The 115,343-nt window shown below is 44.9% G+C and carries 96 protein-coding genes and 1 tRNA gene (1 of these 97 running past the window's edge); 59 read left to right on the top strand and 38 right to left on the bottom strand.

Annotated features, from left to right (window positions below):
* Positions 1–758, bottom strand: the 5' portion of a protein-coding gene (gene rsmI, locus C6Y39_RS01250) for a 16S rRNA (cytidine(1402)-2'-O)-methyltransferase (protein WP_105929516.1). Its footprint begins 79 nt before the window's first position; only the first 758 of its 837 coding nucleotides appear in the window; its start codon is at positions 756–758; the stop codon falls past the left edge of the window.
* A gap of 141 nt (positions 759–899) precedes the next feature.
* Between rsmI and C6Y39_RS01245 the strand changes: the two genes are divergently transcribed.
* The 9 genes from C6Y39_RS01245 to C6Y39_RS01205 all read left to right on the top strand — a co-directional run bounded on the left by C6Y39_RS01245 (position 900) and on the right by C6Y39_RS01205 (position 9,046).
* Entirely contained in the window at positions 900–2,900 is a 2,001-nt protein-coding gene (locus C6Y39_RS01245; RefSeq protein WP_105929515.1) for a penicillin-binding protein activator, read from the top strand.
* Between the two features lie 5 nt (positions 2,901–2,905).
* Positions 2,906–3,247: a YraN family protein gene (locus C6Y39_RS01240; RefSeq protein ID WP_105929514.1), complete on the top strand. Its 342-nt coding sequence runs from the start codon at positions 2,906–2,908 to the stop codon at positions 3,245–3,247.
* Between the two features lie 131 nt (positions 3,248–3,378).
* Positions 3,379–3,975, top strand: coding sequence for a phosphoheptose isomerase (locus C6Y39_RS01235; protein WP_105929513.1), 597 nt, complete (start codon positions 3,379–3,381; stop codon positions 3,973–3,975).
* 10 nt (positions 3,976–3,985) lie between these two features.
* Positions 3,986–4,573, top strand: coding sequence for a BON domain-containing protein (locus C6Y39_RS01230; RefSeq protein WP_105929512.1), 588 nt, complete (start codon positions 3,986–3,988; stop codon positions 4,571–4,573).
* 40 nt (positions 4,574–4,613) lie between these two features.
* Positions 4,614–5,978: an MFS transporter gene (locus C6Y39_RS01225; RefSeq protein WP_105929659.1), complete on the top strand. Its 1,365-nt coding sequence runs from the start codon at positions 4,614–4,616 to the stop codon at positions 5,976–5,978.
* A gap of 188 nt (positions 5,979–6,166) precedes the next feature.
* Positions 6,167–6,790 (top strand): DUF7010 family protein, encoded by a 624-nt coding sequence (locus C6Y39_RS01220; RefSeq protein WP_105929511.1) that lies wholly within the window; start codon positions 6,167–6,169, stop codon positions 6,788–6,790.
* Between the two features lie 57 nt (positions 6,791–6,847).
* Positions 6,848–7,177 (top strand): DMT family transporter, encoded by a 330-nt coding sequence (locus C6Y39_RS01215; RefSeq protein ID WP_105929510.1) that lies wholly within the window; start codon positions 6,848–6,850, stop codon positions 7,175–7,177.
* A gap of 16 nt (positions 7,178–7,193) precedes the next feature.
* A complete protein-coding gene (locus C6Y39_RS01210; protein ID WP_205664113.1) occupies positions 7,194–8,432 on the top strand; it encodes a sensor histidine kinase in 1,239 nt (412 codons plus the stop codon).
* Complete coding sequence (locus tag C6Y39_RS01205) at positions 8,429–9,046, top strand: response regulator transcription factor (protein WP_105929509.1); 618 nt, start codon at positions 8,429–8,431, stop codon at positions 9,044–9,046. Before C6Y39_RS01210 ends, C6Y39_RS01205 begins: the two co-directional genes overlap by 4 nt.
* A 21-nt stretch (positions 9,047–9,067) precedes the next feature.
* Here C6Y39_RS01205 and C6Y39_RS01200 read toward each other — a convergent pair whose 3' ends face one another.
* From C6Y39_RS01200 to C6Y39_RS01190, 3 genes are all read right to left on the bottom strand, one after another.
* On the bottom strand, positions 9,068–9,400 hold the full coding sequence (locus C6Y39_RS01200; RefSeq protein WP_105929508.1) for a hypothetical protein: 333 nt from the start codon (positions 9,398–9,400) through the stop codon (positions 9,068–9,070).
* Positions 9,401–9,443: 43 nt separating this feature from the next.
* Positions 9,444–9,719, bottom strand: coding sequence for a hypothetical protein (locus tag C6Y39_RS01195; RefSeq protein ID WP_105929507.1), 276 nt, complete (start codon positions 9,717–9,719; stop codon positions 9,444–9,446).
* A 126-nt stretch (positions 9,720–9,845) separates the two neighbouring features.
* Positions 9,846–12,110: a TonB-dependent receptor gene (locus C6Y39_RS01190; RefSeq protein ID WP_105929506.1), complete on the bottom strand. Its 2,265-nt coding sequence runs from the start codon at positions 12,108–12,110 to the stop codon at positions 9,846–9,848.
* A 770-nt stretch (positions 12,111–12,880) separates the two neighbouring features.
* On the opposite strand from C6Y39_RS01190, the gene C6Y39_RS01185 reads away from it, so the two are divergent.
* From C6Y39_RS01185 to C6Y39_RS01160, 6 genes are all read left to right on the top strand, one after another.
* Complete coding sequence (locus tag C6Y39_RS01185; RefSeq protein ID WP_105929505.1) at positions 12,881–13,543, top strand: GntR family transcriptional regulator; 663 nt, start codon at positions 12,881–12,883, stop codon at positions 13,541–13,543.
* 65 nt (positions 13,544–13,608) lie between these two features.
* The gene (gene prpB / locus C6Y39_RS01180) at positions 13,609–14,484 is read left to right on the top strand and encodes a methylisocitrate lyase (protein WP_105929504.1); all 876 of its coding nucleotides are present in this window, start codon (positions 13,609–13,611) and stop codon (positions 14,482–14,484) included.
* A gap of 130 nt (positions 14,485–14,614) precedes the next feature.
* Positions 14,615–15,739, top strand: a complete 1,125-nt coding sequence (gene prpC / locus C6Y39_RS01175; RefSeq protein WP_105929503.1) for a bifunctional 2-methylcitrate synthase/citrate synthase — start codon at positions 14,615–14,617, stop codon at positions 15,737–15,739.
* 12 nt (positions 15,740–15,751) lie between these two features.
* Complete coding sequence (gene acnD, locus C6Y39_RS01170; protein ID WP_105929502.1) at positions 15,752–18,343, top strand: Fe/S-dependent 2-methylisocitrate dehydratase AcnD; 2,592 nt, start codon at positions 15,752–15,754, stop codon at positions 18,341–18,343.
* A 10-nt stretch (positions 18,344–18,353) separates the two neighbouring features.
* The gene (prpF, locus tag C6Y39_RS01165; protein WP_105929501.1) at positions 18,354–19,535 is read left to right on the top strand and encodes a 2-methylaconitate cis-trans isomerase PrpF; all 1,182 of its coding nucleotides are present in this window, start codon (positions 18,354–18,356) and stop codon (positions 19,533–19,535) included.
* Between the two features lie 119 nt (positions 19,536–19,654).
* The gene (locus tag C6Y39_RS01160; protein WP_105929500.1) at positions 19,655–20,914 is read left to right on the top strand and encodes a diguanylate cyclase; all 1,260 of its coding nucleotides are present in this window, start codon (positions 19,655–19,657) and stop codon (positions 20,912–20,914) included.
* A gap of 6 nt (positions 20,915–20,920) precedes the next feature.
* Here the strand turns inward: C6Y39_RS01160 and C6Y39_RS01155 are convergent, their stop codons facing one another.
* The 4 genes from C6Y39_RS01155 to C6Y39_RS01140 all read right to left on the bottom strand — a co-directional run bounded on the left by C6Y39_RS01155 (position 20,921) and on the right by C6Y39_RS01140 (position 27,502).
* Complete coding sequence (locus tag C6Y39_RS01155) at positions 20,921–22,063, bottom strand: ROK family transcriptional regulator (protein WP_105929657.1); 1,143 nt, start codon at positions 22,061–22,063, stop codon at positions 20,921–20,923.
* Between the two features lie 69 nt (positions 22,064–22,132).
* The gene (locus tag C6Y39_RS01150; protein ID WP_105929499.1) at positions 22,133–23,365 is read right to left on the bottom strand and encodes a glycerate kinase type-2 family protein; all 1,233 of its coding nucleotides are present in this window, start codon (positions 23,363–23,365) and stop codon (positions 22,133–22,135) included.
* A 30-nt stretch (positions 23,366–23,395) separates the two neighbouring features.
* Positions 23,396–24,967 carry a sodium:solute symporter family protein gene (locus C6Y39_RS01145; protein WP_105929498.1) on the bottom strand — a complete coding sequence of 524 codons (1,572 nt, stop codon included), beginning with the start codon at positions 24,965–24,967 and terminating at the stop codon, positions 23,396–23,398.
* 84 nt (positions 24,968–25,051) lie between these two features.
* The gene (locus tag C6Y39_RS01140; protein ID WP_105929497.1) at positions 25,052–27,502 is read right to left on the bottom strand and encodes a TonB-dependent receptor; all 2,451 of its coding nucleotides are present in this window, start codon (positions 27,500–27,502) and stop codon (positions 25,052–25,054) included.
* Between the two features lie 194 nt (positions 27,503–27,696).
* Between C6Y39_RS01140 and C6Y39_RS01135 the strand changes: the two genes are divergently transcribed.
* A complete protein-coding gene (locus C6Y39_RS01135; protein ID WP_105929496.1) occupies positions 27,697–28,998 on the top strand; it encodes an MGH1-like glycoside hydrolase domain-containing protein in 1,302 nt (433 codons plus the stop codon).
* Between the two features lie 12 nt (positions 28,999–29,010).
* Positions 29,011–30,219 carry an AGE family epimerase/isomerase gene (locus tag C6Y39_RS01130; RefSeq protein WP_105929495.1) on the top strand — a complete coding sequence of 403 codons (1,209 nt, stop codon included), beginning with the start codon at positions 29,011–29,013 and terminating at the stop codon, positions 30,217–30,219.
* A 104-nt stretch (positions 30,220–30,323) separates the two neighbouring features.
* Here the strand turns inward: C6Y39_RS01130 and C6Y39_RS01125 are convergent, their stop codons facing one another.
* The 4 genes from C6Y39_RS01125 to C6Y39_RS01110 form a co-directional block, all read right to left on the bottom strand.
* The gene (locus C6Y39_RS01125) at positions 30,324–32,027 is read right to left on the bottom strand and encodes a PH domain-containing protein (protein WP_105929494.1); all 1,704 of its coding nucleotides are present in this window, start codon (positions 32,025–32,027) and stop codon (positions 30,324–30,326) included.
* Complete coding sequence (locus C6Y39_RS01120; RefSeq protein ID WP_105929493.1) at positions 32,027–32,581, bottom strand: PH domain-containing protein; 555 nt, start codon at positions 32,579–32,581, stop codon at positions 32,027–32,029. The genes C6Y39_RS01125 and C6Y39_RS01120 overlap by 1 nt, the downstream gene beginning before the upstream one ends.
* Before the next feature lie 172 nt (positions 32,582–32,753).
* Positions 32,754–35,108, bottom strand: coding sequence for an aerobic respiration two-component sensor histidine kinase ArcB (gene arcB / locus C6Y39_RS01115; RefSeq protein WP_105929492.1), 2,355 nt, complete (start codon positions 35,106–35,108; stop codon positions 32,754–32,756).
* A 143-nt stretch (positions 35,109–35,251) separates the two neighbouring features.
* A complete protein-coding gene (locus C6Y39_RS01110; protein WP_105929491.1) occupies positions 35,252–36,199 on the bottom strand; it encodes an N-acetylmuramoyl-L-alanine amidase in 948 nt (315 codons plus the stop codon).
* A 676-nt stretch (positions 36,200–36,875) separates the two neighbouring features.
* Here C6Y39_RS01110 and gltB point away from each other — a divergent pair.
* The 12 genes from gltB to C6Y39_RS01050 all read left to right on the top strand — a co-directional run bounded on the left by gltB (position 36,876) and on the right by C6Y39_RS01050 (position 50,448).
* Positions 36,876–41,342, top strand: coding sequence for a glutamate synthase large subunit (gene gltB, locus C6Y39_RS01105; protein ID WP_105929490.1), 4,467 nt, complete (start codon positions 36,876–36,878; stop codon positions 41,340–41,342).
* A gap of 13 nt (positions 41,343–41,355) precedes the next feature.
* Complete coding sequence (locus tag C6Y39_RS01100; protein WP_105929489.1) at positions 41,356–42,771, top strand: FAD-dependent oxidoreductase; 1,416 nt, start codon at positions 41,356–41,358, stop codon at positions 42,769–42,771.
* 190 nt (positions 42,772–42,961) lie between these two features.
* A complete protein-coding gene (locus C6Y39_RS01095; RefSeq protein ID WP_105929488.1) occupies positions 42,962–43,375 on the top strand; it encodes a hypothetical protein in 414 nt (137 codons plus the stop codon).
* 204 nt (positions 43,376–43,579) lie between these two features.
* Entirely contained in the window at positions 43,580–44,167 is a 588-nt protein-coding gene (locus C6Y39_RS01090; RefSeq protein WP_105929487.1) for a DUF2726 domain-containing protein, read from the top strand.
* A gap of 166 nt (positions 44,168–44,333) precedes the next feature.
* The gene (locus C6Y39_RS01085) at positions 44,334–45,035 is read left to right on the top strand and encodes a 5'-methylthioadenosine/adenosylhomocysteine nucleosidase (protein ID WP_105929486.1); all 702 of its coding nucleotides are present in this window, start codon (positions 44,334–44,336) and stop codon (positions 45,033–45,035) included.
* A gap of 1 nt (position 45,036) precedes the next feature.
* Entirely contained in the window at positions 45,037–45,981 is a 945-nt protein-coding gene (locus tag C6Y39_RS01080; protein WP_105929485.1) for a cobalamin biosynthesis protein CobD/CbiB, read from the top strand.
* Positions 45,982–46,083: 102 nt separating this feature from the next.
* The gene (locus tag C6Y39_RS01075) at positions 46,084–47,010 is read left to right on the top strand and encodes a cobalamin-binding protein (protein WP_240618780.1); all 927 of its coding nucleotides are present in this window, start codon (positions 46,084–46,086) and stop codon (positions 47,008–47,010) included.
* A 58-nt stretch (positions 47,011–47,068) separates the two neighbouring features.
* Positions 47,069–47,473: a rhodanese-like domain-containing protein gene (locus tag C6Y39_RS01070; RefSeq protein WP_105929484.1), complete on the top strand. Its 405-nt coding sequence runs from the start codon at positions 47,069–47,071 to the stop codon at positions 47,471–47,473.
* Between the two features lie 161 nt (positions 47,474–47,634).
* Positions 47,635–48,036 carry a DUF2721 domain-containing protein gene (locus C6Y39_RS01065; RefSeq protein WP_105929483.1) on the top strand — a complete coding sequence of 134 codons (402 nt, stop codon included), beginning with the start codon at positions 47,635–47,637 and terminating at the stop codon, positions 48,034–48,036.
* On the top strand, positions 48,033–48,632 hold the full coding sequence (locus C6Y39_RS01060) for a GNAT family N-acetyltransferase (protein WP_240618779.1): 600 nt from the start codon (positions 48,033–48,035) through the stop codon (positions 48,630–48,632). Before C6Y39_RS01065 ends, C6Y39_RS01060 begins: the two co-directional genes overlap by 4 nt.
* 33 nt (positions 48,633–48,665) lie before the next feature.
* Complete coding sequence (locus C6Y39_RS01055) at positions 48,666–50,024, top strand: NAD(P)/FAD-dependent oxidoreductase (RefSeq protein ID WP_105929482.1); 1,359 nt, start codon at positions 48,666–48,668, stop codon at positions 50,022–50,024.
* 70 nt (positions 50,025–50,094) lie between these two features.
* Entirely contained in the window at positions 50,095–50,448 is a 354-nt protein-coding gene (locus tag C6Y39_RS01050) for a DUF1428 domain-containing protein (RefSeq protein ID WP_105929481.1), read from the top strand.
* A gap of 98 nt (positions 50,449–50,546) precedes the next feature.
* Here C6Y39_RS01050 and C6Y39_RS01045 read toward each other — a convergent pair whose 3' ends face one another.
* The 4 genes from C6Y39_RS01045 to tyrS all read right to left on the bottom strand — a co-directional run bounded on the left by C6Y39_RS01045 (position 50,547) and on the right by tyrS (position 54,092).
* On the bottom strand, positions 50,547–51,131 hold the full coding sequence (locus tag C6Y39_RS01045) for a hypothetical protein (protein ID WP_240618778.1): 585 nt from the start codon (positions 51,129–51,131) through the stop codon (positions 50,547–50,549).
* A 79-nt stretch (positions 51,132–51,210) separates the two neighbouring features.
* A complete protein-coding gene (locus tag C6Y39_RS01040) occupies positions 51,211–51,738 on the bottom strand; it encodes an RNA polymerase sigma factor (RefSeq protein ID WP_105929479.1) in 528 nt (175 codons plus the stop codon).
* 69 nt (positions 51,739–51,807) lie between these two features.
* Positions 51,808–52,515, bottom strand: a complete 708-nt coding sequence (locus C6Y39_RS01035) for a hypothetical protein (protein ID WP_105929478.1) — start codon at positions 52,513–52,515, stop codon at positions 51,808–51,810.
* A 377-nt stretch (positions 52,516–52,892) separates the two neighbouring features.
* Positions 52,893–54,092, bottom strand: coding sequence for a tyrosine--tRNA ligase (tyrS, locus tag C6Y39_RS01030; RefSeq protein WP_105929477.1), 1,200 nt, complete (start codon positions 54,090–54,092; stop codon positions 52,893–52,895).
* A 353-nt stretch (positions 54,093–54,445) separates the two neighbouring features.
* Here tyrS and C6Y39_RS01025 point away from each other — a divergent pair, with 353 nt between their 5' ends.
* Together C6Y39_RS01025 and C6Y39_RS01020 are read left to right on the top strand one after the other, a co-directional pair.
* A complete protein-coding gene (locus C6Y39_RS01025; RefSeq protein ID WP_105929476.1) occupies positions 54,446–55,771 on the top strand; it encodes an OapA family protein in 1,326 nt (441 codons plus the stop codon).
* Between the two features lie 7 nt (positions 55,772–55,778).
* A complete protein-coding gene (locus C6Y39_RS01020; RefSeq protein ID WP_105929475.1) occupies positions 55,779–56,981 on the top strand; it encodes an anhydro-N-acetylmuramic acid kinase in 1,203 nt (400 codons plus the stop codon).
* A 43-nt stretch (positions 56,982–57,024) separates the two neighbouring features.
* Here the strand turns inward: C6Y39_RS01020 and fucP are convergent, their stop codons facing one another.
* On the bottom strand, positions 57,025–58,362 hold the full coding sequence (fucP, locus tag C6Y39_RS01015; RefSeq protein ID WP_105929474.1) for an L-fucose:H+ symporter permease: 1,338 nt from the start codon (positions 58,360–58,362) through the stop codon (positions 57,025–57,027).
* Positions 58,363–58,875: 513 nt separating this feature from the next.
* On the opposite strand from fucP, the gene C6Y39_RS01010 reads away from it, so the two are divergent.
* Positions 58,876–60,195, top strand: coding sequence for a carbohydrate porin (locus tag C6Y39_RS01010; RefSeq protein ID WP_105929473.1), 1,320 nt, complete (start codon positions 58,876–58,878; stop codon positions 60,193–60,195).
* Between the two features lie 218 nt (positions 60,196–60,413).
* Positions 60,414–61,535 (top strand): alkene reductase, encoded by a 1,122-nt coding sequence (locus tag C6Y39_RS01005; RefSeq protein WP_105929472.1) that lies wholly within the window; start codon positions 60,414–60,416, stop codon positions 61,533–61,535.
* A gap of 118 nt (positions 61,536–61,653) precedes the next feature.
* On the opposite strand, the gene C6Y39_RS01000 is transcribed toward C6Y39_RS01005, so the two are convergent.
* The gene (locus C6Y39_RS01000; protein WP_105929471.1) at positions 61,654–62,100 is read right to left on the bottom strand and encodes an SRPBCC family protein; all 447 of its coding nucleotides are present in this window, start codon (positions 62,098–62,100) and stop codon (positions 61,654–61,656) included.
* Between the two features lie 198 nt (positions 62,101–62,298).
* Positions 62,299–64,116 (bottom strand): trans-sulfuration enzyme family protein, encoded by a 1,818-nt coding sequence (locus C6Y39_RS00995; RefSeq protein ID WP_105929470.1) that lies wholly within the window; start codon positions 64,114–64,116, stop codon positions 62,299–62,301.
* Between the two features lie 177 nt (positions 64,117–64,293).
* Between C6Y39_RS00995 and C6Y39_RS00990 the strand changes: the two genes are divergently transcribed.
* Positions 64,294–65,265, top strand: a complete 972-nt coding sequence (locus C6Y39_RS00990; protein WP_105929469.1) for a D-2-hydroxyacid dehydrogenase — start codon at positions 64,294–64,296, stop codon at positions 65,263–65,265.
* A 52-nt stretch (positions 65,266–65,317) separates the two neighbouring features.
* Here the strand turns inward: C6Y39_RS00990 and C6Y39_RS00985 are convergent, their stop codons facing one another.
* Entirely contained in the window at positions 65,318–65,890 is a 573-nt protein-coding gene (locus tag C6Y39_RS00985) for a glutathione S-transferase family protein (protein ID WP_105929468.1), read from the bottom strand.
* 210 nt (positions 65,891–66,100) lie between these two features.
* Positions 66,101–66,445, bottom strand: coding sequence for an iron-sulfur cluster insertion protein ErpA (gene erpA / locus C6Y39_RS00980; RefSeq protein WP_105929654.1), 345 nt, complete (start codon positions 66,443–66,445; stop codon positions 66,101–66,103).
* A gap of 238 nt (positions 66,446–66,683) precedes the next feature.
* Here erpA and C6Y39_RS00975 point away from each other — a divergent pair, with 238 nt between their 5' ends.
* Entirely contained in the window at positions 66,684–67,517 is an 834-nt protein-coding gene (locus C6Y39_RS00975; protein WP_105929467.1) for a polyphosphate kinase 2 family protein, read from the top strand.
* A gap of 114 nt (positions 67,518–67,631) precedes the next feature.
* On the opposite strand, the gene minE is transcribed toward C6Y39_RS00975, so the two are convergent.
* From minE to C6Y39_RS00955, 4 genes are all read right to left on the bottom strand, one after another.
* On the bottom strand, positions 67,632–67,892 hold the full coding sequence (gene minE / locus C6Y39_RS00970) for a cell division topological specificity factor MinE (RefSeq protein ID WP_105929466.1): 261 nt from the start codon (positions 67,890–67,892) through the stop codon (positions 67,632–67,634).
* On the bottom strand, positions 67,892–68,701 hold the full coding sequence (minD, locus tag C6Y39_RS00965; protein WP_105929465.1) for a septum site-determining protein MinD: 810 nt from the start codon (positions 68,699–68,701) through the stop codon (positions 67,892–67,894). The genes minE and minD overlap by 1 nt, the downstream gene beginning before the upstream one ends.
* Before the next feature lie 30 nt (positions 68,702–68,731).
* A complete protein-coding gene (gene minC / locus C6Y39_RS00960) occupies positions 68,732–69,541 on the bottom strand; it encodes a septum site-determining protein MinC (RefSeq protein ID WP_105929464.1) in 810 nt (269 codons plus the stop codon).
* A 308-nt stretch (positions 69,542–69,849) separates the two neighbouring features.
* The gene (locus tag C6Y39_RS00955) at positions 69,850–71,223 is read right to left on the bottom strand and encodes a class II fumarate hydratase (protein WP_105929463.1); all 1,374 of its coding nucleotides are present in this window, start codon (positions 71,221–71,223) and stop codon (positions 69,850–69,852) included.
* A 508-nt stretch (positions 71,224–71,731) separates the two neighbouring features.
* Here C6Y39_RS00955 and azu point away from each other — a divergent pair.
* Positions 71,732–72,181, top strand: coding sequence for an azurin (gene azu, locus C6Y39_RS00950; RefSeq protein WP_105929462.1), 450 nt, complete (start codon positions 71,732–71,734; stop codon positions 72,179–72,181).
* A 165-nt stretch (positions 72,182–72,346) separates the two neighbouring features.
* On the opposite strand, the gene C6Y39_RS00945 is transcribed toward azu, so the two are convergent.
* Positions 72,347–73,054, bottom strand: coding sequence for a DUF6776 family protein (locus tag C6Y39_RS00945; protein ID WP_105929461.1), 708 nt, complete (start codon positions 73,052–73,054; stop codon positions 72,347–72,349).
* A 105-nt stretch (positions 73,055–73,159) separates the two neighbouring features.
* Here C6Y39_RS00945 and C6Y39_RS00940 point away from each other — a divergent pair, with 105 nt between their 5' ends.
* The 3 genes from C6Y39_RS00940 to C6Y39_RS00930 all read left to right on the top strand — a co-directional run bounded on the left by C6Y39_RS00940 (position 73,160) and on the right by C6Y39_RS00930 (position 75,598).
* The gene (locus tag C6Y39_RS00940; RefSeq protein ID WP_105929460.1) at positions 73,160–74,836 is read left to right on the top strand and encodes a chloride channel protein; all 1,677 of its coding nucleotides are present in this window, start codon (positions 73,160–73,162) and stop codon (positions 74,834–74,836) included.
* Between the two features lies 1 nt (position 74,837).
* Positions 74,838–75,266 (top strand): CopD family protein, encoded by a 429-nt coding sequence (locus C6Y39_RS00935; RefSeq protein WP_105929459.1) that lies wholly within the window; start codon positions 74,838–74,840, stop codon positions 75,264–75,266.
* A gap of 122 nt (positions 75,267–75,388) precedes the next feature.
* Positions 75,389–75,598 carry a hypothetical protein gene (locus tag C6Y39_RS00930; protein WP_240618777.1) on the top strand — a complete coding sequence of 70 codons (210 nt, stop codon included), beginning with the start codon at positions 75,389–75,391 and terminating at the stop codon, positions 75,596–75,598.
* A 35-nt stretch (positions 75,599–75,633) separates the two neighbouring features.
* Here the strand turns inward: C6Y39_RS00930 and C6Y39_RS00925 are convergent, their stop codons facing one another.
* Positions 75,634–76,293, bottom strand: a complete 660-nt coding sequence (locus C6Y39_RS00925; RefSeq protein WP_105929458.1) for a UPF0149 family protein — start codon at positions 76,291–76,293, stop codon at positions 75,634–75,636.
* A gap of 247 nt (positions 76,294–76,540) precedes the next feature.
* Here C6Y39_RS00925 and C6Y39_RS00920 point away from each other — a divergent pair, with 247 nt between their 5' ends.
* Positions 76,541–77,737: an Nramp family divalent metal transporter gene (locus C6Y39_RS00920; RefSeq protein ID WP_105929457.1), complete on the top strand. Its 1,197-nt coding sequence runs from the start codon at positions 76,541–76,543 to the stop codon at positions 77,735–77,737.
* Positions 77,738–77,919: 182 nt separating this feature from the next.
* On the opposite strand, the gene C6Y39_RS00915 is transcribed toward C6Y39_RS00920, so the two are convergent.
* The 3 genes from C6Y39_RS00915 to typA form a co-directional block, all read right to left on the bottom strand.
* Positions 77,920–79,095, bottom strand: a complete 1,176-nt coding sequence (locus C6Y39_RS00915) for a MalY/PatB family protein (protein ID WP_105929456.1) — start codon at positions 79,093–79,095, stop codon at positions 77,920–77,922.
* 141 nt (positions 79,096–79,236) lie between these two features.
* Positions 79,237–79,614, bottom strand: a complete 378-nt coding sequence (locus tag C6Y39_RS00910; protein WP_105929455.1) for a response regulator — start codon at positions 79,612–79,614, stop codon at positions 79,237–79,239.
* Between the two features lie 204 nt (positions 79,615–79,818).
* Complete coding sequence (gene typA, locus C6Y39_RS00905; RefSeq protein ID WP_105929454.1) at positions 79,819–81,651, bottom strand: translational GTPase TypA; 1,833 nt, start codon at positions 81,649–81,651, stop codon at positions 79,819–79,821.
* A gap of 456 nt (positions 81,652–82,107) precedes the next feature.
* Here typA and glnA point away from each other — a divergent pair, with 456 nt between their 5' ends.
* The 4 genes from glnA (at position 82,108) to glnG (ending at position 86,997) form a co-directional block, all read left to right on the top strand.
* Entirely contained in the window at positions 82,108–83,517 is a 1,410-nt protein-coding gene (gene glnA / locus C6Y39_RS00900) for a glutamate--ammonia ligase (RefSeq protein WP_105929453.1), read from the top strand.
* 235 nt (positions 83,518–83,752) lie between these two features.
* Positions 83,753–84,382, top strand: a complete 630-nt coding sequence (locus C6Y39_RS00895) for a DUF4124 domain-containing protein (protein ID WP_240618783.1) — start codon at positions 83,753–83,755, stop codon at positions 84,380–84,382.
* Positions 84,383–84,512: 130 nt separating this feature from the next.
* Entirely contained in the window at positions 84,513–85,598 is a 1,086-nt protein-coding gene (gene glnL, locus C6Y39_RS00890; RefSeq protein ID WP_105929451.1) for a nitrogen regulation protein NR(II), read from the top strand.
* Positions 85,588–86,997 carry a nitrogen regulation protein NR(I) gene (gene glnG, locus C6Y39_RS00885; RefSeq protein WP_105929450.1) on the top strand — a complete coding sequence of 470 codons (1,410 nt, stop codon included), beginning with the start codon at positions 85,588–85,590 and terminating at the stop codon, positions 86,995–86,997. Before glnL ends, glnG begins: the two co-directional genes overlap by 11 nt.
* A gap of 134 nt (positions 86,998–87,131) precedes the next feature.
* Here glnG and C6Y39_RS00880 read toward each other — a convergent pair whose 3' ends face one another.
* Positions 87,132–88,271, bottom strand: coding sequence for an HD-GYP domain-containing protein (locus C6Y39_RS00880; RefSeq protein WP_105929449.1), 1,140 nt, complete (start codon positions 88,269–88,271; stop codon positions 87,132–87,134).
* Positions 88,272–88,464: 193 nt separating this feature from the next.
* Here C6Y39_RS00880 and C6Y39_RS00875 point away from each other — a divergent pair, with 193 nt between their 5' ends.
* From C6Y39_RS00875 to C6Y39_RS00865, 3 genes are all read left to right on the top strand, one after another.
* Entirely contained in the window at positions 88,465–89,190 is a 726-nt protein-coding gene (locus C6Y39_RS00875) for a 1-acylglycerol-3-phosphate O-acyltransferase (protein WP_105929448.1), read from the top strand.
* A 32-nt stretch (positions 89,191–89,222) separates the two neighbouring features.
* The gene (gene rraB / locus C6Y39_RS00870) at positions 89,223–89,621 is read left to right on the top strand and encodes a ribonuclease E inhibitor RraB (RefSeq protein WP_105929447.1); all 399 of its coding nucleotides are present in this window, start codon (positions 89,223–89,225) and stop codon (positions 89,619–89,621) included.
* Between the two features lie 111 nt (positions 89,622–89,732).
* Positions 89,733–90,548 carry a choice-of-anchor H family protein gene (locus C6Y39_RS00865; protein WP_105929446.1) on the top strand — a complete coding sequence of 272 codons (816 nt, stop codon included), beginning with the start codon at positions 89,733–89,735 and terminating at the stop codon, positions 90,546–90,548.
* A 142-nt stretch (positions 90,549–90,690) separates the two neighbouring features.
* Here C6Y39_RS00865 and C6Y39_RS00860 read toward each other — a convergent pair whose 3' ends face one another.
* Positions 90,691–92,184 (bottom strand): methyl-accepting chemotaxis protein, encoded by a 1,494-nt coding sequence (locus C6Y39_RS00860; protein ID WP_105929445.1) that lies wholly within the window; start codon positions 92,182–92,184, stop codon positions 90,691–90,693.
* Positions 92,185–92,244: 60 nt separating this feature from the next.
* Positions 92,245–93,108 (bottom strand): type 2 periplasmic-binding domain-containing protein, encoded by an 864-nt coding sequence (locus C6Y39_RS00855; protein ID WP_105929444.1) that lies wholly within the window; start codon positions 93,106–93,108, stop codon positions 92,245–92,247.
* Between the two features lie 199 nt (positions 93,109–93,307).
* Between C6Y39_RS00855 and C6Y39_RS00850 the strand changes: the two genes are divergently transcribed.
* Together C6Y39_RS00850 and C6Y39_RS00845 are read left to right on the top strand one after the other, a co-directional pair.
* Positions 93,308–94,591 carry an ABC transporter substrate-binding protein gene (locus C6Y39_RS00850; RefSeq protein ID WP_105929443.1) on the top strand — a complete coding sequence of 428 codons (1,284 nt, stop codon included), beginning with the start codon at positions 93,308–93,310 and terminating at the stop codon, positions 94,589–94,591.
* A 53-nt stretch (positions 94,592–94,644) separates the two neighbouring features.
* Complete coding sequence (locus C6Y39_RS00845; protein WP_105929442.1) at positions 94,645–97,323, top strand: hybrid sensor histidine kinase/response regulator; 2,679 nt, start codon at positions 94,645–94,647, stop codon at positions 97,321–97,323.
* 107 nt (positions 97,324–97,430) lie between these two features.
* Here the strand turns inward: C6Y39_RS00845 and C6Y39_RS00840 are convergent, their stop codons facing one another.
* Genes C6Y39_RS00840 through pepA form a run of 3 tightly spaced genes read right to left on the bottom strand, consistent with a single transcriptional unit; the run spans position 97,431 to position 102,175 of the window.
* Entirely contained in the window at positions 97,431–100,205 is a 2,775-nt protein-coding gene (locus C6Y39_RS00840) for a valine--tRNA ligase (protein ID WP_105929441.1), read from the bottom strand.
* A gap of 35 nt (positions 100,206–100,240) precedes the next feature.
* Positions 100,241–100,663, bottom strand: a complete 423-nt coding sequence (locus C6Y39_RS00835) for a DNA polymerase III subunit chi (RefSeq protein WP_105929440.1) — start codon at positions 100,661–100,663, stop codon at positions 100,241–100,243.
* Positions 100,664–100,669: 6 nt separating this feature from the next.
* The gene (gene pepA, locus C6Y39_RS00830) at positions 100,670–102,175 is read right to left on the bottom strand and encodes a leucyl aminopeptidase (RefSeq protein ID WP_105929652.1); all 1,506 of its coding nucleotides are present in this window, start codon (positions 102,173–102,175) and stop codon (positions 100,670–100,672) included.
* A 263-nt stretch (positions 102,176–102,438) separates the two neighbouring features.
* On the opposite strand from pepA, the gene lptF reads away from it, so the two are divergent.
* Both lptF and lptG read left to right on the top strand, forming a co-directional pair.
* Entirely contained in the window at positions 102,439–103,539 is a 1,101-nt protein-coding gene (lptF, locus tag C6Y39_RS00825; RefSeq protein WP_105929439.1) for an LPS export ABC transporter permease LptF, read from the top strand.
* Positions 103,540–104,601, top strand: a complete 1,062-nt coding sequence (gene lptG, locus C6Y39_RS00820) for an LPS export ABC transporter permease LptG (protein ID WP_105929438.1) — start codon at positions 103,540–103,542, stop codon at positions 104,599–104,601.
* A 192-nt stretch (positions 104,602–104,793) separates the two neighbouring features.
* Here lptG and C6Y39_RS00815 read toward each other — a convergent pair whose 3' ends face one another.
* The gene (locus C6Y39_RS00815; RefSeq protein WP_105929437.1) at positions 104,794–105,378 is read right to left on the bottom strand and encodes an RDD family protein; all 585 of its coding nucleotides are present in this window, start codon (positions 105,376–105,378) and stop codon (positions 104,794–104,796) included.
* A gap of 195 nt (positions 105,379–105,573) precedes the next feature.
* Between C6Y39_RS00815 and C6Y39_RS00810 the strand changes: the two genes are divergently transcribed.
* The 8 genes from C6Y39_RS00810 (at position 105,574) to C6Y39_RS00775 (ending at position 113,963) form a co-directional block, all read left to right on the top strand.
* Positions 105,574–107,634, top strand: a complete 2,061-nt coding sequence (locus C6Y39_RS00810) for a TonB-dependent receptor (protein WP_105929436.1) — start codon at positions 105,574–105,576, stop codon at positions 107,632–107,634.
* A gap of 167 nt (positions 107,635–107,801) precedes the next feature.
* Complete coding sequence (locus C6Y39_RS00805) at positions 107,802–108,335, top strand: sigma-70 family RNA polymerase sigma factor (protein ID WP_105929435.1); 534 nt, start codon at positions 107,802–107,804, stop codon at positions 108,333–108,335.
* Positions 108,332–109,066, top strand: coding sequence for an anti-sigma factor (locus C6Y39_RS00800; protein WP_105929434.1), 735 nt, complete (start codon positions 108,332–108,334; stop codon positions 109,064–109,066). Before C6Y39_RS00805 ends, C6Y39_RS00800 begins: the two co-directional genes overlap by 4 nt.
* A 164-nt stretch (positions 109,067–109,230) precedes the next feature.
* The gene (locus C6Y39_RS00795) at positions 109,231–110,823 is read left to right on the top strand and encodes a DUF4331 domain-containing protein (RefSeq protein WP_105929433.1); all 1,593 of its coding nucleotides are present in this window, start codon (positions 109,231–109,233) and stop codon (positions 110,821–110,823) included.
* Between the two features lie 11 nt (positions 110,824–110,834).
* A complete protein-coding gene (locus tag C6Y39_RS00790; RefSeq protein WP_105929432.1) occupies positions 110,835–111,410 on the top strand; it encodes an Ig-like domain-containing protein in 576 nt (191 codons plus the stop codon).
* 70 nt (positions 111,411–111,480) lie between these two features.
* On the top strand, positions 111,481–112,551 hold the full coding sequence (locus C6Y39_RS00785; protein WP_105929431.1) for a tetratricopeptide repeat protein: 1,071 nt from the start codon (positions 111,481–111,483) through the stop codon (positions 112,549–112,551).
* Positions 112,544–113,677, top strand: coding sequence for a HupE/UreJ family protein (locus C6Y39_RS00780; RefSeq protein WP_105929430.1), 1,134 nt, complete (start codon positions 112,544–112,546; stop codon positions 113,675–113,677). Before C6Y39_RS00785 ends, C6Y39_RS00780 begins: the two co-directional genes overlap by 8 nt.
* 199 nt (positions 113,678–113,876) lie before the next feature.
* Positions 113,877–113,963 (top strand) — tRNA-Leu (locus C6Y39_RS00775).
* A gap of 110 nt (positions 113,964–114,073) precedes the next feature.
* On the opposite strand, the gene C6Y39_RS00770 is transcribed toward C6Y39_RS00775, so the two are convergent.
* Positions 114,074–115,267, bottom strand: a complete 1,194-nt coding sequence (locus tag C6Y39_RS00770; RefSeq protein WP_105929417.1) for an ISL3 family transposase — start codon at positions 115,265–115,267, stop codon at positions 114,074–114,076.
* Positions 115,268–115,343 lie beyond the last annotated feature (76 nt).

Raw genomic sequence — 115,343 nt, 5'->3', positions numbered from 1 at the left:
ATCTTCAAAGGCATATGCTCACAAAGCGTGTTTAATAGCGACATCGCTTCACTTGGAATGGCCTGCTCACTTATTTGAGCGGGGCCGATCATGACGACAAACTCACCTTTTTGATGAGCGGGCTCAGCATTTAAATAATCAAGTACATTCTGTGCGCTACCACTCACGTAAGTTTCAAAGGCTTTAGTAAGCTCTTTTGCTACAACTATTTGACGCTCTCCCAGTACGCGCTGGATATCGGTAACCGTATCTAAAATTCGGCGTGGAGCCTCGTAGTAAACAGTGGTGAAAGTTCTGTCTAAAAGAGAAGACAGCACACCTTCTCTCGCTTGTGTCTTAACTGGCAAGAAACCTTCGAAGATAAATTTGTCGGTAGGAAGCCCCGACGCGCTTAACGCCGTTATGGCAGCACATGGGCCAGGTAACGCACTAACAGGAATGCCCTGCTCTCGGCATTTGCGTACTAACACAAAGCCGGGATCGCTGATAAGCGGCGTACCGGCATCACTAATTAGCGCTACCGACTCTCCGCCTTTCAACCGCTCACAAAGCATAGCCGTTCGCTTATCTTCATTGTGCTCATGTAGCGAAAGTGTTTTAGTACCAATGCTAAAGTGCTGTAAAAGACGGGCACTATGGCGGGTGTCTTCAGCCGCAATCCAGTTAACCTCACTCAGAATGCGAATGGCTCTGGCGCTTATGTCATCTAAATTACCGATAGGCGTTGGAACAATATATAGGGTTGCGGTGTCTGTCATAGCAGTGGTGTAGTCTTTCGTTAGATATAAAGATAATGCGATAAGTGTAACACGCCATTAGTCCAGATTATGCTGGCAAGCGTAGATTTTCACAGTGGTTAAGATAAACTTGACCTATCACGATGTAAAAGGAATGAAACTGTGCGTCATATCGGACAAGCTGGAAAAATGTTTACGCTGTCAGCCGTTGCTTCTGTACTGTTGCTAGCAGGCTGTGGAAGCACGCCTAAATCTCAATCTAAACCTGTGGAAGTGAAGCCTTCACCTATTGAAACTACACAAGTTGACGATAATGTAACGCCAGAACATAAGCTACTTGAAGCTAAAAGAGTGTGGGCCCGTACACGTGACAAAAATCAGCGCGATACCTTGTTGCTCGAAGCTGCTGACTTATACCTCCAGAACCAACAGCCTGTTCTCGCACAACAAGTTCTTTTTGAAGTTAAAGAAGACGGCATTTCAAGTGCAAACCAGTCTTATTATTCGTTGCTAATAACTAAAGCTTATACAGATTTGCCCGGTGCAGCCCCAGAAGAATTGCTGGCCATGCTTGACAACGTAATCGAAACTGACGAAACGGCCTACCAAAAAGCGGAACTTCAAACAAAGCTTTACTCTCAGCAAGGAAACCTGGCGGCAGCGGCAAATAGTGTATTAAAAACGCGTTTGTCAGACGAGCAAAAAGTAGAACAGGTATGGAAATGGATTACTTCTTTGCCGAAAGAATCGCTAAATGCTATTGGGGAAGAATATCCAGCACTAGCTCCATTTCTTACATTGCGAGAACTCACCGAACAATACGCGTCATCACCCATCAAACTTGCCAATAATTTGCAGCAGTTCACGCAGGTGTATCGCGGTCACGTACTTGAAAACGCGTTGCCGGAAGACGTTGTTAAAGCCTCTAAGCTGACCGACGCGGGAGCTAATGATATTGCAGTGCTGCTGCCACTTTCTGGAAGGTTAGCGCGTTCCGGGCAAGTAGTAAAAGACGGCATTATGGCAGCGTATTATACCGATGTGGAAAAACGCCAAGATGAACACCTTTTACCGCGCTTGCGATTTATTAATACCAACGGCGCAGACAGCCAAGAATTGATTACCGAGATTGGCGACACTAGATTTATAATAGGTCCTTTGTTAAAGGAAACCATTGAAAGCTTAATACCTAATCTACCCATCGGGGTAAATGTATTGGCTCTTAACCGTCCCGACGAGTTGCCAGACAGTTCCCTTCGACAATCTACGTCTTATTCCATTGCTACTCAACGAGCAGACGTTGACAACGAAGCGAGTAATGTGGACTTGGCAGAGCCAAAGACACAAGATGAAATCGGGGCGTTAGATTTACCTGTTTCCCTGAATTATTATGGCCTTGCCCCAGAAGATGAGGCGAAGCAGCTTGCCGAACTCATTTTTAAGAAAGGCTATAGAGCGCCTATTGTAATTGCGGCGCAAAACAGCCTTTATCAACGAATGGACGACACGTTCAAAACCCACTGGAAAGCACTTAACAGCGCCGAAAACAAACAGCGCGCAAATATTACGTCGGTCACGTTCAACGACAGCAATTCGCTTCGCGAAGGTATCACTCAAGCGTTGGATGTTGCGCAAAGTAACGAACGTATCAACCAAATTGAGTATATGACCAACGATGAAGTGTACAACATGCCCCGCAGTAGACGGGACATTGATGCAATCGTTGCGTTCTCTTCACCACAAGACACCGAATTACTTAATCCTATTATTGAAGCGAGCCTAAACCCTTTCGATGGCAAGCAGGTACCCGTTTATGCCACCTCTCGCTCAATGGATTACGACAGTGGTAAAAACCAATGGCGCGATTTGCAAAACGTTCACTTTGTAGACATGCCATGGTTGATGCCGTCACATAAATGGCAACCTTTAGAACAAGAAGTGCAGCAAGCATGGGAAAATCAAAACACCATGCAGAAGCGGTTATTCGCGTTTGGCTTTGATGCCTATCAGCTTTTACCTCAATTAGGCATGCTTAATACGCTGAAATACCTTTCTCACGACGGACTGACGGGCAACTTATCGTTAAACCAACGAGGTGAAGTTGTACGCAAACAGCCGCAAGCCATTATACGCAACGAAAAAGTAAGAATGCTTTCGGAGTAAATACTATGTCAAAACTGCAAGGGAATGCAGGAGAGGATAAGGCTTGTAAATATTTGATAGAACAAGGCCTTGAACTTAGGTGTCGAAATTATCACACCAGACGGGGTGAGCTTGATCTTGTGATGCAAGATGGGAACACCATTGTATGTGTTGAGGTTAAATACCGAAAAAGAAACCAGTTCGGCAGTGCGCTGGAATTTGTTACTGCCAAAAAACTACAGAGAATTCAGGCTGCGTTTGAGTTCTATTTGTTAGATAATGGTCTTAATTCAGCGTCTACTCCCCTACGGATTGACGTTATTGCCATAGACGGGCATAACCTTCAATGGTTGAAAAACGTAGGCTAGAGATATTTCTTTGCGCATTGTTAAAAGAACAAAGCATACGATTTCGGTGAATTTAAGTATCAATTGTTACTCAAATTACCGAATTTTTTTATATCCGTAGCTCCCCGTCTTTTTAAAAAGAGATTAGAAGTATGATTGAACAAATTAAAGCGAACTTTACAGAAAGCATTCAAACCAAAATTGCAGCTTCAGAAATACTGCCTGAGTCTATCGAAAAAGCGGCCAATATGATGGTTGAAGCACTTATTCGTGGAAATAAAGTACTGAGTTGCGGAAACGGCGGTTCTGCTGGAGACGCACAGCACTTCTCTTCTGAAATGCTGAACCGCTACGAGCGCGACCGTCCGAGCCTTCCGGCCATAGCGTTGAGTACAGATACTTCTACACTTACCTCGATTGCAAACGACTACAGCTACGATGAAATTTTTGCGAAGCAAGTTCGCGCACTCGGTCAGCCGGGTGACATTCTTTTAGCAATATCTACAAGCGGCAATTCACGCAACGTTATTGCAGCAATGGAAGCCGCACTTTCTCGTGATATGACCATTGTTGCGTTAACAGGTAAAGACGGTGGCGAAATGGCTGGCTTTTTAAGTGAGCACGACGTAGAAATTCGCGTACCGTCGAACCGCACTGCGCGAATTCAAGAGGTGCATTTATTAGTCATTCACAATTTATGTGAATGTATTGATGATAGCTTATTCCCTGCAGACCATGGTGACGAGTAAACACAGCACTATGATTAAAAGCGCTAAATATTTAGGATTACTGGGAACTGTTTTTGCTTTGGTTCTGAGCCTGCAAGGCTGTGTCGTAGCGGTGGGTGCCGCGGGCGCGATGGCGGCAAAAGTGGCTAATGACAGACGAACTGTGGGTACACAGCTAGACGATCAAAATGCCGACGCGGCAGTGTCGTACCAATGGTCAAAAAGCGAAGCCCTAAAAGAACAAGCTAACCTTCAAGTTGATGTTTACAACGGCGTGGCGTTGCTGACGGGTCAAGCGCCCAATCAGGGCTTGGTAGACGAGGCCGTTCAACGAGCACAAGAAGTCAGCTACATTAAAAAGATACACAACCAAATTCGTATTGGCGAACCTATTGGCGCGGGAACGCAGGCTAACGATATCTGGCTGGCCTCAAAAGTGCGGACTAAAATCGTTGCCGATGAGCGTGTACCTGCATTACAGGTTAAAGTTGTTGTTCAAGATTCCGAGGTCTTTCTCATGGGCCGCTTGAATAATCTGGAAGCTACCGCAGCAGTTGATATTGCGCGTAATATTACAGGTGTTGCTCGCGTCGTTAGAGCCTTTGAAATTGTTCAATAGAGAGTTAGCCACTGCCCTTTTGGTTGCAGGGGCGCTCTTTATGGAAATTTTAGATGCTACCGTTATTACTACGGCGCTCCCCGTAATTGCTGCCGACTTTAATGTACCGGCAGCCCACCTTTCTATTGGCGTGTCAGCCTACCTAGTCGCTGTTACTCTCTTCATTCCGCTGAGCGGTTATGTTGCAGATAAATTTGGCGCTCGTACTATCTTTATTGCGGCTATTGCTATTTTCACATTGGCTTCTGTACTTTGTGGGCTAAGCACAACCTTATTAGAGTTTACGCTATCGCGAATTCTTCAGGGATTGGGCGGCGCCATGATGGTGCCCGTTGGTCGCCTTGTTGTACTGCGTGATCTGCCAAAAGAAAAGCTGGTAAAAACTGTGGCTATAATTACGTGGCCTGCGTTGAGTGCTCCACTGCTCGGCCCCGTACTTGGTGGATATATAGCAACACACTTTAGCTGGCAGTGGATATTCTATATGAATATCCCACTGGGCGTTATTGCCATTGTTGCGTCTCTGTATTTGCTAAGAAATACCAAAGGCGATGTGGGCAAATTCGACGTAAAGGGTTTTCTTCTTACTGGAGTCGGCTTCGCCTTGTTTATGGCAGGCATTGAGTTCCTAGCCAGTACCAGCGACAAACTAGTCCAGTCACTTGCCGTTATTACCATGGGTATAGTGCTTATGATGTTTGCCATAAGGCACGTAAAAACTGCCAAAAATCCGCTATTTTCATTCGATGCCATGCAGCACAAAACGTTCAGGCTTTCTGTTTATGGCGGGTCTGTTGTGCGTGTAGCACTAGGTAGCGCTCCGTTTCTTGTGCCGCTAATGCTGCAGCTTGGATTGGGTTACACACCCGTAGAGGCTGGCTCTTTATTACTGTGGCTTTTTGCAGGGAATTTGGCGATTAAGCCAGCGACAACGTGGATAATGAACACGTTTGGGTTTAAACGTGTGCTAGTGGTGAATGGCGTGCTCATCGCGCTTGGCTTCGTCGCTTTTGCTTTCGTTAACCACAGCACTTCTTCATTAATGATAGCAACAATACTTTTTATAAACGGTGTGACTCGCTCAATGCACTTAACGCTGTTAAACACCATTGCCTTTGCAGACGTACCGCCCAATAAAATGCGAGACGCGAACACGCTGGGCGCGATTCTAATGCAAATGAATCGAGGCTTAGGCATCACGCTTTCAGCCCTTGCCATCGCTGTTGCAGCGCTTATATTGGAACAAAGCCCTGATACACCTAACTTGCAAACATTTTCTATCGCTATGCTGTTTATGGGAGCGATAGCGCTTGTCAGTATTTACGACAGCCTACTACTTTCTAAAGAGGACGGTGTATCAGTGTTAAATAAACGCAAAGCAAAGAAAGAGCAGCAAACGCAATAATCCTTAAGCACTCACGGTTACTTAACCTAAGCACTTATTTATTCTCGCCATTCGACCTTTTTCAATTAGCCTGTTCTAAGAATTTCGTGACAAATGTCACATACTATTGATGATTTTTGTGACTAACTCAAAGCACAACTCTCACGCATACTTGCCCTATCGAAATAACCAAGAAAGGTGGGAAAGAAATGGAACAGGTATCGTCATCTCGCACAGCTGTCAGCTTAAAAAGAACTCAGCCAACGCTTGAACAACAACGCGAAAGCTTCAAACAGAACAGGTTCATCGCAATGCCGCTGGCCGGTACTATTGTTTGGGCAATTTTAGGCGCGAGCGCTCCCTTTGTATCAGAATTAACAATCACGTGGATGCTGTATATCGGTACTGGCGCTATTTTTTACTTAGGTGCTGGACTGTCATACCTCTCCGGCGAGCGATTTTTTGCTAAAAAGGCCACATCAAATAGCTTCGATCGCCTTTTTTTCGTTGGCATGCTAATGAGCCTTTTGGTGTTCGCCATCGCACTTCCGGTTGCGGCGATAGACCATACAACGGTTTCTCTTAGCATAGGAATTTTAGCTGGACTGATGTGGATGCCATTATCTTGGGCTATCGAACACTGGGTAGGTTATTTCCACACTATCGCAAGAACCTTTGGCATTGTTGGCGCTTGGTATCTGTTCCCTGATGCTCGTGTCGAAGCCATATCTGCGGTCATAGTTTCAGTTTATATCGTCTCTTTAATTGCACTCGAACGTCGCTTTCAAACCTGCAATGTGAAGAAAAGAGCAAATGCTCAGATGTCAATTTAAGCACGATTTACCGCAATAGAATACGCTTTACAGCAAAACAACCAAAAGGAATTCATCATGACATACTTATTTTTAGCCATTGCTATCGTTACGGAAGTTACCGCTACCATGCTACTTAAAATGTCTAACGGCTGGGAAAAGTGGGCGTTCGGCTACGGCGCTATCTTTTTCTACACCGTCTCAGGGATGCTCTTTGCGATGGTACTAAAGAATATGGGAATTGGCGTTGCCTATGCGATTTGGTCAGGTATGGGTATCGCGCTAATCACCGCTGCATCAGTGGTATTTTGGAAACAAACTTTCGACATTTATGCCGTGCTAGGTATTATGTTAATTATCTCAGGCACCTTGCTTATCACTAGCAAGTCAGCCGTTGTATTTCAGTAAGGACGAAATACTCGCAATGCGCAGCCAAAACCACATAATAGATAACACCAGCGCAGTGCCTACCGCTCATGTAGGTGAAGGCACTGCGAAAATGGGTGAATCTATAAGCCATGTAGACAAGAACGAAATGGCGCCGGTCATGCCGCTTTTGGGAAATGGCCGCAAAAAACGCTGGTCGCACGGCAGTTTGTTTTTTTCGCTGTTTTTCTTTGTCCCACTAATTATTTCACGCCCACTACCTGTTGAAACATGGATATTTCAATCAGCAGGATATTTTTGTTTCGTTACTCTTTACATTAAAGCTATAAAACAACCCGCTAAAACACTGCCGAGCTATTTGCTGCTGATGTTTTTATTATCAGTGGCTTGCAGCTTCCAAAACCCAGGAGCTGCAACAATTGTAGGTTTTATTGCTTTCATCGTCGGGTACTATAACTCGCTGAGAACGGGCATACTTACCATCAGCACCATGATGGTACTACTTACATCATTAAACTTTTCCGTATTTGACGGTGCTGGTTTTCTCCTTCTTGCCTCCTTATTGAACAGCATCGTTCTATTTGGCTTTGGCGTTATGGAGCGAAAAGAAACGCTTCACGGATTAAAAGAAAGTCAGCAGGCGGAAGCCCTTCGGGTTCTATCAGCGATAGCCGAGCGTGAACGTATAGGTCGAGATTTACACGATGTAGCAGGACACGCTCTTAGCTCCATTTCCTTGAAGGCACAGTTGGCCGATAAACTGATAAGTAAAGACAAAATTGAAGAGGCTCATCGTGAAGTGAGAGCATTAGCCCAGCTTTCGCAGTCTTTGTTAAGCGATATTCGCCAAGCAGTATCAGATATTAAGCAGCTTTCGCTTTGCGATGAAATAGCGAAAGATAAGGCGCTTTTAGAGGAAAATGGCTTTACCGTTATTACCAATATTGAAGACAAAGTGAACGCACGTTTAAGTGCAAAACAAGAAAGTCAGCTCGCACTTATTATCAAGGAACTGACGACAAATACACTGCGCTACTCAACAGGAAACACAGTGTCACTCAGTGTTGAAGTCTACGAACAGACCGTGAAGATGACTTATAAAGACCATGGCATTGTTGAGAGCAGTGGGTCGATAAAAGAAGGGAACGGTCTAATGGGAATTAGAGAGCGCGCCGCATCTATCCATGCCAATGTGGACATTTCCTTTACTCCCCACCCTATTGTGATTCTCCAACTCAATGTTGATCAAATTTCGTCGATGAAGGCTGCGCTATGAATTCAAAAGTCACTACTATTTTGATTGTTGAAGATCAGTCTTTGGTTCGCGATGCCATAGCCATGCTTTTGTCATTAGAAGACGATCTAACTGTTGTCGGTAAGTGCAGCAATGGACAAGAGGCGATTAATTACTTAAATGAACACCCTGCGCCCGATATCATTTTGAGCGATATAGAAATGCCGCTGGTATCTGGACTCGATTTAGCGGCTCATATCGCCAATGGAAACCACGGTACCAAGATTGTCCTTATGACCACGTTTTCAAAACCAGGTTATATCAAGCGGGCGTTAAGTTTAGGGGTTAAAGGGTTTATTTTAAAAGAATCGGATAGCGACTATCTAATAAAGGCAATTCACGATGTATCTGCCGGAGAAAAGGTCATTTCCACCGAGCTTGCGATCATGGCATTAGATGACAACAACCCGCTATCAAAAAAAGAAATGTCGGCGCTTAAATTGGCATCAGAAGGGCTGAAAACTCAAGATATAGCCCGTTCACTTTTTTTGTCTGAAGGAACCGTAAGAAACTACTTGTCAGAAGCGATATCTAAGCTAGACGCCACAAACCGGGTAGACGCTGCTCGCATAGCGAAACAAAAAGGCTGGCTCTAATCGCTGGCCAAAAATGCTAACTTAAAACCAAGGTGTCGTGATAGCTTTAGATGTAGAGACTTTTAGCTTTTCAGATAGTCCGGTAAGCACTCGTTCAGGCCCATATACAATACCTTGGTGGTTGGCTGTCCAAATACAGGTAAGAATACTGGTTCCTTTGCGTAATTCGCATTGCCACTTTGACGTATTTTCTGCGAGCCTTTCATAGTCGTCTTCAATTTCCCAGCCGCTATCGACATGGTCGACTATAAGCTGTTCAAATTGAGCGAACGAAATGGGTTGTATAACCACCCATTCATTTTTCTTAAACTTTTTTTCTAACCGCGATTTTTTAAAATTGGTAAACAATCCCACGCTTCAACTCCATATGATTTTAAGGTCTAGCTGCGATAAGGGCCTAGTATTTAGACACCGTTCCCATAATTTGCCCTGATGGTGTTGGACACGAACACGCAGTTCCGACCATTTCACCATTTGACGTTGGGCATACGCCATATTCACCGTTACCACTATAACGGCACTGATTGCCAAACTCTGGCTTAGCAGTCGCTACTCCGCCGTTTTTGTTAGCGTGATTTTCTTCATCGTCAGGTAGATACACAGTATAAGTGCAGCCAAATACAAGCATAGATACTGCAAGTAAAGTAATGCCGTGGAGCGCTCTTTTTTTCATAGATAATCGTCGGACATTGCTAGAACAGTTTTAAAATTATGCCAATAATGAAGATAAAACAAGAAAAAATAAGCAAAAAAAAGCCAGTCGAAAGACTGGCTTTGTAATCATAACTCGTTGTAGCTATTAGAATTCAGTTGAGAATCTAACGCCAAACTCACTCGCGTCGTTGCTTAGAATTTGCAGGATATAGTCACCTGTATTCAAGCGCGCATTGTCGTAACGCTCATCGAAAATGTTGCGACCGTAAAGTGCGACTGTATACGCTTCATTCGCTGGCGTATACGCGATATCAAAGTTAACTAACGCACGGCTATCAAGCTCGGTCATACGCTCTGGTGCAGATGTTGGCTCACCGTACATTTCTGAACGGTAAGAGTAGTCAGCACGCACGCGAATTGAATCGCCACCATCAAGTTCGAAGGTGTATTGTGGACCAATTGCTAGCGTAAGGTCTGGAGTCAGTGGTGCTACCGGGTTAAATCCATCTTGCTCTTCCACATCAACATCCATGTAACCGATGCTGGTCATCATGCTGAAGTTGCCATAGTTGAACGTTGCATCAGCTTCAATACCGCGTGATGTTTGTTCAACAACAAGGTTTGCTGTGTCGAAACCGCCTTCGCTTACGCGACTTACTTGGTAAGGCAGATCTTCAAACTCAGTGTTAAATACAGCAACACTGATGTCAAAGTAGTCGTTTACACGACCTTTAATACCCACTTCATAGTTAGTTGCAGTAATGTTGTCTGACGCTGTGAAGCAGTTATTAGCACGTACGGCAGCTTGCGCGCCTTCGATATCATCGAAGCCACCCGCACCGAAGAACTGGCCGATTAGGCAGTAAGGGCGTGCTGGGAACTGGCCCGACTGATAGCCAGACTGAATAGTAGCGTAACCTGTCATGCCGTTTTCAAACGTATAGTTGGTAGCAAGCTCCCAAGTAACTTCATCCCATTCGTTTGAGTCGAAGATTGTACCAAGTGCTGAAAACACGTTAGCAGACGCTTCTTTTTCATCTTCGGTGTATCGAAGACCACCTGACACGCTTAGCTCATCAGTTAGGTCGCGACGCACATTTACATATACCGCTTTAGATGTGGTTTCTTGGTCTAGCTCAAGTAAGTTTGGACCGCCGTCGAAGTTAGAGTCGTCGCCTTGGCGGTTGCTACCTTCTTCATTGAAATAGTAAAGACCGGCAACAAAGTCAGTGTACTCGTTGATGTAGCCGTTAAGCTGAAATTCAATTGAGGTTTGGTCAGCTTCACCGCGCTCAGGGAACTGATCTAATGAGAAAACAGTACCGTCATCGTCAAGGCCTGCTTTGTACTTAGACGTACGTTGGCTAGCTACCACCTTTGCAGTGTAGTCTTCGTTGATATCCCACTCTGTCGTCAATGAAAGACCGCGGGCTTCGTTTGATACGCCAGTTACCGCTTCAGTACCTGTAGCATTATCATAAATGTCAGCACCTTCAGGTGTAACATCTGTGTTACGCAACTCAACACCTAAGCCGTTACCGCCACCGAAATAGCGCGCAGAGCCCACTTCGTCAATGAGCACGGTATAAGGACGTAGGCCGCCGTCACCGTTGTTTGCATCTGCAGTTAGCACCATACGGAAGTCGTCAGACGGTTCCCACTTAAGTGATACACGACCTGAAATATCTTCAGTTTCACCCACATCGTATTCAGCGTTAGGTACGTTAATAAACTCACCTAGGCCATCGCGTTTGTTAAACGCGAGATTCATGTTAAACGCAACAGTTTCAGTTAAGCCATGGTTAACAAAGATGTCGGCTTTAACGCGGCCGCGTGTACCAAACTCTGTATTTACCTTAGTTACATCGCCTTGGTCTGGCTCTTTTGTAATGATGTTGATAGCACCACCAATTGAGTTACGACCATATAGTGTACCCTGAGGACCACGAAGCACCTCGATACGCTGGATGTTGTTTAAGCTCCAGTTTTGACCAACTTGACGACCCAGGTAGACGCCGTCAACGTAAACACTAACGCCAGGATCAGTAGTAATAAGGTGATCTTGAAGACCGATACCACGAATGAAAGGGTTTACAGAAGAAGTATGGCCCGCAGAGAAACCAGTAACGTTAAGGTTTGGTACAAACTTACCTACGTCTGTAAGGTCTGTAATGCCTTGTGCTGCTAGCTTGTCGCCGTCAAAAGCGCTGATTGCGATAGGAACTTCATAAATGACTTGAGGGCGTTTTGTTGCGGTAACGGTAATGGCTTCAAACTTTTGTTCTTCTGTTGCTTCAGCTTCTTGAGCAACGGCAATGTTTGAAAGAGCTGGAACGGTCATCGCTACTGCTAGTGCGACAGGTGAAAGCTTACTGGCGAGTGTCTTAGACACGTCAGTATTGGTTTTCATGGTGTAACCCCTTTGCGTGAGTGTTAGGTATTAAAATTGTTTTTATAGGCTGCTTCAAATTCTTCTCTGGAACTTTGAAAGCCTAAACTCACTGATTTAAGAGGCGCACTTTACCGTGTGCGAGTACTGGATAGCAGACAATAAAAAAGTAAGTCGCAATAAAACATTACAAACTTACTTTCAATGAAACTCTGCTTTAAAAGTAGGAAATACTTTTCCAGCCCCCTAAAATTCAGAAAAAGAATTTAGGCTTGAAGACTGGAACGATATGTTACCGTTACTTTGCGATCTTGCAAAGTGAAATATTACACTTTTACTAAATTAAGACTTCAATATTAGACTAATTGGTTAGGTATCGCACTGACTATCAAACTCAAACGAAATGGTAAACAATTCAATTAATTCAAAAACTTAACAGGTCTAACCACTAATAACCGATGTGAGAACACCCAATGTTAAAAGCTTGACCAGCTGGACAAAATTCAACCACACATTAGTGCAATTTTAATTTAGTGCGCTTTAACAGCAATTCTTCATCCTTTTACAGGTAAAAACAATTTCAACACCCAGCACTTTTTTCATGAATCCATCACTCGTATCTTTAGTATTGATGAAAAATACCGTAGTACTGATGTCAAATGCCGTGACTTTTAACCGCCAACGTACGACTAACATCTTACCCCTTTGTCGACAATATACGCCATTTACACTTGAATAAAGACTGAATGAGGCATATATTGTCGACATTGCTTCACAAAAGACTACGTATTGTGCTATCAAAAAGCGAACAAGCCATAACCAATGCCGACCGTACGTTCTTTCAACTGAGAAAGGACATTGTGGAGGGCGTTATTCCCGCAGGCAGCAAGCTGAGTGAAATGGAATTGTCGACAAAGTACGAGGTCAGTCGTGCGGTTATTCGCGAGGCAATTAACCGCTTGGCCACCTGCCACCTTGTAGAGCGCAAAGCCAATGTTGGCGCTCGCGTTGTAGCACTCTCACCCGAAGGACTCATTCAACTTTATCAGGTGCGCGAAGCATTAGAAGGCATGGCGGCCCGATTAGCTGCCCGCTACATGAGCGATGATGAAATTGCAAATATGCAGGCGCTGCTAGACAGCCACTTCGACAAAGTTAAAGATAGCCACAGCTATTATCAGGAAGCCGGCGATGTAGACTTTCACTACAGAATTGTAACTGGCAGCAAAAACGAACATTTAATTAGTGTACTTATTGACGGTTTGTATCACCTTGTACGCATGTATCGCGTGCAGTTAGGCATGGCAGGGCCACGTGTGAGCACCGCGTTTGACGAGCATAGACATATTGTTAACGCCATTGCGAACCGCGACGAGGAACTGGCCGAAATGCTTATGCGCCGCCATATTCTTTATTCAAAAAACAATATTGAGAAGAAGTTGAATCATGGTTAATCCTACCAACGCTTCTTCAAATCTTATTCACCTCTACCCTACTTTCAAATAAGCGAGTGATTATCATGAGTGCAGGAAAGAAATTTAGAACCGCCCTTGAGCAGAACAAACCTCTACAAATTGTAGGTACTATCAATGCCTATTCCGCCATGATGGCAAAAGCCATTGGTCACCAAGCCATTTATTTATCAGGTGGCGGCGTAGCGAATGCATCCTACGGCTTGCCAGACTTAGGCATGACCTCGCTTAATGACGTGATTGCAGATGTTCAGCGTATTACCAGCGCCTGTGACCTACCACTTTTAGTCGATATTGATACCGGCTGGGGCGGTGCATTTAACATTGCCAAAACCATTCGTGATATGGAAAAAGCAGGGGCTGCGGCCGTTCATATGGAAGATCAGGTAGCACAAAAACGTTGTGGCCATCGCCCTAATAAAGAAATTGTGAGCACGGCGGAAATGGTAGACCGTATTAAAGCCGCGGTAGATGCCAGAACAGATCCAGACTTTTTCATTATGGCCCGTACTGACGCATTTGCTCAAGAAGGCTTAGAAAAAGCCATTGAACGTGCAAAAGCCTATGTTGCAGCGGGGGCAGATGGCATATTCGCAGAAGCAGTGCAAACCGAAGAGCACTACCGCGCATTTGCAGAAGCACTAGACGTACCGATCCTAGCCAATATCACTGAGTTCGGCAAAACCGAACTTTGGAATAAAGAAGAACTGGGCGAATGGGGCGCTGACATGGTGCTTTACCCACTAAGTGCGTTCCGTGCAATGAATAAAGCAGCAGAAATGGTGTACAAATCTATACTTGAAAACGGCGATCAAAAAGCCGTTGTCGACAGCATGCAAACACGCATGGAGCTATATGATTATCTTGGCTACCACGAATACGAGCAAAAGCTAGATGCGCTATTCGCAGAAGGCAAAAACTAACACGAATACAAAATAGCAGAAAGTGAGTGAGGTGCGAGGCACCCAGCTCAACTGCTGATTTCATTGTAATTTTGATTTCTAAATTTTTAAAAAAGTACCTTACAAATTTTACAAGACCGGAGACAACAAGATGGCTAAACAGTTAAGTGGCGCGGGTTTACGCGGCCAAGTTGCAGGTAAAACAGCATTATCAACCGTCGGTAAATCAGGTTCTGGTTTAACCTATCGTGGTTACGACGTAAAAGACTTAGCGCAAAACTGCCAATTTGAAGAAGTAGCGTACCTTATTCTTAAGGGCAAGCTACCTAACCAGTCTGAGCTGGACGCTTATAAAACAAAACTTCGCGGCATGCGCGGCCTTCCAACAGCACTGAAAGAAGTGCTAGAGCGCATTCCAAAAAATGCACACCCAATGGACGTACTTCGTACAGGCTGTTCAATGCTGGGTAACCTTGAAATGGAAACCAGCTTCGATGAGCAGCAAGACGTTACAGACCGTATGTTGGCGTGTTTCCCAAGCATCATTTGTTACTGGTACCGCTTCTCGCACGATGGCGTACGCGTAGACGTTGAAACCGATGACGATTCAATTGGCGGTCACTTCCTTCACATGCTTCACGGCGAAAAGCCACGTGAACTTCACGAACAAGTGATGCATGTATCGTTAATTCTTTATGCAGAGCATGAATTTAACGCATCTACTTTCACTGCACGTGTTTGCGCTTCAACCCTATCTGACATGCATTCTTGTGTAACTGGCGCTATCGGTTCACTGCGTGGCCCACTTCATGGTGGTGCTAATGAAGCCGCCATGGAAATGATTCAAGGCTTTACCTCTGCCGACGACGCTGAAGAAAAAATGATGGGCATGCTAGAGCGTAAAGAAAAGATCATGGGCTTTGGTCACGCGATTTACTCAGAGTCTGACCCGCGTAATGAGATCATTAAGCAATGGTCTGAAAAACTGGCTGCAGATGTGGGCGACGACGTGCTTTACCCTGTATCAGTTCGATGTGAAGAAGTGATGTGGCGCGAGAAAAAGCTTTTCTGTAACGCTGATTTCTTCCACGCCTCTGCGTACAACTTTATGGGTATTCCTACACCGCTATTTACGCCAATTTTCGTAATGTCACGCCTAACGGGTTGGGCTGCACATGTTATGGAACAGCGCGCTGACAACCGTATTATTCGTCCATCAGCAGAATACACAGGCGAAGAACTACGCCCAGTGCCTGCTATCAGCGAACGCGCGTAAGGTTGAGATTTTATGAATATTGATTACCGTAAACCGCTTCCTAACGCGGGTATCGATTTTTTCGATACTCGTGAAGCGGTAGATGCTATTGAGCCGGGCGCCTATGCTAAGTTGCCTTACACGTCGCGTGTATTGGCTGAAAACTTGGTGCGCAAATGCGCACCTGAGATGCTCACCGACTCACTTAAACAGCTTATTTATCGCAAGCGAGACTTAGACTTTCCATGGTTTCCTGCTCGCGTAGTGTGTCACGATATTTTGGGGCAAACGGCACTGGTAGACTTAGCGGGCCTTCGCGATGCAATTGCAGCAAAAGGCGGCGATCCGGCTAAAGTAAACCCGGTTGTACCAACGCAGCTCATTGTTGATCACTCGTTAGCCGTTGAACACGCAGGTTTTGAAAAAGACGCGTTTGAGAAAAACCGCGCTATTGAAGACAGACGTAACGACGACCGTTTCCACTTTATTAACTGGACAAAAACCGCGTTTAAAAACGTAGATGTTATACCGCCGGGTAACGGCATAATGCACCAAATTAACTTGGAGCGTATGTCACCCGTTATTCAAGCCCGTGACGGCGTTGCTTTCCCCGATACGCTAGTAGGTACCGACAGCCATACACCACACGTTGATGCACTTGGCGTTATTGCAGTTGGTGTTGGCGGACTTGAAGCTGAAAGCGTAATGCTTGGCCGCGCATCTTACATGCGTTTGCCAGATATCGTTGGCGTTGAGCTGACTGGCAAACCACAGCCAGGCATAACGGCTACCGACATTGTTCTAGCGCTTACCGAATTCTTACGTAAAGAGCGCGTAGTCTCTGCGTATCTTGAATTCTATGGTGAGGGTGCATCGCACTTAACGCTCGGCGACCGTGCTACCATTTCGAACATGACACCGGAATACGGTGCCACTGCAGCCATGTTCTACATTGACCAGCAAACCATCGATTACTTGCGCCTAACTGGGCGTGAAGAAAAGCAAATTGCGCTTGTTGAGCAGTACGCTAAACACACAGGTTTATGGGCAGATGATTTAGACACCGCCGAATACGAGCGCGTGCTAACGTTCGACCTTTCTGCGGTTGGCCGTAATATGGCCGGCCCTTCTAACCCTCACGCTCGCCTACCTACCAGCGACTTACAAAGTCGCGGCATTGCTGCGAAGTGGGACGAAGAAGAGGGTAAAATGCCAGATGGCGCGGTTATTATCGCGGCTATCACAAGCTGTACTAATACCTCAAACCCGCGCAATGTTATTGCGGCAGGCCTGCTTGCACGTAACGCCAACCAGCGCGGTTTAACTCGCAAGCCGTGGGTAAAAAGCTCACTAGCACCAGGTTCTAAAGCCGTTAAGTTGTACCTTGAAGAGGCTAACTTAATGAGCGAGTTGGAAGATTTAGGCTTTGGCGTAGTTGCCTTTGCGTGTACTACCTGTAACGGCATGAGCGGCGCGCTAGACCCTAAAATTCAACAAGAGATAATTGACCGTGATTTATACGCCACGGCGGTATTATCGGGCAATCGTAACTTTGACGGTCGCATTCACCCCTATGCTAAGCAAGCCTTCTTGGCATCGCCACCGCTGGTTGTGGCATACGCTATCGCCGGTACTATTCGCTTTGACATTGAAAAAGATGTACTAGGTACTGACAAAGACGGCAACCCGGTAACGCTTAAAGACATTTGGCCAAGCGATGAAGAGATTGACGCTATTGTAGCTAAGTCGGTGAAGCCCGAACACTTCAGAAAAGTGTACGAGCCAATGTTCGACTTGAGCGTTGACTATGGTAAAGACATTAACCCACTTTACGACTGGCGTGAAATGAGCACCTACATTCGCCGCCCGCCCTATTGGGAAGGTGCAATGGATGCCGAGCGCACCATGAAGGGTATGCGTCCGTTAGCCATTTTAGGTGACAACATCACCACAGACCATTTATCACCTTCGAACGCCATTATGGCAAGCAGTGCCGCGGGTGAATACTTGGCAAAAATGGGGCTACCCGAAGAAGACTTTAACTCGTATGCCACCCACCGTGGGGATCACTTAACCGCCCAGCGCGCTACTCTTGCGAACCCGAAAGTGTTCAACGAGATGGTGCTGGAAAACGGTGAAGTGAAGCAAGGTTCACTGGCCCGCGTTGAGCCAGAAGGCCAAGTAGTCCGCATGTGGGAAGCCATTGAAACCTACATGAACCGCAAACAGCCTCTAATTATTGTTGCAGGCGCCGACTACGGTCAGGGTTCATCACGGGACTGGGCAGCTAAAGGTGTGCGTCTTGCGGGTGTTGAAGTGATTGTAGCTGAAGGCTTTGAGCGTATTCACCGTACCAACCTCATTGGTATGGGCGTGCTACCGCTTGAGTTTAAGCCTGGCACGACACGTAAGACGCTAGAGCTAGACGGCACGGAAACCTACGACGTAAGCGGCGAACCTTCACCAGGCGCAACATTGACGCTAGTTGTAAACCGTCAAAACGGCGAGCAGCTAGAAGTGCCCGTAACCTGTCGCTTAGATACAGGTGAAGAAGTTTCTATTTACAGTGCAGGCGGTGTATTACAACGCTTCGCCAAAGACTTCTTAGAAGCCGAAGCTAGCTGAGGGAAAAAACATGACAAAGTATGCGCCACAACTTCGAGTACCGGCTACCTACATGCGTGGCGGCACTAGCAAAGGTGTGTTTTTTAATTTAACCGACTTGCCAGAAGCTGCGCAAAAGCCGGGGCCTGCGCGCGATGCCCTGCTTCTGCGTGTTATCGGAAGCCCAGATCCATACGGTAAACAAACCGATGGTATGGGCGGTGCGACATCAAGCACCAGCAAAACCGTTATTTTAAGCAAAAGCGAACGTGAAGGTTACGATGTCGACTATCTATTTGGGCAAGTAGCCATAGATAAGCCATTTGTGGACTGGAGCGGTAACTGCGGTAATTTAACAGCCGCCGTTGGCGCGTTTGCAATCAGCAATGGTCTTGTCGACAAGGATAAAATCCCCGAAAACGGCATTGCGATTGTCAATATTTGGCAAGCCAATATCAATAAGGCGATTATTGCCAAGGTGCCCATCACTAATGGCGAAGTGCAGGAGACCGGTGATTTTGAGCTAGACGGGGTTACCTTTCCTGCAGCAGAAGTAGAAGTGGCATTTGTTGACCCAGCGGACGGTGAGGGTGCTATCTTCCCCACAGGGCGCTTGGTCGACACGCTTGAAGTACCGGGTGTTGGTTCACTTCAAGCGACCATGATAAACGCGGGTATTCCAACTATTTTCATCAACGCTGAAGATATTGGCTACACGGGCACAGAATTACAGGACGACATCAACAACGATGCAGAGGCCCTGTCTAAATTCGAAGCCATTCGTGCACACGGCGCTGTTCAAATGGGTCTAATAAAAGATGTAGGCGAAGCCGCAAACAGACAACACACGCCTAAAGTTGCGTTTGTTGCACCTCCTAGAGGATATAAGGCATCAAGCGGAAAAGACATTTTAGGCTCTGATATTGATGTGCTAGTTCGCGCGTTATCAATGGGTAAACTTCACCACGCAATGATGGGCACGGCAGCCGTAGCTATTGCTGCGGCTGCAGCAATTCCAGGTACTCTGGTGAACCTAGCAGCTGGCGGAGAAGACAGAGATTCGGTGACCTTTGGACACCCCTCTGGCACGCTACGCGTTGGTGCAAAAGCGTCATTTGAAAACGACAAGTGGCATATCAATCAAGCAGTAATGAGCCGAAGTGCAAGGGTGCTAATGGAGGGAAACGTGCGCGTTCCTGTCGAACAGAGCTAATAGCATTAGCCCGCATCGAAAAGTCTCAATATAGACATTCGTATGAAAGGCCCTCTTCAAGAGGGCTTTTTTTGTAATTGTTGAGTAATATAAAGTGGTATGTACCAAGAGAAGTTCACATGTATAAAGTGCTTGTAGTAGAAGACAGCGTAACTGTCCGTAAGATCGTCAATAAACTTATTGAAGAAAATCCTCATTTTACATGTGACCTCTGTGAAGATTTAGCTGAGGCAAAAGGGGCTCTTGAGAGCGGCACCGAATACTTGGCCGCTATTGTTGATTTAAATCTTCCCGACGCCCCCCGTGGCGAAAGCGTCGAATTAGCACTTTCTCATAACGTTCCAACCATCGTACTGACCGGGAACTTCGATGAATTTACTCGTTCGCAACTACTCGACCAGGGCGTGCTAGACTATATTACTAAAGAGTCTCGCTATTCTTACCTACAGGTATCTAAGCTGGTTGATCGCTTAAGAAAAAACCTAAACACAAAGGTGCTTGTTGTTGAAGACTCTATGACGAGCCGGAACCATATCTGCTCCTTGCTTCGCAAATTCAAGTTTCAAGTTCACGAAGCAAGCGATGGTTTGGAAGCGCTCGATGAGCTTGATAATCATCGCGACATTAAAATGGTGATTGCTGATCATCGTATGCCTAATATGGATGGCTATGAATTGGTTAAGGCGATACGCCACGAAAAGAGAATGCAAGATCTCGTTTTTATTGGGCTTTCTGCCACCGGCGATAGCGTGCTTACTTCTAAATTTATTAAAAGCGGCGCGAATGACTTTCTCTCAAAGCCCTTTTATCACGAAGAATTCTATTGCCGTATAATGCAGAACCTTGAATCGCAGGAAATGATTCAAACTATTCGTGATTCAGCTAATTTAGATCCACTTACTAAGGTCTATAACCGCCGTTTTCTTTATGAAAAAGCCGAAGAGTTGTTCGAAAATAAGGGAACCAGAACAAATGTCATAGTGTCGATGATAGATGCCGATAACTTTAAAGGCGTGAACGATACATACGGTCATAAAACCGGCGACGTATTATTACAAGAATTCGCCGCGCTTCTAAAAGACTATTTTCCAGACGACCTGATAGTCCGCTACGGTGGTGAAGAATTCACTGTAGTATCAGTAAGACCACCAAAAGTTTACCTTTCAGCGCTCGCTACATTTATGGACACTGTGCGCACCACCAAATTTACTCACCATAAATTCAACGTGACGTGCAGTATCGGGGTGTGTGCCGAAGCGCACGACTCCTTGGAGTCTCAATTAGAAGTTGCTGACGCTCGATTATACGAAGCGAAGCATTCAGGTAAAGATCAGATAATTCTTAGAGATAGAAAGCAAAAAGTGTCTTTACAAGCATAGATTAAATTACAAATACCAGTCTCTTATAGGCAGTGTTGCTGCTCCCACTGCAACCGGGCAATCGGTTACTCCAGCGCAAACGATTTCGGGCATCGGACGCTTAGCACCTCGTCTAAACTGTGCATATACGTCAATCCTTGGAATGACTTTTTGCGCCAATTTAGTCGGTATGTGACCACCGATGATAATGGCTTGGCTATCAAGCAGGGCTGAGCTTGCCGTTGCGACTAAATCGAATGAGTCTTGCACCTTATAGATCCATTCGTCAACGCCAGGCCATTCAGGATCAAACACTTCATTTAAGCGATACATTGATGGTACCTCAACACCGTGCTTTAACAATATACGCTCAAGCAACTTCAGGTTTGGGTGGCTATACAGTTTAGCAGGTAGCATATCGCCTAGCTCCCCGGCATTGCCATGGGTTCCCCGAATCATGTCACCGTTATTGATCAACCCCCCGCCAAAGGCACTTGATACGAAGAAGTACACAAAGTTTTTATACTTCCGCCCTACCCCTGCGATCCCCTCACCAGCGGCGGCTCCCGTCCCATCATTTACTACCCAAGTGGGTAAATTAAATGCATCTGCCACAGTATCTGCAATATTGATATCAGCCCATTCTTCAATTGCATGGTGCGTATTCATTTTGCCATCATTTGAGCTGAAGAAGCCTGAAATGCCTACGCCAATACCGAGTATACGGTCATTATCGATACTATGTTCTGCTGACATTGCTTCAACTTCAGCAACCGCTTTTGATAGTACCGAAGCAATTCCCATATCGTCTAATTCTACGTGCCGGGTTGCAACCACTTCACCTTTAAAGTTCATCAAAGCAATGGATATAGCATCAAGCAGTATCGATAAGCCATAGCTATAAGCATACTCGGGGTTTGGCTCTAGTCCTGTGGAGGCTTTACCCGAGTCACCAACGCCTCTGATAAGACCATCTTCAATAAGTGTAATCACCAAACGAGAAACGGTCTGCTGGGGGATTTTTGTGGCGGCAGATATTGCTCTTTGTGTTATGCCGTGAGTCCAAAACACCTCTTTGACGATAGCTTTGGGATTGTCTTGTAGCAACTTTTCGCCTTTGCCAAGCTCGAAATTACCACGCAGCAATTGATTGTTTCTCGCCGATGTCAGCATAGATTTCACTTTCAACATATTCGAATTAAGCTGTACCTATTATACGTAACTTACGCTGAGTTCCCACTACGTTGAAATAGAAATCACTCTGAAATCATTCACGTTTGTTCGTGTTGGCCCAATCTCTATATGCGCGTCAAGAGCACCAAAAAAGCCAAAGCTATTGTGCTCATCTAATAATACGTTTACATCAAGCCCCTTATTAAATGCCTTCGCAAGTGTACCTTCGTCAATGAAGGCGCCTGCCACATCTTTGCTGCCATCAACTCCATCTGTATCGGCTGCTAGGGCACTAATTCCTGGCTCTCCGTCGAGTGCGTGTGCAAGAGCCATGAGATACTCTTGGTTCGGCCCGCCTTCACCTTCAGAGTCACCTAGTGTCACCGTAAGTTCTCCGCCTGAAAAAAGTAGAATTGGCTTACCTTTTTTCTTATATTCAAGCGCGATTTCTGCATGCCGTTTAGCGACTGTTTGCGCCTCTCCTCTTTCTGTGTAACTAATAATCTCGGTATCCCAACCAGCCGCCTTCGCTTTTTTAACAGCGGCATCAATTGCACTTTGCGCATTAGCCACCAATGTGTAGTCACCTGAGACCTTCGGAAGCGGCAAAGCTTGATTTAAGTGGTCACGAATAGAAGACGCTTCACTAAATCCATACCTATCGAGAATAGCGATTGCATCTTCAGGCCTTGTAGTATCTTGAACCGTTAGTCCAGAGGCAATAAAAGCCGGATCGTCACCCACAACATCTGAAATAACTAAGCTTGTATTTATCCCTCTCGACGCAGCGGCAAGTCTTCCCCCCTTGATAACAGAAACGTGTTTTCTAACTGTGTTCATTTCCTCAATGCTTGCACCACTTCGCAATAAGAATTTGTGGAGTGCAAGTTTCTCATCCAGTGAAATACCCTCTGGCGGAGCACAAGCGAGTGACGATCCGCCACCGGAAATAAGGAAAATAGCGTTTTCTGAAGGGGCTACCTTAGATGCCAAAGACAATAACGCTTTAGCCCCTTCTACACTATTTTCATCAGGGACTGGATGTGCAGCAAGATGCACATCAATATTGCCTGTGGACTCTGTATTTTCGTAGCCGTAACGTGTCACCACCAAACCGTAGGCGTTATCGCCGAAGTAGTTATAAGCCTCAACAGCCATATCTGCTGCCGCTTTACCCGCCCCCAGAATACATACTCGCTGATTCTTATCAAACGAAGCAAAGTACTTTGGCAAACAGTGTTTAGGTTTGCTAACTCTCACCGCTTCTTCATACAAAGATAAAAGGAATGTTTTAATCATTTGAAACCTCTAAAAGGGTCCGCAGGACCCTTATGAAAATAGTGAAGGGAGAAGTAAACACACGCTTAGCATGACAATAAAAAAGCCTAGCAATATGAAAATGTCGCTTTTAGTTAGAATAGAGTGGAAAACAAGCTGTTTTGTATCAGTTGAAGATACTGATGAAGGCCATACAGTGCGTGCTACTATTGAAACGGCACAGGTGACAACAAAGCCGATGACATTCCACCAGAACCAAAAAATGTCTGGAACGAATAGCCAAATAATGACGTTGGTACCCACGCCTGCAATGAGCCCCAAATTAACATGTCGTCCGCTCAGCGTTTTACTTGCTACGGCAAGTAAAAAGAGCGCGAGTATAGGCCCGTAAAATACAGAACCAACTTTGTTGATAGCTTCAATTATTGTTGGTGCAATGTTTCCTGCAAAAAGAGAAAGAACCAGCGTAACACCACCCCATATCAAACCAGTTATTTTAGCTACGCGAAGATAACTTTTGTGCTCAAGTTCTGTATCGGTTATGCGGCAATAGTCTTCTACGGTAACCGCCGACAAAGAATTGATAGCTGAGCTTAACGACGACATAGCGGCAGATAAGATAGCTACAATCAAAAGCCCTATTAACCCATGCGGAAGGTAATTTAGGATAAAGGTCGGCATCAACCAGTCTGGGTTATCAGCAGGGATTTTACTGAAAAAGTCAGTATTGGTAAGCGCAAGTGTGCCAACAATTAACCCAGAAAAACAATACAGCAATGTTATAGGAAAACGAATAATTCCGTTGGCGACAATCATTTTCCGAAGGTCATTCTCGTTTCTTGCCGATAACGCACGCTGAGCTTGTGTTTGATCACAGCCATAATAGGATGCGTAAAGAACAATCCCACCAAACAGCATTGGCAAAAAACCAAAGCCATCGCCACTAAAACCCAAAGAAGAAAAATCGATTGCGGTTAGCCGCTCTTTTGGTGCCTGTTCTACCAGTGCATCGAAGCCACCCAGTGCATGAAGCCCGATGACGATGCACGCTATGGTGCCCAGTACAATGATAACCATTTGTATAGCGTCAGCATAAACTACTGCTTTCATGCCGCCTTGTAGCGAATAAAGCACAGTGATAATGCCGGTAAGCACTACGGCCTGCCAAGCTTCAATACCCATAGTGCCTTGCAGAATAATCGACACTGCATAAATCATGATACCCGTTGCGAACGCACGGCTAAATTGGAAGACAATGCTTATTAGAACGCGAGTTAAACGTCCGAATCTTTGCTCTAGGTAGTCATATATGCTGACTACGCCTGACTTGTATAGAGACGGAAGGATAGTACCTAGCAGCAGGATCATAGCAATAGGAATACCCAGCTCGTAAGACAGCCAAATCATACCGCCACCATCCCGCAGTCCAACAAAAGCCGGAGCAGAAATAAAGCTAATTGCAGAGAGCTGTGTGGCCATTACGGAAAGTGTTAGCGGCTTCCACCCTAACGTTCTGCCACCAAGAAAATAATCCCCCTTGTCTTCTTGCTGTCTTAAGGCGAACCCCATATACAGCAAAGCGGCAAGGTAACCCATCACTACAATATAATCTAAAAAATTCATATGCTGTTCTTATTATTCAAGTCGCGAAATAAAAAGCTGATAGCTCCGTTAAGAGCCATCAGCGAGGGGGAGTGTCAACGTCGACTAAAAATCATAACGCAAACGCAAAGACACACGGCGCGGTAATATAGGGCGACCTACGAAGTAAGATTCACCTGCCGTTTGGCTATTACCTAGACGAGGAGACCCTTCAGTAATACCATCTGAATCAAATAGATTCCATACAGCGATACTTGCACGAAGTCGCTCACTCTGCCCGAGTTCCCATGTATAGCCCGTATCTAAACGGAATACGTGGAAGTCATCTAACTCAACAGAATTAGCGTCGTTAGTAAAGTTTTTACCGTGGTAATTGTGGTAGAAAGAGATATCCCAGTCATCTAGCGTATAACGCAAGGCAGAGTTAAACATTACGTTCGGCTTTCTTCTTAACTCGTTACCAATCACAGAAGGATCTGAATCGTATTCGGTAAATTCATGATCAGTGTAGGTAAAGTTAGCATCGAAGATTAAATCATCAGTAATGTTGTAACTACCAACAATTTCAACACCATAGGCTTCTGTAGACTGAAAAACAGGAACTTCAACTGCTACGCCGTTTTCGTCGTTCACAAAGTCAACAGAACGTCTGTCTTCAAGATCAGTTTTGAACAACGCTACGGTTCCCACAAAGTCATCTAAGAAGAATTTGGCACCTACCTCAGCTTGCTTCACTATTTCACTTTCGTAACGTCCTGGTTGACCGTTAGGATTAAACGCAACGCCGCGAAGTTCGGGGAAGAAAAACCCTCTTGAATAGTTAGCATAAACGTTGAAATTATCGGCCAGCTTGTAGAGCGCAGCTATTGAATAAGCAAGTTCCGAGTTATCAACATTACCGTGAGTTAAAGCACCGTTGCCCGTTACATTCACCTGTAAGTCTTGATAAAGCATAGGATCGTCATTAACGACAACCGTTTGATTACCTTCTCGTGTGATCGTGCCGTCTATTTCTTCCCAGCGCAAACCAACATCAATGATCCAATCATCACTTTGCATTTGGTCAGCAATATAGAAAGCATTTCTGCGTGCAGAGATGGTCGTATCAGAGAAACTAATACCTGGGCCGGTTACGCCATTTTGACTGACTATTAGGTTATTATCATCAGCATCTGTAATCGATAAATCGACCAAACGAGCTTGGTTGTTAAACTCACCAAGATATCGAGTAATTACATTATTGTCTTCTGCCTCAGCACTTGAGAAAAAGGTACCTACCGTAATGCTATGGGAGAAGTCACCAATATCGAGATATTTAACAATATTCAACTCAGACGAGAAATCTGTCGCCGGTCTGTCCCTATCTAGAATGCGGTTTGCAAATAATAGGTCGCCCTCAGGTAGCGCAATGTCTGTTCCCGCGTAAGTAAAAGCTGCAGTACCTAACTCATCAAGCCCTCGGTTTGCTAGATATTCGCTTTGTGTCTCTGGCACATTGATAATGCCATCGCCATCTAAGAACAAATTGAACTGGTGGTCATAACTGGCATACTTTGCTCTAGCAAGAATGCTATAGTCATTACCCAAATCTTTCGAGAATTCCATAGACACCGAGCCACCTCTTGTCGCGACGCCCTCTTCAATCGGAGTGCGATAGCGTCCATCTGCAGTGTCATAAGATAAACCTGATGCGTAAAAGGTTTGGGTTGATTCTACTTCTCGCCCGTCATTTCCTGCAACACGCTCACGGCTCTGTGCATCAAGGGGGAGAGGTAAGAAAAACTGCACTTCATCGTTTATCGCTTGCCCGTAAATAGTGAAGTAGCCGCTGCCATCATCAAATTCCTTATGAATGTTACCGCGAACTTGATAGCCTTCAGTAGGCAATCCTGTGTCAATAGGGCCTTCATCATAACGATAAAAACCAGACATAGCGTAATACATACCTTTTTCGTTTAAAGGCCCGCTTGTAGCAAAATCTAAACGCTTGCGATTGTTATCAGATAACTCTAGTTGCACTGTGCTTTCTGAAAGTTCAGTTCCTTTCTTAGAAAGGTAGTTAATAACCCCAGCGACAGAGCCTTGGCCAAACAGGTTTGATACACCACCGCGCACAAACTCAACACGCTCAATACCTAAATCGTTTCTAAAGTAAACATCGTATGCAGATGAGTTCAGACCAAACGCACTCAAAGTGGGTGAGCCATCATAAAGTAGAGGAGTAAATTGGAACTGACCTGATGATGGTAAGCCTCGTACTTGCAAGTTTGTGGCGACTTCACCACCACCGCCTTCTACCTTTATACCCGGTACATAACGAAGAACATCGGCTTGGCTACTCATCGAGAGTTTCGCTACTTCCTGCGCGCCCATAGATGTAGTCGACTGCGGCGTTTCCGCTACCAAACGAGCACGACTGGTGCCCGTAACAACGATTTGTTCATACTCTTTCTTAGCTTTAGCGCCTTGAGCACCATCCGTTTTTTCAGCGTCCTGAGCGATTGCATTGCCAGCTAATAGCGACGAAATCGTCGTCGCAAGAAGTAGTTTATTCACTGTGTATCTCCAACCGTTTTTAATTATGTAGAGTGTCTTAGTAGGGCTTCACACACTGCCGAACACAACACCTCGCGATTAACTTCCCATTTACAATAAAACACAAATTTATCACTTTCAACCCAAAATGGGTTTTATTTTTAAATTTTTGTGTAATAATTGCTAAATCTAAAACTCATATTGGGTAATAAGTAATGATAAATATAGAAAACCGTGATGCGCATCTCATTGAAGAAGCGAAAGCAACGCTAATTAAAAACGACCTTGGTGGCTATACGGTGCCTACGCACGGACTGTATCCATTTCAGTGGAACTGGGATTCAGCCATCGTGGCTTTAGGTTGGCTTCCTTTTGATGAGCCTAGAGCTTGGGAAGAAACTACGTCATTGCTCAGCGCGCAATGGAAGTCAGGAATGGTGCCCCATGTTGTTTTCCACAAGCATTCAGATACTTACTTCCCGGGTCCTGATATTTGGGGCGTACAGAACTCACCGGATAGTACGTCTATTACACAGCCTCCTGTGCTAGCTTCCGTTATCAAGATTTTGTTTGAGGAGACAGAAGATCGTGCACTTGCTGAGTCTCAGATAAAAACTATCGTTCCTCAGCTTATCGATTACCACTTATGGTGGTATAAGCAGAGAGATCCTGAAAATACAGGGTTAGTTGTAAGTTATCATCCGTGGGAATCGGGTATGGATAATAGCCCTGCGTGGGATGCAGCACTAGAAGCTGTTCCATGTGTAGACTGGGAATATACTCGCCGTGACACAAGTCACATAGATGCCTCCGAGCGTCCTCACAAAAAGGAGTATGATCGCTTTTTGTATCTTGTCGATTTTTTCCGCAAGATGAATTTCGACGATACGTTGATTTATCAAGATTGTCCGTATCGTGTAAACGATGTGAGCATTATTTCAATTCTGCACCGTGCCACGAAAGATTTGCTGACACTATGTGAAAAAATTGGCGTAAGTAACGATCAAACAGCCTACCTTGTAAAACGTCTGGATCTAACTGAAGGGGCTATCAGCAAGCTTTGGTGTTCAGAAACCAACATGTTTCATAGCTTCGACACCAGAAGTAACACAATGTGCAAAGCACGCACATCTGCTGGGCTACTACCCTTTTTCGCAGGGCTTGTGAGTGAGCAGCAAACGCAACCACTTATTTCAGTGTTAGATAAATGGCTTGAACACAGTACATATGCCATATCTTCTACTCACCCTGACGATCCCAACTATGAACCTCAGCGTTACTGGCGCGGCCCTATCTGGATCCATATAAATTGGATGATAGCCATAGGCCTAGAGGACTATGGCTTCTCACAACAAGCTCAGCGTATTACAGAGGGAAGTCGCGCGTGTATTTACAAAAGCGGCTTTAACGAGTCATTCCACGCAGAGACCGGCGCGCGTAGTGGTGGTGCAGATTTTTCTTGGACTGCAGCCATGGCGCTTTACTGGCTTTTACCAAATACCACAGAAAAAGGTTAAGGGGAACTTTGAATGCTTTCTCAACCAGATTTTTCATCCAATAAATTCTTAGATTCACATATAAAAAGTATACTGGCTTTCTACGAGCCTAATGTAGATGCTCTATCAGGCGGCTTTTATCAGAACTTTATGGATGACGGCAGTGTCTATGACAAGAAGACTCGTCACTTAGTGAGCTCTACACGTTTTGTTTTTAACTATGCGAGAGCTCACATAGCGTATGGTGATACACGTTATAAGGAGCGTGTCGAGTCTGGCATTGAATTTTTACGTGAATATCATTTGCAGAAAGATACTAAGGGCTACGCATGGACACTGTCTGTGGATGGAACCGAAAGCACAATTACTGATGCAACTAACCACTGCTACGGTTTAGCCTTCGTAATTTTAGCCTATAGCTGGGCACTTCGCGCTGGGGTAAAAGAGGCAGAGCAGTATATTCACGATACGTTTTCTCTTATGGAAAGGCACTTTTGGGATAGCGAATTCGGATTATACAAAGACGAATTTAATGCTGACTTTTCACAATGCAGTGATTATCGTGGGCAGAATGCAAACATGCATAGCTGTGAGGCGCTGATTGCGGCTTACGAAGCAACACGCTACGCTCCTTTTCTCCATCGCGCTATAGAGTTAGCAAGGAATATCACCATTCGTCAAGCAAACAAAGCTGATGGTCGAATTTGGGAACACTATACGAAGACGTGGGAAGTAGATTGGGATTACAACAAAGATGATCCTAAAAACCTTTTTCGTCCTTGGGGTTTTCAGCCCGGTCATCATACTGAGTGGGCAAAGCTATTGTTACAAATTCACCAATATGAACCACAAGATTGGTTAATTGAACGCGCCAGCTCGCTATTCGATTCCGTAATTGAGTTGAGCTGGGACGAAACACATGGTGGTTTATACTACGGCTTTGCTCCAGACAATAGTATTTGTGATGATGATAAATACTTTTGGGTACAAGCTGAATCATTTGCATGTGCCGCCCGATTGGCGCTGGAAACGGGTAACGAAAAATATTGGCATTGGTACAACCGGATTTGGGATTACTCTTGGAAGCACATGGTCGACCACATATACGGCGCTTGGTACAGGATTTTATCGGCTAACAATGAAAAGCTAGAAGAGACTAAAAGCCCAGTAGGAAAAACGGATTATCATACAATGGGCGCCTGCTATGACGTGCTAGATGCACTAAAGTTTTACAAAAAATAAAGCTTTAACTAAAAATCATACGTAATTGTTTAAAAGCGCCAGCCTTTAAAAAAGCGGCGCTTTTTACTCAGTAATTAAAGTGAGTTTGACTAATTCCAGCTCAATTACATCCAAGACTTTCTTGTCGCCTCCACCTCATACAACACGCTGTCAGCAAGCTTGTTCACGTACTCTTCAGGTAGGAAGGGCACCGTCACCGCTCCTGAAGCCAGCACAAACTTAATAGTGGCAAGCTTTCTTTTTTTCATAAATATGCTCTGCTTTACAATCACTTGCTGCGCTTTGTAGGGCTCGAAGCATTGATAGTCTACGCCTACTCGTCCCCGTCTTATGTAAACGTACTTGTTATCGTAGGCTATTCCCCACCGCCACCATCTAAGTGTCAGTAAAAGGGCCACTATGATAAAAGTAGAGACTGCGCCAATCATAATGTCTAAGTGAGATGTTACTGCGCCAACGACGAAAATGCCGAGAAGTGGAGTAGTCCAAGCTGCTAGCAGCCAAAATCGAATGAAGCGCCGACTTATCGTTTGATAATGCTGTCCACGCAAATCACAGCCAGGCATTACTTCTTGGCTAAGTGCAAAGGCTTCATCTTCAGTTACTGATGGCACTATGAGCTTATTCGGCGACATAAGCTCTTGCATTTGCTGTCCAGCGGTTGAGTTTTGCTCGAAATACAAATTAACCCGCTTCAACACTTTATCTAACCAGTCTTGCTTTGCCGTGATCATCTGTATACGCGATGCTCGCATACTAACTTCAAGCTTGTTAAGCAAACCACTGCGACGTATATACCGGTCTCCTGTCCTTGAAAGCGTATAGCCGTAGAAGGTGAAAAGCGCGCCCCCAACACTAAGCAGCGCCACCAACGCCATAATCATCATTAACACGACAAAGGCATACAGTCCAAACTGCCACCATGCAACCGTCTGTTCGCCTACGATTTGGTTAAGCTGTAACCCCTTGTTTGCTAACCATTCTGAAACCACGCCAAATACGTCGTCATAAAAAGGCGCTGCGGCACCCAGTATGATCCAAACACGATTATTAGTAATGCCATGAATAATAATATCTTTAACCGAACGGCGGTTAAGCACTTCTTCATTTGTAAGGGCGCTGGCAGCTGCAGTATCAATTTTAGCGGAGTATTGTGTACTTGAATTCTTATCTCCCATTTCCTCATCAGGCTTGCCAGCAACGTTATCTCCTATGTGCTGCACTTTTTCATACAGCACCTGTTTTTTTAGGGCTTCCGCGTAACTTTCAGGTACCGCCACTATTTTGGCTTCTTCCTTACCGCTCCCCGCTGTATCAAGCACCACGAGTGCATAGCCGAAAGGACGATAGTAAAACGGCCTTTCTATCTTAACATTTTGAATGCGCCACAATGGCAGGTTGGTATAACGGCGTTGGAATACACCATGATGAATTTCAACGTGCTGGTTGTGCACGCGAAATTTGTACATCAAGTAGCTGATTACACCACTGCCACTCGTGGACAAAAATAAGACTCCGGCGCCAATAAGCACTTGAGGAGAAAAAAGGTTATCCCAAATGTTGAACGAAATGGCCAATGCGGGAACGGCGTAAATAAGCCCTTGCGCCATATTGGTAAAGTTGCGAATGGTAAAATACAAAATTGAAATAACAGCAAGCCGTTGCCAGTCGCCGCCGGTCTCGACTTCAGGCCTATGTTCACTGCTCCCTTCACCGTCGTTTAGTAGGGATAGAGAAACATCATCGTTTGGCTCTTGTGACCGCATAACGTCTATAGTTTGGTTTTCAGAGGGCCCAGACGCTGCCATTAGCGTGCACCTATATCTTTATGCGCCAGAATAAATTCACGCAACTGCTCTGCGCGCGACAGGCTTAGCCCTGGAATTTCAAACGTGTACATTTCGCCACCAGCAGAAAACACTTGCAGTGAAGCAAGGCCGGCCCATCTGTCTAGCGGCCCACGATTTACCTCCACGTGTTGAACACGCAATATGGGTTGGCAAGAAAGTTTTCTAAAAATGAGCCCTGACTGCTTGCTTATGTCTTGTTCTCGTATTGCGTAAAATATGCGAACGTCGGCAAAAAAATGGTACAACGCCCATACGCCACCAATTGCAACTATTCCTGCAACAACGTAAGGGTAAGCTAGAAGTAGATTCTCTGGTAGCGACCAAAAACGCTGGAACCTCAACCCTGTGATAATCCCCGTCAACGCCAAGGCTATTAACCCAATTGAGAAGATATTCAGCGCGCGATACTTTTTGGATATAGGTACTAAAGCAAGTGTTTTAAAAGACGGTATTTCATCAACGCTAAGCTGATTATTGGAAAACACGGTTTCTTGTGGCGTGTCAGTCGTCATTACAAAATTCCTTTTACCTCTAAATTAGCCCGTTCGGTTTACGGGTTTACTCAACGCTACTAAACATCTAAAAAAATTTAAGCCTTGGAGCAAGGTTTATCTCTAAACTAAGCAATAAAAAAGAGGGCAAGCCCTCTTTGTACATTAATCATTATAAAGCGCGCTGCGCTAGTTAATCGTCAACTTGCTGTTCGTTAAGCCAGTCGTGCAGTGCTTTCATATCATGCTGTACTGCCATCTGCAGCTCCTCCACCCAATCATGCACGTTCTCCCACCACGTTGGATGGTCGCCCTGCTGTATTTGGTTAGCAATACGTTGCACCCGCGCCAAACCAACAGAGCCAGCAGCTCCCTTAATTTTATGGGCTTGTGAGCACACCTCTGACTTTTCGTCTGCACTCAAGCTTAGCTGGAGTATTTCCATGTACTCAGGCATTTTTTCTTGGAATACTTTAACGCTGGCGCGCACCATTTCGTCCCCTATGGTATCAACCAACATCTGCAATAAGTCCATATCTAAAATGTTACTTAATGTTTTATTTGGTTCAGGGCGTTCTACTTCCCCATCAACTTCTAGAGGCGCAGGAGGTGCATGAAATAACTCATTAAAGACTTCAATAACCCGTGACTTTTTGATCGGCTTGGCAATCACATCGTCCATACCGTTTTCAAGATACTCGTCACGTTTTTTGATCACATTAGCCGTGAGCGCGACAATAGGCGTCTGCATAACTAAGTCTTCTTCAATTAACGTGCTTGCCACGTCAAACCCTGTCATGTCAGGCAGCTGAATGTCTAACAGTATGAGGTCGTATTGTGTGGCTCGTGCTTTATCTATAGCCTCTTGCCCAGTCATCGCTACGTCAACCTTCTGACCAAGCTTTTCTAATAAGGCTTTGGCTACCATTACGTTCAACTCGATATCTTCTACCAACAAGATATTGAGCCCGGTAACTTCTAGCTGGGCCACTTTCATTGGGCTATTAGAAATTTGCACAGGCAACACAATTTCAAACCGAGTCCCTTTACCTACTTGGCTTGAGACGTGAATTTCACCCTTCATCAAGTCAACCATTTGCTTACAAATCGCCAGACCAATACCGGTCCCAGTTGCCGACTGATGGTCGGGATGGTCAACCTGATAGTACATCGCAAAAATTTTGTCTATCTCGCTTTCAGGAATACCGACGCCCGTGTCTTCTATAACAAACGTTACATATGCTTTATCGCCATCTGGCTTAGTTGCAGACACCGATAAACTCACATGCCCTTTCTGCGTAAACTTCACTGCGTTGAATAGGATGTTCCACAAAATTTGTCGTAGGCGGGTTCCATCTATTTCGACAAGACGCGGCAGCGGTTCGTTAATCTTGGTTTTAAAGTCGAGTTGTTTATCTCCTGCAAGCAGGCGAATAATACTGCTCAGTTCCTCAGTAAAATCCTTAAGTGAAATAGTCTTAAGACTTAGCTCAAGCTTGTCTCTGTCGAGCTTATCTAGGTCAATAATATCGTTGAATATGTTCCCTAATGTTATCGCGCTGGCGTAAATGGTACTCACCCAGCTAAATTGCTCGTCGGTTAACTCTGTATCGCGCAGCATGCGGCTCAAGCCAACAATACCATTGAGTGGCGTACGCAGTTCGTGACTGATGGTAGCGATAAAGCGGGTTTTGTCCGTGCTAGCCTTAGCAGCGGCATTTTCAGCTTGTTTGCGCTCGGTCATATCTCGACCAAAGGACAACAAGCCTAGACGATTACCTTCTTTATCGAAGAAAGGCACACGCTTCATTTCGAAGTAGCGTCGACGACCATCAGCAAAGCGCAACCACAATTCTTCGGTAATGCTGGCGTTGGTTTCTAATACTTCGTGATCACTGGCAACAATTTGGCGGGCAAGCTCTTCTTCATACACATCTTTCGGCGTTAACCCCAAAAGCTCTTGCTCGGTTTTACCCGTCATAAGTTCAGCAATGCGATTACAGCCAGCAAAACGGCCTTCTTCATTGCGGTAGTAGATGAGATCTGGAGAAGCATCAATTATTGAACGCAGTAATGTTGAAAGACGTCGTGCCTGGGCTTCTTGTTCTGACTTATCTTGAATTTCTCTTTCAAGGTCTTTAAACAGAGCTTCACGTTCTTCTTGTGCTTGTTTTCGCTGCTCTATCTCATGGTTCAATTGCCTGATATTGCTCTGAAGCTCTCGGTTCAGAAACACATCTTCTTCTCGCAAACTTTCTAACTGGCTTACTACTTCTTTCAAATTAGTTCGTGAGTTTTCTAATTGCTTAATTAGCTCACTAAAGAAATACAACACCCATGGCGCTGAAAGCATCGTAAGGACTACGGCACTAATAAAATCATCAGGCTGAACCTGACTCCCCATGCTTACGCGAATTACGTATGAACCGCCAAGCGTGAACACAAGGGAAAGCACAACGAATAGTATGCTGAGCTTTAACGTGCCAAATCGCTGCACAAATTGAGCAAAGCGAATTGCCCAGGAATCGTTTGGTGAATCTGAATGCATGTACGTCAAATTGAAGCTTATTTTGCCTTTATCCTATCAGGCTTTCACCACTTCGGGAATGCGTTATACCAATCCGCGTAGATAATTGCCCACTCGGGAGGCGCTGGCAAGTTTCCTAGCGAAGCGTGGGAATGCAGGAATGACTATCCTTCAAACGGTAATCTCTCGGAGATTTCGTTAATGTATTGCGTGTTCACCCATCCTATTTTTGTGAATGAAACTTTAGCCCACTCCCCTTGCGTTTCTAATATCTTCAGCACTTCGCCTTTTTGCACCGTGTTATCAACCAATGCAAATGACGCGCTTGGCCCTTTGCGCACATTTAACGTGTTTGCGCTTACGCTAGCCACGCGACCTTTTTTGTTATGTACGGTATTTTCAGATCTTTCATGGGTTTCTTGACGCACAGCGATCTCATTAGTTAGGTTATCTTTATGTGATTGCGACTCCTGCTCATATGCACCTAACATCAACAGTTTTCTTAATGCTTCTATAGGAAAAGCCGGGCCGGGATCAACCTTTCGAGAAGGCGCAATTTCTTCATGTCCAACCAATGTAGAAATTGGATAGTGAGCACAAAGCAAACGACAAAGGCTTGCTGTTTTGGCAATTTGAATATCCGTATATTTATGCCAATAGCCCATAACGGATTGATTAGGGTGAAGTGCTTCTATCGTTTCGCTCTTATCGTAACGCTTGCCAAACCAGCTTTCAAAGAGACCGTCGTCTCTCGGCTTTAGCTGACCCGCGTTATCTAGCTCGATACCTATTGAGTAGCGGTTTAAGTCAGTTCTTCCAGCATAAGCGCTTACACCAGCATGCCATGCTATTTGATTAGTCGGCAGCAATTGCACAATGTCACCGTTTCGGCCAATGACGAAATGGGCGGAAACGCCACTATCTGCACTAGTGAGGACATCGACTGACGATTGCAAACTGCTCCCCGCGGTAAAGTGAACGACAATGGTATCAGGAGCGTTAGACTCAAATGGTCCAGAAGTATTTGGCGACAATTGAAAGCTGACGTTCTCGCCTAGTAGTCTGTGTTCAGTGAGCCTCAGTGAAGTTTTAGGCAGTGTGGACAGGGGCATTATCTCATCTTCCTTAATAGTCGCGTCTAGCGCTACGACAGTGAATTTTTATTCTTCAATTCTCACCGAAACGCTCGCTTGCCGGCCAATTCAGAGTGTAATGTCGAAGTACCTATTATTGCATAAACACCATATTCAACTTTACACCAGGTCATTTTTTAACCAACATAGCAAACTTCTTATACAACCGGAACTAAAACTTTACAATTTAATAAAAATACAGCCCAACCCGCCATTGACAACATAAAACAACAATTAAAAAGCATATTTATTCACTATGTTTATACAAATAAAAACCATTATCGTTTAGGCGGCGCCAGTTAATTGATTTTTTAGGCTTATAACAATTTTGTTACAAACCTAAAATAAATAATGTAAACCACTGAAATAAAACAATTAATTTATATTTATACTAAAAGCTAACGAGCCGAGCAATTTTAGCGTTTGATTTTAGTTTTCAATGTGGGTATTTTGTACGGCCCGCATCGCAATAATGCATAAAAATGCGGAAACGACTGGTAATCCTCTAATAATAAATAACGACAAGAAAGGCGCACACTGTAGGCAATAACGCTAGCAGGCTAAAAGACGTCTAACAATGTTGTGATACGCAAACCTAGGCGCATCTACACGCAACGCATACCTTGCCCAGTCAAAAGGTTGAAGGAGTTAAGAGATGAGTTTATATAATCCCAATGATTCCCGGGACAACTGTGGGTTTGGCTTAATCGCTCACACTCATGGGGAAGCCAGTCATGAATTGGTAACAACTGCTATACACGGCCTTGACCGTATGCAGCATCGTGGCGGTATTGCCGCCGACGGGAAAACCGGTGACGGCTGTGGTTTATTACTACAGAAACCGGATGCGTTCTTCCATGCAATCGCCGAAGAAAATGGCTGGAAACTCAGCAAAAAATACGGCGTGGGCATGATTTTCTTAAGTCAGGACCCAGTGCTTGCGCAAGCCGCGCGTGAAGTACTCAATGAAGAGCTAGAAAAAGAAACATTATCAGTAGTGGGTTGGCGCGAAGTGCCTGTCGACCGCTCAGTACTGGGTGAATTAGCGCTAACGGGCGTTCCGCAAATCGAACAGGTTTTCGTTAACGCACCTGCGGGCTGGAGAAAACGCGATCTAGAACGTCGTTTGTACATGATCCGCCGCCGAGCAGAAAAGCGTCTTGAACAAGATCCCGATTTTTATGTGGCTTGTCTATCAGGCCTTGTAACAATCTACAAAGGCTTGGTAATGCCAAAAGACTTGCCTGCCTTTTATCACGATCTTGCCGACGAGCGCATGCAAAGCGCAATCTGCGTATTCCACCAGCGCTTCTCAACAAACACATTACCACGCTGGCCGCTAGCTCAGCCTTTCCGTTTCCTTGCGCATAATGGTGAAATAAACACTATTAAAGGTAACCGCGATTGGGCAATGGCACGTGCTGCTAAATTCTCAACGCCACTTATTCCGGATTTGAAAGACGCGGCACCATTCGTTAACACCGAAGGTTCCGATTCATCGTCACTGGATAACATGCTTGAGCTATTCCTAGCCGGTGGTATGGATTTATTCCGCGCCATGCGCTTGCTTGTTCCACCTGCCTATCAAAACAACAAAACCATGGATGATGACCTTCGTGCATTTTACGAGTTTAACTCAATGCACATGGAACCATGGGATGGCCCTGCCGGCATCGTTTTAACTAACGGCCGTCACGTAGCCTGTAACTTAGATAGAAATGGCTTACGCCCTGCACGTTACGTTATTACAAAGAATGGTTTCATTACCCTTGCCTCTGAAGTAGGTATTTGGGATTACGAGCAGGCCGACGTTATCGAAAAAGGGCGCGTTGGCCCAGGTGAAATGCTTGCTGTAGATACCTACACGGGCAAAATCTGGCGCTCTACTGAAATTGATGAAGACTTAAAAGCGCGTCACCCTTATAAAGAGTGGCTAGACAAGCATATTCGTCGACTTACACCAATTGAAAAGCTTGATGCGTCGTTAATTGGCAAGCGCGTGTTTGACGACGATGCTATGGCGGTGTATCACAAGCTGCACGCCTATAGCTACGAAGAAATTCAGCAGGTTGTGAAAGTGCTCGCGAAAGACGGTCAAGAAGCCGTTGGTTCAATGGGTGACGACACGCCAATGGCGGTTATGTCATCACGTCAGCGCACAATCTATGACTATTTCCGTCAACAGTTTGCACAGGTTACTAACCCGCCTATCGATCCGCTACGTGAGAATCACGTAATGTCGCTGGCAACCTGTATTGGACGTGAACAAAACGTATTTAGTGAAACGTCAGGTTACGCTGACCGCGTATTGTTCGACTCGCCAATATTGATGTATACCGACCTTAAACAGCTGCGTGAATTTAACCCAGACAACTACTACTCTGAAGTGGTAGAGCTTCAATATGCACCGCAAGAAGGTTTGAAGAAAGCCATTGAGCGCGTATGTAACGAAGTAGAAATGCTGGTTAAAAATAAACGCGCTGCGTTCGTTATTCTGTCTGACAGAAACATTAAACAAAACCGCTTAGTTATCCCTGCTGCAATGGCAGTGGGTGCCGTTCAGCGCCGTTTGGTAGAAAAGTCACTGCGCTGCGACGCGAACGTTGTTGTTGAAACGGCAAGCGCCCGCGATCCGCATCACTTCGCCGTACTTATCGGCTTGGGTGCAACCGCGGTTTACCCATTCCTAGCATACGAAACTATCGAACAGCTTTGCGAAAAAGGCGAGCTAGACATTTCTCCTATGCAGGCCACGTTGAACTACCGTAAGGGTATCAATAAAGGCTTGTATAAGATCATGTCTAAGATGGGTATTAGCACTGTAGCTAGCTATCGTAGCTCTAAGCTCTTTGAAGCAGTGGGCGTGAATAACGAAGTGATGAAGCTTTGTTTCAAAGGCGTGACGTCGCGTATTCAAGGTGCAGGCTTCGATGACTTCCATCAAGACCTTATTAACCTTAACCGTGTCGCGTGGCTTAAGCGTAAATCAATAGACCACGGCGGCTTGCTAAAATATGTACATGGCGGCGAATATCACGCCTATAACCCAGACGTAGTCAGTACGCTTCAAAAGGCTGTGGTGTCAGGTAACTACGACGACTACCAGCAATACGCTAAGCTAGTTAACGAGCGTGCGCCTGCGCACATTCGCGACTTGCTAGCCATCAACCCTAATTGCGATCCTATTGATATTAGCGAAGTAGAGGCACCGGAAAATCTATTCCCTCGCTTTGATACCGCAGCAATGTCAATTGGTGCTTTAAGCCCTGAAGCCCATGAAGCGCTAGCGATTGCCATGAACCGGTTGGGCGGTCAGTCTAACTCGGGCGAAGGTGGTGAACACCCTTCTCGATTTGGTACTGAAAAGAACTCTAAAATTAAGCAGGTTGCATCAGGTCGTTTTGGTGTAACGCCTCACTATTTGGTTAACGCTAACGTTATTCAAATTAAAGTGGCACAAGGTGCAAAACCCGGTGAAGGTGGTCAGCTTCCAGGCGACAAGGTAAATAAGTACATCGCACAGCTACGTTTCTCTGTGCCGGGTGTAACTCTTATTTCACCGCCTCCACACCACGATATCTATTCAATTGAAGATTTAGCGCAGCTAATTTTCGATTTAAAACAGGTTAATCCAACGGCGCTTATATCAGTTAAGCTAGTATCTGAGCCGGGTGTAGGTACGATCGCAACGGGCGTAGCAAAAGCTTATGCCGACCTTATCACCGTTTCAGGTTACGACGGCGGTACAGGTGCTAGCCCGCTAACATCAGTTAAATACGCAGGTAGCCCATTTGAATTAGGTTTGTCTGAAACTCAGCAAGCACTTATCGAAAATGGACTACGCCACAAGGTACGCGTTCAAACCGACGGTGGTTTGAAAACCGGTCTTGATGTTGTAAAAGCAGGTATCTTAGGTGCGGAAAGCTTTGGCTTTGGTACAGGCCCAATGGTTGCGTTAGGTTGTAAATATCTGCGTATTTGTCATCTAAACAACTGTGCAACCGGTGTAGCAACGCAGGATCAAAAGCTGCGTGACGACCACTTCATCGGCCTACCTGATATGGTAATGAACTACTTTAAGTTCATTGCTCAGGAAGTACGTGAAATCATGGCGTCGATGGGTATTGCTAAGTTCGACGACCTTGTTGGTCGCACAGAGCTACTTAAGGTGCTAGATGGCATTACTGCTAAGCAAAACCGTTTAGATTTGTCTCCATTGCTAGCGCAGCCTAAAGCAGGTGAGCACACGCGTTTATTCTGCTCGCAAACGACTAACGCGCCAATTGATAAAGGCGAGCTAAATGCCCAGATGCTCAAAGACGGTCAGCAAGCTGTGGTCGATGGCAAGTCGATTACACTTAAATACCCAATTCGCAACACAGACCGCTCTGTAGGCGCATTGCTATCGGGTGAAATAGCTAAACATCACGGTAACCATGACTTTGAAGATACACCTATCAAGGTTGAACTTACTGGCACAGCAGGTCAAAGCTTTGGCGTATGGAATGCTGGCGGTTTACACATGCACCTTGAAGGCGATGCCAACGATTACGTAGGTAAAGGTATGACAGGCGGTAAGCTGGTTATTCATCCGCCTCGCGACATCTCATATGACGCCCACGACAGTGCCATTATGGGCAACACCTGCCTCTACGGTGCAACCGGCGGTAAGCTGTTTGCTGCTGGCCGTGCCGGTGAGCGCTTTGGCGTACGTAACTCTGGTGCCATTGCGGTAGTGGAAGGTATTGGCGATAACGGCTGTGAGTATATGACAGGCGGTATTGTGGCTGTTCTTGGTCCGGTTGGTGTTAACTTCGGTGCTGGTATGACAGGTGGTTTTGCCTATCTTATGGATGATGGCGACGATCTTGACAACCGTGTGAATGCCGAACTGGTCGATGTTATGTCAATTGAAGATAAAGCAATTCTTGCTGAGCACTTACGTGGCTTAATTAATCAGCATTACGAAGAAACAGGAAGCGAGCATTCGTTATCGTTGCTTACTGATTTCGCCGCAACGCTGAAACGCTTCAAGCTTATTAAGCCAAAAACCAGTGATGTGAAAAACTTGCTTGGTCACATCAGTCGTTCAAGTGCTGAATTACGCATTCAGGCTCAGTAGGAGGATTTAGTTTATGGCAAAGAACGTATATCAATTTGTCGATGTTGAACGTATCGATCCGCCGAAAAAGCCGATCATGGTACGCAAACATGAGTTCGCGGAAATTTATCAGCCGCTTAGCCAATCTCAAACCGAAGGCCAAGCAGATCGCTGCTTGGACTGCGGTAACCCTTATTGCGAATGGAAGTGCCCCGTGCACAACTACATTCCTCAGTGGTTGAGCTTGGCTAACGAAGGCCGAATTTTAGAAGCCGCAGAGCTTTCGCATAAAACTAACAGCTTGCCTGAAGTGTGTGGCCGCGTTTGCCCACAAGACAGGCTCTGCGAAGGCGCTTGTACGCTGAATGACGATTTTGGTGCGGTCACCATCGGTAGTATTGAAAAGTATATTACTGATACTGCGTTTAAAATGGGTTGGCGCCCAGACATGTCTGACGTGGTATGGACCGACAAAAAAGTGGCTATCGTGGGTGCAGGTCCTGCTGGCCTTGCATGTGCTGATATTCTGGTTCGTAACGGCGTTAAACCTGTTGTTTACGACAAATACGAAGAAATCGGTGGCCTACTTACGTTTGGTATTCCGTCTTTCAAATTAGAGAAAGACGTAATTAAACTACGCCGCCAAATCTTTACCGAGATGGGTGTTGAGTTCGTACTTAATACCGAAATCGGTAAAGACATCCAGTTCCAAGACTTGCTTGATAAATACGATGCTGTTTTCCTTGGCATGGGTACCTACAAGTCGATGCAAGGCGGCTTTGACAACGAGCACGTTGAAGGTGTTTACGAAGCCCTACCTTTCCTTATCGCTAATACCAATCGCGTAATGGGCCTTGAAAAATCCCCCTCTGATTTCATTGATATGAAAGGCAAGCGCGTAGTTGTATTAGGCGGTGGTGATACCACCATGGACTGTGTTCGTACGTCAATCCGTCAAGGCGCTGCACAGGTAACCTGCGCTTACCGTCGTGACGAAGAGAGCATGCCCGGATCACGCCGAGAAGTAGTTAACGCAAAGGAAGAAGGTGTAGAGTTTAAATTTAACCTCCAGCCGCTAGATATTGCTGTTGATGAAAACGGTAAGGCTTGTGGCGTTAAGCTCGTTAAGACAGAAATGGGGCCACCAGATGCCAATGGTCGTCGTCGCCCTGTGGAAGTAGAAGGTTCAGAGCACGTACTTGAAGCGGATGCAGTTATCATTGCGTTTGGCTTCCAACCAAGCCCGGCACCATGGTTCGGAGATTTCGGCATCATGCTTGATGAAAAAGGACGCGTACGCGCCCCTTCAGCAGGTAAGTTCGCCTTCCAAACTTCTCATCCCCAGGTGTTTGCTGGTGGCGATATGGTACGTGGTAGTGATCTGGTTGTTACTGCTATTGATGAAGGTCGTAAAGCCGCAGAAGGCATTATGGACTACATCGGCGTTTAACCAGCACTAAAATAACCGGTAACGAAAAGCTCGATAGTCTGACTATCGAGCTTTTTTGTTTTAGCGTGCCCAGAAAATACGAAAACTGCTGAGAACATACGTTAATAGACCAAGGTTTAGTTGATGTACTGGACCAACGGCTCTAGTATTCTAAATTCAAATAAGAATTAAACTACGCAAAACGCTATTTATGAAGAACTTAGACATTAAAAAACTCGCCCTATGTTTGACATTGTTCGCAAGCACAAGTGGCTCATCCTACGGCGATACTGTTTCGGTTAACGCTGCTTCAAAGAGTGCTTTTGCGAATCAACCTACTTTAGTGTCTTGCCCATCGGAATTTCAGCAAGTTAAGATTTCCGAAGAGGCCCGCCAATGCCAAGCGTTTGACGAAAGTATGACAGCGGTAATGGTTTATCATTCTCCACGCTCCACAAGAGAGATGCTTGGTTTCTATCAAGCCGCACATCCCTTGCTAAAAGCTCACTCCCCCGTTAGTGGGCGCACGTTACTCACATCTGAAGATAAGGCTATTAGGGTAGTAATAAGCCCCGATAATGCTGGTTCTCAAGTCGATATCCTGGTTACGTCAAACAGTAAATAATCTCTCAGTTCAAAAAGCCATGTAAAACTACTCATGTTGGCATCTGGCTTGCAATTTCGATAAGTACAACACGGTGACAATGCTCGGTGTCATTTTTCTGACACCGGTAAAGCTAAAGTGCTCGAGTTAGTTTCAAAAAACTAGCGCACCTTAACTAACCGAATTGTCACGGGCTTTTATTTTTTGATATTTGCGAGGGTTACGATGGAATTGGCAATTATTCTAATGATGTTACTTATTTTAGTTGCGCTAGGTGCCATTAAATTGTCAGATGGCGGGGTCGCGTTTCCATTTAGACGAAAGCCACAATTATTTACTCCTGTGGAGCATACGTTCCTAAATCTAATTGAGCAGGCCGTAGGTAGAGAGTTTAGAATTGTGTGCCGCGTGCGCCTTAACGACCTCATTGCAGTGCGACAGTCAACCAACAAAAAAACGGCTAGCCAAGCGTTAAGCAGAGCATCTAGCCGTCAATTAGATTTTGTTTTAGTAAACAAACACGATATGAGCCCTGTTATGGCAATCGACCTTGTCCACAGCCAAGGTAAAGAAGGCTATAAAACTCAGAAAGACTGGTTTGTCACAGGAGCGCTCGACGCTGCTGGCCTTCCTCACGCAAGAATTAAAGTAAAATCTGGCTATACGGTAGATGACATTCGCGAATGCTTGGAAAATAAACTCATTCCATACCGTCGCCTTCAGCAGAAGATGGCTCAATTGCCGACTCATAACCCTGAGCCGACTAAGCGACCGACTCGCCCAATTCGTTCAAGCAGACCCGCGGCGGCCTAATCTAAAAAGCCTAACTTCCCCTAGCCTTTGTTACATTGCTATTTTCTTACTCTCAAATAGCAGTAACAAAGGCATTTTTCTGTCAGTTTTAAAGATTTCCTTATACAATTAAACCACTTTAGAGCGTATTCACCCGTTAAATCCCCTCAACATCGTCGGTATAGTTATGAAAAAAATTGGTATTTTAGGTGCAATGGACGAAGAAGTTGCGCTACTTAAAGCGTCACTTTGCGATGTAAAAGAAACGCAATGGAAGCACCTTACATTTTATGAAGGCACACTTAACGACTTAGACGTTGTGTTAGTTAAATGCGGTATTGGTAAAGTTGCTGCTGCCCTTGCCACCACTGTGCTTATTGAGCAGTACGCCCCCGATGCTGTGGTGAATACCGGTTCAGCCGGTGGTTTTGATAAAGCCCTCAACATTGGCGATTTGGTGATTGCTAGCCACGTCATTCACCATGATGCCGACCTGACTCATTTTGGTTATAAGCTAGGTCAATGTGCCGGTATGCCTGAAGATTTTCGTTGTGATACCACACTGATGGAAGCAGCACATAATGCTGCGGCAACAATTACATCGCTTCAATCGACAACTGGCTTAATTTGTACTGGCGATGCATTTATCGGCAGCGATGAAGCCGTGGCAGAGCTACGTGAGAAATTTCCTGATATGAAAGCAGTTGAAATGGAAGGCGCCGCTATAGGCCAAACCTGCTACATGCTTGATACGCCATTCCTTGTGATTCGTTCGCTGTCGGACATTGCTGGAAAAACATCATCGGTTAGCTTCAAAGAATATTTAGACACGGCAGCCAAAAATTCAGCGCAGCTTGTAATGGCGATGATAAAAGCCCTCGCAAAATAAGATGACAGACATTATTAGCGACCCTAGATATCAGTCGCTATTAGTACTTTGGTTGGCCGTCGCCGTAGACGCAATATGGCGCTGGCCCCAGAGAACTCACCCACTAACACTAATGCGCTACCTTGTACAACAGATGGGGCGCAAAGTCGTACCATCTCGCGACTATGGCCCTAGCCAGCATTATATTTCAGGCACTCTCGCTGCACTTGTCCTACTTGCTCCATTGGTAATTTGTATTGCCATTTTGGTCTATATGGCCCAATACCCTATTTTCTTCGAGGCCATCATTCTTATTGCGCTACTCGATTTTGGCTACCAGCGCCAACAGTACAAACGAGTGTTGGCAAGTGTGGGGAGAAATAAAAAGTCTCTCGCAAGAGAGATGGTGCAAACAATGACCGCGAGGCAATGTGACTCTTTGTCTGATATTGGCATTGCTAAAGCCGCTATTGAATCTCTGTGGCTGAAATTTCTTTATCTTCACTGCGGTGTCATATTTTATTATGTAGTAACTGGCCCAATTGGTGCACTTATCTATCGTTTGCTGTTACTTACGTCTTGGCAATGGCATTATCGCACGCCAAACATGGTTTATTTTGCCCGACCGGTGCGAAAGCTCGTTTATTTGCTTACCTTTCCACCAGCCCTGTTTGGTGGATTAATAACTCTGCTTGTTAGCCATCCAATCAAGGGGGTGAGTGCAATAAAACGTTCACCAGTGAAAGATAAAACCTCGGTTCTTCTTGCATTAATGGGCGGCGTTCTCAATATAAAGCTTGGCGGGCCGGCAATTTACGCAGATAAGAAGTTTCGTTACACCCGAGTTGGAGGCGACGGCGATGTGAAATACTCAAACATGATTGCTGCCAAATCTACAATTACGTATGCAATGCTAGCAACAACGGCCGTGGCTTCCCTTACGTTATTGGCCTTAGCCCTTACCTAGCCCTTATTATAATGATAAAAGCAGTCAATGGCCTTGAAGCGATCACTTTTATCTATTCACAGTGATTAAATAAATCGAGTACTTTATAGGCTTCAGCAAACAATGAGAAATGTAGTGATGCGTCAGAAAAGTAGCAACATAACGCAAAGTAAAATGCTAAATGTATTTCGCTCTGCATTTCGTTTACGCGTTATATATCTATATTTCTCGGCTGCATTCATAAGCATGCTCTCACATGCTGCTAGCACAAGTAGCACGGCGTATAATGAAATAAAGTTAAAAGATAACGCTTCATTGAAGATTGTTAGCCTTGCTCCCCACCTAACTGAATGGGCTTTCAGTTTAGGGCTAGGCAAGAACCTTGTGGGCGTAAGCGATTACAGTGACTTTCCGGAGGAAGCCAAAGCTATTCTTCGCGTAGCCGACTATCAAGGTGCAGATATCGCAACAATAATAGCCCTTGAGCCCGATCTAATCCTCGCTTGGGATGGGGGAAATAAGCCGCAGGATATTCACAAACTCTCCTCTCTAGGGCTTAAGGTTTTTAGCAGTAACGTTGAGAATTTGGAAGACATTCCCAGAGAAATAAACAGACTCGCCGAACTGACTGGTACAGAAAAACGTGCCAACGCACTAACAGATAAATTTATTAAAGAACTCAACGCCCTAAAAGAGAAATACGCAAAAACCGCCAATAAACCCGTATTCTATTATTCATGGGCGGTGCCGCTTATGTCTATTGGGCCGAGAGCATGGCCCAACAAGCTGCTTAATGTATGCGGAGCCCAAACATTGTTCCACGATAGCCCTGTCGACTATCCACAGGTAAGCGTAAAAGATGTTTTAATGAGGCAACCTCACGTATTAGTGGCTGCGTCAAAGAGTACACGCACAGACCTTGAAGTTTTTTGGGCCAAGCACCGTGACTTCTTAGACGCACCGTTGCTCGTGGTAGATCCTGACGTTACCAGTCGCTTTTCGTTGCGTTTAATAAATGAACTAAAATTGCTTTGTGAAGGTATAAACTAAAACGCATAAGCGTTATACTTAAGTCTAATTCCGAAGTGAGAGTAAGAGTTTTTCTAGCATGCGAATCGTTGTTGTGTTTTTTCTTGTTATTGTCGGTGTTGCACTCTTTGCAACGCTTCAATGTACTGCAAAAGCGACCTCACAAGCATCTGTTGCTGCCTCGCCTTACCTCATTGAACGCGTTGCGAATAAAGACTGGCTGCTTATCGACGTGCGTTCTCCTCAAGAATTTGCAGATGGCCATATACCAGGAGCAGTAAATATGCCTCACGAAAATATTAACGACTACCTTAGCGAATTAGAAAATCACAAGAATAAGCCTATCATCATTTATTGTCGCTCTGGCAGAAGAGCCAAACTCGCCATGAAAGTATTAGAAGACCTCGACTTTTCTGAAGTCATGCATTTGGAAGGCGACATGTTAGGTTGGAGTGCAGCAGGAATGACGGTCGATAGAATGTAACTTTGTTGGCCCTTGTGTACACGGTTATTTTTGCTTACTAACGCTTATTAGTGTTGCCCAACCCCCTCTAATAAAGCACACTTTACCTAAGACGCTGTATGCTGTGTGTTGATAACAGCGTGTGATACACTCTTGCTATTCTTCGATTGTATAACCCTCTTATGAAAATAGATATCGCTACCCCAGCCATGTTGTTTCCCGCAATTTCATTGCTACTTTTGGCCTATACAAATCGTTTTTTGACGCTCGCAACGATAATCAGAAACTTCTCGAAAGAAGAACGAGACGATAATACACAAGCTCAAATTAAAAACCTGCGTTTACGCATTCAACTTATCAAACGCATGCAAATAGCTGGTGTAGGGAGTTTTTTTCTGTGCGTCGTTTCGATGCTCGCCATTTATCTTACTTACCAGCAGGTAGGCAATTGGGTCTTCGCTGCAAGCCTAGTTTCATTGCTTTATTCACTGTGGATGTCCGTGAGAGAAATACTTATATCCGTAGAGGCTTTGGATGTTCACTTGGACGGGATAAAGCATACTCCAAGTAAAGAGAAGTCATGAAGTCAGCCCCTATGCATCAAACCGTTTTGGCGCAATTTGATATAACCTATGCGCCACTCTCGCCAATCCACTTTGCTGGTGTAATTTCACTGGGTAATAAGGTGCATGGCGACAACTATCTTACCAATGATTTGCTAGCCGATTATTATGCAAAAAGCTTTGTAGGCGATATCAACGCTAGTTGGGTGGCGCTGAATCAAAATAACGTGGTTGGTTTTCGTTTAACCTTTGCTCACAACCAATGGCAAAGCGACGAATGGTGCACGCCATCCTTGTGGCCTGCGACAGCTGAAAATGTTTGCTACTTTAAGTGCAACACTGTTGACCCTGACATGCAAGGTAAAGGAATTGGGAGCGAATTACTGCATAAGTCTATTGAGTGCGCAAAGGCACAAGGCGCAGATGCGGGATTAGCACACATTTGGCTGGCTAGCCCCGGCAATAGCGCTTTTAAGTATTTCACCAAAAATGGCGGGCAGCTAATAAAAAAACACCCCAATAAATGGCGCTATGCTTCTATTCATGAAGGCTACGACTGCCCCGTATGCACGGAATATTGCGAATGTGAAGGCGCAGAAATGCTTCTTGAATTTTAAGCTTTATCGGGTATTTACTACTTTTTGTTTCTTATGCCTTACGACCCTTTAGTTTCCCACGGCGTTTCACCATCTCTGCCCCTAGCCGAAAGCTACTGGCATGCCACTCACAAACTTGAAACGCTGCCACCGTTAAGTAAAGATATAAGTTCAGATTACCTTGTTATTGGAGGTGGATATACTGGGCTATCGGCTGCAATGACGCTTGCTGAAGCTAGTCAACAGGTAGCACTGCTCGACGCAAATTCATTGGGTTTTGGCTGCGCAGGTCGCAATGGCGGTTTCATTCTTTCTGGAAGCGGTCGTCTATCGTTAAGTGCCATCGAAAATAGATGGGGATACGCGGTTGCTAAAGGTATGCAGGCTGAATTTGATGGCGCGGTAAATCTACTCAATCAACGTATTGCAGACTTTGATATGCACGTAGACCTAGTTAAAGGGCCCTATTTGAAACTTGCTCACAGCCCAAAACAAGCCAACCTACTGTGCGATAGCGCAAAGCACCATGAATCTCAGTTCAACGTAGCAAGTACCCTACTTAGTCAAGAGGATCTCACTTCTCGCTTCGGCATTAAGGGGGCTTTCGGAGGAGTTGAAGTAAATGGAGCGTGTTTACATCCGTTAAAACTGGTAAGCGAGTATGCGCGAGTAGCAAAAGCACTTGGCGCTTCGCTTTACTATGACTCTCCTGCCACCCATATCGAGAAGCATAAGACAGGATATGTAGTTACAACCCCGAACGGCTCTGTATCAGCCAAACACATACTAATTGCCACTAACGCTTATACCCCTAAGCGCTTTCACGACGCCGTAGATAATAAGCAATTCCCTGTTCAGTCGAGCATTTTTGTCACTGCTCCAATGAATGAAGAACAGCGTGCGCAAACTGGTCTAACTGCGCCAATGAGTTTTATGGATACACGAATGATGAAATACTATTATCGTGTATTACCCGACGGACGCCTACTATTCGGTGGTCGTGGCGCGGTAACTGGAAAAGGTGCCGACAACTCCTCAGAAAAGCAGCGTCTCTATAACGCCATGGTAAAAAGTTTTCCAGCGCTAAATAGTATTGCCATGGATTATTTTTGGAGTGGCTGGGTGAGTGTGTCATTAGACAGTATGCCCCGAATTTTCGTCGACAATGACGCTAGCAACAATAATATACACCGCTCTGGCTGTACTATCGCTTATGCCATGGGATACTGCGGTTCGGGGGTTTCCTTTGCCGCATTTGCTGGGCAAAGACTCGCTCAACGTATGCTCGGTTCCTGTGACGTCGATTTATCCCTTCCCCTTTATTGTTCACCACTTAAAACCTACCCTTTTGCGAAAGCGAGAAGGCTCGCCCTGCATGGCCTTTATCAATGGGCGAAATTTGCAGAACGCTAGCAACGTTTACATTGCATGCTGACTATAAATTAGGCTACTTTAGTCACTTCTTCTTTGACGGAGTAAACTCATGTCATATATTGATGCCTTTGCTGTAGCCGTTCCCACCGAAAATAAAGCGTTATACATTGAGCACGCCAAACTCGCTGGCGATATTTTTAAAGAGTATGGCGCCACAAAAATACTCGAAGCTTGGGGTGATGATGTCCCCGATGGGGAGGTAACGTCTTTTCCTCTCGCTGTAAAAGCTAAAGAAAATGAAACCGTGGTGTTTTCAATTGCGTTTTGGCCATCAAAAGAGGTGCGTGATACTGCATGGCAAAAGGTGATGGAAGACCCTAGAATGAACAATAGCGAAAACCCCATGCCGTTTGACGGTAAGCGCCTTATCTATGGGGGCTTCGCTCCTATACTAGAGTTATAGAACTGAAACTACAGCTTTTACACCTGCGGTAACACGCCACGATTACGCACATTTTAACTCTCACAGAGTAGGTAGTTACCTTTGCGGGCTGGTATTAGTTATTTCATGTTGTCTATTCTCGCCAGCGCCGCCGGCAAGTCTGCCGCTAACTTTTTATACCTGCGATATACGACGAACACGACCACACTGTTAATGAGTAGTTGTGCACCCCATAAGGTATACGTATCGAACATGAGCACATTGAAAATAGCTAACGCTAGTAATCCACACCACAATGCTACACACCCATAAAGACTCACTTTCCAGTAATGTAACTGCTGTTGTAGCTGGATTTGTTTAAATGATAGCATCGACTGCACGTCTAGTGTTTGCGCTCTCCACTGCTTTTGTCTTACCCAATATCCCCATATTCCAAACGCAACAGGGATAGGCGTAAGTACCGAAAACAGAAAAAATTGGTAGGCAGTTAAGGGCTCAAACAGCACTAACGTTAAGCACCACACAGAAACCGCAAGCCCAAGGGCTAAATCAAAGGCACCTTTTAGTTTAAGCTTAAATCTCGCGCTTTTAGTGTCTTTAATCAGTGAATCAGTATCCACTGAAGGCGTTGCCTCTTTATATGCACTTTGCCACTGTGCAAGCTGTTCATCTAATTCGCTCATACTGGAAGTGTTTTTACTCACATTTAATCCTTCTTCGCTCATGGCTTTTTACCCTCGCTCATGGCTTTTCTGTGTCCGCTCATGGCTGATTTACCCTCGCTCATGGCTGCTGTCCCATAATCTGTGTTAACTGTTGGCGGGCGCGACTTACTCGTTTAGCGACGGCACTCTCTTTGATACCTAACATACTGGCAATTTCCAGCTGACTGAAACCTTCTAAAAGCAAGGCAAGTACCTGTCTGTACTTTATTTCGAGCTGACGTAAGCCTGTCATGAGATCCATCGCATTCTCTTGTAACGTTGCATCTCGAGATGAACTAGTGCTGGTAGTGTGAGAAGAATCAAATTCTCCCTCGTGAGTGAACTCTTGACGCCGCTGCTCTTTAATCACGTGGTCAACCGCCTTGTTATGCGCTACTTTGGCCACAAATGTTTTCACACTTGCCTCTCCGCGAAAGCTACTACCCCCCTCTTTTGAGGCTCCTTCAAAAGCACGCCAAACCGCCAGTGACATTTCTTGTATCAGTTCATCTTGAAGGGATTTATTGGCCTCAAACGTTGCCGCAATACGCGCCATGAGTGGCGCGTATTCACAAAGCAGTTTTTCAATTTGCACGATTTCTTTCACTGCAATTCCGTTTTTATTATTTTTAATTCCACGCTGTAAATGAGCTGTCGAGTTTCGTTCAGTGATCGATTATCGAAACAAACGCTGATAAGCAACAAAGCATGCACATGAAACAATAGGACCTAACACTAACCCCGATAATGCAAAGGTATAAGGCGCTAGTGCAACACTCAAGAACATCATCACACCGACTACTAACATGGGTTTATAAGCGCCTATTACCGCAGCAATACTATTTTTAAAAGACGCTGAGATTGAATGATGCTTTAAAATTAGCAACAAAGGTACAAATAGAAGCAGTAGGTTTATTGGTGTCGCTGAGCCCATCATTAGCCCAACTTTCCAAGCGGGTACATCTACTATATTACCGCTTGCTAAAGCCGCCATTGACTCAGCCCCCATTAACATATCGCCAATTTGAAATTGAATCCACGCTATTGCGGGCCCGGTTAAGCTCCATAATGCAATATTCGCCCATGAACGCAATGTCCCACCTGACAGGCTTACCCTGCCTTTTACTGCTAAATTAGCGATCGCCAACCACATGAAGGTAGCTAAAATCGGGCTTATCCACTTAGATACTCCTAACCCGACAGGCCCCAAGAGCCCCTGAAGAAGCCCAGCTATAAGCAACATTAAAAATGAAAGGCCTAATAGCTTGATTGGTGCTTTCTTAAAAAGCTGCCAGCCTTCTTTAAGCCATGTTAATGCTTCTTTCGCAGGAAGACTCTTGTTAGCGTGTTGGTATGTTGTACTAGCTGAAGTTAAGGTTGTCATTGTTCTATCCTTTTGCATTGCCTAAGTATTTTTTATTTAAATATCGCTGCTGTTTCACCCCAGGCTGCAACGCGTAAACTGCTCATCGTACAGTTGGGATTATTGTTTAACTTTTCCCCTATAGACGATGGCAATGACAAAAACCTGACAAACTTTTTTAAAAAAAGTAAAAGATATTAAAAAAACATTTAACGCCAATTAGTTACAAAAGCAAAAGCCAAACATGCTCATTTCCAATTTTGGTTAATACGTCTATGTTGTACTAGCAACAAATCGTATTTTTAAAGAAAAATCGCCAACCATGTTTCAAAATTGATATTTCAAGCAAAAAAAAGCCCGCTCAAATGAGCGGGCTTTCAAAACATTTCAGAAAAACACTAGGCAAGAGTGATGCGCGCGAACTTGCGTTTACCCACCTGGTACACGTTTTCACCTTTTTCAGTGATAACTAAACGGGTATCTTCCACTTTGTCGCCGTTAATTTTAACTGCACCCTGCTTAATCATACGCATGGCGTCTGACGTTGACCCAACAAGCTTCGCTTCTTTTAGCAAATTACCAATTGCAATGCCTTCGTCGCTTAGCGCTATTTCAAGCTCCGGCATGTCGTCAGGAATGGCATTTTTTTGGAAGCGTTGGATGAAATCTTGATGCGCGCCTTCAGCTGCAGCATCGTCATGGAAGCGCGCAATAATTTCTTTCGCCAACATGATTTTAATATCACGCGGGTTTTCACCGTTAGCAACACGAGATTTAAGCTCAGCTATCTCTTCTAGTGGACGGAAGCTAATAAGATCATAGTAACGCCACATCAAATCATCGGAAATAGACATTACTTTACCGAACATATCGTTTGGCGCGTCTGTGATACCGATGTAGTTGTTCAAAGATTTAGACATCTTCTGAACGCCATCTAGGCCCTCAAGTAGCGGTACCATCACAATAGATTGCTGCTTTTGACCTTGCTCTTTTTGAAGTTCACGGCCCATAAGTAAATTAAAGCGCTGATCAGTACCGCCTAATTCAACGTCTGATTCAAGCGCCACAGAGTCCCAACCTTGCACCAACGGATATAGAAATTCGTGAATAGCGATAGGTTGACCATTGCTATAACGCTTTTTAAAGTCGTCGCGTTCTAGCATACGCGCAACCGTTTGGCTTGCAGCGAGTTTGATCATGCCTGCTGCGCCCAGTTTATCCATCCATTCTGAGTTAAAACGTATTTCTGTCTTATCTTCATCAAGGATCTTGAACACCTGTTCTTGATACGTTTTCGCGTTTTCTAATACCTGTTCTTTGCTTAAGGGCTTGCGTGTTACATTTTTACCTGTAGGATCGCCAATTAGGCCAGTAAAATCGCCAATAAGAAAAACAACTTTGTGGCCTAGTTGCTGGAATGTACGCAACTTGTTGAGCAACACAGTATGACCTAGATGCAGATCAGGCGCAGTTGGATCAAAACCCGCTTTAATGGTTAGGGTTTTGCCGGATTTGAGTTTTTCAATTAAATCCTCTTCGGGAAGTATTTCATCTACGCCCCGTTTAATCTCAGCTAGCGCTGTTTGCCAATCTTTCATTTGTAAGTCACACTCTTAAATAAACTGTACATTCAATAATGGCGGGCATTTTACGCGTACAACGGAACCATTAAAAGGTTTGCGCGTCAAAAAACGGATTCCAAACAGTCATGTTGTTAAACCCAACAGTTTTGAACGTGAAATCTGTGTACTGAATTGTCTTATGTCGAACGTAAAGGGATGGCTAAAGCCTTCACATTCGCAAATATTCAGCGCACGCTTGAGATGACCACGGTGTTAAGAGCTATTGGGTGTAACAATTTGCGCTAATAAAATAATGAGAAAAGTTGCATTTTTAAGCAACGTATGTGAAATAGAGTTGTGCACATAACATTTCTCAGGTGGGCAGTAGTATGAGAAAGAAATTAGACCCTTCAAAAGCGGTCAATTTATATAAAAATTTACCTAAGCAGCACAGAACAGGTATCGCTATCGCGAGCCTGTTTCTTGGCGGGCTTATCCTTTTGCCGTCGGAGCCAGTTGAAGCTAGCCGCCATCAAGAGGCACATATTTTAGATGCGGGCGTTCGCTATCCGGTAGATCTGCATATTACGCCGTCTACTGATGTGTTTTCTGGTGAAGAAGAGTCTACGTGGCAAACCTATAAAGTTCGCAGTGGCGACACATTAGCAAAGTTATTTAAACGAGCAGGTTTTACTGCCCGCGACGTTTATAATGTGACCCAAGCTGGCGAGCTAGCAAAAACACTTGTTACTTTGCTGCCTGGCGATGAACTCTCGTTTAAAGCAAATAAAGACGGTAGTTTTGGAGAATTGAAGTACAAACTGTCTTCAACGGAAACCCTGTTTGTTCGTCCTAGTACGTCTGGCGATGATAACGGGCTTACTGCCCAGCTTGAGAAACGTGATGTCGACATTCGCTATAACTTCGCGCAAGGTGAAATTCACTCTAGCTTTTGGAATGCCGCGAGCGACGCTGGCTTAACCAGTAATCAAATTATGAATTTGGCTGGAATTTTCGGCTGGGATATCGACTTTGCAATGGAAATTCGCTCTGGTGATACCTTCAATGTCGTGTTCGAAGAGCAATACATTGATGGCGAGTTTGTTGGCTATGGCGATATTGTGGCTGCTGAATTTACCAACCAAGGCGAACATTTTAGCGCGATCCTTCATGAAGACGGTACCTACTATACGCCTGAAGGCCGCAGTATGCGTAAGAGCTTCTTGCGTGCCCCGGTTAACTTTAGATACGTAAGTTCTAACTTCACAAAAGCGCGTTTTCATCCTGTACAAAAGCGCTGGAAAGCACATCGCGGTACTGACTATGTTGCAGCGGTTGGCACACCAATCATGGCCGCTGGCGATGGAAAAGTGATCAAAGCGGGCTATGATAAATACAATGGCCACCATGTTTTCATTCAACACGGTGAAAAATATACCACCAAATACCTTCACTTTAAGAAACGTGCAGTGAAGGTTGGAGATACGGTTAAACAAGGTCAAACTGTCGGTTATCTTGGTAGCTCAGGTATGGTGACTGGCGCGCATCTACATTATGAATTCTTGGTAGATGGTGTACATAGAAACCCACGAACAGTAGAGCTACCAAAAGCGCTACCGATTGCAAAGGAAGAGCGAGAAAGGTTTATGCAAATAGCAGAACTTCGTCAACAGCAGCTTAATAACAACAAACGTATTATGCTTGCGATGAAATAGCAGCGCTATGGCAAAATATATTGGCCTGATGTCAGGCACCAGCATGGACGGCGTCGACGCCGTCCTGTGTGATATTACACAAACCTTCTGTACTACCCTCGCCGCACATTCAACGCCCTATTCAAACGAGTTACTTTCAGCGCTTAACGCGCTTTGCACAGAAGGTCCTGACGAACTGAATAGTCTGGCAATTGCAGACAGACTAGTTGCTGAAACCTTTGCCCGGGTTACCTTAGAATTACTTGAACGAAATGACCTTACTGCATCAGATATCACGGCCATTGGCTCCCACGGCCAAACAGTACGCCACCACCCAAATGCAGACGTACTATCGGCACACTTTACCAAATCCTCAGTTCGAGGTTTTACTTGCCAGATAGGCGACCCCAATACTATTGCCACGTTAACGGGCATTGATGTTATCGCCGATTTTAGGCGTAAGGATATTGCGCTTGGAGGACAGGGTGCTCCCCTTGTTCCCGCCTTTCACAATGCAATTTTTGCAAGTAGTGAAACATATCGCGCCCTTGTGAACATAGGTGGTATTGCTAACGTTTCACTGCTTTCCCCTCGACATGAAGGCCTCGCTCCCAGAGGATTTGATATCGGGCCGGGAAATAGGTTAATGGACCAGTGGATAAGCCTTTATTTAAATGAGAGCTTTGATAGAGACGGTGCTTGGGCAGCGTCGGGCTCCCCTCATTCGGGCCTGCTTCAGCAGCTTCTACTGGACGACTATTTCCAGCTACCCGCACCGAAAAGTACAGGTAGAGAATATTTCAATATCGACTGGTTAAGTAACACGCTCGCAGATTACTTTCCTTCTAGTACGGCGTTAGATGGTGAAGAGGCGAGTAACAATTTAGCGCCAAAGGATGTTCAGGCTACTTTACTGGCTTTGACCGGCGAAACTATTGCTCGAGATATCAAAACGTACTTACCACAAGTAAATAAATGTGGTGAAGCAAGCGAAGTTATTATTTGCGGAGGGGGCGCATTTAACAAAGCGCTCTTGGCCTATCTTGTGGACGCTTTAGATAACTACAAGGTCTCTGATAGCTTTACTCTCGGCATGCACCCTCAACACGTTGAGGGTGCCGCATTTGCGTGGTTTGCACATGCCTACGTCAATGACATACCCGGCAATGTGCCTGAGGTGACAGGGGCATCTAAAGCCACTGTGCTCGGAGCGCTTTTTAAAAAAGCATGAAAAGGGCGCTGTAGCATCGCCCTTAATGAAGAACGCTTATCACCTATTTGGCGATTCCCATTTCCATATCTTTTAACGCCTCAGCATCTACTTTACTTTTATTGTCAACACATCCTTTTTTAGCGCGCATATCGAAATACCCATAGCCACCCACCAGCAAGAAACAAATAGCGGGAACAACATAAGAGATTACTACCCCTGCGCTATCTATAATAGCGGCTTGGAATAACGGCAAAATTGCTCCGCCTAGTATTGCCATTACAAGACCTGCAGCGCCAAGCTTGGTATCTTCTCCTAATCCCTCAAGAGCAATACCGTAAATCGTAGGGAACATGAGTGATAAACATGCAGATATAGAAACAAGTGCAATTACGCCTGCTAAATTAGGTGACTGCGTCATAAAAATACACAGCGCCATTGCGATTAGCGACATTATCATTAGAAGTCTCGCTGGATAAAGGTACTGCATGACCCACGTCATAACAAAACGAGAGATAAGAAACACAATCATACTGTATTGCAAGATCTCACCACCACTAACCTCATTTCCACCCATAGCTGTCATGGCGTACTGAATAGTGAACGTCCAAACGCAGGTTTGCGCGCCAACGTTAAAGAACTGAGCCAGTACACCAAAACGGTAGTGCTTGTTTGCCACTAAGCGTTTTAGCGACGCACCAAGCTTAACGTCTTCGACACTCGTCTCTACCGACTCTTGAATGGGCGCTTTAATCAGTGCTATTGCAACCCAAACTAACACAAGCACACAAGCCATACCTACATAAGGCAGCATTACCGCATCAAGTTCAGCACCGATAACAGATTTAAGCTCGCCTACGGACATGGCTGCCCGCTCTTCTGCCGAGGCTTGATTCAGGTTCGGTAGAATAAGGGTCGCGGCTAAAAATACCCCTAAGTTTGTACCCACAGGGTTGAACGCCTGAGCGAGATTGAGACGGCGAGTAGCACTTTTCTCACTTCCCATAGCCATCACATAAGGATTAGCTGAGGTCTCAAGAATAGATAGCCCACCCGCTAATACAAAAAGGGCGGCCAAGAAAAAGCCATAGGTCATAGTTTGACTGGCTGGATAAAACAAAAACGCTCCCGCAGCAGCACACCCTAATCCGGTGAGCACTCCCGTTTTGTAAGAAAAGCGTTTATTGATAAAGGCTGCAGGAATTGCCAGACAAAAGTACGCACCATAATAGGCAAACTGTACAAGTGCTGATTGCAACGAAGACATGGTAAATATTTTACTAAACACTTTAACAAGTGGGTCAGTCATATTGGCAGCAACCCCCCATGCAGCGAAGCAGATTGTTAACAATATAAAGGGGAGTAATGTGTCTTTGGAAACTAAAGGGGCGTTGTTTTTCATATAAACGGCCTTTTGCTTGTAAATAATTAGTTAACCAATTTAATCACCGCATTTTATCACTGTCAATAAATCAATTTAGTTTATTTAATTATAAAAAGGTAAAAATTTATACTTTGGATTAAGATACTAATTAACAAAGCCCTTCACCCTCAAATAACGCACATTATTAAAAACAAAAATAAATCATATATATCAATATTATAAGAGTTAAAGTATGACTGTTTCATGTGAGCCACAAAAACTATTTTCGACAATCAAACCTGCTTGAATTTTTAACCAAAATTAAACAAACCAGCAAAAACATATAAATAAACATGGTTGATTTAATCGATACATTTAGATAGATTTCGTCTTGCCTTAAGAAAGTGTTAACACACTGTTATTTCAATTGGTTCATTTTTTATAGATTTAACAAGGAATTAGCGGGCAACAGACAAGAAATACCTTTGTATTTTTCGTCACAAAGTCATAACAGTTCAAACTCGCCACGTATTTTTAATTGAGAGAAAAATGATGGATAAACCTATCTCCTTCTGCACGGCTAAGACAATATCGCAATGTTTCTTTGCAGCGCTTATATCAAGTACGCTCGTATTTTCTACTACCGGTCTAGCATCACAAGGTAACTGGCAAGAAGCGTTCGACTTTCAAGCTAGTTACACCGGCGAGTCAGCGACAAATATTAAGGGAGGTCAGCGAAGAGGTAGTGCTTACGCCGGACAGCTTTTTGTGGGTGGAGAATTAGATTTAAATACCTTGCTAGATTGGGAAAACACCAAAGTTCATATTGCGATGACCAATCGGCATGGAAAAAACCTAGCAGAGCATTACATCGGCAATAGCACTTCTGTGCAGGAAATATTTGGTGGCCAAAATACTCGTCTTGCTCGCTTTACTATTTCATCCACATTTCTTGACGGTGATTTGGAAGTAGAAGGTGGCCGCACAGTGGCCAACATCAGTTTTTTGGGATCTGAGCTTTGCCAATACTTTCAAACAAACGCAGCGTGCGGCAACCCCACGTTTGTTTTTAGAACCAGTAACTTTACCTGGTGGCCTGTGTCGAGTTGGGGCGGACATGCGAAATACTGGCTTTCACCAAAGACCTACTTCCATACAGGAATATATGAAGACAATACCAGCCATCAAGACCTGGGGGACCACGGATTTGATTGGGCTACAAATGAGGCCACCGGCGTCGTGGTTCCGTTTACGCTAGGTTATCAAACCACGTGGAATGATGACGAGCTTCCAAAAAGATATGAGATTGGCGGTTGGTACGATGGTGCTGATTATACCGATCCTGTATTTGATGATGAGGGCAACTATGCAGCACAGTCAGGAAATGATTATGCAGTTAGGAACGGTCGCTCGGGTATATTCGCCCGCTTTGAACAAACTGTTACTCGCCCTAACCCACTTACCAAAGAAGGACTAACGCTGTTTGGCGCTGTGCTAACCGGAACTTCAGGCGAATTAATCGAAGACTACTATATAAAAGCGGGTTTCGTATTGCGCGGTACATTTGCCTCTCGTCCTGACGATACTATTGGTTTTGTATATACCCGCCAGCAGTATAGTAACGAAGCACTAGAAGACCAGCGTATTCAGCGAGCTCTGAACGGCGGCGTTGGCACGCCGGCAAGTAGTCAAACTATGTTAGAGCTGAGTTATGGTTACCAACTCAACGAACATGTAAGAATTCAGCCAAACGTACACTATGTTATTAACCCCGACCAGTTCGCAGAGCGCGACAGAGTCAACGCGTTTGATGACGCAATTGTTATAGGCCTACGGTTCGACGTTAACCTTGCTGCTCTTATTTTCCCTTAATTAAACGCGCCGAAAGGCGCGCTTTTTTTGGTGCCATACCGTCTAGTGTTGAAATCAAGGCTCCTCATGTATTGAAGTTGAAATAGATATCTTTTCTCTATTGCCTTCATGATCAATCCAAGTCCCCCATATTTATGTATTCACTACTATCTCAAGTACAAGGGGTTCATCTATTTCGTGCCCCTTATTGAAGTATTCAGATTAATTAAGGATAAGGAATGACAGATTCAGTACTTTTTAGCACTTTTGATTGGGCAGGTAATACGCTTCAAAATCGAATGGTGTTGGCACCAATGACCCGAGGGCGGGCAGGCGCCGATCGCATACCGAATAAAATTATGGGCGATCACTATGTACAGCGCGCCGACGCGGGCCTCATTATCACAGAAGCTACAGCTATTTCAGAAGAAGGTATTGGATGGGTTGATACTCCAGGAATTTACACCGACGAAATGGTAGATGGCTGGCGCTCTATTGTGGACCGCGTTCACCAAGCTGGCGGAAAAATTATCTTGCAGCTATGGCACACTGGGCGTGCGTCACATAGTGACTTTCATAATGGTGAACTGCCCTTATCAGCCTCAGCAATAAAGATTGAAGGTGATGAGATCCACACACCAAAAGGTAAAAAGCCTTACGAAGTGCCAAAGGCAATGACCTATGATGACATTAAGCGAACCGTTGAAGATTTCAAAAAGGCGGCGGTTAATGCGAAAGCGGCAGGCTTCGACGGCGTTGAAGTACACGCAGCTAATGGCTATCTTATTAATCAATTTCTTGATAGCCGCAGCAATCAACGTGACGACAACTATGGCGGTAGCCTAGAGAATCGCTATCGCTTCCTAGCAGAAGTCATGGACACTGTACTAAGCGTATGGTCAAGCGAGCAAGTGGGCGTTAGATTATCGCCAAACGGTGTCTTCAACGACATGGGCGCCGATGATTTCCGCGAAACCTATACTTATGTAGCGCAACAACTCAATACTTTAAATATAGGCTACCTTCACGTTATGGACGGCCTAGCGTTTGGTTTTCACGAGCGTGGCGAGGCGATGACCCTTGCCGAGTTCAGAGCTTTGTATGACGGCATGCTCATGGGTAACTGTGGCTATACAAAAGAAGAAGCAGAGAAACGCTTGTCTGATGGCGATGGGGACATGATAGCCTTCGGTAGACCATGGATAACCAATCCAGACCTACCTACTCGTTTCAAGCACGATTACCCGCTCGCATCATTCGACGACCCATCTACTTGGTACGGTGGTTCAGAAGAAGGCTACAACGATTATGAAACTTACCGCGAAAAAAGTGGAAAAGACGCCATGACGTCTCTTACTTAGGCATAATAGCGCTTCACTTTTTGTTGGTAAAAAGAGAAAGGCAGAGCGTCTCGCTCTGCCTTTCTATTCTGCGCGCTTTAGCGCAATTAAACCTAGCCCACAGATAAAGACTAAACCATTAATTGAATGACTTTTTCTGAGCAGCTAACACGGCGAGCTTTTCCAAACACGACATCCAGGCATAGTTATGTTGTTCGCACTCTTGCTTGTTCACAAACCCTTGCTGCAAAACTACGAGCCTAACGTTGTTTTCTTCGGTTTCTTCAAAGTGTATATCCACCGTTGTCATGATCGACTCTTCAATGTCGTCTTCCCATGCCCAGGAAAACGACAACTGTTCACTTGCTAATATAGTCACGTATTCACCGGTCAAAGACATTTCAATGCCGCTGGGATCCATCATTTTTATGCGATAACGCCCGCCCTCTTTAAAGTCGCACATGATTTGTGTCACTGAACAATCACCCGGAGCAAACCATTCAGAAAGATATTCAGGTTCGTGAAATGCTGCAAAAACAAAGGGCAATGATGCATCTAGCGTTACATCAATTTTAAACTCGTGCATAAAGCCGCCTTAGATAGTCTTCAAGATTAAGAGTCGTTGTATCTTTTATTTTAAGATAAAGGCGTCAGCTTACCAGCGCCATTAATCTTTCATACAAAAAAATCCCGAGCCCGCGTAAGGAAAGGCTCGGGAGAAGGAGTACATCCTCAACATTTTCTATCGACTGCTCAATGCAACTTCTTGAGCTAAATAATGACGCTATGCCCCTTTCATCAATGAGTCCATGCTGGCTTTACTGCCGAAGTGCTGCGAACTAACTCTTTCACTCACCAATAAATACAAGCTGTCGATGTCTGCATTTGCCATAAAATTCTCACAAAAACCTGGCACGTGTGGCTCGATAAAATGTTTAGCGGCTAACATAAAATGGGCAATGAGGTGCTTGACGTTGTCGGTTCCCATGGCTATGCGCATAGTAGTTAATTCAATCCCAGCTTTTTTCTGTTCTTCTGTACTAAGTTCAGAGTGAGACGTCAATGCGGGGCATAGGATAATCGTGTTGTTCTGGCCAATACTCACTTGATGACTAAACGCGGGCTCTAGAGCATCAAAGAAGCGAACGAATACATCGCGGGGTAAGTTTGCCGGCGCCATATCAACGGTAAACAACGTACACGGCCAGCCATGTGCATGCTGTTTCTCGCGCAGCCCAGCATTACTGTGTTCAGGCAACGCGTGGCAGTTAACGCGAATTTGATCGTGAGCATTAAGAAATGCAGTAAAGACTTGCGTGTTGATCACTTTCGTCATCATGCGTTGTTCAAGGGTCTTCATACCGTTTAATACGTCAAAGGCCTTTTCAGAATCTAAGAACGCACCTTTAATGTAATACACATCCCAGAACATGGTTTCTGACCAGTCTACACCGTTGACTGAACTGCCTTTGGGTTGGAACATGCGATGCCCCTCCCCTATCACTACGCCCGCCGTGGTTGCGCCACTTCCACACAAATCCTTGGTGTAGCTGTGGATCACATAGTCTGGTCGTGCAGCCTTATTTTTATGCTGTAAGGGTTGGTGTAAAACAGGCGTAGCAAGCGTTGAGTCCAACATCACCAACGCATTTTGTGCGTGAGCCAGTTCACAGATGCCCGGTACATCTAATACATAACCATGTGGATTACAAGGCGACTCTAGATACACATGCATCTTCGCGCCATTATTTAAGCGAGACGCATGCTCAGCTTTCGTTGTTTGCATAAATTCAACAAAGCTTTGCGCATCATAACCGTCAAACCACGCAATTTGAATATCCATGCGGTTGCTGCGAGCGAAATAATCATGGAGCAACTGATAGACGCCACCGTACACGTTTCTAGAAACGATAAGTACATCTCCGTGACTTAGTACATTTGATAAACAGGCATCAATTGCCGCCATGCCTGAATTAAAGTTCCATGCAAGATAATCGGCGGCGTAAGGGCCCGCTTCCATATCTACAATAGCGTTAGCAAGAGAGATATTCGTTGGGTTTAATAATCGCGAGTAAATTTGGTGAGTAAACTCTTTGCCTTGAAACGCATCATCTACCCACTCGGTACAGGCATATACATAGGTTGCCGTACGCACGACCACTGGCGTTGCAGAGAAGAGCGCGGTGACGTTGTCAAATAGAGGATAGTGCCCTTGCGAGCCATTTCCGCTTGATAAACTCTGGTAGGTTGCGCGAAAGGGGTTTTGTAACGTATCTAGAATTTTAGCAATCTGGAAAGAAAGAAACTTTTTAGCATTGAAATACGCGACTCTGTCCTCTTTATCAAGTTCTTTCAAGGTATTGCTGGTAATGTCCCACAATTGCATTACGCTTGCTTGTGCGCCGTAAAGATGATGTGCAGTACTCGCAAGTGCTTTACCGTAATCGCTTGCTGAATCGATACCAAAGTGAGCGAGCTGTTCATCCACCAGAGCCTGCGTGGTTTCAGCTTGGGTTGTGTTACGCTTTGGAGAGAGTACTTTAGCGTGCTTCACATCAATATGTGTTGCTAGTGGATTTTGGGCATTATTTTCTGACTGCATGACGATTCCGTTGCGAATTAACTTCAGGTGCAATCAACGTTGCACCAACACTATTTACAAAAATGTAAAACTTAAATCACATTTTTAGAACAACCAGCTGAACGATTTTAGTTGTACGTCTAGGAAAGAAATGTTTACTTACCATGCGTTAAGCGACCAGCCGCGAGGGATTTGGGAATGATAAAACTGACAATACTAAGCGATGAAGCCCATGAAATTGCTGAGGCTTTACAACAGAAAATTGCTGATAGTGATGCATTGCGAGGAACAAATCGCGAGTCATTGCTAACAATAGACCAGGTTACATGCCACCCTGATCAAGTCGATACCGATAATGTGACCGTACTACTTTCCGACCCAGATCTTACCGCTGTGATTATTGATAAATGTTCGGCGCTAAAGTGGTGTCAGTCAACATGGGCAGGTAATGCACCGCTTCTCAACGCAGGCAGAACAGATTATATGCTCACTGGGTTAAAGGGAATTTTCGGCAAGCTCATGCGTGAATATGTATTTGCCTATTTACTCCAGCATGCAAGAAATTTAAACGCTTTTGAAAAGAATCAGCGGGCAGCCACGCCTAAGTGGGAAGCATCGCCACGCGTTCCGCTTAATGGGCAAACCCTTGGTGTTGTAGGTCTTGGCAACATCGGACAGGCGCTGATACCGGTAGCGAATGCTTTTGGCATGAAAGTGGTAGGATTAACGCGAAGTGGTAATGACGTAAAAGGTGCTGAGCGCGTGTATACGCCAAGTGAAATAGAGGCTTTTTCCGGTGCCTGTGATCACATCGTTAATTTGATGCCAGACACGCCAACAACACAAAACTTGCTATCTTATGAGTTTTTTAATGCTTTAAAACCTTACAGTATATTTATTAACGCAGGGCGCGGAAGTGCTGTAGACGATGAAGCATTAATCAGTGGGCTGGATAAAGGTACTCTTGCTCATGCCGTGCTCGATGTATTTCGACATGAGCCGTTACCTCCTACTCACCGATTCTGGCATCACCCAAACATTACCATAACGGCTCATACGGCAGCGGAATCCCAGCCAAGTGATGTAGCAAGCGTATTTTTAGAAAATGCTGAGCGCTATTTAGCGCGTTTGCCGCTTAAGTATCAGTTCGACTTTGCGAAAGGCTATTGATTATCCAATAGCCCTTTTTTATCGCTTCTCTTTCTGCTAAAAAGTTTTAGCGCTAACCGCGAGGATCGGTAGCAGTAACCTCTATACGGTTGTGATGCTTTTCGTGAAACTCTAATAATTCTGGAAATGCCTTCATACTGTGTAATTCGCGAAACAGCACCCAGTCGATCATGGTATATAAGCAAATTTCTGGGTAAGTCCATCCGCTAAAACCACCAGCATCAAGCTGGTCAACTAACGCAGTAAGCACAGCTTCAATTCGTTCATTTTGAAGCCTGAAATACATTTTATCTTCACTAATATCAAAGTCTGAACGCTTAAGAAGCATGAGTTGTACAAACGAATCGTTAGCTGCATCTATCAGGGTCAATTGATTTTCTTCTTCCCAAGTTAAGCCGTCGTGATCAAGCTTGTCGGCAAGATAATTGTAAATAATGCGGGAATCAAAAATCATTTGCCCCTCGTCCTCAAGACAAGGCACTTTAAGCGTCGGGTTGCGGGAGGCGAGTAATTCTCGGTCTTCACCCGAAAATATTTGAAGGTTTAAAAATTCGTGCTCAGTGGAGGCGAGTACAATACGTATGCGGCGTACATAGGGAGAAGTCGTTGAGCCATACAATTTCATAACGCTGTCCTAAAACGTGGTCGTTTGATGAAATTAGTGTAGCCGGAATTTGAAAACAAAAGGAAGTATTAAAAACAAGACAACCGACAGGCATACAAAATGATGCGATGTATGCCTATGGTTGTAGAAGTCGTCAACATTTAGCGCATTTTGAATCCGTACAAAAAAGCGCTCACTATTTGAAAAAGCCTTATCGCTTTGCGAAGAACGCTAAACGCTGAAGCTCGCACCACAGCCACAGGTTGTAGTGGCATTGGGGTTTTGAACTAAAAACCGTGAGCCTTCTAGGCCATCTACGTAATCAACTACGCCACCAACAAGATATTGTAGACTCATCGGGTCAACCACCATGGTCACCGTGTCTTTCTCGATGGTCATATCGCCTTCATTCACTTTTTCATCAAAAGTAAAACCATATTGAAAGCCAGAACAGCCACCACCTGTTACGTATACACGTAATTTCAAATCAGGATTTTCTTCTTCTGAAACAAGGGCTTTCACTTTCGCTGCTGCAGCGTCAGAAAACTCTATCGGCAACGCCGTTTCTACAGACATACCCACCTCTAAATTAACTTCGTGCTTACGCACTTTGTGCTTGCTCGCAATTATCTAATACTTGCGGATAGTAAGCAATTATTGGGGCAAAACTTAACGATTCAAGTTTATCTCCACCATTGAGCGAGCGATAAACTAAACGTAAAGATAGAAAAATAAAGCTAAGTAGTTAACACTGAAATACCAGAGCCCCTGTTTTGGGCTCTGCGCACTGAATCATTAAAATCGAGGCGCGCTAATGAATAATACCGACAATACACTATTGCTTCCTTCTCCCCCTATTTTGTTTGAGGATTTTGGGCAGTCTCGTTTTGATAGCAAAGAAGAATACAAGGACGCATTAGGAAAACAGCAAGAGAAGCTCTTTCACGTTCAGCAATCTTACTTCCATCAGAAAAAGCGTGCGTTGGTCGTTTTTGAAGGCTGGGATGCGTCTGGTAAAGGTGGCGCGATAAGACGTATAACGGAGAAGTTAGACCCTCGTGGCGTAAGCGTATTTCCTGTCGCTAAGCCTGCAAAAGAGGACCAAGACAAGCATTTTCTCTATCGCTTTTGGCAGCACATCCCCTCTCCCGGCACCCTCAAGATATTCGACCGTTCACACTACGGTAGAGTATTGGTGGAGCGCGTTGACCAGCTTATCGACGAAAAGACCTACAAACGTGGTTATGACGAAATCAATGCGTTTGAAAAAACGCTCAGTGATAGCGGGGTACGTATTATTAAGCTCTTTATGCACATTTCACCGAAAGAGCAGCGCGAACGTTTTGAGGAACGCCTTCACAATCCATTTAAACGCTGGAAGTTAACCGAAGAAGACTTACATAACCGTAAAATGCGAAAAGAATACGTTAGGGCAGTGAACGAGATGTTTGAACGTACTCACACAAGCTACGCACCGTGGCGTATTATAAATGGGGAATACAAGTGGCAAGCACGGGTAGACGTACTAGACACTGTTGTTTCTAGATTAAGCGAAGGCGTAGATATTTCTCCGCCTCCACTTGATGAGAACTTAATTGCACAGGCCTCCAAACAACTTGATGTAGATGAAGACCTAATCAACAGCTAGGGCAGGTAACCGTTAGCAATAGCGTGCTGTAGCGCTGGTGAAAAACCGCTGTAGCACTGGTATAAAACCATTATTGTATTGGCTTCTATGCTAGGGCGCATTTCCCTACCAGACTTAGCTGTTGCTGTCAGGTAACGTCACATTGAGTTCAAGTACGCTGCAATCGTCATTATTGTCCAGTTGCACCGACACTTGATCATCAGCAATCGTCACATATTTGCGAATAACCTGAATAATTTCCTGCTGCATCATAGGCAGGTAATCAGGCTCAGTACGCCTTTTGCGTTCGTGCGCAACAATGATCTGCAAACGCTCCTTGGCTACCGCCGCAGTGCTCGGCTTTTGCTTCTTCTTAAGCAGGTCGAAAATACCCATTACTTCCCTCCTAGCAGGCGCTTAAAGAACCCTTTTTTCTCTGCTTCAAGGAAACGATGTGGAACAGTTTCGCCCAGCAGACGTTTGACGGCGTCAGCATAAGCTTGTCCTGCATTAGCATCTTCGTCAAGAATAACGGGTTGACCTTGGTTAGACGCTTTTAAAACCGCTTCAGATTCTGGAATAACACCTAATAGCGGTATAGCCAGTATTTCTTCAACATCAGCAACGCTCAACATTTCAGCGCTTTCAACGCGGGTTGGGTTGTAGCGGGTTAGCAAAAGGTGCTCTTTAACCGGCTCGCCTTTCTCAGCGCGCATAGACTTGCTTTGTAGTATACCCAAAATGCGGTCTGAATCTCGTACTGATGATACCTCTGGGTTGGTAACAACAATAGCTTCATCAGCAAAGTACAACGCCATTTGTGCCCCCTGCTCAATACCCGCAGGAGAATCACAGATGATAAATTCGAAGTCTTTTTTCAGTTCATCAAGCACCGCTTGAACACCATCAACCGTAAGCGCATCTTTATCTCGCGTTTGAGACGCAGGAAGAATAAATAAATTTTCTGTGCGCTTGTCTTTAATTAATGCCTGCTTGAGCGATGCCTCTTTATTAATAACATTTACGAAATCGTAAACGACCCGGCGTTCGCAGCCCATGATAAGGTCAAGGTTTCGCAAACCCACATCAAAATCTATCACTACCGTTTTGTGACCCGCTAACGCAAGCCCCGTACTTATTGCTGCACTCGATGTAGTCTTGCCTACACCACCTTTTCCTGAGGTTACTACGATAATCTTTGCCATCTATTCTTTCCTATTGGTGCGTACAAAGCATCAAGCCAACGGCTCTATACGTAATGTTTCTTCTTCTAAATATACTTGTGCAGGTTTCTTCCAGCATTCACCCTTGACGGTTTCGTGCATGATAAATTGCCCTGCAATTGAAATGAGTTCCGCGTCTAGCGACTGGCAAAATACACGGGCCCCCGTGTTACCTTTAACACCGGCTAGCGCGCGCCCGCGCAACGTGCCGTAAACATGTATGTTGCCATCGGCGAGAAGTTCAGCACCTTCGCTTACCGATGCTGTCACCACCAAATCACCGCCTTCAGCATATACTTGCTGGCCTGACCGAACCGGACGGTTTATTACTTTGGCTGGTTTAATTTCAGCTTTCAAAGGCGTTACCGCAGATGGCGAAGCATCACTGTCTGATGACGTATTCGCGGCGCTAGTCGATGACTGCTGCGCCTGACTGCCGCCGTTATTTTCACTACTATTTACGTTGCTTGCAGTAGCTTGCTGAGACGGATTTTGCGAGCGAAGAACACTATCGGTAAACTTGCTCTGGCTGACATCCGCCAAGCCCAAATCGTTAATGGTTGGCTTTAGTTCAGCCACCTCTCCTTTCACCGCCATGGGTTGTAACTGCAAGCGACGACACAGCGCAACAAGCAATTCAAACTCAGTAGCTGACAAGGGTTTTATCAGGTGCAATATCAGTGAGGAACGGGTAAAAAACTGCGGCGCGCTCGCAATCTTTTGCGATAGCTGAGCTTCGAAGTTATCTGGTTCAAAATCTATTACTTCTAACACAATACTGGTGAGCGTAGTGCCCTTCATGCGAAAGCAAGTTTCTGTCATTTTTTCTTCCCGAAAAGGCGTTGCTTATACATTGGTACTAGCAAAACCTATTAGCGCAATAGTTTGTCGCTGTCTTACGCAGCGATTCAAATAGTTTCAATGGGTCACTGTATCAAAAAACCCCCGTACATACAGCAACTGTAATGTCCTTTTCACTACTGTATTAGCCAATATTATGCCAATAACCGAATTATTTTTAACGAAGAAAGGAATTCACCAAAATTGCTTCAGAATTGAAATTTATTTCACCATAAAAAAATGCGGCAAAACGCCGCATTTTTTTAACACTACATCTCTGTTTTAAGCGCCTAAAGACGAGTAAGTGCTCTAGGGTCGAGCAAGGTTTCTAGCTCATCTCGGGGTATATCTGTCATCGCCTCGGCAACGTCAATAACCGGTTTATTCTCTTTATATGCTGCTTTGGCTATTTCGGCTGCTTTTTCATAGCCAATGACAGGATTAAGCGCGGTAACCAATACTGGGTTTCTGTAGAGCGGTGTCTCGATATTATCTTTATTAACAGTGAAACCTTCAATGGCTTGCTCGCCGATAAGCTTGGCGCTGTTGGTCATTAGCGACAAGCTTGATAATAGATTATTAGCAATCATAGGCAGCATGACGTTTAGCTCAAAATTACCCGACTGCCCTCCGACTGTTATGGCTGCGTCGTTGCCTATAACTTGTGCACAGGCCATCGCCACCGCTTCGGGGATCACTGGATTCACCTTTCCTGGCATAATTGACGAGCCAGGCTGCAATGCAGGTAAGGCAATTTCACCAAGACCAGCAAGTGGCCCCGAATTCATCCAACGCAAATCGTTAGCTATTTTCATGAGCGTAACCGCAAGACTTTTGGTCGCGCCAGATAATGTGACTGCGGTATCTTGAGAACCAATAAGCGCAAAGAAATTGTCTGCCGGTTTAAAGCCTACGTCGGTAATCGCATTTAAACTATCGGAAAAGGAAACCGCGAATTCCGGGTGTGCATTTACGCCTGTGCCTACGGCGGTACCGCCCTGAGCAAGCGTTTGAATAGCAGGTTGCACTGCACGCAGTGTTTTAACTTGCTGCTTAAGCTGTGCTGCCCACGCCAGCAAACTTTGGTCCATTCCTACCGGCATAGCATCCATTAAATGAGTGCGCCCTGTTTTGCTGTACTGCGACACCGACTTCGCTTTTACCTCAATAATGCCAATTAGGCTTTCGACAGCCGGTATAAGCTCGTTCGTGAGCGCCATGGCAGCACTAACATGAATAGTTGTTGGTATGACATCATTAGAGCTTTGACCATAGTTAACATGGTCATTGGGGTGAACCTCTTCATCTGCGTAACCCGAAGCCAAATTCGCAATGACTTCGTTGGCGTTCATATTGGTACTTGTTCCCGAGCCCGTTTGAAAAATATCGACGGGAAAATGCTGCACAATGTCTTCAAGAGAAAGTAGCTCGTCACACGCTTTAACAATGGCTTGTCCACGATTGCTATCAAGAGCGTTGAGTTTCATATTGGCTTGTGCTGCCGCTTTTTTCACTGTGATAAGCGAGCGTATAAAAGCTTCAGGCATACGCTGCCCGCTTACTGGAAAGTTTTGAATGGCCCGTTGAGTTTGCGCGCCGTAAAGCGCATTTTCAGGGACTTGAAGTTCTCCCATGCTGTCGCGTTCTGTGCGTGTTGCTGTCATTACTCGTATCCTTGTGTTGGTGAAACTCGTGTTATGTGTGCATGCCCATAAGCGCTTACGCGTCATTCACATTGGTGTCTGCAACTCGGTAAGCTGTCTATTCTGTAAGCTCTCTAAAGAAAATAGGGCACTAGCAAATGCATATCTATTTTTATTCTTGCAAGCGCAATTCGATCACTCCCGCTGCGAGCACAGCGCTCAGCTTTAAGCAGAGGCTTGTATATATGCGCTAAACAACTGTAGCGCCATCAAGATAATTTATACCAATACATCCAGCTCATCTGCGCTGTTTCCGAATCGAACTTGTTGCTGTGCATTGCTTATTGATGATATAGGCTTCCTTGTGCGTTAAAAGTTATGAAAGACGAATCAAACACCCTTAAGCACAAATATAAATGATAACCATTAACATTTACAATGATCCAGTGGTATTCTTTCCCGTATAGTTAACCGAGTCTTCTTATTCCACCGAAAGGTGCAGTTACTTTAAATTCAAAGGATATTTTTTATGATCAAGAAATTACTTGGTGGCACAGCCCTCTTCTTTTTGGCCTCTAGTGCATTCGCTAATGATTGTGAGGTTACTGTGGAATCAAACGATGCTATGCAGTTCAACACCTCGAACGTGACCATTCCGACGAGCTGTAGCGAATTTACGGTGACACTTAAACACACTGGCCAATTGCCGAAACAATCTATGGGCCACAATTGGGTTATGACGACTAAAGCCGATAGTCAAGCTGTGGCAACCGATGGCATGAGTGCAGGGTTAGATAACAACTATGTAAAGCCTAATGATGAGCGCGTTATCGGCGCTACGGAAATTATTGGTGGTGGCGAGCAAACCTCAACTACGTTTTCCGTTGAAGGCTTGAACAAAGATGAAGAATATATGTTTTTCTGCTCATTTCCAGGCCATATCGGCATTATGAAAGGCACAGTGACCCTTTCTAGCTAGCAGTTCGCTTATACAGGCGCACCTCTAACGGTGCGCCCTAATCTAGACAGGATTACTCTTGGGTTAAAGTTGTAACGGGCACGACATCTGAAATCGAAAAAGATACAAGGATGAAGTGCAAAAAGGCCCCCTAAACCTTGCAGCAAAAGCACTGCTTATAACCCCTTACTCAATCTCTACAGAAAGGGCCTCGCTCCATGGAACCCTCATCTCATAAGTACCCTTTCGAGTTTTGTATTGATAAACTGATGTAGTGAATTCAACGGATTCCACATCGATGTCTTTATCAATGGTGAGAGTAACGTTAACCGCTTGGAAAAAACGAAACCGATACCTAACGTTCTCTGCTAACAGGTTCGATTCACCAGATTTGAGAGTAATAGGTTCGCCGTTTTTTTTACCTACAATAGCAATCGTTAAATCGCCATTTATCACCGCCTTTTGCTGTTTTGACTGCAGTAAAACCAACCTTAATTGATACGTAGTGTCGCTAAGTTTGAAAACCTCTACTCCTTCGATAGCAAAGCCGTCTTCAGTTTTTTCTGGCGCCATTACCCGTTCGTAAAAGCTGATCAACTCCTGCTGAGCTTCTATCTCTTTTTTCTGTTCATTAAGTGTATTGACAATTTTTTCAGCTTCTAACGACGCAATCTCAACGGCCACTTCAAGCTGATTCACTTTAGTCGTTAACGCATTGTTCTCTTCAGACAAAATAGCAATTGTCTCTTGCTGCGCCTGAACTTTTTTACTATCACCCTCGTCAATCATACGGGCAAGTTTATAACCAAATCCCACCATGGCTAGCATTATAAAAGCCACTAGCAGTGACCATTTGTAGTTTCCTAAAATGTGTTTTAACTGATCGGTTGTCATGATCTCTATATCAACAAAAATGCAAAACGCTAACGCGTTCTAAATATTATGAATTTTAAGTGTTTATGGTAAGCTGCTAGCTACGTTAACCTACTGTACCACAACATGCGCTTGCAGGCTTTAAGAGAGGAAGTAGCTCACCCACGCACATCCATTCAGTTGTGCATGCTGGGCATTGTAGGGGGAACCTGCGCGGCGCTTATTATTATCTTGTTCCGGCTATGTGTGGAATGGCTGCAGGAAACAGGCGTATCGTCGCTTAAATCGGTTCTCACTCACGACTGGTTAGTATGGTTTATCATGCCCTTGATAAGTGTGGGTCTGATACTCTTCATTGCTTTTTTAACTGGCTTCAAACATTACCGCCTTGGTATTCCCTTCGTTATTCACCGGGTAAAATATTATTATGGCTATGTGCCTCTAAGAACCACCATCAACCAATTTTTTGGGGGTATGCTTGCGTTAGCGGGCGGGTTTGTAGTGGGAAGAGAAGGTCCCTCAGTACACATGGGCGCGTCAAGTAGCAGCTTTTTAGGCCAGTGGCTTCGCCTTCCCTACAACAGTATTCGAATACTTGCTGGCTGCGGTATCGCTGCTGGTATATCCGCCTCATTTAATACCCCCTTCGCCGCAGTTATCTTCGTAATGGAGGTTGTGCTCCGAGAATACAAAATCCATATCTTTGTTCCCATCATGCTAGCTGCCGCCTGCGGTTCGGTCCTTACGCGTATCGTGTTTGGTGAGGTCAACGAACTGTCGTTTTTATCGTTTAACGCGTTTAGTCAGTGGATGTACTTTTACTTGGTTCTTTTAGGCATTCTTTTAGGTGTCTTAGCCGTATTATTTAACAGTCAGCTAATGCGTGTTATGACACTTTTTAGACCGGTATCTATGGTGTGGCGACTTGTACTCGCAGCGTTGATTACAGGCTCTATTGGCATGTTAATTCCTGAAGCTCTTGGCGCTAATTTCATAGACGTTGAACATTTGTTTGATAGTTCCCCTGGCGCGCTCCTGCTTGTTTCAACCTTGGTATTCAAAGTAATTTTAGCGGTTTTTGCCATTGGCTTGGGCATACCAGGAGGGATCATAGGTCCAGTAATGGTGATCGGAATGCTAGCGGGTGCAGTGCTTCTTTTGCCATTATCTTACTTTATTGATGTTCCCGAATTTACAAATAGCTTTGCGCTACTAGGCATTGCCGGTATGTTGACAGCCGTATTACATGCCCCGCTTGCAGCCCTATCAGCGGTTATGGAGCTTTCTTACAGCCCGCAAATTATATTACCGGCCATGCTTGTTATCGTGCCAGCTTATGTTACTTCCACGCAATTTTTTGGAAACCGATCCATATTTATACGGCAGCTTGACTATCAGAACCTGCCCTACGCCATTTCTTCAATTCGAGAAGCGCTGGAGAAAACTGGCGTACTCGCTGCAATGAATACCGAATACAAGTTGTTTCACGATGCTCCAGAGGCTGCACTTTTCAATTATTTAGAAAGTAATCCGACACAAATTGTTGTTCAAAAATCAAAGTTTGAAATAGATGTGCAGTATAAACTGGTCCAATACAATGTCAGTCTGGAGCACGATGCGACGGCGCTTAACTACTACGAGATGGAAGGCATTAGCGCCCAGTCAACGCTGCACGAGGTGTATGAACATCTCAAAAATTCGCGCTCTGGCGCAGTTTATATTTACGATCAAGAACTTAACGATATTATTGGCGTAGTTACCTGGAATATCTTGCAAAGTTTTTTACAGAAGGCGCAATATTAATATGTACATTTTATGGTTTAAGGCACTGCATATCTTTTTCATGTTGGCATGGATGGCAGGGCTTTTTTATCTACCACGGCTTTTTGTGTATCACGCCACCACTCAATCACAAGTTGTAAAAGACGAATTTAAAGTTATGGAGCGTCGGTTATGGTTCTTCGTAACCCCATTCGCCTTGTTAACTCTAGCATTCGGCGTTGCGCTTATTGTCAGTTATGGCGGTACATGGTTTAAAATGTCAGGGTGGCTTCACATAAAGTTATTGCTTTTACTTGCTATTTACGGGTACCACTTCTATTTGTTTAAGTTGTTGAAGCAATTTGAGCGAGACGAAAATAGGCATTCTCCTCGCTTTTACCGTTTTTTGAATGAGGTACCGGTATTGGCCATACTCGCTATTGTTTGTTTGGCGGTAGTAAAGCCTTTTTAGCGAGAAATTAAACCCTTTCGGGGCTTGATAAAAGGAGTATCAAGCCCTGAAGCGATAAACCAGCAATAACGATGTAAGCGCAAGAAAGCACCGGGTTGAAGCTGTTTCTCGGATTTAAATAAATGTACTTATCGGAATACGACATGGACGACAGTAATCAACACCTTAAAGATTTGCTCAAACAAACAGATTTGGCCTTTAAAGCCCTGATGCGGGAACCGGCTTCCTTGCGGTTAAACGAACAATACGAAAAAGCGAAGCTGGAACTAGACAGTTATACAGCTTCCCTCAAACACACATTAAATCAGCGTCAGCATCAGCGACAGCGATAGCTGCTAAACTTAATGTTCAGGCGAAAGGTAGTTATTTAAGTTTTGCTGAATGTCTCAAACTGATTTGGCAACGCCCCAGCCAATTCGCCCGAAAGCTTTGTATAGTCGGCAAGTACTGACGGCAACTGCTTAATCAGCAAAGCCATGTTCATTTTTAACTGCTCGGTTTGTTCTTCATTGCGATACGAAAGGGCTAAATCCACATTTGCCAATGTAGAAAACAGCTTTAAACAACGTGATAGTCGCGCTTCCGGCGCTTCTTTAGTGCTGTCACCGCTCTTTTTCTCGAATTGTTGCCACGCATTTTCCCAAACGGGTTCCAATAACTTGTGGACATGAAGTAGTCCGGTCAACCAGCTCTCTAATGCTTGCGAGGGTCTTCTGAAGCCATTCACCTCTTCGGCCGAAATTAGTTCCTTAGGCAGTGGTGACTTTTCTTGTCGCATAAAATCGAGATGCGCGCGTAAACCATTCATCAACGCATCTGCCAGTTTATCTACGTCCTTATCTACAAGCTTACTGTCACCTGACTGAATTAACCAAGGCATCCACTGCTCGGGCATAGGTATCTCTGGTGCGGAGGCTACGGCAAAGATCATCCCATCAACTTGGTAAGTAGAAGGAAGAACGTTTTCAAAATTAGGCAACGACACAATATCGCTCACCATCGTTATCGGATAGCCGTCTTTCACCATTAATGTCCTATTTTAATTTGCGTTCTATTTCGTGAAACGGTAGTCTGCGCGCCCACTTTGCTAAGGGCGTATTTTTTAACCTTTTACCCTCACTTAAAATGGGTAAAGGCGAGAGAAAATGACTTGCCCGCATTGGGTACGCGACAATAGGTTTAAAACCAATCTGTTACTGTATTGGTTTAGCGGTACTGTTGCGTGCTCGCCTACCTATTGTCATGATAGCAAAACTTAACTAAGAGTCGTTGCAATGGCAAAAGATAAATCAGGATATATCATCGCGGCCGCATTTATAGGGCCGGGAACAGTAACCACAGCAAGCTTAGCAGGAGCTAACTTTGGTTTTCACCTCGTATGGGCGCTGCTTTTTTCCATTTTCGCTACTATAGTGCTGCAAGATATGGCGGCTCGATTAGGCGTGGCCAGTGGCAAGGGCTTGGCCAGTGCAATGAAAGATATGGCATATAAACCCTGGCTAAAAAATGTGTTTATTTTGCTTATAGTCAGTGCCATCGGTATCGGAAACGCCGCCTATGAGTCTGGAAATTTAACCGGAGCAGCCATTGGTCTAGATGCCTTCATTAACATAGGCATCGGTCCATGGGCCAGCATATTGGGCACTATAGCGATTGTCTTGCTTTGGTCTGGAAGCTACAAATGGATTGAAACCGTTCTTGTCTACTTGGTGTTTATTATGGCTGGGGTGTTTTTAGTTACGCTATTGGTAGCCAAGCCTGACGTTGCTGCTATGTTTAGCCAATTCATCTCTCCCCGCTTGGATGCCGATGCGATTACAACGGTGCTTGCGCTAATCGGAACAACCATCGTTCCCTATAATTTATTCTTACACGCTAGTCTCGTAGCTAAATCATCTCAAGGACAGAATAAACACGACGCAGTTGTAGCCTGTCGCAATCAATCAGCGAGAGCAATAAGCATGGGCGGACTTATCACACTAATTGTAATGGCCACGGCCATGATGGCGTTTTTCAATCAAGCTGCCACCATGGACGCATCTAATATGGGAGAACAGCTCAAACCGGTTTTAGGTGATAAAGCGCAGTGGTTCTTTGCACTTGGTTTGTTTGCAGCCGGATTAACCAGTGCGATCACGGCACCGCTCGCAGCCGCTTACGCAGTAACTGGTGCGCTTGGGTTATCTGACAATATGCAAAGTAAGAGCTTCAAGGCGGTGTGGTTCATTATCATTGTTATAGGTGTAAGCGTTGCAGCACTTGGCTTTAAACCGTTACCTGCTATTTTGTTCGCACAAGCCACCAATGCCCTGCTACTTCCTATCATTGCTATATTTTTGCTAGTGGTAATGAACAAAAGCACTGCGTTGGGTGAATTTAGAAACACGTGGAAAAGTAACGTAGCGGGCTTTGTGGTAGTTGGCACTGTGATTGGTTTAGGTTTGTATAAATTAATCGGCGTTTTTAGCTAGTTACAGAGATGAGGGCAGAGTTAGTCTGACTTTTTTGAAAGTTAACCCAGTTGGCAGGTTTCAAAAGCAGTAAGACAACGTAACTAACAGACTGCATAGAAAAAGGGCCGCTTTGGCCCTTTTTAACGTCAAAAGAAGTTAAAGCTTTCAGCTTTGGGCTGAAAAGCACTCTGCCCCCGATTTTAGCTGGCTAGGCGTTGGAGAATGTCTTGGAGCATCCCCTTGCTGCAGCCGAAATTAATTCGAAAATGATCCGCTTTATGAAAATCGATGCCAGGCGATGGGCCCACGCCTTTTTCCTCTGCCCACTGCTGAACATTTTCAACGCCAAGGCCACTTGCATCCACCCAAGCAAGGAAGGTGGCGTCGGCTTTTAGCATACGCAGCCCATCTATGCTGTTAATGGTATTGAAGACCATGTCTCTGTTTTCACGCAAGTAAATAAGTTGCTGTTGGTGCCAATCGTCACACTGGGTAAAAGCCGCTTCAGTTGCTGCCAGCCCCAATACGGTAACCCAAGGCACAATACCTGCTGCTGCATTAGTAAATGCCTGACGCAGTTGGCGGTTGGGAATAATAGCAAATGAGGTACCTAAGCCCGCTATATTGAAGGTCTTGCTCGCGGCCATTAGGGTAACGCTATTTTCCGCAAGGTTTGCTTCACGCCCTGCAGGAATATGCGTTTTTCCCTCTTCTAAAATGAGGTCGCAGTGAATCTCATCGGAACAGAGAGTTACATTGTTTGCGTTACAAATATCGGCAATACGATCTAACTCGTCTTTAGACAATACCGAGCCCACAGGATTCATTGGGTTACATAGAATAAACAGTTTGCATCGAGGATCTGCAGCCTCTTTTTCTAGTGCATCAAAATCTAATGTATAGCGCGTGCCTTCTACCTCATTAATCGTATCGGCGCTGTCACCATTAGCATGTTGAACTACCGTACCGATATCAACCCGCTCTAAGCCATTGAGCTTAGGTGCAGCTAACAAAGGCGGGTAATTCGGGGTTTGAATAAGCACTTTATCGCCGGGCTCACAATAAGCTTTACAGGCAACGTTAAACGCTGGTACCACGCCAGGAGTCCACACTAACCACTCTGGCTTAATGTTCCAATTGTGCTTATCTTTAAGCCATCTAACTACCGCTTGAATTGCACCTTCATGGTGTGCCGGAAGAATGTATCCCAAATTACCATGTTCTACATAACCTGAAATAGCATTGAGTATTGGCTGAGCACAACGGAACTCGGTATCGGCAACCCACGCAGGAATGATGTCTTTTCCTTTGTACTTTTGCCATTTAAACGAGAAAGTGTCTTTTCGAGGGGGGGTATTATCGAATAACGTGCTCACATTACATCCTGTTGCATAAAAACTTGTGGCAACAGTGTAGAAGTTTCCTACGTTATAAACTAGGGTGAATATCGTGATTTAACGCTATTTCGCTAGATCTAAATGTACTTAAATAGAGATAAATAACATCACTTAATGCCATTATCTTTTGTGTACAGCTACTTCTTGGGTCTTTTGAATTAATTCCGTCATATCAAGTGGTTTAGCTAAGAAACCCGTGACCTGAAGCTTACGAGCCTCAATAACCAGTTCTTTATTTGGGTCTGCGGTAATTAGTAAAAATGGAACGTTGAGACCAGAAGAATGGCAGGTTTTCAACAAGCTTAAACCATCGTAATCCGGCATAACTTGATCGCTAATAATTAAATTTAACGAGTCAGAAGTTTGCTGTAACAAAAAGTCTCTAGCAAATTTGCTGCGTGTAAACGAATAAACGGTTGCGTCTAACTGCGTTTCCAGCGCATCGGTTATCATATCAAGCGTGATAGGGTCGTCTTCGACTACGGCTACAGAAAACAATACGATCCCCTTAAAAATCGGTAAGTAGTGATAATTTATGCCAGTTTAAGGCCTTTTTTAGCCCCTAACCCAATTAGTCTAAGCATAGGTGAGTAAATTATCTTTGACCACTACCCATTGGTCGAAATTTTGGCCGCTTTACGCAGAATAAAAAATGCCAGCAAAAAGCTGGCATTTTAAAAGTTGTTTAAGTCTTAGAAGGTATTAAGACTTAGGCGCGCGTGATGCACGCTTACGCTCGTTTTCAGTAAGAAGCTTCTTACGAATACGGATAGACTCAGGCGTTACTTCAACGAGTTCGTCATCATCAATAAACTCAAGCGCTTGCTCAAGAGACATCTTAATTGGTGGAACGAGTGTCTGCGCTTCATCAGTACCTGATGCACGAACGTTAGTAAGCTGCTTACCTTTAAGCGCGTTTACAGTAAGGTCATTGTCACGGCTGTGAATACCAATAACCATACCTTCATACACTTCTACACCGTGTCCGATAAATAGGCGACCACGCTCTTGAAGGTTAAACAAGGCGTTAGTTAGCGCCTTACCGTTAGCATTGGCAATAAGCACACCGTTTTTACGCTTACCAATAATACCGCCCTTATAAGGACCGTAGTGATCGAACGTGTGGTAAAGCAAGCCAGAACCTGACGTCATCGTCATAAATTCAGTTTGGAAACCAATTAAGCCACGGCTTGGAATAACGAAGTCGATACGTACGCGCCCTTTACCATCTGGTGACATGTCTGTCATTTCAGCTTTACGCAGACCAAGCTGTTCCATAATAGAACCTTGATGCTGTTCTTCACAGTCGATGGTCAACGTTTCGTATGGCTCTTGTGTTTCACCGTCAACTTCTTTCAGAATTACTTCTGGACGTGATACTGCAAGCTCGTAACCTTCACGACGCATGTTCTCGATAAGTATACCTAGGTGAAGCTCACCACGACCTGATACGCGGAATTTATCCGGATCTTGCGTCTCTTCTACACGAAGCGCTACGTTATGTACTAGCTCGTCTGTAAGACGCTCAAGAATATTACGTGACGTTACATATTTACCTTCTTTACCAGCAAACGGCGACGTGTTTACTTGGAAAGTCATGGTTACCGTAGGCTCGTCAACGGTAAGCGGAGGAAGCGCTTCTACCGTGTTAACGTCACAGATGGTGTCAGAGATCTTCAGTTCGCCAAGACCAGAAATTGCAATGATATCACCCGCGTGAGCTGAACTAACTTCATGACGAGCAAGACCAAGGTAGCCATAAACTAGACCAACTTTTCCGTTGCGCTTTTGGCCATCAGCAGTAACGATAGTTACTTGTTGATTAGGCTTCACAGAACCGCGCTTAACGCGACCAACACCAATTACACCTACGTAAGAGTTGTAATCAAGCTGAGAGATCTGCATTTGGAATGCGCCGTCGATGTCCGCATCAGGAGGAGATACTTGGTCAACGATAGTTTGGAACAACGCCGTCATATCGTCTTCTTTAGTGTCTGAGTCCAATGATGCCCAACCGTTAAGTGCTGACGCATAAACAACTTGGAAATCTAATTGTTCGTCAGTAGCACCTAGGTTGTCGAACAAATCGAAAACTTGGTCCATTACCCAATCAGGGCGAGCACCTGGCTTGTCGATCTTATTGATAACAACAATTGGCTTAAGGCCTTGAGCAAATGCTTTTTGCGTTACAAAACGCGTTTGCGGCATTGGACCTTCCTGTGCATCTACAAGTAGAAGTACAGAGTCGGCCATTGACATTACGCGCTCTACTTCACCACCAAAGTCAGCGTGTCCTGGAGTATCGACGATATTGATACGGTAGTCGTTCCAGTTAATCGCTGTATTCTTAGCTAGGATGGTAATGCCACGTTCTTTCTCGATGTCGTTCGAGTCCATTACGCGCTCTTCTTGCTCGCCTCGAGATTCAAGGGTGCCAGACTGCTGTAACAGTTTGTCTACCAGGGTCGTTTTACCGTGGTCAACGTGGGCGATGATTGCGATGTTACGCAACTTATTTATATCAGTGGTATTCATGCTTATATAGAGCCTGTGTAAATCAACGACTACTGCAATTCAGTGGAAAGGAGTATGCGTTAGATTTGTTGCAAAAAAATGCAGATAGAAAATTTGCGCGGATTGTACAGAAAAACCACGGCATTTGCGCATCTTTTTTTTGATGTGGACACGTTTTATTGATTTTCAATCACTTGTTCAACTATTGAACACTTATGTTGCACCGTATTGAACATATTAGGTAGCCATATGCTGCAAAGTATTCTAGGCTGATTATCGTAAAAAAAGAGCGAATCACCACAATCGTGCAAGAGCGCACAGTTATGGTGCATTTCAACTTAAAAGGAAGTGATGGGTGCCCCGCTATGCCACAGAAATCGGCATGCATATAGATGGCATGATAATCGCTTTCACTTTTTTCACTGTTGGGGTGAAGCTGATCATCCCGCATTTTTTACATTAAACCTGGAGGACACGATGTCGATTGATAAGGCATTAGAGCTTATTAAAGAAAGTGAAGCGAAGTTTGTAGATTTACGTTTTACCGATACAAAAGGTAAAGAACAACACGTATCTATCCCTGCGGGCCTAGTTGATGAAGAGTTTTTCGAAGAAGGTAAAATGTTCGACGGTTCTTCAATCGCTGGCTGGAAAGGCATCAATGAATCAGACATGGTTCTTCTTCCAGATGCGGACAGCTGTGTTGTAGACCCGTTTGCTGAAGAAACACAAGTAAACATTCGTTGTGACATCGTTGAGCCTTCTACTATGGAAGGTTATGAGCGCGATCCTCGTTCAGTTGCTCGTCGCGCGGAAGAGTACCTAAAGTCAACAGGCATTGGTGACACAGTATTCTTCGGTCCTGAGCCAGAATTTTTCCTTTTCGACGACGTTCGCTTCCACACAGATATGGCGGGTTCTTTCTATAAGATCGATTCTGCAGAAGCCAAATGGAATTCAGGTGAAGAATTCGAAGGCGGCAACATGGCGCACCGCCCAGGTGTTAAAGGCGGTTACTTCCCAGTACCACCAGTAGATTCTGCCCACGACATCCGTGCAGCAATGTGCTTAGTAATGGAAGAAATGGGCCTTGTAATTGAAGCGCACCACCACGAAGTAGCAACAGCTGGCCAAAACGAAATTGCATGCCAATTCAACACGCTAGTTAAGAAAGCTGATGAAATTCAAGTTTACAAGTATGTAGTTCACAACGTTGCACATGCATACGGCCAAACTGCTACCTTTATGCCTAAGCCACTTGTTGGCGATAACGGTTCTGGTATGCACTGCCACCAGTCTATCTCTAAAGATGGCGTGAACATCTTCGCGGGTGACAAGTACGCTGGTCTTTCTGAAGAAGCACTTTACTACATTGGCGGTATCATTAAGCACGCGCGTGCAATCAACGCATTTGCAAACGCATCGACTAACTCATACAAGCGTCTAGTTCCTGGCTTCGAAGCGCCGGTAATGCTTGCTTACTCAGCACGTAACCGCTCAGCGTCTATTCGTATCCCACACGTAACTAGTGATAAAGCGCGTCGTATCGAAGTTCGCTTCCCTGACCCAACAGCTAACCCATACCTAGCGTTCACTGCAATGCTAATGGCTGGTCTTGACGGAATTAAGAACAAGATCCACCCTGGCGATGCAATGGATAAAGATTTGTATGACCTACCTGCAGAAGAAGCAGCGGAAATCCCAACAGTTGCAAGCTCGCTAGAAATGGCGCTTGAAGCGCTTGATAACGACCGTGACTTCCTTAAAGCCGGTGGCGTTATGACAGACGACATGATCGATGCATACATCGACCTTAAGTCTGAAGAAGTAACCAAACTTAACATGACAACTCACCCTGTTGAGTTTGACATGTACTACAGCGTGTAATAACACCTGTATAGCGATATATACTAAAGCCCGCTTTGCGGGCTTTTTTTATGCGCGCTAATTATCTACTATGGTTATATAAATTCGTTAAAGAATACCAATAGAGTCCCCTTTTTAGCGGAATTTACTGTGCGCCAGTTTTAGTCAAATCTAGCCAGACCAATTAAGTGCTCGGCCAAAGGTAATAAATTGGCAGCCCTACAATACATTGATTAGGTAACAACACGTGCAAAACATGACGCGAAATATCTGCTTACTATCACTGCTGACGCTGGCTAGCTATGGGCTGCTTCCTTTACAGGCCACTGCGCTAAGTCAAGATAATGAACAAAAAAGTACGCAGCAAGATGCACAAATGAACGACGAAGCTGAAGGCGTCAATGCACCCGTCGCTGGAACCTCTTCCTCTACAACAATCTATAAAGTAGTTGGAAAAGATGGATCTGTTACTTACACCGATAAGCCGCAAAAAAATGCAGAGCCATTAGCGTTTGATGGAAAAACACAGAACGTAGTTACCGCTGCGAAAGTTCCCCCGCCACCACCACTTAAGCCCGATACACCAAAGCCGAAATACCGCGTGGTAATCAAATCTCCAGCACCTGAGGCGACAATCCGAAATAATTTAGGTGAAATTACCATTTCAGCGACTCAAACTGGTGCACCTAAAGCACCTATCTATCGGTTAATTTTTGATGATGCCCCAATTGCTAGCAATAATTCCGGCGTTTTTAAGTTATCTGGTATCCATCGTGGGGCACACACCTACAAAGTTGAACTAACTAACAATACGGGCAAGACTCTTGCATCGTCTCCAGTTCAAACCCTTTACCTTCATCAGGCATCGGCGTTAATTAATAACTAATAGCGTGCAACCATGGTTATGCAAGCGCACCACAGAGGTTCAGTAAATATTTATTGCTGAGTTCTTTATTCGCGCACCGCATCATTGCAAGCTACAATGCACAAATATGGTGCAAAGGAGACGAGCTCGGATGCATTCCACCGAGTTAGAAACACAACAGCTAATCAATAGCTTAAACACCGCATTAGTGATGGTAGACAATAAACTTACGATTGTTTATGCCAACCATGCGGGTGAAGCTTTGTTTGAAACTGGGTTGAAACAACTTATCGGACACCCACTTCAAGACTTCTTTTTGCCGGGCACAATAGAGACCACCCGCCTTAAAGCCGCTATAAGGAAAGGTGAAGATTTCACCGAGAATGAAATTAAATTGGCGTTTAGAGATAACCGCTACGTATCTGCTGATTTGACTGTAACGAATTTACACTTTGAAGACGGCCCACGCCTGCTATTTGAAGTTAAAAAAATTGATCAGCAAAAACGCATAACGCGAGAAACACTGCAAAACGCACAGCATTATGCTGCTCGAGAACTAGTGCGCGGCCTTGCTCACGAAATTAAGAACCCACTTGGCGGCATTCGTGGCGCAGCACAGCTTCTAGAAAAAGAGCTGAACGACGAGCACAAAGAATTTACCAGCATGATCATTGAGCAATCTGATCGTCTTCGCAACTTGGTTGACCGTCTACTAGGGCCCAATTCACTGCCGCGATTCGAAGAAAGTAACGTGCATCAGGCCCTTGAAAAAATCCGCAGCCTTATGCGATTTGACTCAGATAGCCCTATTGCCATTGTTCGCGATTATGATCCGAGTATACCGCCACTGATGCTTGATCCGGATATGATCCAGCAAGCGGTGCTCAATATTGTTCGCAACAGTGTTCAGGCGCTAACAGAAAGCGAAACGCCTAATCCAGAAATAAAATTAGTAACACGCATAGAGCGCCAGATGACGATTCAAACAAAACGTTATGCGCTAGTGGCAAAAATAAAGATTATTGATAACGGACCGGGCATTCCGCCGGAAATTAAAGACACACTTTTCTACCCCATGGTCACAAGTAAACAGAATGGCTCTGGGCTGGGTTTGTCAATATCACAGACCCTAATCAACCACCACGGCGGCAAAATAGATGTAGACAGCTACCCTGGTCACACTGAGTTCGTAATTTATCTACCAATCGATCGTAAGGAGACAGACGATGACGAATGAGTCTGTGTGGATTGTCGATGACGACAGTTCTATTCGTTGGGTGCTGCAAAAGGCCTTACAGGCAGCTGAAATAAGCTGTTTAAGTTTTGAAAACCCTGAAGATTTATTACTTCAACTTCAAAGCGGCCAAGCCCCTGAAGTCATCATTTCAGATATTAGAATGCCACAAATGGACGGCATGACTTTATTGAACGAAGTGCATTCTTCGCACCCTATGCTTCCCGTTATAATCATGACGGCGCATTCTGATCTTGATAGCGCTGTAAACGCTTATCAAAAGGGTGCGTTTGAATATTTACCAAAACCTTTCGACATAGACGAAGCGGTTACATTAACCCAGCGGGCACTTGCCCACTCGAGGGAACAATCAAACGTATCAAAAGCACAGCCCGAAGATGTGGTGACCGAGATCATCGGCGAAGCACCTGCTATGCAGGAAGTGTTTCGCGCCATTGGCCGCCTCTCACGCTCTTCAATCAGCGTGCTCATTAACGGACAATCGGGCACCGGTAAAGAGCTGGTTGCACATGCGCTTCACAGGCACAGCCCTAGAGCAACTAAACCCTTTATTGCGCTGAACATGGCTGCTATTCCCGCTGATCTTGTAGAGTCTGAATTATTCGGTCATGAAAAAGGTGCATTCACCGGTGCACAAGCTGCTCGCCAAGGTCGCTTTGAACAAGCCGACGGCGGTACGCTATTCTTAGATGAAATTGGTGACATGCCCTTAGATGTGCAAACTCGACTGTTGCGCGTACTTGCTGACGGCCAGTTTTATCGCGTTGGCGGTCATCAATCGGTGAGTGTGGACGTACGCATTATTGCAGCAACCCACCAAAATTTAGAACAGCGTGTTGCTGAAGGAAAATTTAGGGAAGATTTGTTCCACCGCTTGAACGTAATTCGCGTACACCTCCCCTCTCTTAGTGAACGCAGAGAAGACATTCCCCTGCTAACGCGACACTTCTTACGTCGTGCAGCGAAAGAACTGGATGTAGAAGCTAAGAGTATTTCTAAAGAAGCTGAGCGCGTCATGTCCCAGCTATCATGGCCTGGTAACGTCAGGCAGTTAGAAAACGTGTGCCGATGGCTTACCGTGATGGCAAGTGGTCAAGAAGTTCTGCCTAGTGATTTACCACCAGAAATCCACAGCGACAACGCGATAGAGAAACCGAGTACAGAATCGGGCGAATGGCCAGACTTGTTGGCTAGCTGGACGGATAAGCAACTTCGTGACGGTCATCACAACATTCTTAACGACGCAATGCTGACGTTTGAGCGCGTTATGCTTGAGCGAGCGCTGCATCACACACACGGCCATAAGCAAGATGCTGCTAAGCGTTTAGGTTGGGGGCGCAACACGTTAACAAGAAAGCTCAAAGAACTCGGCGTAAACTAATTATCTGGTTGAGTTAGGCATACCTAAAAAAAATAGCAGACGCAGGCCTGCTATTTTTATTTGTCTGGCTCGCCAATCATTTTGAATAGCTTTTAGCCTCCTACTGAGAGCTTATCCAAAAAGACTGCAGATTCTTAATGTCCTTTGGTCAAAAGCGCCGTCATTGCCTGGTTGAAAATTCTCACCCATTTCATGCTGAACTGGCCTTTGGCGCTGCGGTTAATTTCAATCACCGCCTCTTTTTTTGATAACACCTTATCTTCATTGTGAGCTCTGGGATGAGTCATGGCGTCATAGGTATCCACTATAGCGAGTAACTTTGCGCCTTCACAAATATCGTCTTCTTTAAGCCCGAGCGGATAACCGGTTCCATCAGTACGCTCGTGATGCTGCATCACAATTTTGCGCGCCATATCCCACTGGTCTAAATGCTCTAACAAACGCGCGCTCTTATATACGTGAGAGCGCATAAGATTAAACTCGTTATCGCTAAGAGCATCCCCTTTATGGAGTAGCTTTAGAGGCATAAATGCCATACCGAAATCGTGAACGTAACTGGCAACGGCAAGCTGATCCTCGTCAATAGGATTTTCGGCCACGTCATTAATGTACATTGCAAGTTTTGCGACCCGATCACCACGCCCAGCCCAGTAATCTGAACGGCGCTCTATAGACTGCATTAGATCTCGGAAAAACAGAATATCCTGCTTTTTTTCGCTACTAATGTCTTTCGGTATTCCCGTTGCCGCAAGGGTGACCGGTTTATTTTGAGTATTGGATTGCTCGTTATCATCAACCACTCTATCTAGAGCCGGATTTAGTAATAGTACGGCTTCTGTTAGACGCTTCTCATGATCAGATGAATTTTCAGGTGTCACACGGCTTATTGCCAAAACTAGCTGGTTGTGAAGGTTGTCATCGTACTCAGCACTACCATTGGCCATTACGCTTTCGACAAACGCTTTAACCCTGTCCATGGTCAGCAATACCAAATCACTCATTGTGCTTGTGTAAGCCACCTGCCCTTTACGCAGATAATCTAGCAAGTCCTCCACGTGCTGCAAAAGCGGGATCATCGGTGAGAAGTTAACTAAGCCCAAATCGCCTTTGATTGTATGAATAGAGCGAAACAAAGCGCGCTGCAACTCGTTGTCTTCAGGACGAAGCTCTAACTCAATCAGAGTTTGCTCACTAGATTCATAGAGTTCGTTAATTTCCTCCATTAGGTCAGCAAGAATATCTTCTTCGAGGTCGTCTGGAGTGAATGTTTGCATATACTGGTTACCGAGTTAGATTCGATTGCGCTTCTTCTTATTGTAATTGGGTATCGGCAAAATTTCCTCATACTAAAGGTGATAAAGATAAGGACTTTTTAAATAAAAAGATTAGCGCTGTAAAAACTCATCGGACAAGTGTACGCTGAAACTTCATCTATACTGCGCGCGTCAATAGAATCTAGGAGTTGTTTTGATCGCTTTATTCCGCATTCCAGCACTTTTTATCGCCTTTTTGTTTATCAACGTTGTGTTGTTGATTATTTGTATTGTGCGTCCTTTTCACAAAGATAACGTTCATGCAGCGGGCAGCTTATACTCTCTCATGGCAAAAATTGTGGGCCTGAAGCTCATCATTAGAAAGGACCCAGCGGTTAAAATTAATGAACCTTACGTATTTATAGCTAATCACCAAAATAGTTTTGACGTGATTACGATTTGTAAAGCTGCCCTTCCTGGCGTGGTCACAATTGGTAAAAAAAGCCTAAAGTGGATCCCTATATTCGGCCAAATATACTGGCTATCTGGGAACATCATGATTGATAGAAAAAACTCAGGTAAAGCCCGAAATACGCTAGATATTGCCGCACATCGTATAGCTAAAAAGAAGACGTCAGTGTGGCTATTTCCTGAAGGCACCAGAAGTTACGGCAGAGGTATTCTACCTTTTAAGCAGGGAGCATTTCGTTTAGCGAAAACGACCAATGAGCCAGTTGTTATGGTTACAGCCAGCAACTTGCACAACAAAGTGAAATGGAACCGTTGGGACAATGGGATAGTGCTCATTGATATTTCTGCTCCCGTCCCCCTTACTGAAGCGCATTCAATCAAAGAGTGGATGGTACATTTCAATGATGAAATGAAACAAAAATTCGATACGCTCAATACTCAGGTCGCTGAACTAGAAAAAAGCAGGTAAACTTGCGTCAAAATTGCTAACGAGTGTTTATTATGACCCAGTTCGATGAAAGAGAAGAGTGGTACGAGTTTAATCAAGAAACCATTGATGCCCTTTTAGAAGACGGCAGCCAAGCAGACGCCGACTATACCATTGAGCACCACTTCGCCAGTACAGACTTCGATGTGTTAGAAAAAGCCGCCGTAGATGCATTTAAAGCCGGTTTTGAAGTTACGGATGCAGAGGAATTGATGCTAGATGACGGTGAAACAATTTTCTGCTTCGACGCTATAGTTGAAAGGAAACTGGATATTGAAAAACTCAATGCAGATTCTGACGCACTGCTAAAAATTGCTGACAAACACGACGTAACGTACGATGGATGGGGCACCTATTTTGAACCCCGTGAAGAAGGCGAGTACGAAGAAGAAGGCTATCACTTCGACGACTAATTCTTAAATTCCCAGATAAAGCTGAAGGGGCATTAAGTTACTCTTCAGCTTTTGTTCATCTTTTTCCATCAACAATGACACTGTCATTATCGATTGGAAAAGGATGGACAGATGAAAAAATTACTACTCGCACTTGCCACATACTCCGCTTTTACCGCAGTGCAATTAAATTTCACTGCGCCTGCGCATGCAACAATTGAATCAGACTCGCAGTTAAAAGCCGTTGAGTCTAAAGAGTATCGCTACGACAAGCCCTTTGTTCCATCGGCCTCGCTTGAATCGAAGACCACAGATACTGTAAATAGCCAACGCGATGAAATTCAGTCTTCGGATGGCGCTCTTCATCAAGACCCGAATATTCTTGAAACTGAAAAACACACGCAGCATTTGGGCATTAATAAGTCTTCTAGCGATATTGTCGTTAGCAGTATTAATGAATTTTGGATTTACGAAAGCTGGGTATCGTTAGAGCAAGATATCGACTACGATGGCTATCACTCTACTTTTTCAATCGAGTTCGACGCCGATACTATTTTTACACGCGCCCCTGTTTATGCAGTTTTATACCTAGGTAGAAACGATGTTTATGAAGCTATTCATGTGACGTCTGACTTTTACATCTATTCAGAAGATTCCACGGACACGTTTACAATTGAAAGTAATCTTTTATCTGGGTACGCTCCGGGGGATTACGATATTTTACTAGAGCTTTATGACGCAGATACAGAAATGCTAGTCGCTTACACAGATGCCTACGATGATAGCGCTCTTGCGTATGTTCCTCTTGAAAGTGAAAACTACGAGTATGTTGCAGAAGAGACGGTAGTGATCGTTGAAGAGCACGGTGGTACATGGACTTTTCTCACGCTCGTTATGCTAGGTGGAGTAGCATTCATGCGCAGATTGTCGGTAAGAAGCCAAAGATAGATTGATTACACAGCGTGCAAACTGATAAGGCTGCAAATTACTGCAGCTTTTTATCGCTTGCTGATGAGTTAAAGCCTTTGCTTACCTATTCTCTCTTACCAAATAAGAGAACAGGAAATACATGCCGAACTCGTGAAAACACCTACACCTTAAAGCTCGTCAAATCTTGTTGAATGTGTTGGCTCAAAGAGCTTAGTTGCTCTGTTAATACCGTAGAAGATTTAGCATTTTTGGCTACATCAATAGTCAGAGCATTGATTGACGACACTTTGGTATTTACGTTTGTCGTGACCACGCTTTGCTCTTCAGTGGCTGTCGCTACACCTGAGTTCATATCATTGATAATTTGTATATTTCTTATTATATCTTCAAGCGCCGCAATAGCATGGGATGACTCATCAATGGTGGCCCCTAGTCTATCTTTAGTAGTGAGCATCAATTTGCTGGCGTCTTCGGAAGAGGCTTGTAAATCGTTGATAATCGCCTCAATTTCTTTTGTTGAGTCTTGAGTGCGCTGTGCAAGAGCACGGACCTCATCGGCGACCACTGCAAATCCACGACCTTGCTCGCCTGCTCTCGCAGCCTCAATAGCAGCATTCAGCGCCAATAGATTTGTTTGCTCCGCTATTCCTTTTATTACTGTAAGTACGGTATTAATGAGTTCACTTTTTTCATTTAGCTCAGAAATTTTAGTAGATGTCTCTCCTATACTTTCACCTAAGCTATGAATATCATCTACGGTTTTTTGTACTATCTGATTACCTGAGCTTGCAAGCTCGTTACAGCTTTTAGTTTTGTCTGATGTTTGTACAGCGTTGTGAGACACTTCTTCAGTGGCCTTTGACATTTGACTTAACGCAGCTGATACCTCTTCAATTTCGGCCAATTGAAGCTGAGTTTCACTCACATTGTTATCAGAGTGTTTTCTTATTTCTTCGGCACATACTGAAAGGCGTTCTGCGTTTTCAACAATCCCTTTTACCAATATCTGTAAATTCGCTACAAACCTGTCGAAAGTATTTGCTAGCTCACCGACTTCATCGTTTGATTGAATGTTAAGACGCCGCGTGAGATCGCCGCCGCCTTGAGCGATTTCGGCCATTGCGTCTGACACTTTGCTCAAAGGCGACAGCACATATCGCGATAATACAAACCAATTTGTACCGCCAAGAGCAGCAATTAAAATTATCCCTATTAATAAAAACATCCATTTTGCTGCGAAAAGCAAATCTTGATTGGTATCTAAAAGATAGGAAACTTGAAGGTGACCTATGTCTTTTTTACCTTCCCATGTTATCGCTACCTTTGCTCTACTAATATCGTGCGACTGAGTGTTTGCCTCCTTGTCTACCGCGCTCGCAATCGCATTTCCACGATGATCAAAGGCCTCTATTCGCAAAACATGAGGATAAGCTACAAAGGATGAAAGGATGTCTTCGGTTAATTTATTATCGTATGCAAATATTGGCTCTTGCATAACAATAGACAGCGCTTGGTTAGTGTCGCGCATATCTTTCTCTAACTGCTCATCGAAATACTGGCTGGTTGCAATATAGCTCAAACCAAACACCACTAGCATTACCGCTAATGAAACGAGAGAAAGCGTGATCATGGATTTTTGTTTTATTGATTGCATGGTTTTTCCGTAAATTAGCTCAGGTGACGCGATTTGTATCTCGATGATTCAAAAATGTACTTACTGTAAGTTTTTTAAATCTAACCAAAATTCTGTTCTGTTTAAGGGCGTATCAGGGTGTAAATGAGGATTCCCCACCCGAAAAACAGTCCGCTCGGCAATGTTTGCCTTTGTCAGTACGTCTTGAATCATGGAGTTATTGAAAAAGAGTTCGTCGTAACTACCGTCTTCTATAGCCTTCTCAAAGCCGCTATAAATAAGGTCATGCAGACGCTTGTCATTCTTATTTACATAAAAGTACATAGCATAGGGGTAGACCAGCATTACGTTAGTATCTACAACAAGGTCAAGATGCTGATGATTTGCAGCCTCAATAAATGGTTCGTGCAGCGCTCTGGGGAAATAATCAAACCTTCCCCCTTCTAACATTGGAAATAAGTTTTTATATTTGATTGTGGTTACCGTGGGTATACCCGCACTTTTTAGTATTTGTGTATCGCCCCAAAAACGTCCCTGGCCTGCCTCAAATTGCAAAAGGTCTTCAAACGTTTTGATTGTGGAAAAACGTGCTTCATCTTCTTTTCGAATAAGAAATATACGATGCCCAAGCAACCCTTTTAAAACGGGAATGCGAACTGCCTCAAGGCGTTCGTCTTTTTCTTTATCTCCACCAGACCACATAACGTCAAGATTTTCAGCTTCGACTTCACTAACCAATTGCGCCTCGTTGAGCACCTCGGGAAGCGTTGACAGTGTTATTGACGGTGCACTTTTACTCAATGTCAGCGCTAAAATATCGTAAAGAATTTGCTCCTTCTCTCCTTGTACTTTTGGCACCACCACCGTCTGCGCGTGTGAATAGGAGTAAAACGCAAAAAGGAAACAAGTGAGCAGTAGAACAGAGAGCTTTCTCCATAACTTCATTAAACTAACTTCCATCCAAAATTAACCTAAGTTGAAAAGCATAGTACAAAGCAGAGGACTTAGCCCTTTTAAGCAAAAAAACTTAGTTTTTCATTCAATTGCTATATTTATTTTTGGCAGAAGCCCAACATTGTTTGGTACTTCTGTGCAATCGATGCCAGAATAAAACTAAGTTATCGCTTGTTTTGGACGTGCGTATATGCCTGCAAAATATAATAAAAACCCAAAGCCCTCGCCAACACGACGAACCCTGTTGAAGGGTGGGCTGGCTTTCGGTTTGACTGCGGGCGTGACTCCTTTTGCTATTGGAAAGCCTAAACCCACACTTCGTGTAATGGGTACCCACGTAACGCTCCAAGAAGCTATACGACAGAGAGCGATGGAAGACTTGGGCATAAACATAGCGTTTGAACCCGGCGGCAGTGCTAGAGTTCTTCAGAAAGCATCGATGCTCCCAAATTCATTCGATCTATATGAGCAGTGGTCTAACAGCATCAACGTACTGTGGCGAGCTCAAGCTATTCAGCCAATAGAAAAAAAGCGTCTTCTATATTGGGAAGAAATAAATAACCTGACCAAGACCGGTAAACTCACGGAAAATGCAAGAGAGGGAGCAGGCGATGCTCCGCATAAAATCCTTCATGTTCAAGGCAACGGATCATTGGGCGAAAAGCATACAGATGGAATTAGCTTCTTACCTTACGTGCACAATGTAGACTCTTTTGGCTATGACACAACGAAACTTCCAGTGGAACTCCAAAGTGAAGAAGAAAGCTGGGGATGGTTATTAGACTCTCGATATTCAGGTAGAGTGGGTATTGTAAATGATCCAACGATTGGTTTGTTTGACCTAGCGCTTGCCGCACAGGCCAAAGGCTTTATGCAGTTTGAAGATATTGGTGCCATCACTGAGTACGAGCTGGATGACTTATTTAACCTTCTTATAGAGTTAACGCAATTAAATCATTTCAACGGTTTTTGGACATCAGTCCCTGAATCGGTAGAGTTTATGAAAAGTGGCAGAGTATCTATTGAAAGCATGTTCTCGCCCGCTGTATCAGCACTTAATGGTCAAGATATTCCTGTAAAATTTGCTGCGCCGAAAGAGGGTTACCGTGGCTGGCACGGCGTAATGTGTTTATCTTCCGCTACACAAGGACGAGCGAAAGACGTCGCATACGAGTACATGAACTGGTGGTTATCTGGCTGGCCGGGCGCATTTATCGCTAGACAGGGTTACTATATTTCTAACCCACAGCGCTCGGCTTCCTATTTATCGAAGGCCGAATGGGATTATTGGTACGAAGGAAAAGTAGCATCAGAGCCGTTGAAGGGAACCGACGGAAAGATAAGTGTTAAAGCTGGCGCACAGCGCAATGGCGGCAGTTATGAAACCCGTTTGAGTAACGTCGCAGTATGGAACACAGTTATGCCTACGTATGAATATAGCTTACAAAAGTGGTACGAATTCATTACCGCATGATCTCTCTGGAAGAAGTATCACTAATAAAATGGAATAAGGTTTTGTAAGTTCAAATGTTATCGTCAATTCGCATACAGCTTATCACCGTTTTTCTTGCGCTAATCACTTTGATTCTGGCGCAGAGCTTTATTGCTCGCAAAAACCAGGATGTTTTGAGTAAAGGAGTTTCATCAGCCGCTAACGCAGTTATCAATGTTGGCATTGTTAAAGAATTAGAACGTGATGTTGTTGACCTACAAAGAAACGTACTTATTTTTAAAGAAAACGCCAGCAAGTCTGCGATCACGCGCTTCAGCAGGCTGATGGTGACAATAAACAGCAAATTAGACACGCTAGACGCTGCGGAGCAATCTGGAAGTAAAGAGGGCGACAGGTATATTCTTTCGAGGATGAGAGAACACCTAAATGCTTATCAGGAGAACTTCTCTCAGGTCGTCAATGCCCGTTCCGAGAGAGACAATTTAATAGCCCAAGGCACACTTTCAGATATTACTTTTCTTAACACATTGTTAGATGAAGCCTTAGCAAAAGGCGAAGTTTCCGTTGTCTCGGTGGAAGAAGCGAAAACCCTTCTAATTCGTGCTGAAAACGCAATGCTAAAGTATCTGATGAAGCCTGATATGAGGTTTATTCAATCATTTAACGAAGCAGCCGATTCCTTAAAGAGTCTCAACTTTTCGGAAAACGAGCGCCTTCAACAAAGAATAAAGTCACTCACTGCTAAAATTAAAGGCGACTTCTTTAAACTGACTCAGCTCATTCAAGGCAACTTATTTCTCGTCAATGTGGTCATGGCAGGCTCAGCCAACGAATTTCTTTACCTAAGTGGTGAGCTAGCTAAGCAAGTCACCACGAATTCAGAAGTTGCCACACAAAGAACGTATCAAATAGCCAAGCGTACTCAGCAAAACGGTGAGGTATTCTCCCTTATAGCGATACTTCTCGCATTGTCAGCAGCGCTCTTTTCTACCTTTCGTATTCTTGGTCCTATCCGTTCCATTACTTTGGTCTTTAACAAGCTTTCTAAAGGCGTTCAAATCGCTAATATTCCCGGCAGTAATCGCAAAGATGAGATTGGTAAATTAGCAAAAGCAGCGCTGGTGTTTAGCGATAAGAATCGCCAAACTGAAAAGCTTTTACATGAAGCGCGTAACATGAATACGCAGCTAGAGGGTTTAAACAGAGCTTTAACAGAGTCGAAGATAAAAGCAGAGCAGGCAACTGCGTCTAAAAGTATGTTTTTAGCCAATATGAGTCACGAAATCCGTACTCCGATGAATGGCATTATTGGTCTGATAGAACTTGCTCAACAACAAACGCTTTCAAATACGGTAAGAGGATACTTGGATAAAGCAGCGTATTCAGGCCAAATTTTAATAAGCGTGATTAACGATATACTCGACTTTTCAAAGATAGAAGCTGGCAAGTTAAAAATAGAAGAAGTAAGTTTCTCATTGCATTCACTGTTCGATAACTTGATAGCAGTTATTGCACTACGCGCCAAGGAAAAGAACTTATCCGTTCACTTTACAGTAAACCCTTCGCTTCCCCCGCAGGTTATTGGCGACCCATTGCGTATTGCCCAAATCATTATGAATATTGGAAATAACGCCGTTAAGTTCACCGAGCAAGGTCATGTTGATATAGTGTTTGATGGCACATTAAATGAAAAAGGAAATGTGCTTAACCTCAAAATGGAAGTTACAGATTCAGGCATAGGCATGAGTCCATCTCAACTGGATAGAATTTTCAAACCATTCACTCAAGCCGATGGGTCGACGAACAGGAAATATGGCGGTACTGGCCTGGGACTCGCTATTGTAAGCCAGCTCACAGAACTTATGCAGGGGCGCCTAGAAGCGACGTCCACAATAGGTAAAGGCAGTACATTTAAAATTGAGCTGCCTTTGAAGGCGTTTAAAAACCAGGCAGGCGTCTTGGCCCAAACCCCTCAGCTTCCTTTAGACAGCCTTTACATTACTCAAGCGCCCTTGCTGCCATTGGCCTATTGTCATCAAATTCAGCTCTTGGAACAGCGACATTTATCGATTGAGGAAGCGAAGCAAATATCCGACCTTCCCGAATTCATTATTTTTGATGTACAAAATTTCACTACCTTTAGAGAAAACCTTACTTGGCTAAAAAGTTTACACGAAACAGGCAAGTCAGTAGGTCTGGTTTTCGAGACAGCGGGTACTGCTCTTCAATCAAAATACGATTCACTGTGGGACGGACCGTCAATTATGCATCCGTTTACGCCAGCGCAGTTCGATCGTTTTATAAATCAAGTGATCTCGAAAGACGCCAGAAATGACAATACGAAGTTTGATCATGAAACCATAAATACTGTGCTCGAAGGACACGTGCTGTTGGTGGAAGACAATAATATCAATCAGCTTGTTACAGGCGAGATGCTGACAAATCTTGGGCTTACTTTTGATATCGCAGAAGACGGAAAACAGGCTGTACAAAAAGTGGAAAATGCACCGCAATACGACCTCGTATTAATGGACGTTCAAATGCCCGTTATGGATGGTTATGAAGCAACGAGGCTACTTCGTGAGAAAGGTTTTACCGGTGTACCTATTATTGGCCTTTCAGCAAATGCGATGAAGGAAGATAGACAAGGGGCACTTGATGCCGGTATGAATGACTATCTTACTAAGCCCATTAAGCAAAAGGCGCTTGTTACTATGCTTAAACAATACTTAGGCAAACGATTAGATGGTTAACTTTATTTGATTATGAGCATCATCAAATAAAAAAGGGTTACCTCAAATATGAGGTAACCCTTTTATTTATCTACTTCATTAGCCAGTTAAAGCTGAAGTATTTTCGTTTACAGTGCTTTAATGGTCTCGAACTGCTCTTTAAGTTTAGCTAGGGCTTTTTCACCCTCTTCCAACTTACCGCGTTCTTTCTCAATTACCGCTTCTGGCGCGTTGCTTACGAACTTCTCGTTACCTAATTTGCCACGGGTACGAGAAACATCTTTCTCGATTTTCTCCATCGCTTTAGTAATACGAGCAAGCTCTGCGTCTTTGTCGATAAGCCCTGCCATTGGGATAAGTATTTCCATTTCCCCCACAAGCGCTGTGGCACTGGCTGGTGCTTCTTCACCGTCTTTTAATATCGTAACGGTTTCAAGCTTAGAAAGCTTGTCTAGGAATGCCTTAGCCGCATCAAGACGACGAGTGTCTTCATCACTTACGTTTTTAAGTAGCGCATTAAGTGGCTTGTTTGGCGAGATATCCATTTCACCACGGATATTACGAATACCTACGATAAACTTCTTCACCCACTCGATATCAGCAAGTACTTTGTCGTCTTGTTTCGCTGCATCAACTTCAGGGAATGCCTGAACCATAATGCTTGCGCCCTCTTCCACCTTAAGCGCACTTAGTGGCACAACGCGCTGCCAAATCGTGTCGGTAATAAAAGGCATTAGCGGGTGCAACAAGCGAAGCAGGCTTTCTAGCACGTTAATTAGCGTATGGCGGGTACCGCGCTTTTCGGCTTCAGTGCTGGCGTCATTGCTAAGCACAGGCTTAGTGAGTTCCAGATACCAGTCACAGAACTGGTTCCAGGTAAACTCGTAGACCGTTTGCGCAGCAATATCAAAGCGGTAGTCTTCAAGGGCTTTTTCAAACTCAACCAGCGTTTGTTGGAACTTAGCCCAAATCCAGCGATCGGCCATGCTAAGCACCATTTCGCCACCGTCACGGCCTGTATCGTGCTCTTCTGTGTTCATCAATACGAAACGGGATGCGTTCCAAATTTTGTTACAGAAGTTGCGGTAGCCTTCAACACGGGCCATATCAAAGTTGATATCGCGACTGGTTGACGCCATCGCTGCAAAGGTAAAGCGCAAGGCATCTGTGCCGTAAGCCTGAATACCATCTGGGAACTGTTTACGAGTACGCTTGGCAATCTTCTCAGCAAGCTGAGGCTGCATCATGCCCGCAGTGCGCTTAGTCACTAGCGACTCAATATCAATACCGTCAATCAAATCGATTGGGTCAAGCACGTTGCCCTTCGACTTTGACATTTTATCGCCGTTCTCATCACGGATAAGGCCAGTAATATAAATATCTTTAAACGGAATCTTGCCAGTGAACTTCTTGGTCATCATGATCATTCTGGCAACCCAGAAGAAGATGATGTCAAAGCCAGTTACTAGCACTGAAGACGGTACAAAGGTTTCAAGGTCTGGTGTTTCTTCTGGCCAGCCCATGGTCGCGAACGGCCATAGCGCACTTGAGAACCAGGTATCAAGAACATCGTCGTCTTGTGAAAGGGTCACGTCACTGCCGAGGCCATGTTTTTCACGTACTTCTTCTTCGGTGCGGCCAACAAAAACGTTACCGTTTTCGTCGTACCACGCTGGAATACGGTGTCCCCACCACAGCTGACGTGAAATACACCAGTCTTGAATGTTGTGCATCCACTGGTAGTAAGTCTTGTTCCAGTTCTCTGGCACAAAACGAATTTCGCCGCTTTCAACCGCTTCAATTGCAGGCTTAGCAAGAGACTCAACGGCTACATACCATTGGTCAGTTAGATATGGTTCAATTACCGCGCCCGTTCTGTCGCCGCGCGGCACTTTAAGCTTGTGCGGCTCAATTTTAACCAATGCGCCTTGGGCGTCTAAATCGGCCACAATTTGCTTACGGGCGTCGAAGCGATCTAAACCGCGATATGCTTCTGGCGCATCGTCGTTAATTTTCGCATCGTCAGTAAGAATGTTGATCATAGGTAGGTTATGACGCTTACCCATGTCGTAGTCGTTGAAGTCGTGAGCTGGCGTAATTTTAACGCAGCCTGTACCAAATTCTTGGTCTACGTAGTCATCGGCAATCACCGGAATTAAACGGCCAGTAATCGGTAGCTTAATTTCTTTGCCGATAAAGCCTTGATAACGCTCGTCATCTGGGTGTACCGCAACCGCGGTATCACCAAGCATGGTTTCAGGGCGGGTAGTCGCAACCACTAGCTCACCGCTACCATCCGCAAGTGGGTAGCGCATGTGCCACATGTGGCCGTCTTCTTCTTCGTTTAGTACTTCTAAGTCAGATACTGCCGTGTGAAGCACTGGATCCCAGTTAACCAAACGCTTACCGCGATAAATAAGGCCTTCTTCGTGAAGTTTAACGAACACTTCTGTTACGGCTTTAGACAGGTCTTCGTCCATGGTAAACACTTCGCGAGACCAGTCAGGTGACGTACCTAAGCGGCGCATTTGACCGGTGATCGTACCGCCACTGTGCTCTTTCCATTCCCACACTTTTTTGATGAAGTCTTCGCGACCTAAATCGTGGCGCGTCTTGCCTTCAGCATTAAGTTGGCGCTCTACCACCATTTGGGTAGCAATACCTGCGTGGTCAGTACCCACTTGCCATAGCGTATTGTCGCCCTTCATGCGGTGATAGCGGGTTAAGGCATCCATAATGGTCTGCTGGAAACCATGGCCCATGTGAAGGCTACCGGTAACGTTTGGTGGCGGAAGCAAAATACAATAAGGGTCGCCGCTACCTGAAGCTTTAAATAAACCCGCCTCTTCCCATGACTTGTAGCATTGCTGCTCGATGGACTGCGGTTCGAAGGTTTTATCCATTACACACTCTCAAATTGAAGCTAAACGCGAATGAGCTATGCAGATTTAAACTGCATATTGCATCCAGCTTGCTGATAGTTTTTGTATCTCACCCGTGCAGCCTGTTTGGCATTCTCGTCCACGGGTACAAAATCGATGATTTGACGATGCTGGTTAGGCGAAGGCACCATGCCGGAACCCACATTTACCACCATTTGTCGTCTGGCTACCTGCTCTGGCCGCCAACAAATTTCCACCGGCGTCCCCGACTGCGGCCCTTCACCAAAAAGATTATGGGGCACGAAGCGGTCAGCCGGTAGCTGCCACAACAATTCATCAACTTCTTCAGCTTGCGCCTGTGTATCGCACAACACGCTAATTTTTTGCTTATTGGCAAACGCTGACGCAATGACTTCACTGGCGCGGCCTGCCACACCATTGTCACTGCTGGTAAGTTGATAAAATATCACTTGTGGCATGAATGATTAGTCCTCTAACTTGATATCAGCGCGGTTCATTAAGAACTGAGACAGCATAGGCACTGGACGGCCTGTTGCACCTTTGTTCTTACCACTGCGCCATGCCGTACCGGCAATATCAAGGTGCGCCCAGTTGTACTTTTTAGTAAAACGTGACAGGAAACAACCGGCTGTGATTGACCCTGCAGGGCGACCACCCAGGTTTGTCATGTCGGCAAACGGACTTTCAAGCTGCTCTTGGTAATCATCCCATAGCGGTAAACGCCATGCGCGATCTGAGCTTTGCTCTGATGCATTTAGTAGCTCGTGAGCAAGAGGATTGTGCGTGCTCATTACTGCCGTTGCGTGATGACCTAATGCGATAATGGCCGCGCCCGTTAGCGTAGCAACATCAATAACAAGCTCTGGTTCGAAACGCTCTACATAAGTTAGTGCGTCGCACAATACCAAACGGCCTTCTGCATCGGTATTAAGCACTTCAACGGTTTGGCCCGACATGGTCGTTAGAATATCGCCTGGGCGATAGGCTTTACCGTCTGGCATGTTCTCACAGCCTGCTAGTACGCCGATAACGTTAATTGGCAAATTAAGCGCAGCGATAGTGTGCATCGTGCCAAGCACGCCTGCAGCGCCGCCCATGTCGTACTTCATTTCATCCATGGCTTCGCCAGGCTTAATTGAAATACCGCCAGAATCAAAAGTAAGACCTTTACCAACAAGCACTATAGGTGCTTGGTCTGCAGCACCGCCGCGGTGATGCATAATACTCATCATGCTTTCGTTGTCAGACCCACGACCAACCGCTAAATATGCCTGCATACCTAGCTCTGCCATTTGGGTTTCATCAACGACTTCAGCAGTTACGCTGTCATATTGGCTAGCTAGCTCTTGCGCTTGTTGCCACAGGTAAGCGGGGTTACAAATGTTTGGTGGCATGTTGGCCACGTCTTTCGTCACTTTTGCACCACGAGCAACGGCCAAGCCATGCTCAATAGCACGCTCGCCCACCGTCAGTTCGCGACGAGTAGGTACATTAAATACAATTTTGCGCAGCGGGCGGCGAGGCTCGCCTTTTTTCGTTTTAAGCTGCAAGAAGGTGTAAAGCGTGTCTTCCGTTGCCTCAACAGCTTGGCGCACTTTCCAATAAGTATCACGGCCTTTAACGTGAAGCTCGGTAAGGAAACACACTGCTTCCATTGAACCCGTTTCATTCAACGTTTGAATGGTTTTGGCAATGATATTCTTATACTGACGTTCATCTAATTCGCGCTCTTTGCCACAACCGACTAGAAGCACGCGCTCGCTCAGTACGTTAGGTACATTGTGTAGCAACAACATTTGACCCGCTTTACCCTCAAGGTCGCCACGGCGTAACAAGTTGCTGATATAACCTTCACTGATTTCGTCTAGTTGTTCGGCCACCGCCGTTAGGCGACGCGGCTCGAAGACACCCACAACAATACATGCACTGCGTTGTTTTTCAGGACTGCCACTTTTTACACTAAACTCCACGATATCACCTCGCTTTTCGTCGTTTATGGTTTGCACGATGACTAAAATCACGTAACGTTTCGCGCTGCTTTATGTTTTAATACGCAGCATAACTTTTTAGTTCGCTGCAATACACGCTTTCATGCCTATTGAATATAGGTTAATTTTGCGTCAAAACACCATGCAAACGGTTTATGATTGCAGGCAAAACTTGTAAAAACGGTAAGTTTAAACAAAATTGTGCATTCTTTCACTAAAATTCCTAATTTTCCGGAAGGGCTGAGATGCTGATATTCCGCTATTTACTTAAGGAAACGCTGAAATCTCAGTTAGCGATTTTCTTCATCCTAATGGCAATTTTTGTCACCTTGCGATTTGTGCGCGTTTTAGGCGATGCATCAGACGGTGACATTCCCGCTGGGCTAGTGCTTGGCTTCTTAGGTTTATATGCCCCCATTCTCTCATCGTTGGTGCTGCCCATCAGTGCTTACTTAGGCATAATGCTGGCCCACGGCAGGCTGTATGTAGATAGTGAAATGACGGTGATGCGCGCCTGTGGTATCAGTGAATGGTACGTTACGCGGGTGATGCTATTTTTATCTGTGCTCATCATGGTAGTTACTGGCGCAATCACCCTTTATTTCGCGCCGCTGGCTGCCGAAAACGAATATCAACTGCGAGAAAAAGCGCGAAATGAGGCGGGACTTTCAGCGCTGATGCCTGGCCGTTTCCAGCAGACCGGAAATGAGAAAGCGGTTATTTTTGTTCATGACGTGGACAAAAATGATACGCTGCAGCGTGTATTCCTGTCGCAAAATCAAACCGATGACAGCGAAGGCGGTGTCCGCGTGGTTTACGCGCAAACGGGCGAAGTAGCTAACAATCCAGACGGCACGCGAAACCTTGTATTAAAAGAAGGGGTGCAGTACGAAGGCAAGCAGTCTGAAAAGGCCTTCCGTAAAGTTGAGTTTGATGAATACCAGATTCAGATAGCCGATAAACCTGCAGACGAAACCCGTCGCAAGGTAAGTGTTTTGCCCACCAACGAGCTTTGGGAAGACGACAGCATTGAAGCTAGAGCAGAGCTACAGTGGCGCATTGCGATCCCCTTATCCATCCCGTTTTTAGTGCTTATTGCCGTTCCTCTTAGCGCAGTTGACCCGCGTCAGGGGCGATTCGGGAAAATGTTCCCTGCCATTTTGCTTTACCTTGGCTACTTCTTACTATTACTTGCAAGCAGACGAGTATTAGAGGACGGAAAAATGCCGCCCCAGCTTGGTTTATGGTGGGTTCATACCATTATGCTGATAATAGGGGTTATGCTTATTGTGCGAGACAGGAAAACTGGCACAGAGCTTCGCGCTTGGATATTGAGGAAGAAATAGATGTTTAAGATCCTCGATTTGTACATAGCACGAACGTTGTTGGGCACCATAACCGTCACTCTTAGTGTTCTTATTGGTTTAAGTGCACTTATTAAGTTCGTGGAACAGTTGCGCAAAATAGGCGAAGGCGACTACGACATGCTCGCCGCGTTTATTTACGTACTACTAAGCTTGCCCCGTGATTTAGAACAGTTCTTCCCTATGGCCACCTTACTTGGCGGCCTTATTGGCATGGGCGTCTTGGCAAGCAACAGTGAGCTGGTGGTCATGCAAGCATCAGGAATGAGCCGCTGGAATATAATCAACTCGGCCATGAAATCGACGCTTGTTATGATTTTACTGGTGATGGCCGTAGGTGAATGGGTAACGCCTTACAGTGAAACCAAAGCCAAACAAATAAGAACAGAAGCCATTTCGGGCGGAAGTTTATTCTCATCTGATAAACTTGTATGGGCAAAGGATGGAGACAGGTTTGTGAGCATTGGCCAAGTGCTGAGCCAAGACTCGCTTAAAGATGTGAGCATATTTAGTTTCAATGCTGACCTTTCACTAGACAGTATCACCTATGCGAAAAATGGAGAGTTTGACGGCGATGGCTGGTGGCTAAACGGCGTTGAAGTAACCCAGTTTACAGAAACCAATGTCACGTTAGATGAAAGCGATCGCGTGCGCTGGAACTCGACCCTTACTCCCGATAAATTGGGGATTGTGGCGGTTAAGCCGGAAGCATTGTCTATTACTGGCTTGCTTGATTACGTGAACTATCTAGATAATAACGACCAAGATCCATCTCGCTATGAGTTAGCGCTGTGGCGGAAAGTATTCCAGCCTATATCAGTTGGCGTTATGTTGTTGATGGCGCTGTCGTTTATATTCGGGCCGTTACGCAGCGTGACTATGGGTGCTCGCGTTATTATGGGCGTGCTAACAGGTTTTGGCTTTTTTATATTAAACGAGGTATTTGGCCCCGTGAGCTTGGTATATCAGTTGCCGCCATTCCTTGGTGCTTTGCTACCAAGCCTGCTGTTTGCTGCTGTCGCTGGTATTATGCTCAGGCGATAATTAAACAACAAAGTGACTTACGATTGGTGTATTGGTAGCTTACAGCACATATAAAAAAAGAGGCATCGCCTCTTTTTTTATATTTTTTTCGTACTCAAGCGCAGAAATTCACTACCAATTGACCGATGGGTTATCGTCGCTAGTAAGTGATAACCTTCTCGAATACGTTTCTTAAGCCAACCAACACGCACGCTACCAACTTTTGTGGTCGTTCGCCTCTTTGCTTAATTTCAACACTTCTGTTTTCGCTAAACGGTCTTGCAGTGACTGTTTATTCTTAAAATCAAATAAGACCAACAGAGTGCCGAGACCACCTAGCGATGCAAAAAGTCGAATGAATAAGCGAGGCCACGTCATAGGCTCTTCAACGGTGCTATAAATCCGCAAGCGCCAAGCTCGCATACCTAATGTTTGCCCACCTCTGCGCCAAAACCATAAGAAAAAGCCAGCTATCCAAAAGCCTACCCAAGTTTGAATAAGCAACTTATAGCCAAACGACGCCTGAATAAGGTCGGCGGGCTCTGCGTACCCCTGTAAATCGAGGGTACCGTTTTTTAACATAACCACCAGTGTGACTATCATCACCATCGCTGCGCACATGCCTACGGCAGTTGCCACCAGGGTGTCGTAAACCATAGCAAGTAACCGGCGGATAAACCCCGCTCGCTCAAGGGTTTCAATGTCTGAGTCTGCGCTACTCGCATTTTCATGTTCAGCAGTCGTCGACGATTTTGGTGCCGATTGCCTTTTCTTAACTTTCTTATCGTGTCTTGCCACGGGTGTCTCTTCACATCATCATTTTCAATACATATTTTGACACAAGCGCCCTACAGCATAAACACAATAAGCCACACTAAACGTCATTTAATAAAGTGATTGATAAACCGATAACTGCACAGTTATTAAAAAAAATGCATCCAAGCATACCATTCATTCGTTATCGTTATTAAAACGGATAACGGAAATCTTAAAGTGACCACATTAACTTTCGCAAAAACACTAACTGCTAGCGCTATATTACTCGCAACTGCACCCACACTCGCCCTCGATGACCCAGAAGGTGATATTGAGCATATTCGGGTACGCGGTGACTCGTCAGTAAAAGACGGGGAATTTATCTCAGCTTCTCAGGGATGGGTGTCGGGTGACACTATGATTGACCGCCCAATGCTACGCGCTGGTGAAATATTGGAATTTATTCCAGGTATGATGGTGACGCAACACAGCGGTTCAGGAAAAGCCAACCAGTATTTTCTTCGCGGTTTTAATCTTGACCATGGAACCGATTTCACCGTAAGCGTCGATGGAATGCCGGTCAACATGCGTAGTCACGGCCACGGTCAAGGATACAGCGACCTAAACTTTATAATTCCTGAACTAATCGACAGCCTTAACTACTTTAAAGGTACCTACTATGCCAACATTGGCGATTTTTCTAGTGCAGGCGGCGCGATTTTTAATTTGAGAGATTCTCTTGAAAACAACCAGGTATTCTTAGGTTTGGGCGAATATGGTTTTAAGCGCGCCGTTGCACTAAACCAGTTTGAAGCCGGAGAAAGCCGCATTGTTACGGCTTTAGAATACCAAACCTATGACGGCCCATGGACTGATGTTGACGAAGACGTAAAAAAGAAAAACGCTCATATTCGATATATTACGCCAATGTTAGATGGCCAACTTACCATAACAGGCATGGCTTATGACAATAGCTGGAACGGCGCTGATCAGGTACCAGAGCGTGCTATTCAAAGCGGCTTAATAGACCGCCTAGGCTCTATAGATACCCAAGTTGGGGGAGAGTCTTCTCGCTATAGTCTATCTGCAAACTACGCTAGCGACACATGGAACGCCTCTATTTATGCCATAGACACAGAGCTTAGTTTGTTTTCTAATTTCACTTACTTCCTCGATAACCCTGAGCGAGGCGATCAGTTCGAACAAGCTGATGATAGAAAAATCTATGGCGGTGAAATATTTACTACCCTCCCCCTCGCTATTACAGAAGGGAGCAGTATTACCTTGGGCGGCCAGTGGCGCTTTGACGATATTGACAATGTAGGCTTGTATCGCACTCAAAATTTAACCCGGTTTGGCACCGTTAGAGAAGACGCGATAGAAAGTAACAGCTATGCACTGTTTGCTCAGTCCAATATTTTTCTAAACGATAGATTAAGCCTGTCGTTAGGTGGTCGTTATGATTACTTAGATGTTGATGTCGATAGCGATTTAGATGCCAACAGCGGTAGTGCTGACGATGGTATTTTTACGTTAAAAGCAGGCCTGAAATACTTGCTGTCTGAACAGTTCACCGCATTTGCCAATATCGGTCAAGGCTATCACTCAAACGACGCGCGGGGTGCAACTATTACTGTAGATCCGGTAAGTGGGGATGCAACCGAACCATCACCGCTATTAGTGAAGTCTCTTGGCTATGAAGCCGGGGTTAATTTTACCGACAACAGAACCTATAACGTTTCAGCTGCATTGTGGCGTCTAGAACTAGATAGTGAACTGGTTTATGTCGGCGACGCAGGCTTCACTGAAGCGAGCCGACCATCAGAAAGACACGGTATAGAAGTAAGTGCCTACTACTGGGTTAATCATCATTTAACAACTGACATTGAAGCTGCTTGGACAAAAGCAAGGTTCAGCGACAGCGTAGAGGGTGAAGGCCGCCATATTGACGGTACAGTACCGGGCGTTGTGAGCGCAGGCCTGACGTATTTTCAAAACGGAAACCAGCTTGGGTTTAGCTATACGCTGCGAGGTCGTTATTTAAGTTCTCGCACGGTGGAAAGCTTCGATGAAGTTTCACCGCCATCAACGTTTTTAATGAATGCACAGGTCGCTTATCGTCAGCCGATGTGGGACGTGACTTTAGAAGTGTTGAACGCCCTTGATAGTGATGACCATGATATCGACTACTTTTATGTATCGAGACTTCCTGGCGAGCCTGAAGAGGGCATAGAGGATTTGCACTATCACCCGGTCGAACCAAGAAACGTTCGTCTTACTGTTTCCTTGAAATATTAACCGCGCAGAAACTTTTAATGGTAATAGCGGCGCTGGCCCTTTTGGCGCCGCAATATTTTATGTGAATGTTTAAAAAGCGTGCTAGTTTAAATACTTAGAAGCAGCATTTTTCAATAGTAAGTCTCATTGTGTAAATGGTGCCATAACAATAAAAGGTAGGAGCAACGATGGAACATGAAACTTTGTTCCCTTTGCTGTGTAAAACAGCAGACGGTGACAAAAAAGCCTTCGCAGAGCTTTATAAAATAACCAGCCCACAGCTTTATGCAGTTGCTTTAAAGCTACTAAAACGGCCAGAGCTTGCCGATGAAGCCACACAAGATGCTTACATAAAAATATGGCACAACGCAGGCAATTACCAGCGAGGCAAAGGCACGGTGTTGACTTGGATGGTAAGCATTGCGCGCTATCGAGCACTGGACTTAATTCGCTATCACAATGTAAGAAACGAAGTTGAGCTAAACGATGATGCACCATCGGGAGTAGAAAGCTCGCAAAATGTCAAACTGGGTGCAGAGCAAGCCAGACTAGCCGCGTGCTTGGATGAATTAGACGGCCCTCAGCGCCAAGCCATTCACTTAGCTTACGTTAACGGTATGTCTCATCAAGAAGTGGTGAGTCACTTGGCCTCGCCCCTTGGTACAATCAAAAGCTGGATAAGACGAGGCTTGCAGAGCTTGCAGAGGTGCCTGTCACTATGAATTATTTGAAAGAAGAACGACTTAATGCACTGGCAGCGGAATACGTTGTTGGTACCCTTAGAGGTAAAGCGCGCACACGCTATCAAAAGTTAATGATGCAATATCAAGCGGTGAGCGATGCAACGGCCCAGTGGGAACAATATCTAACCGGCTTTGCGGAGACGCTCCCGCCTGTGACGCCGCCAGACAACGTGTGGGAAAACATCCAAGTAAAACTTGGGCATAAAGCCGCTAACGACGCCTCCGTAGCTAGCGATACACAATCCTCCAGCAAGTCTGGCGAGGTCATCGACTTTGAGAAAGAAAAGCAGAAACGCTGGAAGAACTTATCATTCATATCCACAGCTGCAGCAATGGTGTTGGCCGTATTGCTTTTCGTTATGCAGCCTGTACCTGCTCCTGTCGTATCGCATATTGCCGTGGTCAACAACGCAGACAATACGCCATTGTGGGTAATAGAAGTTTCAGGCGATAGTATGAACGTTAAGGTGACTGATGCCTTTGTTGCCCTTGCAGATAAAGACTATGAACTCTGGATGGTTCCAGCAAACGGCGAAGCACCGATTTCGCTCGGGCTTCTACCGGAGGCTAACGGAGATACTCGGGCTACACCCGACATTTTACTTAGTCAAAGTATCGCAGCTCTTGCTGTTAGTTTAGAAGCGCCAGGCGGTTCGGTGACTGGCTCGCCGACCGAAGTACTTTATATTGCTCCTATCGTGTCAGTTTAAATTTTCTAGCAAAAAACGACACATTCTAAGGCCACTGTTCATGTGGCCTTTTTTATATTTAAACTTTCTATAAAAACTTTTTTTCATTTTTTTAAATTATTTTGCATCTAAAGCCAAGGCTCAGCCGTTTAACTTTTGAACTCATAAAAACAGAGAGACTCGACATGATCCAATTTAAACGCAAAACCTTGTCTTTGGCCGTTGCTGTTACTTGTGCAGCCATAACAGCGGGCGCAGTCGCGTCAAGCCATAGAGAAGCACCGAACATTACTCGTCATCCAGCGCTAGACAGCACTGACTTCTACGCATTTAACAGTTATGAACAAGGCCGAGAAGGCTACGTTACTTTTATCGCAAACTACATTCCATTGCAGGATGCATACGGCGGCCCAAACTACTTTGCTATGGACCCGAATGCACACTACGCCATTCATATCGATAACGATGGTGATGCTGTAGAAGACATTAGCTTTGTTTTTAATTTTAATAACATGCTAGCTGCTGATAACGAAGGTATAGCGCTACCCATCGGCCCAGAAGGCGATAAAAAGATGGTAAAAGTACCGCTTAAAAACGTTGGCGGTATCAGTGCAGATGATTCAAGCGCGGCAAACTTTTCAGAGATGTACAGCCTTACAATGGTAAGTGGCGACATTAAAACAGGTACGCGTACAACGCTAACGCCTGCAATGGGCGATATGTTCAAAAAGCCCCTTGATTATATCGGCAATAAAACCTTCACAAGTGAAGCGGAATACGCCCGTTATGCCCAAAGCTTTATCTATTCGTTCAACATTCCTGGTTGTGACGACATGGCTAAAGTATTCGTAGGACAACGTAAAGACCCCTTCGTCGTAAATTTGGGCAAAACTTTTGACCTTGTAAATTATGTACCTGTTGAAGGTGACAGTGCGCCGGGTGCAGGCGATGGCGAAGGGTTCCCGGGCGGTATTACTCAAAGCGCGATGAACGATGACTTGGCAGACAAGAACGTAACCGCACTTTCTATTGAAGTGCCTGCTGCGTGTGTGACTGGCGAAGGAAATGGCGTAATTGGCGGCTGGACAACGGCAAGCTTACCTCAAGCTCGCATTCTTAACCCAGATGCGACGTTTGAAAAACCAGAAACTAACGGTGGAGCGATGACACAGGTTTCTCGTCTAGGTAGTCCGCTTGTGAATGAACTGGTAATTGGTATCGGTGATAAGGATAAGTTCTCAACCTCTCACCCTAGCAATGATGGTCAATTCGCTGATTATGTGACTCACCCATCGCTGCCTGAGTTACTTAACATTCTTTTCAAAGATGCGGTAAATACCACGCTGGGTACGGAGATTGAAACTCTTGCACCAACTAACTTCCCTCGCACGGACTTGGTAACAGCGTTCCTAACTGGTTTCCCAGGTGTTAATCAACAAGCTACCGTAACTGCATCTGAAATGCTTCGCCTGAACACTGGAATTCCGGCAACACCTGCTGAATCACAGTCGGCCTTTGGTGTAGCAGGAAACGATTTAGCTGGTTTCCCTAACGGTCGTCGCCCAGGTGATGACGTGGTAGACATTGCACTTCGCGTAGTGATGGGACGCCTATGTCACCCTATTCCAGTAGCGGGTGAAGACACTGATTTAGGTTTATGTGCACCAGAAGATGCGAGTGTGGGCACCGTACCTTTCACTGACGGCGCACCTGTAGACGCCAGCATGATTGATAACGCATTCCCTTACCTTAAAACACCGCTTGCTGGTTCAGAATAAGGAACGCAATTATGCCTATGAAGAAAACATTATTTAATCATGACTCCAGCCAATTTTCGATTGCGCGCTTTGCTTCAGCGAACGCTCGCTCTCGCCGAGTTTGGGTCATATCGGGATTGGTATTAGCGCTTTCGGGCTGCTTTGACAGCGATGATGACGACGATTACACGCCACCCGAGGAAAATGTTGCACCAGTAGCGGTGGATCAGATGCTGACGACGCAAGCTGATATTGCCTTTGATGGTACGTTAACTGCGACAGATGAAGATGGCGATTCGCTTACCTTCGGCCTTGGAGAAAACGGTAGCTTAGGTAGTGCTGTAGTTAACGCTGATGGAAGCTTCACTTACACACCTAACGCTCAAGTAACGGGTAGCGATAGCTTTACGTTTACCGTGTCAGATGGTGTGAACCCTGAGGTGACTGCATCGGTTTCTGTAACCATAGAAGCTCAGCAGGTATCGTTTTCTAGCTATACCCGTGATGCATTTAACCAAGACCCTACCGATGAACCACTACCAATTAACGGAAGAGAGTTCACACAGGATGCTGATGATACGACTTTCGACGATTTACTCATCGATTAACAGTCTGCATCAGTAGCGGAAAACAGTGTCAACCGTAAAGCCATGGAAGGCTTTTTTAAAGGAAACGACAATGCAGTTTATTAAAACGTTTGCTTTCACCCTCCTACTTTCAAACCCAATGCTTATAAACGAATCTAATGCAGCAAACATTCAAAACGAAGCATTAAATTACAACACGGTCATAGCAACCTGGGAGCCCCAGCACGCATCAATTAAAGGCTTTGATGAAGCAGAAAAACTTTTATCAGAAAGCCGATATCTTTTTGCACAGGGCAATGAACGGGACCGTGTAGAACGCTTTACACGTGCAATGCGAAATAACTATGACGCATTAAATCCAGGTCAAAAAGAGCGTCTTGTTGTTCTTGAAGCTAGGTTACTTCAAGGTATTCATAAATTTGAGCAAGCTGAGCAGCATTTAGCACAAATATCACATTACCGCTCCCCGGCTGCGCATTTGCTTCTTGCTGATATCAATATTCAGCGGGGCAACGCAAAACAGGCAAAACAATATTGCGAACAGTTAGTTGGAAAAACCAGCTTCTTGATTGCCTTTACCTGTATGGTAAACGCAGATTTTTCGCAAAAAGCTGAACCTAGGTTACTACAAAAGCTTAAAGCATTTGAAGTATATACCGGTTCAGCCACACATACTGAACAAGAATGGTTTTATGAAGTGCTTGCAGACATGACGCTACAATTAGGCAATCCTGAAGAGGCACTTCAGTTATTAGGCAAAACGGAATTCTCACAGCTTCCGATTAGCGCTTTGCTGGTTTGGGCAGAAGCGCACACTTCACTCGGCAATTTTAAAATCATAACCGAGACTTTGGAGGCTTCTGTACCTGACATATCTACTGCCGATGATGGCTTGCTCCTTCAATGGGCTAAGGCAGAACGAGCACAGGGCATTCAAACCTCTCCCGTGCAATCTCAGTTAGCTAAAAATATGGAGATCCGCGTTTGGCGTGAAGATAGCTCACACGCTGCACAAGTCGCGACTTACTTTTTAGAGGTAGAACCAAACTATGCCCTAGCTTTAAAGTTTGCCGAACTTAACTGGCAATATGCGCAAAATAATAGCGATAAGCAATTGCTAGAGCGGGCACGACGAGCAGAGGCGGTATCCACTGATGTGTAGCACTATCCCCTTTTTCAATCAAAAAAGTATTAACACGCTTATTGCGCTATTCATGTTTACACTGCTTAGTACTGATGTCTTATCTCACGAGTTGAGCAACGGCTATTTAACGCTTAATAGCACGTCAGACAATGTGCTGGCCGGTGAACTGTTATTAAAACCCGAAGATATCGGTCGCGCTGCTGGGTTAGATATTGATAACAACGGCAGCCTTACGTGGGGCGAGGTGAATCGACACCATAGCTTGGCAAACAGTTATATACAGAGCAATGTTATCATCAGTGATAATGGCCAGCGCTGTGCGCTCAATACAGCGCCACCATCTATAAAAAACATATCCGCAGAATCGTTGTTGGCCTATCCACTTCAAGTTACTTGCGCAAAGTTAAATGAGCTAACCGTGCAATACACAGGCATTGTCGCGGACTTTCCTACCCATAAGTTACTCACATCGATAACGCTAAACGACTTTAACGGGGTATATGTATTAGACAGCGAGCGAACATCCATTACTGTTTCCCCTTCAAACAATGACTGGATCACTCAATTTGGTGAAATGGTATACCAAGGTATTTGGCATATTTTTATCGGGCTTGACCACATTCTCTTTTTGGTTGCTACCTTACTCACTGTGAACCTTCGTCGGAACAATAACCGCTGGGAAAGAGCGGCAAGCAAAGCGCGTATTTTTAAAAATACGGTAATACTTGTGAGCACATTTACTCTTGCTCATTCAATTACCTTAACGGCCACAGCACTCAATTTCATTACGCTTGATAGCCGTATAGTAGAGATAGGTATCGCCTTATCGGTGGCCATCACCGCATTAAACAACATGTTTCCGATCATCATGCGATTAGGCCTTATCACCTTTGGCTTTGGGCTATTACATGGAATGGGATTCGCCAGCGTGTTTGGTGATCTCAACGCCCAGTCGGGCAGCTTAGTAATGAACGTATTGGCCTTCAATTTAGGGGTTGAAATAGGTCAACTCGCCATTGTTTCTTTGTTGCTACCGCTGCTACTGGCTGTTCGAAACGTAAAGGTTTACGCCAAAGCGATAATGCCAATTGCATCTTCAATCATTGCGGTAATTGCAGTTAATTGGACGCTACAGAGATGGTAGAGGCGGCATACCTCGTTATTAATTGAAAGATAAGAGTGAACTTATACCGAGTGACAAAAAATAAGAAATGGCTCAAGCGGCGAGCGCCTTTGGACAATCTTTCGGCACTTAGTCATAAAAAGCACAAAAAGTAGTTGTATAGGCGCGCGGCATCGCTATAATGCCAAGCATCAACACCACGTTGATGTCTATACACTATGCCAGTGTGATGGAATTGGTAGACATGACGGATTCAAAATCCGTTGCTAGCGATAGCGTGGCGGTTCAAGTCCGCCCACTGGTACCATCTCTTCTTCTAGAAGCAGATACTGAAACCGACTTATGAGTCGGTTTTTTTGTGTTTGAAATAAAGCTCTTCCAAAAAATGGCTCTACCCCATAAACGGGGGATCAGCATTCACCTTACACGATTGATAACACCATCCCATCCACAATGGGTCATCACTCTTATTCGATAGTTTTCAAAGTTTCTAAAACCATACGCTCTTCTTGATATCATTTCCATTTTGTTGTGGAAGCCTTCAGTGATCCCGTTGTTTCGTGTAAAGCGCCACATGGCGATGATAGGTTGCAACCACGAAGTTAAGGTATTGGCCAGTGCACGAAGTGGGCTGTGATGTAACTGTTCAAGCAAGTCTAAGAACCTCGGTAATGTCTTCTCCATTCGTTTTTCATTCATAGTCTTTAACAGCATATACCTGATGAGCTTCTGTTTGACCTCATACAGTGTTTTTAACACCGGATAGTCAGCTAAGTAGCGTTGTAGATTGCTGTTTTTCTCTTCGCTTAAATGCCATTGATGTCGTCGCATCAAACTAAGTAAACCTCGATTCTTACGTCCTTCAGGGTGGTGTTGCTGCCACGCTTTTAAGAAGTGATGGTTTATCAAGCGCACCACATGAAAACGGTCAGCGACTATCGCAGCATTAGGGAAATAGCGTTTGGCAATACCACGATAGGTTTCCGATAAGTCTATCGCGATGAGCTTAACGTTTTCTTTATTGGGAAGGTGGCGCAAGTACGAGCGTAAACTTAATTCAGAACGTCCCAGTTTTACATCAAACACACTACGATGTCGTAAATCTACAAACGTCGTCGCATAACCCTTCTTACGGGTAAAAAAGTGTTCATCTATCCCCAGCATCTCTGGGCAGGGGCGACTGATAATCTCTTTATATTTTTGGCTGATGTGTGATTGGTACCAACGCTCTACCGTAGTGGGACTAATGCGATGTGTGCGTGAGATACCACGCTGCGTAACACCACCGTGGTGCGCTTCAAAGACTTCTAAGCGAAAGCACTCCGACGCTCGATAGCGTGGCCGGATCCCAACAAAAGGGTGCCTGAAATAACGACCACAGCATCGACAATGATACTTAGGTACCTTTAAATGTAGCGTTAGCACCTGATTACCTTGGCGCGTGTGCTTCACAGTACGCTTATGTGTGGCTTTTATGCGTAAATGTTGACTCTCACAATGCTTGCATAACGGCTTTTTAGTGGGCTTTGCCCACACTTCAATAAAATCATGTCGATGAACACGTTCTATTTCTAACTCACTTATGCCTAAAATAGTACCTGCGTGGGACATCTGTACTCTCCATTAAATGATTCTTCGCAAAATCAGTTTAATGAATGCGGATGTCCCCCGTTAATGATGAAGAGCC

The organism is Alteromonas gracilis, assembly GCF_002993325.1.
In the GTDB taxonomy this organism is placed as follows: Bacteria; Pseudomonadota; Gammaproteobacteria; order Enterobacterales; family Alteromonadaceae; genus Alteromonas; species Alteromonas gracilis.
This window is presented reverse-complemented; position numbering and strand designations above follow the sequence as displayed.

Coding starts and splice junctions, on each gene's coding strand:
- C6Y39_RS00840 (WP_105929441.1), bottom strand. CDS start 100,205: ATGGATAAAACCTTCGAACCGCAGTCCATCGAGCAGCAATGCTACAAG.
- C6Y39_RS00945 (WP_105929461.1), bottom strand. CDS start 73,054: ATGACAACCGATCAGTTAAAACACATTTTAGGAAACTACAAATGGTCA.
- C6Y39_RS01225 (WP_105929659.1), top strand. CDS start 4,614: ATGGAAATTTTAGATGCTACCGTTATTACTACGGCGCTCCCCGTAATT.
- C6Y39_RS00990 (WP_105929469.1), top strand. CDS start 64,294: ATGATAAAACTGACAATACTAAGCGATGAAGCCCATGAAATTGCTGAG.
- C6Y39_RS00995 (WP_105929470.1), bottom strand. CDS start 64,116: ATGCAGTCAGAAAATAATGCCCAAAATCCACTAGCAACACATATTGAT.
- C6Y39_RS00790 (WP_105929432.1), top strand. CDS start 110,835: ATGCCTATGAAGAAAACATTATTTAATCATGACTCCAGCCAATTTTCG.
- C6Y39_RS01210 (WP_205664113.1), top strand. CDS start 7,194: ATGCGCAGCCAAAACCACATAATAGATAACACCAGCGCAGTGCCTACC.
- C6Y39_RS00845 (WP_105929442.1), top strand. CDS start 94,645: ATGTTATCGTCAATTCGCATACAGCTTATCACCGTTTTTCTTGCGCTA.
- arcB (WP_105929492.1), bottom strand. CDS start 35,108: ATGCATTCAGATTCACCAAACGATTCCTGGGCAATTCGCTTTGCTCAA.
- C6Y39_RS00850 (WP_105929443.1), top strand. CDS start 93,308: ATGCCTGCAAAATATAATAAAAACCCAAAGCCCTCGCCAACACGACGA.
- C6Y39_RS00780 (WP_105929430.1), top strand. CDS start 112,544: ATGTGTAGCACTATCCCCTTTTTCAATCAAAAAAGTATTAACACGCTT.
- C6Y39_RS01035 (WP_105929478.1), bottom strand. CDS start 52,515: ATGACAACCTTAACTTCAGCTAGTACAACATACCAACACGCTAACAAG.
- C6Y39_RS00795 (WP_105929433.1), top strand. CDS start 109,231: ATGATCCAATTTAAACGCAAAACCTTGTCTTTGGCCGTTGCTGTTACT.
- minC (WP_105929464.1), bottom strand. CDS start 69,541: ATGACAGAAACTTGCTTTCGCATGAAGGGCACTACGCTCACCAGTATT.
- C6Y39_RS00785 (WP_105929431.1), top strand. CDS start 111,481: ATGCAGTTTATTAAAACGTTTGCTTTCACCCTCCTACTTTCAAACCCA.
- C6Y39_RS00975 (WP_105929467.1), top strand. CDS start 66,684: ATGAATAATACCGACAATACACTATTGCTTCCTTCTCCCCCTATTTTG.
- fucP (WP_105929474.1), bottom strand. CDS start 58,362: ATGAAAAACAACGCCCCTTTAGTTTCCAAAGACACATTACTCCCCTTT.
- C6Y39_RS01055 (WP_105929482.1), top strand. CDS start 48,666: ATGCCTTACGACCCTTTAGTTTCCCACGGCGTTTCACCATCTCTGCCC.
- C6Y39_RS01240 (WP_105929514.1), top strand. CDS start 2,906: ATGTCAAAACTGCAAGGGAATGCAGGAGAGGATAAGGCTTGTAAATAT.
- glnL (WP_105929451.1), top strand. CDS start 84,513: ATGCATTCCACCGAGTTAGAAACACAACAGCTAATCAATAGCTTAAAC.
- lptF (WP_105929439.1), top strand. CDS start 102,439: ATGCTGATATTCCGCTATTTACTTAAGGAAACGCTGAAATCTCAGTTA.
- C6Y39_RS00800 (WP_105929434.1), top strand. CDS start 108,332: ATGAATTATTTGAAAGAAGAACGACTTAATGCACTGGCAGCGGAATAC.
- C6Y39_RS01110 (WP_105929491.1), bottom strand. CDS start 36,199: ATGCCCCTGTCCACACTGCCTAAAACTTCACTGAGGCTCACTGAACAC.
- tyrS (WP_105929477.1), bottom strand. CDS start 54,092: ATGAAAGATTGGCAAACAGCGCTAGCTGAGATTAAACGGGGCGTAGAT.
- C6Y39_RS00940 (WP_105929460.1), top strand. CDS start 73,160: ATGCGCTTGCAGGCTTTAAGAGAGGAAGTAGCTCACCCACGCACATCC.
- C6Y39_RS01145 (WP_105929498.1), bottom strand. CDS start 24,967: ATGAATTTTTTAGATTATATTGTAGTGATGGGTTACCTTGCCGCTTTG.
- C6Y39_RS01075 (WP_240618780.1), top strand. CDS start 46,084: ATGAGAAATGTAGTGATGCGTCAGAAAAGTAGCAACATAACGCAAAGT.
- C6Y39_RS01020 (WP_105929475.1), top strand. CDS start 55,779: ATGGCAAAATATATTGGCCTGATGTCAGGCACCAGCATGGACGGCGTC.
- C6Y39_RS01230 (WP_105929512.1), top strand. CDS start 3,986: ATGATTAAAAGCGCTAAATATTTAGGATTACTGGGAACTGTTTTTGCT.
- acnD (WP_105929502.1), top strand. CDS start 15,752: ATGAATATTGATTACCGTAAACCGCTTCCTAACGCGGGTATCGATTTT.
- lptG (WP_105929438.1), top strand. CDS start 103,540: ATGTTTAAGATCCTCGATTTGTACATAGCACGAACGTTGTTGGGCACC.
- C6Y39_RS00880 (WP_105929449.1), bottom strand. CDS start 88,271: ATGCAAACATTCACTCCAGACGACCTCGAAGAAGATATTCTTGCTGAC.
- C6Y39_RS01060 (WP_240618779.1), top strand. CDS start 48,033: ATGAAGTCAGCCCCTATGCATCAAACCGTTTTGGCGCAATTTGATATA.
- C6Y39_RS01150 (WP_105929499.1), bottom strand. CDS start 23,365: ATGATTAAAACATTCCTTTTATCTTTGTATGAAGAAGCGGTGAGAGTT.
- C6Y39_RS01085 (WP_105929486.1), top strand. CDS start 44,334: ATGAAAAAAATTGGTATTTTAGGTGCAATGGACGAAGAAGTTGCGCTA.
- C6Y39_RS01220 (WP_105929511.1), top strand. CDS start 6,167: ATGGAACAGGTATCGTCATCTCGCACAGCTGTCAGCTTAAAAAGAACT.
- C6Y39_RS01135 (WP_105929496.1), top strand. CDS start 27,697: ATGATAAATATAGAAAACCGTGATGCGCATCTCATTGAAGAAGCGAAA.
- erpA (WP_105929654.1), bottom strand. CDS start 66,445: ATGTCTGTAGAAACGGCGTTGCCGATAGAGTTTTCTGACGCTGCAGCA.
- glnA (WP_105929453.1), top strand. CDS start 82,108: ATGTCGATTGATAAGGCATTAGAGCTTATTAAAGAAAGTGAAGCGAAG.
- azu (WP_105929462.1), top strand. CDS start 71,732: ATGATCAAGAAATTACTTGGTGGCACAGCCCTCTTCTTTTTGGCCTCT.
- C6Y39_RS01090 (WP_105929487.1), top strand. CDS start 43,580: ATGGAATTGGCAATTATTCTAATGATGTTACTTATTTTAGTTGCGCTA.
- C6Y39_RS00925 (WP_105929458.1), bottom strand. CDS start 76,293: ATGGTGAAAGACGGCTATCCGATAACGATGGTGAGCGATATTGTGTCG.
- minD (WP_105929465.1), bottom strand. CDS start 68,701: ATGGCAAAGATTATCGTAGTAACCTCAGGAAAAGGTGGTGTAGGCAAG.
- C6Y39_RS01050 (WP_105929481.1), top strand. CDS start 50,095: ATGTCATATATTGATGCCTTTGCTGTAGCCGTTCCCACCGAAAATAAA.
- C6Y39_RS01195 (WP_105929507.1), bottom strand. CDS start 9,719: ATGAAAAAAAGAGCGCTCCACGGCATTACTTTACTTGCAGTATCTATG.
- C6Y39_RS00895 (WP_240618783.1), top strand. CDS start 83,753: ATGACGCGAAATATCTGCTTACTATCACTGCTGACGCTGGCTAGCTAT.
- C6Y39_RS01095 (WP_105929488.1), top strand. CDS start 42,962: ATGAAGAACTTAGACATTAAAAAACTCGCCCTATGTTTGACATTGTTC.
- C6Y39_RS00985 (WP_105929468.1), bottom strand. CDS start 65,890: ATGAAATTGTATGGCTCAACGACTTCTCCCTATGTACGCCGCATACGT.
- C6Y39_RS00865 (WP_105929446.1), top strand. CDS start 89,733: ATGAAAAAATTACTACTCGCACTTGCCACATACTCCGCTTTTACCGCA.
- C6Y39_RS01190 (WP_105929506.1), bottom strand. CDS start 12,110: ATGAAAACCAATACTGACGTGTCTAAGACACTCGCCAGTAAGCTTTCA.
- C6Y39_RS01125 (WP_105929494.1), bottom strand. CDS start 32,027: ATGGCAGCGTCTGGGCCCTCTGAAAACCAAACTATAGACGTTATGCGG.
- typA (WP_105929454.1), bottom strand. CDS start 81,651: ATGAATACCACTGATATAAATAAGTTGCGTAACATCGCAATCATCGCC.
- C6Y39_RS01205 (WP_105929509.1), top strand. CDS start 8,429: ATGAATTCAAAAGTCACTACTATTTTGATTGTTGAAGATCAGTCTTTG.
- C6Y39_RS01070 (WP_105929484.1), top strand. CDS start 47,069: ATGCGAATCGTTGTTGTGTTTTTTCTTGTTATTGTCGGTGTTGCACTC.
- C6Y39_RS01005 (WP_105929472.1), top strand. CDS start 60,414: ATGACAGATTCAGTACTTTTTAGCACTTTTGATTGGGCAGGTAATACG.
- C6Y39_RS01010 (WP_105929473.1), top strand. CDS start 58,876: ATGGATAAACCTATCTCCTTCTGCACGGCTAAGACAATATCGCAATGT.
- C6Y39_RS00770 (WP_105929417.1), bottom strand. CDS start 115,267: ATGTCCCACGCAGGTACTATTTTAGGCATAAGTGAGTTAGAAATAGAA.
- C6Y39_RS00955 (WP_105929463.1), bottom strand. CDS start 71,223: ATGACAGCAACACGCACAGAACGCGACAGCATGGGAGAACTTCAAGTC.
- C6Y39_RS01080 (WP_105929485.1), top strand. CDS start 45,037: ATGACAGACATTATTAGCGACCCTAGATATCAGTCGCTATTAGTACTT.
- C6Y39_RS00930 (WP_240618777.1), top strand. CDS start 75,389: ATGTACTTATCGGAATACGACATGGACGACAGTAATCAACACCTTAAA.
- C6Y39_RS01120 (WP_105929493.1), bottom strand. CDS start 32,581: ATGACGACTGACACGCCACAAGAAACCGTGTTTTCCAATAATCAGCTT.
- minE (WP_105929466.1), bottom strand. CDS start 67,892: ATGGGTATTTTCGACCTGCTTAAGAAGAAGCAAAAGCCGAGCACTGCG.
- C6Y39_RS00920 (WP_105929457.1), top strand. CDS start 76,541: ATGGCAAAAGATAAATCAGGATATATCATCGCGGCCGCATTTATAGGG.
- prpB (WP_105929504.1), top strand. CDS start 13,609: ATGAGTGCAGGAAAGAAATTTAGAACCGCCCTTGAGCAGAACAAACCT.
- glnG (WP_105929450.1), top strand. CDS start 85,588: ATGACGAATGAGTCTGTGTGGATTGTCGATGACGACAGTTCTATTCGT.
- C6Y39_RS01025 (WP_105929476.1), top strand. CDS start 54,446: ATGAGAAAGAAATTAGACCCTTCAAAAGCGGTCAATTTATATAAAAAT.
- C6Y39_RS00855 (WP_105929444.1), bottom strand. CDS start 93,108: ATGAAGTTATGGAGAAAGCTCTCTGTTCTACTGCTCACTTGTTTCCTT.
- C6Y39_RS01160 (WP_105929500.1), top strand. CDS start 19,655: ATGTATAAAGTGCTTGTAGTAGAAGACAGCGTAACTGTCCGTAAGATC.
- C6Y39_RS01100 (WP_105929489.1), top strand. CDS start 41,356: ATGGCAAAGAACGTATATCAATTTGTCGATGTTGAACGTATCGATCCG.
- rraB (WP_105929447.1), top strand. CDS start 89,223: ATGACCCAGTTCGATGAAAGAGAAGAGTGGTACGAGTTTAATCAAGAA.
- C6Y39_RS00835 (WP_105929440.1), bottom strand. CDS start 100,663: ATGCCACAAGTGATATTTTATCAACTTACCAGCAGTGACAATGGTGTG.
- C6Y39_RS01215 (WP_105929510.1), top strand. CDS start 6,848: ATGACATACTTATTTTTAGCCATTGCTATCGTTACGGAAGTTACCGCT.
- C6Y39_RS00805 (WP_105929435.1), top strand. CDS start 107,802: ATGGAACATGAAACTTTGTTCCCTTTGCTGTGTAAAACAGCAGACGGT.
- C6Y39_RS01065 (WP_105929483.1), top strand. CDS start 47,635: ATGAAAATAGATATCGCTACCCCAGCCATGTTGTTTCCCGCAATTTCA.
- gltB (WP_105929490.1), top strand. CDS start 36,876: ATGAGTTTATATAATCCCAATGATTCCCGGGACAACTGTGGGTTTGGC.
- C6Y39_RS01235 (WP_105929513.1), top strand. CDS start 3,379: ATGATTGAACAAATTAAAGCGAACTTTACAGAAAGCATTCAAACCAAA.
- C6Y39_RS00860 (WP_105929445.1), bottom strand. CDS start 92,184: ATGCAATCAATAAAACAAAAATCCATGATCACGCTTTCTCTCGTTTCA.
- prpF (WP_105929501.1), top strand. CDS start 18,354: ATGACAAAGTATGCGCCACAACTTCGAGTACCGGCTACCTACATGCGT.
- prpC (WP_105929503.1), top strand. CDS start 14,615: ATGGCTAAACAGTTAAGTGGCGCGGGTTTACGCGGCCAAGTTGCAGGT.
- C6Y39_RS01130 (WP_105929495.1), top strand. CDS start 29,011: ATGCTTTCTCAACCAGATTTTTCATCCAATAAATTCTTAGATTCACAT.
- C6Y39_RS00935 (WP_105929459.1), top strand. CDS start 74,838: ATGTACATTTTATGGTTTAAGGCACTGCATATCTTTTTCATGTTGGCA.
- C6Y39_RS01000 (WP_105929471.1), bottom strand. CDS start 62,100: ATGCACGAGTTTAAAATTGATGTAACGCTAGATGCATCATTGCCCTTT.